Source organism: Streptomyces sp. UC4497, from assembly GCF_054871485.1.
In genome coordinates this window covers 1-81,960 of record NZ_JBTYHB010000039.1, presented here as the reverse complement: position 1 = coordinate 81,960, position 81,960 = coordinate 1, and the positions used below count along the sequence as shown (strand labels likewise).

At 71.4% G+C, this 81,960-nt stretch carries 70 protein-coding genes; 28 read left to right on the top strand and 42 right to left on the bottom strand.

The window, feature by feature from the left end; all coding sequences use genetic code 11:
• Positions 1-78 precede the first annotated feature (78 nt).
• The 5 genes from ACYSUO_RS35515 to ACYSUO_RS35495 all read right to left on the bottom strand — a co-directional run bounded on the left by ACYSUO_RS35515 (position 79) and on the right by ACYSUO_RS35495 (position 4,137).
• On the bottom strand, positions 79-726 hold the full coding sequence (locus ACYSUO_RS35515; RefSeq protein ID WP_461780330.1) for a TetR/AcrR family transcriptional regulator: 648 nt from the start codon (positions 724-726) through the stop codon (positions 79-81).
• A gap of 76 nt (positions 727-802) precedes the next feature.
• On the bottom strand, positions 803-1,516 hold the full coding sequence (locus tag ACYSUO_RS35510) for an SDR family NAD(P)-dependent oxidoreductase (protein ID WP_461780329.1): 714 nt from the start codon (positions 1,514-1,516) through the stop codon (positions 803-805).
• A 62-nt stretch (positions 1,517-1,578) separates the two neighbouring features.
• Positions 1,579-2,736: an acetyl-CoA C-acetyltransferase gene (locus ACYSUO_RS35505; protein ID WP_461780328.1), complete on the bottom strand. Its 1,158-nt coding sequence runs from the start codon at positions 2,734-2,736 to the stop codon at positions 1,579-1,581.
• Between the two features lie 22 nt (positions 2,737-2,758).
• The gene (locus ACYSUO_RS35500) at positions 2,759-3,352 is read right to left on the bottom strand and encodes a TetR/AcrR family transcriptional regulator (RefSeq protein ID WP_461780327.1); all 594 of its coding nucleotides are present in this window, start codon (positions 3,350-3,352) and stop codon (positions 2,759-2,761) included.
• Positions 3,349-4,137, bottom strand: a complete 789-nt coding sequence (locus ACYSUO_RS35495; protein ID WP_461780326.1) for an SDR family oxidoreductase — start codon at positions 4,135-4,137, stop codon at positions 3,349-3,351. Before ACYSUO_RS35495 ends, ACYSUO_RS35500 begins: the two co-directional genes overlap by 4 nt.
• Positions 4,138-4,261: 124 nt before the next feature.
• On the opposite strand from ACYSUO_RS35495, the gene ACYSUO_RS35490 reads away from it, so the two are divergent.
• The 3 genes from ACYSUO_RS35490 to ACYSUO_RS35480 all read left to right on the top strand — a co-directional run bounded on the left by ACYSUO_RS35490 (position 4,262) and on the right by ACYSUO_RS35480 (position 8,029).
• Positions 4,262-5,401 (top strand): acyl-CoA dehydrogenase family protein, encoded by a 1,140-nt coding sequence (locus tag ACYSUO_RS35490; RefSeq protein WP_461780325.1) that lies wholly within the window; start codon positions 4,262-4,264, stop codon positions 5,399-5,401.
• The gene (locus tag ACYSUO_RS35485) at positions 5,401-6,339 is read left to right on the top strand and encodes an acyl-CoA dehydrogenase family protein (RefSeq protein WP_461780324.1); all 939 of its coding nucleotides are present in this window, start codon (positions 5,401-5,403) and stop codon (positions 6,337-6,339) included. Before ACYSUO_RS35490 ends, ACYSUO_RS35485 begins: the two co-directional genes overlap by 1 nt.
• A 784-nt stretch (positions 6,340-7,123) precedes the next feature.
• A complete protein-coding gene (locus tag ACYSUO_RS35480) occupies positions 7,124-8,029 on the top strand; it encodes a chitosanase (protein ID WP_461780323.1) in 906 nt (301 codons plus the stop codon).
• 99 nt (positions 8,030-8,128) lie between these two features.
• On the opposite strand, the gene ACYSUO_RS35475 is transcribed toward ACYSUO_RS35480, so the two are convergent.
• From ACYSUO_RS35475 to ACYSUO_RS35465, 3 genes are all read right to left on the bottom strand, one after another.
• The gene (locus ACYSUO_RS35475; protein ID WP_461780322.1) at positions 8,129-9,592 is read right to left on the bottom strand and encodes a glutamate synthase subunit beta; all 1,464 of its coding nucleotides are present in this window, start codon (positions 9,590-9,592) and stop codon (positions 8,129-8,131) included.
• Complete coding sequence (gltB, locus tag ACYSUO_RS35470) at positions 9,585-14,183, bottom strand: glutamate synthase large subunit (RefSeq protein ID WP_461780321.1); 4,599 nt, start codon at positions 14,181-14,183, stop codon at positions 9,585-9,587. Before gltB ends, ACYSUO_RS35475 begins: the two co-directional genes overlap by 8 nt.
• Positions 14,184-14,523: 340 nt before the next feature.
• Positions 14,524-15,255 carry a VIT1/CCC1 transporter family protein gene (locus tag ACYSUO_RS35465; RefSeq protein ID WP_461780320.1) on the bottom strand — a complete coding sequence of 244 codons (732 nt, stop codon included), beginning with the start codon at positions 15,253-15,255 and terminating at the stop codon, positions 14,524-14,526.
• Between the two features lie 281 nt (positions 15,256-15,536).
• Between ACYSUO_RS35465 and ACYSUO_RS35460 the strand changes: the two genes are divergently transcribed.
• From ACYSUO_RS35460 to ACYSUO_RS35415, 10 genes are all read left to right on the top strand, one after another.
• The gene (locus tag ACYSUO_RS35460; RefSeq protein WP_461780319.1) at positions 15,537-16,583 is read left to right on the top strand and encodes a LacI family DNA-binding transcriptional regulator; all 1,047 of its coding nucleotides are present in this window, start codon (positions 15,537-15,539) and stop codon (positions 16,581-16,583) included.
• A gap of 16 nt (positions 16,584-16,599) precedes the next feature.
• Positions 16,600-17,568 carry a carbohydrate ABC transporter permease gene (locus ACYSUO_RS35455; RefSeq protein WP_461780318.1) on the top strand — a complete coding sequence of 323 codons (969 nt, stop codon included), beginning with the start codon at positions 16,600-16,602 and terminating at the stop codon, positions 17,566-17,568.
• A complete protein-coding gene (locus tag ACYSUO_RS35450) occupies positions 17,565-18,413 on the top strand; it encodes a carbohydrate ABC transporter permease (protein ID WP_461780317.1) in 849 nt (282 codons plus the stop codon). Before ACYSUO_RS35455 ends, ACYSUO_RS35450 begins: the two co-directional genes overlap by 4 nt.
• Entirely contained in the window at positions 18,413-19,729 is a 1,317-nt protein-coding gene (locus ACYSUO_RS35445; RefSeq protein ID WP_461780316.1) for an ABC transporter substrate-binding protein, read from the top strand. The genes ACYSUO_RS35450 and ACYSUO_RS35445 overlap by 1 nt, the downstream gene beginning before the upstream one ends.
• A gap of 51 nt (positions 19,730-19,780) precedes the next feature.
• Positions 19,781-20,911 (top strand): ADP-ribosylglycohydrolase family protein, encoded by a 1,131-nt coding sequence (locus ACYSUO_RS35440; protein ID WP_461780315.1) that lies wholly within the window; start codon positions 19,781-19,783, stop codon positions 20,909-20,911.
• Between the two features lie 134 nt (positions 20,912-21,045).
• Complete coding sequence (locus ACYSUO_RS35435; protein WP_461780314.1) at positions 21,046-22,260, top strand: ADP-ribosylglycohydrolase family protein; 1,215 nt, start codon at positions 21,046-21,048, stop codon at positions 22,258-22,260.
• Positions 22,257-23,396 carry an ADP-ribosylglycohydrolase family protein gene (locus ACYSUO_RS35430; protein ID WP_461780313.1) on the top strand — a complete coding sequence of 380 codons (1,140 nt, stop codon included), beginning with the start codon at positions 22,257-22,259 and terminating at the stop codon, positions 23,394-23,396. The genes ACYSUO_RS35435 and ACYSUO_RS35430 overlap by 4 nt, the downstream gene beginning before the upstream one ends.
• Positions 23,396-24,904, top strand: coding sequence for an ADP-ribosylglycohydrolase family protein (locus ACYSUO_RS35425; protein WP_461780312.1), 1,509 nt, complete (start codon positions 23,396-23,398; stop codon positions 24,902-24,904). The genes ACYSUO_RS35430 and ACYSUO_RS35425 overlap by 1 nt, the downstream gene beginning before the upstream one ends.
• Positions 24,901-26,112: a CaiB/BaiF CoA transferase family protein gene (locus ACYSUO_RS35420; protein ID WP_461780311.1), complete on the top strand. Its 1,212-nt coding sequence runs from the start codon at positions 24,901-24,903 to the stop codon at positions 26,110-26,112. Before ACYSUO_RS35425 ends, ACYSUO_RS35420 begins: the two co-directional genes overlap by 4 nt.
• Positions 26,109-26,948 (top strand): HpcH/HpaI aldolase/citrate lyase family protein, encoded by an 840-nt coding sequence (locus ACYSUO_RS35415; protein WP_461780310.1) that lies wholly within the window; start codon positions 26,109-26,111, stop codon positions 26,946-26,948. The genes ACYSUO_RS35420 and ACYSUO_RS35415 overlap by 4 nt, the downstream gene beginning before the upstream one ends.
• 54 nt (positions 26,949-27,002) lie before the next feature.
• On the opposite strand, the gene lgt is transcribed toward ACYSUO_RS35415, so the two are convergent.
• The 10 genes from lgt to ACYSUO_RS35365 all read right to left on the bottom strand — a co-directional run bounded on the left by lgt (position 27,003) and on the right by ACYSUO_RS35365 (position 35,296).
• Complete coding sequence (gene lgt / locus ACYSUO_RS35410; protein ID WP_461780309.1) at positions 27,003-27,929, bottom strand: prolipoprotein diacylglyceryl transferase; 927 nt, start codon at positions 27,927-27,929, stop codon at positions 27,003-27,005.
• A gap of 74 nt (positions 27,930-28,003) precedes the next feature.
• Positions 28,004-28,774 (bottom strand): DsbA family protein, encoded by a 771-nt coding sequence (locus tag ACYSUO_RS35405; protein ID WP_461780308.1) that lies wholly within the window; start codon positions 28,772-28,774, stop codon positions 28,004-28,006.
• Between the two features lie 96 nt (positions 28,775-28,870).
• Positions 28,871-29,686, bottom strand: coding sequence for a tryptophan synthase subunit alpha (gene trpA, locus ACYSUO_RS35400; protein ID WP_461780307.1), 816 nt, complete (start codon positions 29,684-29,686; stop codon positions 28,871-28,873).
• Positions 29,683-30,969, bottom strand: a complete 1,287-nt coding sequence (gene trpB, locus ACYSUO_RS35395) for a tryptophan synthase subunit beta (RefSeq protein ID WP_461780306.1) — start codon at positions 30,967-30,969, stop codon at positions 29,683-29,685. Before trpB ends, trpA begins: the two co-directional genes overlap by 4 nt.
• A gap of 70 nt (positions 30,970-31,039) precedes the next feature.
• Positions 31,040-31,219, bottom strand: a complete 180-nt coding sequence (gene trpM, locus ACYSUO_RS35390; RefSeq protein ID WP_461780305.1) for a tryptophan biosynthesis modulator TrpM — start codon at positions 31,217-31,219, stop codon at positions 31,040-31,042.
• Between the two features lie 10 nt (positions 31,220-31,229).
• Positions 31,230-32,036, bottom strand: coding sequence for an indole-3-glycerol phosphate synthase TrpC (trpC, locus tag ACYSUO_RS35385; protein ID WP_426904124.1), 807 nt, complete (start codon positions 32,034-32,036; stop codon positions 31,230-31,232).
• 125 nt (positions 32,037-32,161) lie between these two features.
• Positions 32,162-32,599 carry a DUF2752 domain-containing protein gene (locus tag ACYSUO_RS35380; protein WP_461780334.1) on the bottom strand — a complete coding sequence of 146 codons (438 nt, stop codon included), beginning with the start codon at positions 32,597-32,599 and terminating at the stop codon, positions 32,162-32,164.
• A 121-nt stretch (positions 32,600-32,720) separates the two neighbouring features.
• Positions 32,721-32,972, bottom strand: coding sequence for an HGxxPAAW family protein (locus ACYSUO_RS35375; protein ID WP_461780304.1), 252 nt, complete (start codon positions 32,970-32,972; stop codon positions 32,721-32,723).
• A gap of 123 nt (positions 32,973-33,095) precedes the next feature.
• Positions 33,096-33,752, bottom strand: coding sequence for a TIGR02234 family membrane protein (locus ACYSUO_RS35370; RefSeq protein ID WP_461780303.1), 657 nt, complete (start codon positions 33,750-33,752; stop codon positions 33,096-33,098).
• A gap of 71 nt (positions 33,753-33,823) precedes the next feature.
• Positions 33,824-35,296, bottom strand: a complete 1,473-nt coding sequence (locus ACYSUO_RS35365) for an anthranilate synthase component I (RefSeq protein WP_461780302.1) — start codon at positions 35,294-35,296, stop codon at positions 33,824-33,826.
• A 78-nt stretch (positions 35,297-35,374) separates the two neighbouring features.
• On the opposite strand from ACYSUO_RS35365, the gene ACYSUO_RS35360 reads away from it, so the two are divergent.
• The gene (locus tag ACYSUO_RS35360) at positions 35,375-35,875 is read left to right on the top strand and encodes a hypothetical protein (RefSeq protein WP_461780301.1); all 501 of its coding nucleotides are present in this window, start codon (positions 35,375-35,377) and stop codon (positions 35,873-35,875) included.
• Here ACYSUO_RS35360 and hisI read toward each other — a convergent pair.
• Positions 35,856-36,233, bottom strand: a complete 378-nt coding sequence (hisI, locus tag ACYSUO_RS35355; RefSeq protein ID WP_461780300.1) for a phosphoribosyl-AMP cyclohydrolase — start codon at positions 36,231-36,233, stop codon at positions 35,856-35,858. The genes ACYSUO_RS35360 and hisI overlap by 20 nt on opposite strands.
• Positions 36,234-36,304: 71 nt before the next feature.
• Between hisI and ACYSUO_RS35350 the strand changes: the two genes are divergently transcribed.
• Positions 36,305-36,940: a TIGR03085 family metal-binding protein gene (locus ACYSUO_RS35350; RefSeq protein WP_461780299.1), complete on the top strand. Its 636-nt coding sequence runs from the start codon at positions 36,305-36,307 to the stop codon at positions 36,938-36,940.
• On the opposite strand, the gene ACYSUO_RS35345 is transcribed toward ACYSUO_RS35350, so the two are convergent.
• The 10 genes from ACYSUO_RS35345 to hisD all read right to left on the bottom strand — a co-directional run bounded on the left by ACYSUO_RS35345 (position 36,912) and on the right by hisD (position 49,000).
• A complete protein-coding gene (locus tag ACYSUO_RS35345) occupies positions 36,912-38,168 on the bottom strand; it encodes a PucR family transcriptional regulator (protein ID WP_461780298.1) in 1,257 nt (418 codons plus the stop codon). The two genes, ACYSUO_RS35350 and ACYSUO_RS35345, sit on opposite strands and share 29 nt — an antisense overlap.
• Before the next feature lie 2,321 nt (positions 38,169-40,489).
• On the bottom strand, positions 40,490-42,457 hold the full coding sequence (locus ACYSUO_RS35340) for a LuxR C-terminal-related transcriptional regulator (RefSeq protein WP_461780297.1): 1,968 nt from the start codon (positions 42,455-42,457) through the stop codon (positions 40,490-40,492).
• A gap of 142 nt (positions 42,458-42,599) precedes the next feature.
• Positions 42,600-43,532, bottom strand: a complete 933-nt coding sequence (gene bdeA / locus ACYSUO_RS35335) for a bis(hydroxyethyl) terephthalate hydrolase (RefSeq protein ID WP_461780296.1) — start codon at positions 43,530-43,532, stop codon at positions 42,600-42,602.
• A 149-nt stretch (positions 43,533-43,681) separates the two neighbouring features.
• Positions 43,682-44,437 (bottom strand): imidazole glycerol phosphate synthase subunit HisF, encoded by a 756-nt coding sequence (hisF, locus tag ACYSUO_RS35330; protein ID WP_461780295.1) that lies wholly within the window; start codon positions 44,435-44,437, stop codon positions 43,682-43,684.
• Positions 44,434-45,162 carry a bifunctional 1-(5-phosphoribosyl)-5-((5-phosphoribosylamino)methylideneamino)imidazole-4-carboxamide isomerase/phosphoribosylanthranilate isomerase PriA gene (gene priA / locus ACYSUO_RS35325; protein WP_461780333.1) on the bottom strand — a complete coding sequence of 243 codons (729 nt, stop codon included), beginning with the start codon at positions 45,160-45,162 and terminating at the stop codon, positions 44,434-44,436. Before priA ends, hisF begins: the two co-directional genes overlap by 4 nt.
• Positions 45,163-45,173: 11 nt before the next feature.
• A complete protein-coding gene (gene hisH / locus ACYSUO_RS35320; RefSeq protein WP_426904115.1) occupies positions 45,174-45,821 on the bottom strand; it encodes an imidazole glycerol phosphate synthase subunit HisH in 648 nt (215 codons plus the stop codon).
• On the bottom strand, positions 45,821-45,985 hold the full coding sequence (locus tag ACYSUO_RS35315) for a hypothetical protein (RefSeq protein WP_356388036.1): 165 nt from the start codon (positions 45,983-45,985) through the stop codon (positions 45,821-45,823). Before ACYSUO_RS35315 ends, hisH begins: the two co-directional genes overlap by 1 nt.
• Complete coding sequence (gene hisB / locus ACYSUO_RS35310; RefSeq protein ID WP_403849747.1) at positions 45,982-46,581, bottom strand: imidazoleglycerol-phosphate dehydratase HisB; 600 nt, start codon at positions 46,579-46,581, stop codon at positions 45,982-45,984. Before hisB ends, ACYSUO_RS35315 begins: the two co-directional genes overlap by 4 nt.
• Positions 46,578-47,678: a histidinol-phosphate transaminase gene (locus ACYSUO_RS35305; RefSeq protein WP_461780294.1), complete on the bottom strand. Its 1,101-nt coding sequence runs from the start codon at positions 47,676-47,678 to the stop codon at positions 46,578-46,580. The genes hisB and ACYSUO_RS35305 overlap by 4 nt, the downstream gene beginning before the upstream one ends.
• The gene (gene hisD / locus ACYSUO_RS35300) at positions 47,675-49,000 is read right to left on the bottom strand and encodes a histidinol dehydrogenase (protein WP_461780293.1); all 1,326 of its coding nucleotides are present in this window, start codon (positions 48,998-49,000) and stop codon (positions 47,675-47,677) included. The genes ACYSUO_RS35305 and hisD overlap by 4 nt, the downstream gene beginning before the upstream one ends.
• Positions 49,001-49,221: 221 nt before the next feature.
• Here hisD and ACYSUO_RS35295 point away from each other — a divergent pair, with 221 nt between their 5' ends.
• From ACYSUO_RS35295 to ybaK, 4 genes are all read left to right on the top strand, one after another.
• A complete protein-coding gene (locus tag ACYSUO_RS35295; protein WP_461780332.1) occupies positions 49,222-50,736 on the top strand; it encodes an oxidoreductase in 1,515 nt (504 codons plus the stop codon).
• Positions 50,737-50,979: 243 nt separating this feature from the next.
• The gene (locus tag ACYSUO_RS35290; RefSeq protein ID WP_461780331.1) at positions 50,980-51,957 is read left to right on the top strand and encodes a hypothetical protein; all 978 of its coding nucleotides are present in this window, start codon (positions 50,980-50,982) and stop codon (positions 51,955-51,957) included.
• 5 nt (positions 51,958-51,962) lie between these two features.
• Positions 51,963-52,748 (top strand): LON peptidase substrate-binding domain-containing protein, encoded by a 786-nt coding sequence (locus ACYSUO_RS35285; protein ID WP_426904112.1) that lies wholly within the window; start codon positions 51,963-51,965, stop codon positions 52,746-52,748.
• Between the two features lie 32 nt (positions 52,749-52,780).
• Positions 52,781-53,287: a Cys-tRNA(Pro) deacylase gene (ybaK, locus tag ACYSUO_RS35280; protein ID WP_461780292.1), complete on the top strand. Its 507-nt coding sequence runs from the start codon at positions 52,781-52,783 to the stop codon at positions 53,285-53,287.
• Positions 53,288-53,427: 140 nt separating this feature from the next.
• Here the strand turns inward: ybaK and ACYSUO_RS35275 are convergent, their stop codons facing one another.
• Entirely contained in the window at positions 53,428-54,123 is a 696-nt protein-coding gene (locus ACYSUO_RS35275; protein WP_461780291.1) for a FadR/GntR family transcriptional regulator, read from the bottom strand.
• A 150-nt stretch (positions 54,124-54,273) separates the two neighbouring features.
• On the opposite strand from ACYSUO_RS35275, the gene ACYSUO_RS35270 reads away from it, so the two are divergent.
• Entirely contained in the window at positions 54,274-55,221 is a 948-nt protein-coding gene (locus ACYSUO_RS35270; RefSeq protein WP_461780290.1) for a dihydrodipicolinate synthase family protein, read from the top strand.
• Positions 55,222-55,253: 32 nt separating this feature from the next.
• On the top strand, positions 55,254-56,759 hold the full coding sequence (locus ACYSUO_RS35265; RefSeq protein WP_461780289.1) for a sialate:H+ symport family MFS transporter: 1,506 nt from the start codon (positions 55,254-55,256) through the stop codon (positions 56,757-56,759).
• A 24-nt stretch (positions 56,760-56,783) separates the two neighbouring features.
• Here the strand turns inward: ACYSUO_RS35265 and ACYSUO_RS35260 are convergent, their stop codons facing one another.
• From ACYSUO_RS35260 to ACYSUO_RS35245, 4 genes are all read right to left on the bottom strand, one after another.
• Positions 56,784-57,464 carry a DUF2567 domain-containing protein gene (locus tag ACYSUO_RS35260; RefSeq protein WP_461780288.1) on the bottom strand — a complete coding sequence of 227 codons (681 nt, stop codon included), beginning with the start codon at positions 57,462-57,464 and terminating at the stop codon, positions 56,784-56,786.
• Positions 57,465-57,662: 198 nt separating this feature from the next.
• Positions 57,663-58,499 (bottom strand): ABC transporter permease, encoded by an 837-nt coding sequence (locus tag ACYSUO_RS35255; RefSeq protein ID WP_461780287.1) that lies wholly within the window; start codon positions 58,497-58,499, stop codon positions 57,663-57,665.
• Positions 58,496-59,521: an ABC transporter ATP-binding protein gene (locus ACYSUO_RS35250; RefSeq protein WP_426906928.1), complete on the bottom strand. Its 1,026-nt coding sequence runs from the start codon at positions 59,519-59,521 to the stop codon at positions 58,496-58,498. Before ACYSUO_RS35250 ends, ACYSUO_RS35255 begins: the two co-directional genes overlap by 4 nt.
• Positions 59,522-60,149: 628 nt before the next feature.
• Positions 60,150-61,403 carry an NYN domain-containing protein gene (locus ACYSUO_RS35245; protein ID WP_461780286.1) on the bottom strand — a complete coding sequence of 418 codons (1,254 nt, stop codon included), beginning with the start codon at positions 61,401-61,403 and terminating at the stop codon, positions 60,150-60,152.
• 279 nt (positions 61,404-61,682) lie between these two features.
• Between ACYSUO_RS35245 and ACYSUO_RS35240 the strand changes: the two genes are divergently transcribed.
• Complete coding sequence (locus ACYSUO_RS35240) at positions 61,683-61,856, top strand: hypothetical protein (protein WP_461780285.1); 174 nt, start codon at positions 61,683-61,685, stop codon at positions 61,854-61,856.
• 81 nt (positions 61,857-61,937) lie between these two features.
• Here ACYSUO_RS35240 and dnaE read toward each other — a convergent pair whose 3' ends face one another.
• Entirely contained in the window at positions 61,938-65,477 is a 3,540-nt protein-coding gene (gene dnaE, locus ACYSUO_RS35235; protein ID WP_461780284.1) for a DNA polymerase III subunit alpha, read from the bottom strand.
• Between the two features lie 180 nt (positions 65,478-65,657).
• On the opposite strand from dnaE, the gene ACYSUO_RS35230 reads away from it, so the two are divergent.
• The 4 genes from ACYSUO_RS35230 (at position 65,658) to ACYSUO_RS35215 (ending at position 70,436) form a co-directional block, all read left to right on the top strand.
• A complete protein-coding gene (locus ACYSUO_RS35230; RefSeq protein ID WP_461780283.1) occupies positions 65,658-66,983 on the top strand; it encodes a DUF2252 domain-containing protein in 1,326 nt (441 codons plus the stop codon).
• 46 nt (positions 66,984-67,029) lie between these two features.
• Positions 67,030-67,728 (top strand): hypothetical protein, encoded by a 699-nt coding sequence (locus tag ACYSUO_RS35225; RefSeq protein WP_461780282.1) that lies wholly within the window; start codon positions 67,030-67,032, stop codon positions 67,726-67,728.
• Between the two features lie 70 nt (positions 67,729-67,798).
• A complete protein-coding gene (locus ACYSUO_RS35220; RefSeq protein ID WP_461780281.1) occupies positions 67,799-68,650 on the top strand; it encodes a thioredoxin domain-containing protein in 852 nt (283 codons plus the stop codon).
• 112 nt (positions 68,651-68,762) lie between these two features.
• A complete protein-coding gene (locus ACYSUO_RS35215) occupies positions 68,763-70,436 on the top strand; it encodes an alkaline phosphatase D family protein (protein ID WP_461780280.1) in 1,674 nt (557 codons plus the stop codon).
• A gap of 17 nt (positions 70,437-70,453) precedes the next feature.
• On the opposite strand, the gene ACYSUO_RS35210 is transcribed toward ACYSUO_RS35215, so the two are convergent.
• The gene (locus tag ACYSUO_RS35210) at positions 70,454-71,023 is read right to left on the bottom strand and encodes a dienelactone hydrolase family protein (protein ID WP_385768826.1); all 570 of its coding nucleotides are present in this window, start codon (positions 71,021-71,023) and stop codon (positions 70,454-70,456) included.
• Positions 71,024-71,085: 62 nt separating this feature from the next.
• On the opposite strand from ACYSUO_RS35210, the gene ACYSUO_RS35205 reads away from it, so the two are divergent.
• Complete coding sequence (locus ACYSUO_RS35205) at positions 71,086-72,192, top strand: mechanosensitive ion channel family protein (protein ID WP_461780279.1); 1,107 nt, start codon at positions 71,086-71,088, stop codon at positions 72,190-72,192.
• Here ACYSUO_RS35205 and ACYSUO_RS35200 read toward each other — a convergent pair.
• From ACYSUO_RS35200 to ACYSUO_RS35175, 6 genes are all read right to left on the bottom strand, one after another.
• Positions 72,189-72,935, bottom strand: coding sequence for an SDR family NAD(P)-dependent oxidoreductase (locus ACYSUO_RS35200; protein ID WP_461780278.1), 747 nt, complete (start codon positions 72,933-72,935; stop codon positions 72,189-72,191). The genes ACYSUO_RS35205 and ACYSUO_RS35200 overlap by 4 nt on opposite strands.
• 40 nt (positions 72,936-72,975) lie before the next feature.
• On the bottom strand, positions 72,976-74,562 hold the full coding sequence (locus ACYSUO_RS35195; protein WP_461780277.1) for a Na+/H+ antiporter: 1,587 nt from the start codon (positions 74,560-74,562) through the stop codon (positions 72,976-72,978).
• A 127-nt stretch (positions 74,563-74,689) separates the two neighbouring features.
• Positions 74,690-75,169, bottom strand: coding sequence for a GNAT family N-acetyltransferase (locus tag ACYSUO_RS35190; RefSeq protein WP_461780276.1), 480 nt, complete (start codon positions 75,167-75,169; stop codon positions 74,690-74,692).
• On the bottom strand, positions 75,166-76,107 hold the full coding sequence (locus tag ACYSUO_RS35185) for an RluA family pseudouridine synthase (RefSeq protein ID WP_461780275.1): 942 nt from the start codon (positions 76,105-76,107) through the stop codon (positions 75,166-75,168). The genes ACYSUO_RS35190 and ACYSUO_RS35185 overlap by 4 nt, the downstream gene beginning before the upstream one ends.
• Before the next feature lie 94 nt (positions 76,108-76,201).
• On the bottom strand, positions 76,202-76,795 hold the full coding sequence (gene lspA / locus ACYSUO_RS35180) for a signal peptidase II (protein ID WP_461780274.1): 594 nt from the start codon (positions 76,793-76,795) through the stop codon (positions 76,202-76,204).
• Between the two features lie 132 nt (positions 76,796-76,927).
• Complete coding sequence (locus ACYSUO_RS35175) at positions 76,928-77,974, bottom strand: TraR/DksA family transcriptional regulator (RefSeq protein ID WP_461780273.1); 1,047 nt, start codon at positions 77,972-77,974, stop codon at positions 76,928-76,930.
• A 627-nt stretch (positions 77,975-78,601) separates the two neighbouring features.
• On the opposite strand from ACYSUO_RS35175, the gene ileS reads away from it, so the two are divergent.
• Positions 78,602-81,745, top strand: a complete 3,144-nt coding sequence (ileS, locus tag ACYSUO_RS35170; RefSeq protein WP_461780272.1) for an isoleucine--tRNA ligase — start codon at positions 78,602-78,604, stop codon at positions 81,743-81,745.
• Positions 81,746-81,960 lie beyond the last annotated feature (215 nt).

The window sequence follows — 81,960 nt, the reverse complement described above, 5'->3', positions numbered from 1 at the left end:
CGCACATAAAGTCTATGGGTACCAAAACTGCAACGTCGTGAATCTTAGCATGCGACGTCACCGCACCGCGATCCCGTGTCACCGCACCGCGATCCCGTCCAGGACCATCGACAGATACTGGCGCGCGATCTCCTCGGGACTGTGCCGCCCGCCGGGCCGGTACCAGGACGCGGCGACCCACACGGTGTCGCGCACGAACCGGTAGGTGAGGCGGATGTCGAGGTCGGCGCGGAAGACCTGCTCGGCGACGCCGCGCTCCAGGGTGGTCAGCCAGGTCTTCTCGAACCTGCGCTGCGACTCGGCGAGGAACGCGAAGCGTTCCTGCGCGACGAGCTGCTGGGACTCCCGCTGGTAGATGGCGACGGCGGCGCGGTGCCGGTCGATCTCCCGGAAGGACTCGGTGACCAGCGCCTCCAGGGTCTCCCTCGGTCCGAGTTCGTCGTCGAGCACGGTGTCGTAGCCGGACCACAGCTCGTCGAGGAAGCCGCGCAGGATCTCCTCCAGCATCGATTCCTTGGAGTCGAAGTGGTAGTAGAGGCTGCCGGCGAGCATGCCCGCGTGGTCGGCGATCTTGCGGACGGTCGTGGCGTTGTAGCCCTGCTCGGCGAAGACCTCGGCCGCGGTGTGCAGGAGCTCGCCGCGCCGCTCGGGCGCGGCGTTCGTCGACGGGGACTTCTTCTTCGCGGGCGTCGCAGGCTTCGCGGGCTTCGTTGACTTCGTAGGCACGGGCCCATTGTCGCGGGCGGTGGGGCCGCCGGGCGAAGTGGTCCCCACCGATCGCCCCTTCGGCACGGGCGGATCGTCATGACCGGGGCATCCGTCCGGCCGACGCGCCGCCGTCGGCGGAGACCTCGGCGCCGGTGAGGTAGGAGGCGTCGTCGGAGGCGAGGAAGGCGACGAGCCGGGCGACCTCCTCGGGCCGGCCGATGCGGCCGAGCGCGGCGGCCGGGTGCTCGGTGGTGCCGAGGTGGGCGGTCATCGCCGTGTCGATGGCGCCGGGGAAGACGGCGTTGACGCGGATGCCGTCGCCGCCGAGTTCGAGGGCGGCGGTGCGGCTCAGCCCGCGCAGCCCCCACTTCGCGGCGCCGTACGAGCCGTGCCCCCAGATGCCCTGGACTCCGGCCTGCGAGGAGATGTTGACGATCGCGCCGCCCCGCTCTCCCGCCCGCATGGCGGGGACGACGGCCCGGACCCCGAGGAACGGGCCGACGAGATCGACCTTGAGGATCCGCTCCAGCTGGGCCGGATCCTCGTCGACGATGGGGGACGTCGTGTAGATGGCGGCGTTGTTGACGAGGATGTCGAGCTGCCCGTACGCACGGACGGCGATGTCGACGGCGTGCGCCCAGGAAGTCGCTTCGGTGACATCGAGCCTCACGAACCGCGCGGCGTCACCGAGATCGTCGGCGACCTTCTCCCCTTCGGCCACGAGGACGTCCCCGAGCACGACCCGTGTCCCGCGCGCCACCAGTTCGCGGGTGATGGCCTCCCCCATGCCGCGGGCCGCCCCGGTCACGAGGGCGACCCTTCCGGCCAGTTGTCCATGCATCTCACTCGTCGTCTTACGAGGCGGGCTCGTCACAGGCGCTCGATGATCGTGACGTTGGCCTGGCCGCCGCCCTCGCACATGGTCTGGAGGCCGAACCGGCCGCCGGTGCGCTCCAGTTCGTGAAGGAGGGTCGTCATCAGCTTGCTGCCGGTGGCGCCGAGGGGGTGGCCCAGGGCGATGGCGCCGCCGTTGACGTTGACCTTCTCGGGGTCGGTGCCGGTCTCCTTGAGCCAGGCGAGGACGACCGGCGCGAACGCCTCGTTGATCTCGACGAGGTCGATGTCGTCAATGGTCAGGCCGGTCTTCTTCAGCGCGTACGCGGTCGCCGGGATGGGTGCGGACAGCATCCGGATGGGGTCCTCGCCGCGTACGGAGAGGTGGTGGATGCGGGCCCGGGGCGTCAGCCCGTGTTCCCGTACGGCCTGTTCGGAGGCGATCAGCAGGGCCGCCGCTCCGTCGGAGACCTGCGAGGAGCAGGCGGCGGTGATGGTGCCGCCCTCGACGACCGGGTTCAGGCCCGCCATCTTCTCCAGGCTCGTGTCCCGGCGCGGCCCCTCGTCGGCGGTGACGTCTCCGTAGGCGACGGACTCCTTCGCGAACCGGCCCTCGTCGATCGCGCGCAGTGCCCGCTGGTGGGAGCGGAGCGCCCACTCCTCCTGGTCCTGCCGTGTGATGCCCCACTTCTCGGCGATGAGTTCGGCGCCGTGGAACTGGTTGACGGGCGCGTCGCCGTAGCGGGCGCGCCATCCCTCGCTGCCGAGGAAGGGGCCGTCGGTGAGGCCGAGCGGTTCGGCGGCCTGCCGGGAGGCGAAGGCGATCGGGATCATCGACATGTTCTGTGTGCCGCCCGCGACGACGAGGTCCTGTGTCCCGGAGAGCACGCCCTGCGCCGCGAAGTGGATGGCCTGCTGGGAGGAGCCGCACTGCCGGTCGACGGTGACGCCGGGCACCTCCTCGGGAAGCCCGGCGGCGAGCCAGCAGGTGCGGGCGATGTCCCCGGCCTGCGGGCCGACGGTGTCGAGGCAGCCGAAGACGACGTCCTCGACGGCGGCCGGGGCCACGCCGGTGCGCGCGACGAGCTCCTTCAGGACATGGGCGCCCAGGTCGGCGGGGTGGACTGCGCTGAGCCCGCCGCCCCGCCGCCCGACGGGCGTACGGACCGCATCGACGATGTAGGCCTCGGCCATGACGCATCAACTCCAGTCTCTTCTAAGGGTGGTGGGGTTGGGCTATCCCGTCGAGCACCATCGCGAGGTACTCGCGGGCGATCTCCTCGGGGCTGTGCCGGCCGCCCGGCCGGTACCAGGACGCGGCGACCCACACGGTGTCGCGCACGAACCGGTAGGTGAGCCGGATGTCGAGGTCGGCGCGGAACGCCCCGGCCGCCACGCCTTCTTGGAGGGTGGTCAGCCAGGTCTGCTCGAACTTGCGCTGCGACGCGGCGAGGAACGCGAACCGCTCCCTGGCCGCGAGCGCCTTCGACTCCTTCTGGTAGATGGCGACGGCGGGCCCGTGCCGGTCGATCTCCCGGAACGACTCGGTGACCAGGGCCCGCATCGTCTCGCGCGGCCCGTGTCCGGCGGCGAGCACGGTGTCGTAGCGGCCCCACAGCTCGTCGAGGAAACCCCGGAGGATCTCCTCGACGATCGAGTCCTTGGAGTCGAAGTGGTAGTAGAGGCTGCCCGCGAGCATCCCCGCGGCGTCGGCGATCCGGCGCACGGTGGTGGCGTCGTAGCCCTGCGCCGCGAACACCCCGGCCGCCGTGGCGAGGAGTTCTTGGCGCCGCTCGGGCGAGGGGCTCATGCGCGCTGGCTGCTGACGGAGACGGTCTCGCCGGTCATGTACGAGGAGTAGCCGGAGGCGAGGAAGACCATCACGTTGGCCACCTCCCAGGGCTGTGCGTACCGGCCGAAGGCCTCCTTCTCGGTCAGCTCGGCGAGCAGTTCCTCCGAGGTGACCTTCGCCAGGTGCGGGTGCATGGCGAGGCTGGGCGCCACCGCGTTGACCCGCACTCCGTATTCGGCGGCCTCTATCGCGGCGGTCCTGGTCAGGGCCATCACGCCGGCCTTGGCGGCGGCGTAGTGCGCCTGTCCGGCCTGGGCGCGCCAGCCGATGACGGACGCGTTGTTGACGATGACGCCTCCGCTGCCGGTGTCGCGGAAGGCGCGCAGGGCGGCCCGGACGCAGCGGAACGTCCCGTTCAAGGTGACGTCCAGGACCTTCGTCCACTGCTCGTCGCTCATGTCGACGAGTGCCGAAGTGCCGCCGAGGCCCGCGTTGTTGACGACTATGTCGAGCCCGCCGTGCCGCTCCGCCGTGTGCGCGAAGAGTGCCTGCACCTGCTCCTCGTCGGTGACGTCGCAGGTGAGCGCGGAGACCTGCTCGGCGCCGAACTCGGCGGCGAGGGCCGCTTCGCTCTCCTTCAGTCGGCGCGCGTGCGCGTCGCTGATGACGACGCGGGCGCCCTCCTCCAGGAAGCGGCGGGCGGTGGCGCCGCCGATCCCGGCGCCCGCGGCGGCCGTGATCACGGCCGTACGCCCGTCGAGCAGGTGGTGTCCGGGCACGTACCGGGGGGCTTCGGCGGTCATGCGCGCTCCTCACGAATTCCGGCTCGGAAGGTTCAGAAGGATCAGAAGGTCCGGAAGGTCTCGACTCTGTCCATGCGAGTACGGTAACCTACCAAACACTTGTTAGGGAAGGAGTGGGCGGCCGATGGACCTGGACTTCACCCCGGATCAGGACGCGTTCCGCGAGGAGGCGCGGGCCTGGCTCGCCGGGCACGTACCGGCCGAGCCGCTGCCCTCCCTGGAGACCGCGGAGGGCTTCGCCGCGCACCGTGCGTGGGAGACCGAGATGTCCGCGGACCGCTGGTCGGTCGTCTCGTGGCCGGAGGAGTTCGGGGGCCGCGGCGTCGACATCTTCAAGTGGCTGATCTTCGAGGAGGAGTACTACGCGGCGGGGGCGCCGGGCCGCGTCTCGCAGAACGGCATCAACCTCCTCGCGCCCACGCTCTTCGACCACGCCACGGACGAGCAGCGGGCGCGTGTGCTGCCGTCGATGGCGAGCGGCGAGGTGATCTGGGCGCAGGCCTGGTCGGAGCCTGAGGCGGGCTCCGACCTGGCGGCGCTGCGGTCGCGTGCGGTGCGCACGGACGGCGGGTGGCGCTTGCGCGGACAGAAGACGTGGTCGTCGCGGGCGGCGTTCGCGGACCGGGCGTTCGGCATCTTCCGTACGGACCCGGAAGCGGACAAGCCCCATCGCGGGCTCACGTACCTGATGTTCGACCTGCGCGCGCCGGGTGTCACGGTCAGGCCGATCGGCCGCATCGACGGCAAGCCGGCCTTCGCCGAGCTGTTCCTGGACGACGTGTTCGTGCCGGACGAGGACGTGATCGGGGAGGTCGGCAAGGGCTGGCGCATCGCGATGTCGACGACGGGGAACGAGCGGGGACTGATGCTCCGCTCCCCCGGCCGCTTCCTCGCCTCCGCGGACCGGCTGCTCGCGCTGTGGCGGGAGCGCGGCGCGGACCCGGCGGTGCGTGACCGGGTGGCGGACGCGATGGTGGGGGCGCGCGCGTACCAGCTGTTCACGTACGGCAACGCGTCGCGGTTCGCGGCGGGTGAGCAGATAGGGGCGGAGTCGAGCCTGAACAAGGTGTTCTGGTCGGAGTACGACATCGCGCTGCACGAGACGGCGCTCGAACTTCTCGGTGCCGACGGGGAGTTGGCGGACGGCGAGTGGGCCGAGGGCTACACCTTCTCGCTCGCGGGACCCATCTACGCCGGTACGAACGAGATCCAGCGCGACATCATCGCCGAGCGGCTGCTCGGCCTGCCGAAGGGACGCCGCTGATGAGGTTCCTCCTGGACGCGGAGCAGGCCGAGTTCGGCCGCACGCTCGACCGGATGCTCACGGCGGCGGACACCCCGTCGGTGATCCGCGCGTGGGCGGGCGGCGACGCGGGGCCCGGGCGGGCGCTGTGGGGGCGGCTCGCGGAGGCGGGGGTGTTCGCGCTCGGGGTGCCGGAGGCGTACGAGGGGGTGGGGCCGCTGCCGGTGGAACTGGCTTTGTCGTACGTGGAGTTGGGGCGGCATGCGGTGCCGGGGCCTGTGGTCGAGACGGCGGCGGTGGCGACGTTGCTGAACGGGACGGGGGCCGCGAAGGAGTGGCTGCCGCGGATCGCGGCGGGTGAGGTGGTGGCCACGTTGGCCTCCGGCCCCTATGTGCTGGACGCGGACGCCGCGGACGCGGTGTTCGTGGTGGACGGCGACGCGGTGCGGCTCGCCGCGGGGTGCGGGCCGCTGCGGGAGTCGGCGGATCCGGCGCGACGCCTTTTCGTACCGGACGGGGGCGGCGAGGTCGTGGAGCGCGGTGCGAAGGTGCGGGAGGCTTCGGAGATGGCGGCGCTCCTGACGGCGGCGCAGGCACTTGGCGTGGGCCTGGAACTACTCCGCCGCACGGTCGACTACGTCCGGCAGCGCGAGCAGTTCGGGGTGCCGGTCGGCTCGTTCCAGGCGGTCAAGCATCGGCTCGCGGACGCGCTGGTGGGCCTGGAGTTCGCGCGCCCGCTGCTGTTCGGGGCGGCGCTCACGATGACGTCGTCCGACATCGCGGCGGCGAAACTGTCGGCGGGCGAGGCGGCCTACGCGGCGGCCCGCGCGGCCCTCCAACTCCACGGTGCCGTGGGCTACACGGAGGAGCTGGACCTGTCCCTGTGGCTCCGCAAGGCCCGCCCGTTGCGGGACGCATGGGCCACGCCGTCCGCATGCCGCGAGCGAATCGTGGCATAACCCGTGCCGTGGCCGGCGCCTCCCGTCCTGGTTGCGCCGCACCGGGGTGCCGCCTTGCCCACCCTGCCGCCCCAGGCGGCAGATTGCCCAAGGCGGCGACGGCCGACCGCCAGGGGTGGGGAGCCGGGGTTGGCGGCGGATTGCCCAAGGCGGTGGCGGCGTCAACCGCAACGGGTGAGGAGCCGCGGCTGGCGGAGGTTGGCCAAGACGGGGGCAGCGTCGACCGCGACGGGCGGGGAGCCGTGGCGGTCGCCGGATCGCCCAAGGCGGCGCCGACACCCCGTCGGGCCGACGCCCCCGGAGGGGGCGGGTGGGTGGGAGATGGGCGGGAGCCGGGGCATCGCCCCGAGGCCGTAACGCCGGTTCGGCAAAATCAGCCCCGCCGGCGCTTGAGGCGCGGGGTCCGGGGCAGAGCCCCGTGGCGTGGGGCACGGCAGGCCGCAAGTTACGTGGGACCGAGCCCATCAAGCCCCGCCTCTCGAACGAGAGCCCGCGGCGTCCGAAGCCCGAGGGCCGATCTTTCAGCCCCGCCGGCGATTGAGGCGCGGGGGCCGGGGCGGAGCCCCGTGGCGTGGGGCCGGTGCCGGGTCCGCGGGGTCCGGGGCAGAGCCCCGGGGCGTGGGACCGGTGCCGGGTCCGCGGGGTCCGGGGCAGAGCCCCGTGGCGTGGGGCCGGTGCCGGGTCCGCGGGGGCCGGGGCGGAGCCCCGGGGCGTGGGGGCGGCGTCGGCCCAGGAACGGGCACCGGGCGCCGCGTCGCACAGACACTCGCTTACTCTGTGCCGCATGAAACGCGCAGGCTGCCTGCTCCTCTCCTTCGTGGCCGTGGCCCCACTCGCCACCGCCGCCGTCTACCTCCTGTCGCCGGACGACAAGCAGGACGGAGCGGCCCCACGCCCCACCACCTCCGCCCCGGCCCGCCCCGGCAACCAGTCGGAAGCGGAGCGCAAAGCCGACGACAAGGTGATCGCGAGCCTGCCGCCCGGCCTCGCCGACCCGCAGAAGAAGGACCTGGCCCAGCGGATCGTCGCCAGCGCCGAGAACTCGACCCTCGACTGGCGTGGCCAGTACGGCTACATCGAGGACATCGACGACGGCCAGGGCTACACGGCCGGCATCATCGGCTTCTGCACCGGCACCCACGACCTGCTGACCCTGGTCGAGCGCTACACCAAGGCCCACCCGGACAACGGCCTCGCCCGCTACCTCCCCGCCCTGCGCAAGGTCGACGGCACGGACTCCCACAAGGGCCTCGACCCCGGTTTCACCGCGGCGTGGAAGGAGGAGGCCACGCACAAGGCCTTCCGGGACATCCAGGAGAAGGAGCGCGACCGCGGCTACTTCGACCCCGCGGTCCGCCTCGCCAAGCTCGACGGCCTGGGCACGCTCGGCCAGTTCGTCTACTACGACGCGATGGTCCTGCACGGCCCCGGCACAGGACCGAACGGCTTCTACGGACTGCGCGAAGCGGCCCTCAAGGAGGCCGACACCCCGGCGCAGGGCGGCAGCGAGAAGAACTACCTCGACATCTTCCTCGACCTGCGCCGCAAGGCCATGAAGTCCAAGAACCCCGACCGCGACACCACCCGCATCGACACGGCGCAGCGCCAGTTCCTCTACGACGGCAACCTGTCCCTGAAGACTCCGCTGACGTGGAAGGTGTACGGCGAAACGTTCCACATCCCGGGCTGAACGCACCGCGACGCCCGCCCAGCGTCCGGTCGGGGACATAGGGCGAGCGTCGCGCTCAGTTCCGTACGCCGTTGTACGGGACGTTTCAGCGGCGGACCGTCACACGGCCAGCGCGCGGTCCGTCGGGCGGATCGGAGCCGGCAGCTCCGACGCCCCCGTCAGGAAGCGGTCCACGCCGCGGGCGGCCGAGCGGCCCTCCGCGATGGCCCACACGATGAGGGACTGGCCGCGGCCGGCGTCGCCCGCCACGAACACACCCGGGACGTTCGTCTGGAACTCGTCGTCGCGGGCGACGTTGCCGCGCGCGTCGAGGTCGAGGCCGAACTGCGAGACCAGACCGTTCTCCTGGTCCGTGCCCGTGAAGCCCATCGCGAGGGTGACCAGCTGCGCGGGGATCTTGCGCTCGGTACCCGGCTTGTTGACGAGCTTGCCGTCGACGAACTCGACCTCGGAGAGGTGCAGCCACTGGACGTTGCCGTCCTCGTCGCCCTCGAAGTGGGTGGTGCCCGCCGAGTAGATGCGCTCGCCGCCCTCCTCGTGCGCGGAGGTGACCTTGTAGAGCATCGGGAACGTCGGCCACGGCTGCGTGGTCGTGTTCCGCTCGTCGTTGGGCCGCGGCATGATCTCCAGCTGCGTCACCGAGGCCGCGCCCTGGCGGTGGGCGGTGCCCACGCAGTCGGCGCCGGTGTCACCGCCGCCGATCACGACGACGTGCTTGCCCTCGGCGGTGATGGGCGGCTGGACGTAGTCGCCCTCCTGCACCTTGTTGGAGAGCGGCAGGTACTCCATCGCGTAGTGGATGCCGTTCAACTCGCGGCCGGGGACCGGGAGATCACGCGACACGGTCGCACCCGCAGCAACGACCACGGCGTCGTAGCGCTTGCGCAGGCCCGCGGCGTCGATGTCGCGGCCGACCTCCACACCGGTGCGGAACTTGGTGCCCTCCGCGCGCATCTGCTCGATGCGGCGGTTGATGTGGCGCTTCTCCATCTTGAACTCGGGGATGCCGTAGCGGAGCAGGCCGCCGATGCGGTCGGCGCGCTCGTAGACGGCGACCGTGTGACCGGCCCGCGTCAGCTGCTGGGCGGCGGCGAGACCCGCCGGGCCCGAGCCGATGACGGCGACGGTCTTGCCCGACAGGCGCTCGGGGATCTGCGGGGCGACGTCGCCCCGGTCCCACGCCTGGTCGATGATCGAGACCTCGACGTTCTTGATGGTCACGGCCGGCTGGTTGATGCCGAGCACGCACGCCGACTCACAGGGCGCCGGGCAGAGGCGACCGGTGAACTCCGGGAAGTTGTTGGTCGCGTGCAGGCGCTCCTGCGCGGCCGACCAGTCCTCGCGGTACGCGTAGTCGTTCCACTCGGGGATCAGGTTCCCCAGCGGGCAGCCGTTGTGACAGAACGGGATGCCGCAGTCCATGCAGCGGGACGCCTGCTTGCTGATGATGGGCAGCAGGGACCCGGGAACGTAGACCTCGTTCCAGTCCTTGACGCGCTCGTCGACCGGGCGGGTCTCGGCGACCTCGCGCCCGTGGTTGAGAAAGCCCTTGGGATCAGCCATTGGTCGCCGCCTCCATCATCTTCTCGGTGATCTCGGTCTCGGAGAGACCGGCCAGCTCGGCGGCGTCCTTGGCGGCGAGCACTGCCTTGTACGTACTGGGGATGATCTTCGTGAACCGGGCCACCGAGGCGTCCCAGTCGACGAGGAGCTTCTCGGCCACCGTCGAGCCGGTCTCCTCGGCGTGGCGGCGCACCACGTCGTGCAGCCACTGCTTGTCGGTGTCGTCGAGGGGCTGGACCGCCGACTTGTTGCCGGGGTTCACGTCGTCGAGCTTGAGGTCGATGACGTACGCGATGCCGCCCGACATACCGGCCGCGAAGTTGCGGCCCGTCTCGCCGAGGATCACCGCGTGGCCGCCGGTCATGTACTCGCAGCCGTGGTCGCCCACGCCCTCCGAGACCACCGTGGCACCGGAGTTGCGGACGCAGAAGCGCTCGCCGGTGCGGCCGCGCAGGAACAGCTCGCCGCCCGTCGCGCCGTACGCGATGGTGTTGCCGGCGATCGTCGAGTACTCGGCGAGGTGGTCGGCGCCACGGTCCGGGCGGACGATGACGCGGCCACCGGAGAGGCCCTTGCCGACGTAGTCGTTGGCGTCGCCCTCCAGGCGCAGCGTCACACCGCGCGGCACGAAGGCGCCGAACGACTGGCCCGCGGAGCCCGTGAAGGTGATGTCGATGGTGTCGTCGGGCAGGCCCGCGCCACCGAACTTCTTCGTCACCTCGTGGCCGAGCATGGTGCCGACCGTGCGGTTGATGTTGCGGATGGCGACCTGGGCGCGGACCGGCTGGGCGTCCGTCTGGTCGTTGGCGGCGAGGGCGTCGGCGGCGAGCTTGATCAGCTCGTTGTCGAGCGCCTTCTCCAGGCCGTGGTCCTGCTCGATGATCCGGTGACGGACGGCGCCCTCGGGCAGGTCCGGCACGTGGAACAGCGGCTCCAGGTCGAGGCCCTGCGCCTTCCAGTGGTTCACGGCCCGCTCGGTGTCGAGGAGTTCGGCGTGGCCGACGGCCTCCTCGATGGAGCGGAAGCCCATCTCGGCGAGCAGCTCGCGGACCTCTTCGGCGATGAACTTGAAGAAGTTGACGATGTACTCGGCCTTGCCGGAGAAGCGCTCGCGCAGCGTCGGGTTCTGCGTCGCGATGCCGACCGGGCAGGTGTCCAGGTGGCAGACGCGCATCATGACGCAGCCGGAGACGACGAGCGGCGCGGTCGCGAAACCGAACTCCTCGGCGCCGAGCAGCGCGGCGATCAGCACGTCACGGCCGGTCTTCAGCTGGCCGTCGGTCTGCACGACGATGCGGTCGCGCAGGCCGTTGAGCAGCAGCGTCTGCTGGGTCTCGGCGAGGCCGAGCTCCCAGGGACCACCGGCGTGCTTCAGCGACGTGAGCGGCGAGGCACCCGTGCCGCCGTCGTGGCCGGAGATCAGGACGACGTCCGCGTGCGCCTTGGACACACCGGCCGCGACCGTACCCACGCCGACCTCGGAGACCAGCTTCACGTGGATGCGGGCCTGCGGGTTGGCGTTCTTGAGGTCGTGGATCAGCTGAGCCAGGTCCTCGATGGAGTAGATGTCGTGGTGCGGCGGCGGGGAGATGAGGCCCACGCCCGGCGTCGAGTGACGCGTCTTGGCGACCCACGGGTAGACCTTGTGGCCGGGCAGCTGGCCGCCCTCGCCGGGCTTGGCGCCCTGGGCCATCTTGATCTGGATGTCGTCGGAGTTGACGAGGTATTCACTCGTCACACCGAAGCGGCCGGAAGCGACCTGCTTGATGCTGGACCGGCGCGCCGGGTCGTACAGGCGCTCCGGGTCCTCGCCGCCCTCACCGGTGTTGGACTTGCCGCCCAACTGGTTCATGGCGATGGCGAGGGTCTCGTGCGCCTCCTGGGAGATGGAGCCGTACGACATGGCGCCGGTCGAGAAGCGCTTGACGATCTCGGAGGCCGGCTCGACCTCGTCGATGGAGATCGGCTCGCGGCCCTCGGACTTGAAGTTGAACAGGCCACGCAGCGTCATGAGGCGCTCGGACTGCTCGTTCACGCGGTCCGTGTACTTCTTGAAGATGTCGTAGCTGCCCGAGCGCGTGGCGTGCTGGAGGCGGAAGACCGTCTCCGGGTCGAACAGGTGCGGCTCGCCCTCGCGGCGCCACTGGTACTCGCCGCCGATGTCGAGCGCGCGGTGCGCGGGCGCGATGCCGGAGGCGGGGTACGCCTTGGCGTGCCGGGCGGCGACCTCCTCGGCGATGACGCGCAGGTCGGCGCCGCCGATCTTGGTGGTGGTGCCGTTGAAGTACTTCTCGACGAAGGCCTCGTCGAGGCCGACGGCCTCGAAGACCTGGGCGCCGCGGTAGGAGGCGACGGTGGAGATGCCCATCTTGGACATGACCTTGAGGACGCCCTTGCCGAGCGCGTAGATCAGGTTCCTGATCGCGTCCTCGGCCTCTATGTCCTTGAGGAACGTGCCGGCGCGGACCAGGTCCTCGACCGACTCCATGGCGAGGTACGGGTTGACCGCCGCGGCACCGAAACCGATGAGCAGGGCGACGTGGTGCACCTCGCGCACGTCACCGGCCTCGACGAGGAGGCCCACCTGGGTGCGCTTCTTCGTACGGATGAGGTGGTGGTGGACGGCCGCGGTGAGCAGCAGCGACGGGATCGGCGCGTGCTCGGCGTCGGAGTGCCGGTCGGAGAGCACGATCAGGCGGGCGCCGGCCTCGAGGGCGGCGTCGGCCTCGGCGCAGATCTCGTCGATCCGGGCGGCGAGCGAGTCGCCACCGCCGTGCACCCGGTACAGGCCGGACAGGGTGACGGCCTTCATGCCGGGCATGTCGCCGTCGGCGTTGATGTGGATGAGTTTCGCGAGCTCATCGTTGTCGATCACCGGGAAGGGCAGGGTGACCGCGCGGCACGTGGCGGCCGTGGGCTCCAGCAGGTTGCTGCCGGGGCCCAGCGGGGAGCGCAGCGAGGTGACGAGCTCCTCGCGGATCGCGTCCAGCGGCGGGTTGGTGACCTGCGCGAACAGCTGCGTGAAGTAGTCGAACAGCAGCCGCGGGCGGGCGGAGAGCGCCGCGATCGGCGTGTCCGTGCCCATGGAGCCGATCGGCTCGGCGCCGGCCTTGGCCATCGGCGCGAGGAGGATGCGGAGCTCTTCCTCGGTGTAGCCGAAGGTCTGCTGGCGGCGCGTGACGGAGGCGTGCGTGTGCACGATGTGCTCGCGCTCGGGGAGGTCGGAGAGCTCGATCTCGCCGGCCTCGAGCCACTCCTCGTAGGGGTGCTCGGAGGCGAGAGCGTTCTTGATCTCCTCGTCCTCGATGATGCGGTGCTCGGCGGTGTCCACGAGGAACATCCGGCCGGGCTGCAGGCGGCCCTTCTTGACGACCTTGGCCGGGTCGATGTCGAGGACGCCGACCTCGGAGCCGAGGACGACGAGTCCCTCGTCGGTCACCCAGTAGCGGCCCGGGCGCAGACCGTTGCGGTCGAGAACGGCGCCGACCTGGGTGCCGTCGGTGAAGGTGACACAGGCCGGGCCGTCCCAGGGCTCCATCAGGTTGGAGTGGTACTGGTAGAAGGCGCGCCGGGCCGGGTCCATGGAGGCGTGGTTCTCCCAGGCCTCCGGGATCATCATCAGGACGCTGTGCGGCAGCGAACGGCCACCGAGGTGCAGCAGCTCCAGGACCTCGTCGAAGGAGGCGGAGTCGGAGGCGTCCGGCGTACAGACGGGGAAGGTCCGCTCGAGGTTGTCCGAGTCCCCGAAGAGTCCGGAGGCGAGCTGCGACTCACGGGCGCGCATCCAGTTGCGGTTGCCCTTGACGGTGTTGATCTCACCGTTGTGCGCGACGAAGCGGTACGGGTGCGCGAGCGGCCACGACGGGAACGTGTTCGTGGAGAACCGGGAGTGCACGAGCGCGATCGCGGAGGCGAAGCGGCGGTCGGACAGGTCCGGGAAGAAGGGCTCCAGCTGGCCGGTGGTCAGCATGCCCTTGTAGACGATCGTGCGCGCGGAGAGCGACGGGAAGTACACGTCGGCCTCGCGCTCGGCGCGCTTGCGCAGCACGAACGCCTTGCGGTCGAGCGCGATGTCCTTCGAGGTGCCGTCCGCGACGAAGATCTGGCGGAACGCCGGCATCGTCGAGCGGGCCATGGAGCCGAGCATCTGCGGGGCGACCGGGACCTCGCGCCAGCCGAGGACGTTGAGGTCCTCTTCGGCGGCGATCGTCTCGATCCGCGAGACGAACTCCTCGGTGCCCTCCTCGGGCAGGAAGGCGATACCGACAGCGTACGAACCGGCCTCGGGGAGGTCGAAGTCGACCACCTCGCGCAGGAAGGCGTCCGGAACCTGGGACAGGATGCCCGCGCCGTCGCCCGAGTCGGGCTCGGAGCCGGTGGCACCGCGGTGTTCCAGGTTTCGCAGGACGGTCAGCGCCTGCTCGACCAGCGTGTGGCTCGCCTCGCCGGTGAGGGTGGCCACGAACCCGACGCCACAGGCGTCGTGCTCATTTCGCGGGTCGTACATGCCCTGGGCAGCAGGGCGAGCATCCATGTGCGACCAGGTCTGGCCGCTGTTGGAATGCTGGGACGGCTGGCGCGAGGTACGCATCGGCTCTCCCGTCGTCGTCGTGGCAAGGTACGTGCCGAGGGACGACGTTGGCCCTCTGCGGAGAAGTGCAGCTCAAAAAATTTCGTGCAGGTTACATGATGGGGCGGTTCTCGGGAACCGGATAGTGCGTTCCAACATGCGGACACCGCGGGTGGCGGCGGGAGAGGCCTCGCCGGGCAGATCGATGACCGAGGGCCGGGGTGGTGCTGGCGTGCGCCGCGGGCCTCATTGCCCCCAGCGCTTACGGCTCATGCCCCGTGGTCTCGTAATCGAAACCGATCGGTAACGACTACTTATGCAAGGCGCTGTATAGGCATCTTCAGGCCACGACCGCGACCCGTCAACCAGCAAAAGTGCCGAAGACGCTCCCCAGGAGATACGTCACACCCGCCGCGGCACCACCGAGGGCCAACTGCCGCAACCCGCTGAACCACCAGGAACGCGCCGTCACCTTGGCCACGACGGCCCCGCACGCGAAGAGCCCGAGGAGCGCGAGCAGCACGGCGGGCCACAGCGCGCTCGCCCCGAGGAGATAGGGCAGTACGGGGATCAGGGCGCCGAGCGCGAACGATCCGAAGGACGAGACGGCGGCGACCATCGGCGAGGGAAGATCGCCGGGGTCGATGCCCAGCTCCTCCCGCGCATGGATCTCCAGGGCCTGCTCGGGGTCCCGCGACAGCTGCGCGGCGACCTCGTACGCAAGCTTCGGCTCGACACCACGGGAGACGTACAGCTCGGCGAGCTCCTTCTCCTCGTCGACCGGATGCTTCCTCAACTCACGCCGCTCGACGTCGAGTTCGGCCTCGACCAGCTCGCGCTGGGAGGCGACGGAGGTGTACTCGCCGGCGGCCATGGAGAAGGCTCCGGCAGCGAGGCCCGACAGGCCGGTGATGATGATCGTCTGCTGCGAGACGGCGCCGCCCGCGACGCCGGCCATGAGCGCGAAGTTGGAGACGAGCCCGTCCATCGCGCCGAAGACCGCGGGCCGCAGCCAGCCACCGTTGACATCGCGGTGGGTGTGGTTGTCCCGGTGGGCGTCGTGCAGATCCGCCCCGGTCTCGATGATGGCCATGCTCGTGGACCCCGCTCCCCTGTGACTGCCGACTACCGACCGCCGTTGCCCAGCTGCCGTTTACGGATCCGAAAGTACGCGCGAAGAATCGGCCCTGCCAGCAAGGAAGGCCGTACTTACCTGCGATTTTGCGCCCTGCGCAACGCGCTGACCTTGACCTTCCCGGACTAGCCCGTGAGGTGGATCACATGATGGGTGCGTTGACGGGCGGGGAAACATGGGAGCAACATCCGTAAACGTTTTCAGAAGCGGGAAACGTTTACAGCGAAGGGGTGGTCACGATGCCGAAGGCAGCGGTCGCATCGAACGGCGGTCAGCCGACGATCATCTCCATCGCCGAGCGCGCGGGCGTCTCCATCGCGTCCGTATCCCGTGTGCTGAACGGGATCGGGGCCCGCCCCGCGACCGTCGAGAAGGTCGAGCGCGCCGCCGCCGAACTCGGCTATGTGCCGAACGCGGTGGCCCGCTCCCTCAAGGACGGCCGCACCCGCCAGCTCACCTTCGCGATGCCCGACATCGGCAACCCGGTCTATGTGGCGATGGTCCGCGCCATCCAGTCCGTCGCGAAGGCCGCCGGGTACCGCCTCCTCCTGCACTCCACGGACGCCGTCGCCGAGGACGAGCTCGCCGTGCTCCGCAGCCTCGGCGACCGCACGAGCGACGGCCTCATCCTGTGCCCCATCCGCATCACGGACGCCCACGTGGACGCACTGCGCTCGGCCTCCGGCCCGGTCGTCGTCATCGGCTCACTCCCCAGCGGTGTCCCGGTCGACAGCGTGCGCGCCGACTCCGTCGAGGGCGTCGCGCTCGCCGTGCGTCATCTGTACGAGACGGGCCGGCGCCGCATCGCCTTCGTCAACGGCCCCGCCGACACGGTCCCCGGCCGCAAGCGCGGCGAGGGCTTCCGCAAGGCCCTCGCCGACTGCGGCCTCGTATACGACCCGGAGCTCGTCGTGCACACGGACTTCGGCATCGAGTCCGGGGCCGCGGCCGCCGAGGCGCTCCTCGACCTGAAGCCCGACGCGGTCTTCGGCGCCAACGACCAGCTGGCCCTCGGCGCCGCCCGCGCCCTGCACGCCCGTGGCCTGCGGATACCCGAGGACGTCGCGGTCGCGGGGATGGACGACAGCGTGCTCGCGCAGGCCGGCTGGCCCCCGCTGACCAGCGTCGACCTGGGCTCCACCGAGCGCGGACGACGCGCCGCCGAACTGCTGCTGCACCGCTTGAACACCCCGGGGGCTCCCGGGTCGCCCGTCCCCCACAGCACCACCGCCCCTCCCCGCCTCGTCGTCCGCGCCTCCACGGGCCGGGCGGCGCCCGACAGTTGAGACATCGAGGATTCCCATGAGTCTCACCGCGCCACGGGACAACGCCGTCCCTGGTAGCCGCGGCACACCACCACCCCGCACGCCGGGTCAGCGCAAGCGAGCGCTCGGCCTGGACCGGGGCGCGTGGTTCCTCCTGATGCCCGCGCTGATCCCGATTCTGATACTCAGCGTGGTCCCGCTCCTGTACGGCCTGTCGCTCGCGTTCACCGACTCGCAGGCGGGACGGACCGCCCCCACGCAATTCATCGGCCTGGACAACTTCCTCGACCTGCGCCACGACTCGCTGTTCTGGGAGTCGTTCCGGATCGGCCTGGTCTGGGCGGTGTCCGTGACGGCGCTCCAGTTCGTGCTCGCGCTCGGCCTCGCGCTGCTGCTCAACCAGAATCTGCGTTTCCGCTGGCTGGCCCGCACCCTGGCGCTGGTCCCGTGGGCGATGCCCGAGGTCGTCGTCGGCATCATGTGGCGGCTCGTCTACCACTCGGACGCGGGCATCCTCAACAAGACGCTGACCCAGCTCGGCCTGATCCACGAGAACGTCGACTGGCTCGCGGACCTGACGTACGCGCTGCCCGCCGTGATCGTGGTCGGCGTGTGGGCGGGCATGCCGCAGACGACCGTGGTGCTCCTCGCCGGACTCCAGAACGTGCCGATCGAACTCCGTGAAGCCGCGCAGCTCGACGGCGCGGGGATGTGGCGCCGGTTCACGGCCGTGACCTGGCCGGCCCTGAAGCCGGTGGTCATCGCCATCACGGCGCTCAACTTCATCTGGAACTTCAACTCCTTCGGCCTGGTCTACGTGCTGACGCAGGGCGGACCCGGCGGACAGACCCGCCTCCCGATGCTGTTCGCGTACGAAGAGGCCTTCAAATACGGGCAGTTCGGGTACGCCGCCGCGATGGGCCTTGCGATGGTCGCGGTGATCGCGGTGCTGCTGACGCTGTTCCTCCGTAAGAAGCTGAAGGAAGACGTGGAGGCGGCGGCATGAGCGCGAGCACGACACTCCCCAGGGTCGCGGGCCGAGCGGGCCAGTACGTGGCGCTGCTCTGCTACATGGTCTTCCTGGCCTTCCCGTTCCTGTGGCTGATCTCGACGTCCTTCAAGTCCCCGCAGGAGCTGGGCGCGATCGACCCGAGCTGGCTGCCGCGGCATCCGAGCCTGGACAACTACCGCGCCGCGTTCGACGCGCAGCCGCTGCTGCGCTCGGCGCTCAACAGCCTGATCGTCGCGGTCAGCGCCTCCGTGATCTCGGTGGCGATCGCGGTCCCGGCCTCGTACGTCATGGTCCGGTACAGGACCCGGGTCAGTCAGGCGGGCACGGGCTGGATCCTGGTCAGCCAGATGTTCCCGTTCGTACTGGTGATCATCCCGCTGTTCCTGGTCCTGAAGAACCTGCGGCTGATCGACAGCATCTTCGGCCTGATCATCGTCTACGTCGTCTGGAACCTGCCCTTCTCGCTCTGGATGCTCCAGGGCTACGTGAAGTCGGTGCCGCGCTCCCTGGAGGAGGCCGCGGCGGTGGACGGAGCGGGCCGGCTGCGCACGCTGACCAGCGTGGTGCTTCCGCTGCTCGCGCCCGGCCTGGTGGCCACGCTGATGTTCAGCTTCGTGACCGCCTGGAACGAGTTCTTCTTCGCCCTCGTCCTCCTCAAGTCACCGGAGAACCAGACGATGTCGGTCATCCTCACCCGCTTCCTCGGCGCCGAGGGCGTCGCCGACCTGGGCCCGCTCGCCGCGGCCTCGGTCCTCGCCACGATCCCCAGCCTCGTCTTCTTCGCGCTGCTCCAGCGGCGGCTCGTCGGCGGCATGCTCAGCGGGGCGGTGAAGGGCTGATGCGCGCAAGGATCCTCGCGGCGGCCGCGGCCTCCCTCTCCCTCGCGCTGCTCGCCGGCTGCTCCGGTTCCGACTCGGACTCCGAGTCGGCCGACGGCACGGTCACCCTCGAATTCCTCAGCCTCGCCTGGCAGAAGGAGTCCATCGAGGCGAACAAGGCGCTGGTCGCGAAGTGGAACGACACCCACTCCAAGGTCAAGGTCAAGTACGTCCAGGGCGTCTGGGACAGCATCCACGACCAGATGCTGACCTCCTTCGAGGGCGGCAAGGCGCCGGACATCTTCCACGACGACGCCTCCGACCTCACGGACTTCGGACACGGCGGCTACCTCGCCGACCTCAGCCCCTACCTGCCGAAGTCGCTGCGCGCGGACATCCCGAAGGCGTCCTGGGCCACGACGACGTACGGGAAGAAGATCTACGGCATCCCGTTCCTCCAGGAACCGCGCGTACTCGTCGTGAACAAGAAGCTCCTCAAGCAATCGGGCGTACGCACACCCACGGTCCAACACCCTTGGTCCTGGGCCGAGTTCGAGCGTGCGAGCAAGAAGCTCACACGCGACAGGAACGGGGACGGCCAGCCCGAGCAGTACGGCGTCGCCTGGTCGATGAAGGAGCCCGTCACCCAGTCCGTGAACCTCTCCCTGTCCGCCGGCGGCAAGCTCTTCTACAAGGACAAGGACGGCAAGAACGAGATCCGCTACGACGCCGCCGACTCGGCCGTCGCGCGGCTGATCAACCGGCAGGTCGACAAGGCGCACAGCGCGCCCAAATCGGCGCTCGGCATGGCCGGTTCCGACACGCTGCCCGGCTTCTTCGCGGGCAAGTACGCGATGCTGCCGCTCAACTTCTCGTTCCGGCAGCAGGTCCAGCAGCAGGCCCCCAAGGGCTTCGACTGGACCGTCCTGCCGATGCCCGCCGGATCCGGCGGGCTTGCCCAGGGTGTCGCCCCGCAGACCCTGTCCGTCTCCGAGGACAGCAAGCACAAGAAGGCGGCGGCCCAGTTCATCGCCTACCTCACACAGGCCGACCACCAGGTCCAACTGGCGCGCGGAGACTGGCTGTTGCCCACCAGCCGCGAGGCGCTCAAGGACCCGTCCCTGACCACCGACAAGTACGGATGGAAGACCGGATCCGAGATGGCCGCGTCGCTGCGCCCGTCCCCCGTGCTCGGGGTGCGGGGCTACGCCGAGTGGAAGGACAAGATCGCCACTCCGGCCTTCCAGGAGTACTACAACGGCGCGTTCGGCGTAACAGAGCTGCGCAAGCGCCTGGCGGACGACGGCAATCTGATCCTGAACCGCTACCAACGCTGAGCATCACCCCGGCACCACCAGCACAACCCCAGAGATGAGCACGAACACACCATGAGCGTCAGCGTCGAACCGGACCCTCCTTCGGAGGGACCTTCCTCGGAGGGGTCTTCCTCGGAGGGTCCGGCACAGCCACGCAGACTCCGCACCGTTCCGCACCCTGCCCCGGCGGCCGCGATCTCCCTGCGGGACCGCGCCCGCGGGGCGCTCCTCGGCCTCGCCGTCGGTGACGCGCTCGGCGCGCCCGCGGAGAACATGAAGCCGTCCCAGATCCGTGAACGCTGGGGCCGCATCGAGGGGTTCGTGTCCGCCGACCCGGCCGGCACGGACGACACGGAGTATGCGATCTTCTCGGGCCTGCTCCTCGCCGAGCACGGCGCGGGCCTCACCATCGGGGACGTGGAGAAGGCCTGGCACACGTGGATCGCCGACCGTGACGAGGGCCCCTTCAAGGGAGCCGGGTTCAGCGAACGCGGCACCCTCGAAAATCTCCGCCGGGGCCTCGCCGCCCCCATCTCCGCCCAGCACCGGCACGCCTGGAGCGACGGCCTCGCGATGCGTGCGGCGCCCTTCGGGGTGTACGCGGCGGGCCGCCCCGCGGAGGCGGCCCGCCTGGTGTCGATCGACGGCACGGTGTCGCACGACGGGGAGGGCATCCACGGCGGCCGCGCGGTCGCGGCGGGTGTGGCAGCGGCGATGGTGAGCCACAACCCGGACGCGGTGGTCCAGGCGGCGCTCTCGGTCGTCCCCGAGGACTCCTGGACGGGGCGCTCCCTGCACCGCGCGGTCTCCGCGGCGCGGCGGGCACGCCGCGACCCCGACGGCACGCAGCTCTCCATGGAACGGGCGGTCCGCAAGGCCGTCGTCATCGGCGGCTACCCGTGGACGGACCTCGCCCCCGAGGCGGTGGGCCTCGCGTTCGGCGCGTTCGCGGTGGCCCGCGGTGACTTCCGCGAGTCGGTCCTCACGGCGGTCAACATGGGCCGCGACGCGGACACGACGGCGGCGGTGGCGGGCGCGCTGGCCGGTGCCCTGTGCGGCGAATCGTCGATCCCCACGCACTGGGCATCGGCGATCGGCCCGGTCCGCGGCAGCTGCCTCCCGTCCATGGCCGGCCGCCACGTCCTGGACGTGGCCGACCGTTTGACACCGCCCCCGCCGGACCGCGAGGGGGCAGTGGCATGAAGAGGAACCACACCTCGGGGCTCCGCCCCGGGAACGGGGCCGCATCCGCCAATCAAGCCCCTGCGGCGATTGAGCAGCGGGGTCCGGGGCGGAGCCCCGCGAGCGGGGCCGCATCCGCCAATCCAGCCCCGCTCTTGGACGAGAGGCCGCAGGGTCCGGGGCAGCGCCCCGCGAGCGCAACCACATCCGGCGCCACCGGCGCCAACCGTATCGAGGGGCTGCTCCTCGGAATCGCCGCAGGGGACGCAGCCGGTTGGCCGTCGGGACGACACCGCGCCGCCCGGCTCCCCGACTGGACGAGACGCCTCACCCGCGAACTGGACACCTTCGCGGAGCAGAACGCCACCACCACCCTCCCCGTCCCCATCGCCCTGAACCAACCCCCGGAACCCCTCCGCCTCGGCCCCTCGGACGACGCCGAATGGGCCGCGTTCACCGCACACGCCGTCCTCGCCGCCTACGCCCACGGCCTCGGCGACCTCCCACCCGACCACCGCGTCCGCTCCTCCCTCTCCCTCGCCTGGAACACCCTCGCCGACGAGATCGCCGCGGCAGCGGCCCGCGCCGACGAGATCGAGTCGGCGGACATCCCGCTGCGCGCCCGCATCTCCGTACGCGCCGGCCTCGGCAACCTCGCCGCAGGCCTGCGCCCACCCGCCACCGGCCACGACAACCCGCACTACTTCGACGACGCCGCCTGCGTCCGCGCCGCCGTCCTCGCGGTCGTCCACCCCGGCAAGCCCGAACTCGCCGCGGAACTCGCCGAGTTCGACGCCCGCTACACCCAGGACGGCGACGGCGTGCACGGCGCCCGCGCGATGGCGGCGGCCGTCGCCACCGCGCTCGGCGGCGCGGACGTCGACGCCTGCGTGGACGCCGCACTCGCCCAACTCCCCACCGGCACCGAGATCCACCGCAACGCCCACCGGGCCGTAGAGCTCGGCCGCGCCGCCGCGGCGGCCCGCCCAGGACAGCCCGGCAATGCGTTCGCGCTGGTCCCCGTCCTGGAACACGAGATCGTCGACCACGTCTACAGCTACGGCATCGCGGCGGCCGAGACCGTCCCGGTGGCGCTCGCCGTGGCGACGGCCGCCGCAGGATCGGTCATCGAGGCCGTCCCCACCGCGGCCTGTCTGTCCCGCGTCGCCGACTCGGCCCCCGCCCTGACCGGCGCCCTCACCGGCGCGATCGGCGGCGCGGACGCGCTGCCGCACACCTGGCGGGACGCCTGCGACATCCTCGCGGGCTGCGCGCTGCCGCAACTCGCGGGAACCGAGCTGACGACCCTGGCCGACCGGCTCGCCCGCGCCACCTCGAACTCCCTTGCAGCGGAAGGAACTTCACCATGAGCTTGGAAGACCGCACCACCGGCGCCCTGGTCGGCGCGGCCGTGGGCGACGCGCTCGGCGGCCCGGTCGAGGGCTGGACGCCGGAGGCCATCGCGGAGCGGCACGGCGGCCGGGTGCGCGGCATCGTGGAGCCGTTCTACAAGGACGACTGGAAGACGGCGCGGCCCATCGCGCCCTACCACAAGGGCGACGGCCACGTCACCGACGACACCCTCATGACGCACGCGCTGATCCGCGTCTACGAGAAGGTCCGCGACCACCTCAACGCGTACGCGGTCGCCGACCACCTGGTCCCCGACCTCATCACAACCCCCCGCTGGATCCCGGAACTTGAGGCCGAAGCCCTCCTACTCCAGCGCATCTTCCTCGCCGAGAAGTGGATCGTCGCCCGCATCCACTACGGGCACGTGGACCCTCGTGAGGCGGGCGTCGGCAACATCGTGAACTGCGGCGCGGCGATGTACATGGCCCCGGTCGGCGCGGTCAACGCGGGCAACCCGCTGAAGGCGTACGAAGAGGCCCTCGACGTGGCCGGCGCCCACCAGAGCTCGTACGGCCGTGAGGCGGCAGGCGTCTTCGCGGCGGCGGTCGCGGCGGCGTACAAGCCGGACGCGACGCCCGAGTCCGTCGTCGAGGACGCCCTCGCCCTCGCCAAGGACGGCACACGCTCCGCCATCGAGGCGGTCTGCGAAGTGGCTTCCCGCTACGACGACTTCGAGGACGCCCTGAAGCCGCTGCGCGAGGCGGTCGCCCCCTTCGACACGGTCGGCCCCGAGTACCGCAAGCCCTCGCTCGGCGCCCGCCGCCCCTCCCGCCTGCACGCCATCGAGGAACTCCCGGTCGCCCTCGGCATGCTCCTGGTCGGCCGCGGCGACTTCCGGCACACCGTGCTCGGCTCGGTCAACTACGGCCGCGACTGCGACTCGATCGCCACGATGAGCGGGGCGATCGTCGGGGCGCTGTACGGGGAGGGGGCCGTGCCCAAGGAGTGGAGCGCCGAGATCGCGCGGGCCAGCAAGCTGGACCTGCATGGTCCCGCGGCCGCGCTCGCGCGGGTCACGCGTGAGGTGTACGCGAAGGATCTGGACCGGCGCCGGGCCCACGATGCCGCGTTCGCGGCGATCGCGGGGGCGTGATGCTGCGCCTCACCTGGGTCCAGCCCGAGGATCTGATCGGGCACGAGTTGCGCCAGGCGGCGCAGGACGGCCGGGACGCGTCCGCGATCGCGTCCCGCTGGGTGGCGGCGGGCGGCCACCTGGCACCGGACCGGGCGGGCGCCTCCGCCGCCCCGGCGTCACCCGAACTGCGCGCACTGGCCGAGCGTTTGCTCGACGAACTCGCCACGATGAAGTCGCCACTCTCGGAGCCCACGGACCTGGCGGCCATCGAATCCGCAACGAAGAACCCTCCCCCACCCCGCCCCTTCCCGAAACCGGGGCTCCGCCCCGGACCCCGCTCCTCAAACGCCGGAGGGGCTGGAAATCAACCGGCCGCCCCGCCTCGGAACCCCCACTCCTCAATCGCCGGCGGGGCTGATCATTCAGCCCCGCCGGCGATTGAGGCGGCCCGTCCGGCAGGACTTTCGGGAAGGGGCGGGGTGGGGGATCGCCTCCACGCCGCCTGGCTCGGCCGAGCCGTCGGGTGCCTGCTCGGCAAACCCGTGGAGAAGCTCCCCCTCGAAGGGATCCGGGCCATCGCCCGGTCCACCGGGAACTGGCCGCTGAGCGGCTGGTTCACGGAGGCCGGCCTGGACCCGGAGCTCGCCACCCGCTACCCATGGAACCGCCGCAGCGCCCCCACCTCCCTCGCCGAAAACATCAACGGCATGCCGGAGGACGACGACCTCAACTACCCCCTCCTCGCCCTGCTGCTGATCCAACGCCACGGCACCGACTTCACCACGTCCGACGTCGCCAAGCTCTGGCTCGACGAACTCCCCGCAGGCCGCACCTTCACCGCCGAACGCATCGCCTACCGCAACCTCCTCACCGGCCTCGAACCCCCGCACACCGCGACCCACCGCAACCCCTTCCGCGAATGGATCGGCGCCCAGATCCGCGCCGACGTCTTCGGCTGGATCTCCCCCGGCGACCCGGCCCGCGCGGCCCGTCTCGCCCACCGGGACGCCGTTCTCACGCACACCGCGAACGGCGTGTACGGCGCGATGTTCACCGCCGCCACCATCGCCACCGCCGCCACGGGCACGGCGGACGTACACACCGCGCTCCAGTCCGGCCTCGCCGTCGTACCCGCGCACTCGCGCTACGCCCAAGCCGTCAACCTCGGCATCGAACTGGCCGAGAAGTACCCGGACTTCGACACCGTCGTCGACGAGCTGCACGCCGCCTACGCCGACCACCACTGGGTCCACGTCCTCCCCAACTCCGCCCTCCTCGCGGCCGCCCTCACCCACGCCGAGGGCGACTTCGAGGGCTCCATCTGCCGCGCGGTGTCCGGCGGTTGGGACACCGACTCCAACGGCGCGACCGCCGGCTCGATCGCCGGTCTGCTCGCCGGCCACCCCGACGCGCTCGGCGACCGCTGGACGCATCCGCTGAAGAACCGCCTGTCGACCTCCGTCGCCGGCTTCGACGGCATCGGCTTCGACGAACTGGCCCGGCTCACCCTGGAGGCCCACACATGACGAACCCTCAACAAGCCACTCCCAAGGGCCCGTTGACCGGGCTTCGCGTCCTCGACCTCGCCACCCTCTTCGCCGGACCGATCTGCGCCACCATGCTCGGGGACTTCGGCGCCGAGGTCATCAAGGTGGAGCACCCCCGCAGGCCCGACCCCTCCCGCGGCCACGGCCCGTCCAAGGACGGCGTCGGCCTCTGGTGGAAGACCCTCGGGCGCAACAAGAAGAACCTCACCCTCGACCTGTCATCGCCCGGCGGCCGCGAGATCCTCCTCAAGCTGGTCGCCGAGTCCGACGTCGTCATCGAGAACTTCCGCCCCGGCACCCTGGAGAAGTGGCACCTCGGCTGGGACGAGCTGAGCGCCGCCAACCCGCGCCTGGTCCTCGCCCGCGTCACCGGCTTCGGCCAGTTCGGCCCGTACGCGCGCCGCCCCGGATTCGGCACGCTCGCGGAGGCGATGAGCGGCTTCGCCGCGATCACCGGACAGCCCGACGGACCGCCGACCCTCCCGCCGTTCGGCCTCGCCGACTCCATCGCCGCGCTCGCCACCTCGTACGCGATCATGGCGGCGCTGCGCGGCCGTGACACGACGGGCCGCGGCCAGGTCGTCGACATGGCGATCATCGAGCCGATGCTGTCGATCCTCGGCCCGCAGGCCACCTGGTACGACCAGCTCGGCTACGTCCAGCCGCGCACCGGCAACCGTTCGACGAACAACGCCCCGCGCAACACGTACCGCACCCGCGACGAGAAGTGGGTCGCGGTGTCGACGTCCGCGCAGTCGATCGCGGAGCGCGTGATGCACCTGGTGGGACGGCCCGAGTTCATCGACGAGGAGTGGTTCGCGACGGGCTCGGGCCGCGCGCAGCACGCCGACGAACTCGACGCGGCGGTCGGCGGCTGGATCGCCGCCCACACCCGTGACGAGGTGGTCGCGGCCTTCGAGAAGGCGGAGGCCGCCATCGCCCCGATCTACGACATCCGCGACGTCCTGGCCGACGAGCAGTACCGGGCCCTCGACTCGATCACCGAGCTCCCCGACCCGGACCTCGGCACGGTCAAGATGCAGAACGTCCTCTTCCGCCTCTCCGAGACCCCCGGCTCCATCCAGTGGACGGGCCGCCCGCACGGCTCGGACACCGACGAGATCCTGGACGGCCTCGGCCTGTCGGAGGCGGACATCGCGTCCTTGCGGGAGGCTGGTGCGGTATGAGCGAGTCGCTGGAAAAGACGTTCCTGACCTGGCTCTACGTGCCCGGGGACCGCCCCGACGTCGTCGCCAAGGCGCTCGGCTCGGGCGCCGACGTCGTCCTGGTCGACCTCGAGGACGCGGTCGCCCCCGACCGCAAGGCGTACGCGCTCGACGCCACCGTCGAACTCCTCGCCGACAAGCACAAGACGCCGGTGCACGTCCGCGTCAACGCGCTGGACGGCCCGCTCGCCGAGCAGGAGGTACGCCGCCTCACCCCGCTCCCCGGCCTCGACGCGCTGCGGCTGCCGAAGGTGCACGGCCCCGCGGACCTGACCCGCGTACAGGACTGGGCGGTCGAAGTGCCTCCCCTGTACGCCCTGTTGGAGTCGGCGACGGGCGTCGAGCACGCCTATGACATCGCCGCGCACCACGCCGTGCACGGCATCGCGCTCGGCGAGGCGGATCTCCGCGCCGACCTCGGCATCACGGACGCGGCGGGCCTCGCGTGGGTGCGCGGCCGGGCGGTCGTGGCGGCGCGCGCGGCCCAACTGCCGCCACCGCCGCAGTCCGTCTACCCGGACGTCCGCGACACGGAGGGCCTGGCCCGCTCCTGCGCCGAGGGCCGCGCCCTGGGTTTCCTCGGCCGCACGGCGATCCACCCCCGCCAGCTCCCGGTGATCGAGGAGGCCTTCCGCCCGACCGAGGCGGAGGTGCGGGCGGCCGAGGAGATCGTCTGCGCGGCGGCCACGGAGGCGGGCGCCCTGGCCCTCCCGGACGGCCGCTTCGTCGACGCGGCGGTGGTCGCGGCCGCGCGCAGAACGCTGAGGCTGGCGCAGTCCGGCCGCGCCGGCGATTGAAAAGGGCGCCGAACCAAAAGGTCCGGCGCCCCATGGACGTACAGCCGAAGACCGTCAGGTCTTCTTCGCCTCGCTCTTCGCCTCGTCCTTCGCCTCGTTCTTGGTGAGGTCGACGTCGTCCTCGACGCCACCGTCACCGTCGCTCTCGTCCGTCGAACCGTCGGAGACCCCCGGTTCGACGACCTCCTCGCGTCCGGGACGCTTCTTCGCGGACACCACCATGTAGATCACGGCGAGCACGAAGACGACCAGCGCCGTCCAGCAGTTGAGCCGCAGGCCGAGGATGTGGTGCGCGTCGTCCACGCGCATGTACTCGATCCAGAACCGGCCGACGCAGTACGACGCGACGTACAGCGCGAACGCCCGCCCGTGCCCGAGCTTGAACTTCCGGTCGGCCCAGATGACGAGCAGCGCGACACCGATGCACCACAGCGACTCGTACAGGAACGTCGGGTGGTACGTGCCCGGCACCCGCCCGTCCGTGTCCGAGGTGATCTTGAGGGCCCAGGGCACGTCGGTGGCCCGGCCGTACAGCTCCTGGTTGAACCAGTTGCCCCAGCGGCCGATGGCCTGGGCGAGGGCGATACCGGGCGCGATCGCGTCGGCGTAGGCCGGCAGCGGGACGCCGCGGCGGCGGGCCCCGATCCAGGCGCCGACCGCGCCGAGCGCGATGGCGCCCCAGATACCGAGGCCGCCCTCCCAGACCTTGAAGGCGTCCACCCAGTCACGGCCCTCGCTGAAGTACAGCTCGTAGTCCGTGATCACGTGGTAGAGGCGACCGCCGACCAGGCCGAAGGGCACCGCCCACACGGCGATGTCGGCGACCGTGCCGGCCCGCCCTCCGCGGGCGACCCAGCGACGGTTTCCGAGCCAGACGGCCACGAAGACGCCGATGATGATGCAGAACGCGTAGCCGCGCAGCGGAATGGGTCCGAGATAGACCACTCCGCGCTCGGGGCTGGGAATGAAGGCAAGTTCCATGGCAGGTCCGACGCTACCGTGCCGGGCCGCGGGCACGGCGGGCAGCCCGGCAACGGCTGAGTAACGGCTGGCGACTACTTGTTCGCGTCCTCGACCATCTTCTTGAACTTGGCCGGGGTCAGGCTCTGGTCCTCCAGGATGTTCTTCCCGTTGAGCAGCACGGTCGGCGTGCCCGAGTGACCCGCGTCCTGGAACGCCTTGTACGACTTGTTCACCCAGCTGTCGTGCTTGCCGTCGTTCACACACGACTTGAACGTCGACGAGTCCAGGCCGTCGACCTTGCCCGCGAGCTCGATCAGCTTGTCGTTGTTCGCGAAGGCGTCGTCGGTCTCCTCCGGCTGGTTCTCGAACAGCACGTCGTGGTAGTCGCGGAACTTCCCGGCGTCCTGGGCGCAGCCCGCCGCGTTGGCCGCGCGCAGGGAGCCGCTGCCCTTCAGGTTCGCGTCGATGAGCGTGACGAGGTGGTACTCGACCTTCAGCTCCCCGGAGTCCTCCAGCTCATGAATGGTCGACCGGTACGCGTCCTCGAAGCTCTTGCACGCGGGACAGCGGAAGTCCTCCCAGACCGTGAGCGTCGACTTCGCGGTCTCCTTGCCCGCCGGGATCGCCAGCTTGTCCTTGCCGGTGGCGCCCTTGGGCGCGACCACCGGCCCGGCATCACTGGAACTGTCGTCGCCCGAATTCGCGGCGACCACCCCGATCACCGCGGCCAGGCCGAGCACGCACACCACGGTGGCGCCCACGATCAAGGTCCTGCGCCGCTTCTCAGCGGTCTTCTGCTTCTGGCGCTCGGCGGCAAGGCGTTCGCGGGCCGCGCGCTTTCCCTCTCGGTTCTTCTCGCTCACACCAGCGCCAACGAACCGGGAAGGCACGAGCGTGCCTTCCCGGTCCGGTTTCCATCCGTATGGGTGACGTAACTCCCTGTTACTACGGGGTGGTTGTTACGCCTTGGCCCTGACGCCGGCGGCGAGTTCACCTGCGAGGGCGCGCACCGCTTCGAGTCCGGCCTTCTCGTCCGGGGCGTCCAGCATCCGCTTCACGAACGCCGAGCCGACGATGACCCCGTCCGCGAAGCCCGCGACCTCCTCGGCCTGCGTCGCGTTGGAGACGCCGAGGCCCACGCAGACGGGAAGGTCGGTCGTGGCCTTGGTGCGCTCGACGAGTTCCTTGGCCTGGTTGCCGACGGACTCGCGGGTGCCGGTGACGCCCATCAGGGACGCCGCGTACACGAAGCCCGAACCGGCGGCCGTGATGGTGGCGAGGCGCTCGTCCTTGCTGCTGGGCGCGACGACGAAGACGGTCGCGAGACCGTGCTTGTCCGCGTGCTCGCGCCACACGGCCGACTCCTGCACCGGCAGGTCGGGCAGGATGCAGCCCGCGCCGCCCGCCTCGGCGAGCTCGGCGGTGAACCGCTCGATGCCGTAGCGGTCGATGGGGTTCCAGTACGTCATGACGAGGACCGGCTTGCCGGTGGCCTCGTGCGCCTCGCGCACGGTGCGCATAACGTCCTTGATCTTCAGGCCGCCGCGCAGCGCGATGTCGTCGGCGGTCTGGATGACCGGCCCGTCGAGCACCGGGTCGGAGTGCGGCAGGCCCACCTCGACCACGTCGGCGCCGCCGTCGAAGGCGGCCTTGACCGCCTCGATGCCGCCGTCGACGGTCGGGAACCCGGCGGGCAGGTAGGCGATGAGGGCGGAGCGGCCCTCGGCCTTCGCGCCGGCCAGGGTGTCGTTCAACAGCTGTACGTTGCCGCTCACTTGGCATCCCCCTCGATCTCGGCCTGCTCGCCCTCGGCGTCCGCGGCGACGGCCGCGTCCGTGTCGTAGAGGCCGAAGTAGCGGGCCGCGGTGTCCATGTCCTTGTCGCCGCGCCCGGACAGGTTGACGATGATCAGCCCGTCCTTGCCCAGCTCCTTGCCGACCTCCAGCGCGCCCGCGAGGGCGTGCGCCGACTCGATGGCCGGGATGATGCCCTCGGTCTGCGACAGGAGGCGCAGCGCCTGCATGGCGGCGTCGTCGGTGACCGCGCGGTACTCGCCGCGGCCCGAGTCCTTCAGGTAGGCGTGCTCCGGGCCGATGCCCGGGTAGTCCAGGCCGGCCGAGATCGAGTACGGCTCGGTGATCTGGCCCTCTTCGTCCTGGAGGACGTAGGAGCGGGAGCCGTGCAGGATGCCGGGCTCGCCCGCACTGAGCGTCGCCGCGTGCTCGCCGGTCTCGATGCCGTGCCCGGCCGGCTCGCAGCCGACCAGGCGGACGTCGGCGTCCGGGATGAAGGCGTGGAACAGGCCGATGGCGTTGGAGCCGCCGCCGACGCAGGCGATCGCGGCGTCCGGGAGGCGTCCCGCGCGCTCCAGGATCTGGCGGCGGGCCTCGACGCCGATGACGCGGTGGAAGTCGCGGACCATCGCCGGGAACGGGTGCGGTCCCGCGACCGTGCCGAAGAGGTAGTGCGTGCGGTCGACATTGGCGACCCAGTCGCGGAACGCCTCGTTGATGGCGTCCTTGAGGGTGCGGCTGCCGGACTTCACGGCGATGACCTCGGCGCCCAGCATGCGCATGCGGGCCACGTTCAGGGCCTGGCGCTGGGTGTCGATCTCGCCCATGTAGATGGTGCACTCGAGGCCGAACAGCGCGCAGGCGGTGGCGGTCGCGACGCCGTGCTGGCCCGCGCCCGTCTCCGCGATGACGCGGGTCTTGCCCATGCGCTTGGTGAGCAGGGCCTGGCCGAGCACGTTGTTGATCTTGTGCGAGCCGGTGTGGTTCAGGTCCTCGCGCTTGAGGAAGACGCGGGCGCCGCCGGCGTGCTCGGCGAACCGGGGCACCTCGGTGAGGCTGCTGGGGCGGCCGGTGTAGTTGACGAGGAGGTCGTCGAGCTCGCGGGCGAACTCCGGGTCGTTCTTGGCCTTGTCGTACTCGACGGCGACCTCGTCCACGGCGGCGACGAGGGCCTCCGGGATGAACTTGCCGCCGAACGCGCCGAAGTAGCCCTCTGCGTTGGGAATCTGACCCTCGGGGTCGGGAATGAAGTAGTCGCTGGACATGCGTGTGCCTCACGGTTGGGTGTGTGATCACTTATAGCCGTGGGGACGTGCGGGACTACGCAGGTGGCGGTCAGCCGTTTTTTGCGCAGTTCCTCGCGCCCCTTATCGGGGCGCTCTGCCATCGCATGCCGTTGATCTGGCCCGGTTCCGCGCCGATGTGGTACCTGACCCGCCTGCCGCGCACACGGCGCGCCGGAGCCCGGCAGCCACGGGGGCGGCAGCCGGGCGCGAGGCGGGAGGCGATGGGCATGGCGGTGAGTTTACCGTCCGTGCCGCAGGGCGGGGTGGGCGCCGGCGGCGACGAGGTCGGCGACGGCGGACTTCGGGTCGCGGCCGGTCACCAGGGACTCGCCGACGAGGACGGCGTCCGCGCCCGCGTTGGCGTACGCGATCAGGTCGTGCGGGCCGCGCACGCCGGACTCGGCCACCTTGACGATGTGGTCCGGGATGTCCGGGGCGACGCGCTCGAAGGTGCCGCGGTCGACCGAAAGGTCCTTGAGGTTGCGGGTGTTGATGCCGATGACCTTGGCCCCGGCGTCGATCGCGCGCTCCACCTCGTCCTCGTCGTGCGCCTCGACGAGCGGCGTGAGGCCGATGGAGACGGCGCGCTCGATGAGGGACTCCAGGGCGGGCTGCTCCAGGGCGGCGACGATCAGCAGCGCGAGGTCGGCGCCGTACGCGCGGGCCTCCCACAGCTGGTACGACGTGACGATGAAGTCCTTGCGCAGGATCGGGATGTCGACCTTGGCGCGGACGGCCTCCAGGTCGGCGAGCGAGCCGCCGAAACGGCGCTGCTCGGTGAGGACGGAGATGACGGCCGCGCCGCCCGCCTCGTAGTCGGCGGCGAGGGCGGCAGGGTCGGCGATCGCGGCGAGCGCGCCCTTGGAGGGGCTGGACCGCTTGACCTCGCAGATCACCTTGACGCCGTCGCCCTTGAGCGCGGCGACCCCGTCCTTGGCCGGGCGAGCCTTCGCCGCGCGCTCCTTGAGCTCGTCGAGGCTGACGCGCGCCTGCCGCTCCGCAAGGTCGGCACGGACTCCGTCGATGATCTCGTCGAGCACACTCACGCGAGCGGACTCCTTTCCGGGCATCCCCTGGGTGTTCATCTGGTCCTTGTGAATGGTATCCGTCAATGGGCGAAGGTCCCGCATCCGGTTGACGCCGGTCCCACTACCTGGACAAACGCTGTTGATCAAGGGCTTAGGAAGCCACCGAAGGGCAGGTTCCGGACAACCGTGAAGGCGAGCACGACCCCGCCGAGTACCCACAGCTGTACGCGGCCGAGCGCGAGGCTCACGGCCCTGCCGCGGGCCGCCCGCACCGCCCACACCGTCCAGACGACGGCGAACAGCGCGTAGCCGACGACGGCGAGGGCATTGGCCCCGAACGCGCCCGCGAGATCCCCGTGCGCGACCGCGTGGGCGCTGCGCAGCCCGCCGCAGCCGGGGCAGTAGGCGCCGGTGAGCTGGAGGAACGGGCAGGCCGGGTAGTGGCCGGGTTCATTGGGGTCGACGGCGCCCACATAGGCGAAGGCGAGGGCGACGCCGCCGAGCACGCCGAGCGGGACGGCGAGCCGGCGCAGGGCGCCGGAACGGGGGGTCTTCTCGGTCTGCTCGGTCTGCTCCGACATCTCCACGGTCACCCGTGAATTCTGCATCCGCGGGCCCCGGATCGCTCCCCGGAAAACGCGAAAGGGGCGGGACGGCCGGTCGGTCGGCCGCTCCGCCCCTTTCGCGGGTATGTGCGAGGACTCAGGCCTCCGAGCCCGCGGGCCGGGCCGCCCCGGTGGACTTGAGCTGCAGCTCGGCACGCTTCGGCTTGCCCAGGCCCATGGCGCTCATCAGGCCGCCGACGACCGCGGCGATCGCCAGCAGGGCGATGCCGGCCCAGAAACCGGCGACGTTGCCCATCACCATGAAGGCGCCCGCGACACAGAAACCGATGAAGGCGATGATGACACCGGTCCAGGCGGCCGGGGTGTGTCCGTGGCTGCTGTCCGCCATGGCTTGCTCCTCGTTGCTTATGGCCTATGCGTACGCATGACGTACGACGTTCCTATCTATTGTCCCGCACTCGCACGCAAGCTCTGAACGCGGGGTCGGGCGTGGGTCCAGGACGTCCGGGACCTATGCGCCGGTCGGGTCCTCGCCGCGGTCGAGGGCCTTCCAGAGCTCCTCGGGGCGGTCCGGGTCCACGGCCTTGGCGCGGCGGGGCCGCGGGGCGCCGGAGCGCTCGTAGCGGCCGCCCATCGACGGCCAGGCCGCGCCGTAGATCACGGCGAGGATCCCGGCGATCAGGATGAGTGCGCCGCCGGCCGCGGAGACGTACGGCCATGCGGTGTTGCTGAGCGCGTGGATGGTCGCGGAGGCGTCACCCGCCGCCTGCGCCGCCTTCTCGTCGAGCGCGGCGCTGTCCCCCGCGCCGAGCACGGCGGCGGCGACGGCGCCCGCGCCGCTGAGCGTGAGCAGGAGGGCGACCAGGACGCGGCCGACCTTGCGGACCGCGAAGACGGCGACGAGCGCGGCGAGGCCCACTATGGCGAGGGCCGCGGGCACGCCCGTGACATCGCTGCCCTTGGCGGTCAGCGGCAGCCTGCCGCCGGCGACGGCGGCGACGCCCGAGCACCACTCCTGCCGGGAGGCGAGCAGGGCGATCGCGGCTCCCGCGGCCCCGCAGAGCAGGGCGACGGCGAGGCTTCGCCGGCCGTTCGGCGAGGAAGCAGCCGGCTCGGCCGACTCGGCGGCATCGGTACGGGGGTGCGGTACAGCAGTCACGTACTCCACTATCGCCTGTCTGTACGGGTTTACGTGACCCGGGGGCCGGAGTCGTGCGTCACTTCACAGCGTCTCGTGCCTCACAGCCGGTTCGCCGTGTGCACGGCGCGCAGCACCGCCGCCGCCTTGTTGCGGCACTCGGTGTCCTCCGCGACCGGGTCGGAGTCGGCGACGACACCCGCGCCCGCCTGCACATACGCGGTCCCCTCGCGCAGCAGCGCGGTGCGGATGGCGATGGCGGTGTCGGAGTCGCCCGCGAAGTCGAGGTAGCCGACGCAGCCGCCGTAGACGCCGCGGCGTGACGGCTCCAGCTCGTCGATGATCTGCAGCGCGCGCGGCTTGGGGGCGCCGGACAGGGTGCCGGCCGGGAAGCAGGAGGTCAGTACGTCGAAGGCGGTGTGCCCCTCGGCGACGGTTCCCGTCACGGTCGAGACGATGTGCATGACGTGCGAGTACTTCTCGATGGACATGAAGTCGACGACCTCGACGGAGCCGGGCTCGCAGACCCGCCCCAGGTCGTTGCGCCCGAGGTCGACGAGCATCAGGTGCTCGGCCCGCTCCTTGGGGTCGCCGAGCAGCTCCTCGGCGAGGTCGTGGTCCTCCTGCGGGGTCGCGCCGCGCGGCCGGGTCCCGGCGATCGGGTGCACCATGGCGCGCCCGTCCTCGACCTTGACGAGGGCCTCCGGCGAGGAGCCGACGACGTCGAATCCGTCGAAGCGGAAGAGGTACATGTACGGGGACGGGTTCGTGGCCCGCAGCACCCGGTAGACGTCCAACGCGCTTGCGGTGCAAGGGGTTTCGAAGCGCTGGGACGGGACGACCTGGAAGGCCTCGCCCGCGCGGATCCGCTCCTTGATGTCCTCGACGGCCTCCTGGTACTGCTTGCCGCCCCACAGCGCGGTGAACTCCGGCAGCTCCGACGGCGGGAGCGCGGCGGGCGCGGACTCGACCGGCTTGGAGAGGTCGGCCTCCATGGCGTCGAGGCGGGCGACGGCGTCGGCGTAGGCCTCGTCGACGCCGGTCTCCAGGTCGTTGTGGTTGATCGCGTTGGCGATGAGCAGGACGGACCCGTCCCAGTGGTCGAGCACGGCGAGATCGCTGGTGAGCAGCATCGTCAGCTCGGGCAGCTTGAGGTCGTCCCGCTCCCCCGGGCCGACCTTCTCCAGGCGGCGCACGATGTCGTACCCGAGATAGCCGACCATGCCGCCGGTGAACGGGGGCAGGCCCTCGTAGCGCGGGGTGTGCAGCGTCTGGACGGTGGCGCGCAGGGCGGCGAGCGGGTCGCCGTCGACCGGGACGCCGACGGGCGGCGTGCCCTGCCAGTGGGCCTGCCCGTCGCGCTCGGTCAGCGTGCCGGCGGAGCGCACGCCGACGAACGAATAGCGGGACCAGGAGCGGCCGTTCTCCGCGGACTCCAGGAGGAACGTGCCGGGCCGCTCGGCGGCGAGCTTGCGGTACAGGCCGACGGGCGTGTCGCCGTCCGCGAGGAGCTTGCGGCTGACGGGGATCACTCGGCGGTCGGTCGCGAGCTTGCGGAAGGTCTCGAGGTCCATGGCAGGAGCCTACTTCCGTCGGGGGGACGCCCCGCGCGCCTGGTCGAGGGGTGGACGGCGCCCCGCTAGAAGGGAGCGGTGACCAAGACCAAGAGCTGCAAGAACACCCGCATCGCGAGCGCCCTGTCCGGTGTCGCCCTCGCCGCCGTCGCCGTGACCGCGCTGACCGGCGCCGCTCCCGCCCCCGCTTCCGAGGACTGGGCCGCGCCGCCGCCCGGCGAGGTCGAGGCGCGGGTCGAGGCCGCGGGCCTGGAGATGCTCGACTCCGAGAAGCTGACCATGCACATCCACCCCCACCTCACCGTGTACGCGGGCGGCCGCCAGGTGACCGTCCCCGCCGACATCGGCATCGACCGCTCCGGCAAGAAGCCCCGCTACAGCCCGCTGCACACGCACGACACGACCGGCACCGTGCACGTGGAGTCGGCCCGGTGGCGGGACTTCACGCTCGGACAGCTCCTCACGGAGTGGGGCGTGCGCCCCCAGTGCACGGCGGAGGTCGACGGGTCCCCGGTGGCGGGGGACCCGGCCCGGATCGTCTTCCGGGACCGTCAGGAGATCACGCTGCGCTGTCGCTGACCGGCAGTTCGTCGCGGTCGAAGCAGGTGCGGGCGCCGGTGTGGCAGGCGGCGCCCACCTGGTCGACCTTGACGAGCACGGTGTCGGCGTCGCAGTCGAGGGCGACCGACTTCACGTGCTGGAAGTGGCCCGAGGTGTCGCCCTTGACCCAGTACTCCTGGCGGCTGCGCGACCAGTACGTGCAGCGGCCGGTGGTCAGGGTGCGGTGCAGCGCCTCGTCGTCCATCCAGCCGAGCATGAGCACCTCGCCGGTGTCGTACTGCTGGGCGATGGCGGGAACCAGTCCTTCGGCGCTCCGCTTGAGGCGGGCGGCGATGGCCGGATCGAGGCTGCTGCTGGGTACGGGCGCGCTGGTCATATGGACCATTGTGCCGCGCCGAGTCGAACGTCCACTGTCCGGTGCGGCGGGGCCGGTCGTAGGCTGGCGACATGTCGACCCATGCCAAGCGTGAACGACTTCTGCTCGCCGATCTGTTGGAGGCGTCGGGGCCCGACGCCCCCACCCTCTGTGAGGGCTGGAACACCCGGGACCTCGCGGCGCACGTGGTGGTGCGCGAGCGCCGCCCGGACGCCGCGGGCGGCCTCCTCGTCAAACAGCTCGCCGGGCGCCTGGAGCGGGTGCAGGCGGAGTTCGCGGAGAAGCCGTACGAGGAGCTGATCCAGCTCATCCGCACCGGCCCGCCACGCTTCTCGCCCTTCGCCCTCAAACAGATCGACGAGGCGTCGAACGCGATCGAGTTCTACGTCCACACCGAGGACGTGCGCCGTGCGCAGCCCGACTGGACGCCGCGCGAGCTCGACCCGGTCTTCGCCGACGTCCTGTGGTCGCGCCTGGAGCGGATGGCGCGGGTGATGGGCCGCAAGGCGCCCGTCGGCCTGGTGCTGCGCCGCCCCGACGGTCAGACGGCGGTGGCGCACCGCGGCGCCCCCGTGGTCACGGTGACGGGGGCGCCCGCGGAGCTGGTGATGTTCGCGTTCGGCCGGCAGGAGGCGGCGGACGTGGAGATGGACGGCGAGAAGTCGGCCATCGAGCGGCTCACGGAGACGAAGGCGCTCGGCCTGTAGCGGGTGTGTCGGTGTGGGGCAGGGCGTGCAGCGCCAGGCCCAGTTCGACCAGGTCGGCGGGGCGGGCGAGGCTGCGCCCTGTGAGCTGTTCGCAGCGGCGCAGCCGGTTCAGGACCGTGTTGCGGTGGCAGTAGAGGCGGGTGGCGGCGCGCTGCGCGGAGCCGTCGCAGTCCAGCCAGGCCGTCAGCGTGTCGAGCAGCAGGGTCCGGTCGGCCGGGGGCAGGGCGAGCAGCGGGCCGAGCACCCGGTCGGCGAGGATCCGGCCGAGTTCGGGCGCGGCGGCGACGAGGGCGGCGGGCAGCTGCTCGTCCAGGAGCACGGTGCCGCCGCCCTCCGGGCAGATGCGCAGCGCGGTCTCGGCGAACCGTCGGGCGCCGCCCACCGCGGCGAGCCCTTCGACGGCGGGACTGATGCCGACGCGCAGGCCGGACTTGAGGTCGCGACACGTCCTGAGCGCGGCGGCGAGCCGGTCCGCATCCAGTTCACCGAGGTCGACGATGGCGCGTTCGGTCCCGTCGGCGGTGTGCCAGACGGCCCGTACGCCGTGCGGGAGGGTGGGCCGCGGCTCTCCGCGGCTGCCGCCGACGGCGATCAGCACCGCGTACCGGCCGCGTTCCGGCAGGTCGAGTGCGGCTGCGGCGTCGGGCAGGTCGGCGATGCGGGTGGCGCCGTCGAGGAGGGCGGCGGCCATCAGGCGGCGCCGGTTCTCGCGCCGCCAGGTGAGCTCCCGCTCGGCGCGCCGATAGGACTCGGCGACGTGCGTGCAATGTTCATCGACGAAGTTCCACACATCGACGGCGAGATGCACCAGCAGATGCGCGTCCTCGGGATGCCGCAGGGTCACCTCGTCGACGAGCGCCTGCCAGACCAGGGCGCCGCCGAGCCGGAAGGCGTGCGACACGGCGTCGAGCGGGAAGCCTCGGGCGGCGCGGGCGGCGCCGATGCGGGCGGTGCAGGCGCGGGCGGCGTCCCGGTTGCCCGGCGGGTCGAGGAGTGAGGCGACGCTGTGTCCGAGCGAGCGCTGGATCTCCGTGCGTACGTCGCCGGGGTCGGCCTCCAGCGCGGCGCGGTAGGCCGGCTCCTGCTCGTACAGCTCCGCGGTCAACCGGTCGGTGAGCGCGGGGAGTTGACCGAGGAGCGGGCGCGCGGCGCGGCGCAGCACGGCGACCGCGTCCGATCCGGCGCCGGTCCGTGGGTGTGGTCGGGGACGTACGAGATGCGCGGGCATGGCGGTCCTCCACGGCTCGGCTCACGAGTCCGCAGAATGACATACCGTCTGGTCGGTCTCCAGCCCTCGGGGTAAACGTGCAGGTGGATGGGGGCGGGTGACGGGGTTGCGGGCACCTCCACGGGGGGTGCGGGCACCTCCACCGGTCCGGTCGACCGCCCCCACGCCACGGGGCTCCGCCCCGGACCCGGCTGGTCCCACGCCACGGGGCTCCGCCCGGGGCCCTGCACCGGGGTTGCGGCCTCGGGGCTCCGCCCCGGACCCCGCGCCTCAATCGCCGACGAGGCTGATTTCGCCGAACCGGCGTTACGGACTCGGGGCTCCGCCCCGGACCCCGCGCCTCAATCGCCGACGAGGCTGATTCTGCCGAACCGGCGTTACGGCCTCGAGGCTCGCCCCGGACCCCGCGCCTCAATCGCCGGCGGGGCTGATTGTGCCGAACCGGCGTTACGGCCACGGGGCTCCGCCCCGGACCCCGCTGCTCAAGCGCCGCAGGGGCTTGATTGGCCCCACCCGCCGCAGGGCTCGAATTGACCCGCCCGCAGGCGATCGCCCCGGCCGCCCATCTCCCACCCGCCCGCCCCCTCCGGGGGCGTCGGCCCGCCGGGGTACCGCCATCGCCGTGGGATATCCGTCAGCAGGCACGGCTCCCCACCGGGAGCGGTGAGGGACGCCACCACCTTGGGCTATCCGGCGACGGCCACGGCTCCCGCCACTTGCGGTCGACGGCACCCCCGCCTCGGACAACCTCCGCCAGCCGCGGCTCCCCACCCGTTGCGGTCGACGCCGCCCCGCCTTGGGCAACGCCCACCACGGCTCCCTGCCCGTTGCGGTCGACCGCACGCGCCTCGGGCAACCCGCCCCAAGCGCGGTTCCCCACCCTCTGCGGTCGACCGTCGCCGACTTGGGCAATCTGCCGCCTGGCACGGTTCCCCACCCGTTACGGTCAACCGCCCCCGCCATGGGCAATCCGCCGCAAGCACGGCTCCCCACCCTCTGCGATCGGCCGTACGTGCCTTGGGCAATCTGCCGCCCGGCACGCTCCCCCCCCTCAGCGGTCGGCCGTCGCCGCCTTGGGCAAGCTGCCGCCTGGGGCGGCTCCCCACCCGTTACGGTCAACCGCCCCCGCCATGGGCAATCCGCCGCAAGCACGGCTCCTGACCCTCTGCGGTCGACCGTCGCCGCCTTGGGCAAGCTGCCGCCTGGGGCGGCAGGGTGGGCAAGGCGGCACCCCGGTGCAGCGCACCCCTCACGACAGGCCTCGGCCCCGGCACAGCAACCCGGCCCCGGACGGGCCCAAGCCCCCGGAGGGGGCGGGAGGGAGGGAGATGAGCGGGCACCGGCGCAGCCGGACAGGGACCGGCGCCTCGCGCCGAACGCAAGGGCGCCCACCCCGCCACAGCCCCAAGACTCGGTGCCGCGCAACCAAGACCGGAGGCGCTGGCCCGGGCACGACGGCATCCCGGTGCTGCGCAACAGCTACGACAGGCGCCGACCCCGGCACAGCAACCGGGCCCCGGAGGGGCCAAAGCCCCCGGAGGGGCGGGAGGGTGGGAGATGAGCGGGCACCGGCACAGCCGGACAGGGGCCGGCGCCGCGCACCGAACGCAAGGGCGCCCACCCCGGCTAAGCCTCAAGACCCGGTGCCGCGCAACCAGGGCCGGAGGCGCCGGCCCCGCGGGCCCCGGACGGGCCAAAGCCCCCGGAGGGGGCGGGTGGGTGGGAGATGAGCGGGCAGCGGCGCAGCCGGACAGGGGCCGGCGCCGTGTGCCGAGCGCGAGGGCCCCCACCCCCGGCACCGCCGGACAAGGACCTGTGCCGCGCACCCAGGACGGGAGGCGCCGACCACGGCACGGCGGCACCCCGGTGCTGCGCAACAGCTACGACAGGCGCTGACCACGGCACAGCAACCCGGCCCCGGGCAGGCCGAAGCCCCCGGAGGGTGCGGGCGGGTGGGAGATGAGCGGGCAGCGGCGCAGCCGGACAGGGGCCGGTGCCCGACGCTGAGCGCAAGGGCGTCCACCCCGGCTAAGCCCCAAGATCCGGTGCCGCGCAACCAGGACCGGAGGCCCCGGCCCCGGCACAGCAACCGGGCCCCGGACGGGCCAAAGCCCCCGGAGGGGGCGGGAGGGGCGGGAGATGAGCGGGCACCGGCGCAGCCGGACAGGGGCCGGTGCCGTGTGCCGAGCGCGAGGGCGCCCACCCCGGCCCAGCTGGACCAGGACCGGCTCCGCGCGACCAGGACGGGAGGCGTCGACCACGGCACGGACCCAAGACCCCGGCGCCGCGCACCAGTTACCCGCGACCCGCGCGCGACGCGCTCACGCGCGGCCCGCCGCCTCCGTCCGATCCACCAAACGCGCCAGCTCCACGCGGGAGCGAATGCCCAGTTGGGCGAAGACGTTGCGGAGGTGGTGGTCCACCGTGCGGGGGCTCACCGAGAGCCGTCGGGCGACCTCCCGATTGGTGTCGCCCTTCGCGACGCAGCGGGCGATCCGCAACTGCTGAGGCGTCAACTCGGCCAGCCGTCCCGGCGGTTCCGTGTCGTCCGACAACTCCCCCGTGGCCCGCAACTCCGCCGCCATCTGCACGGCCCAGACCGTCGCCCCGCACCGCTCGAAGGCAACCAGCGCGTCACGCAGCAACGTACGCGCGCGAGCCGGACGTCGCGTGCGGCGCAACCACTTGCCGTACAGGGCAAGAGTGCGGGCCCGCTCGAAGTCGCCGCCCATCCGCTCGTGCCGGGCCAGGGATTCCTCGAAGCGGGACTCGGCCACGACCGGGTCACCCATCGCCAACAGGGCCATACAGCGGGCGAGTTGCGCCGGAGCGATCGGGTCGTGGCCGCGCTCGACCCACACCATGAACTCGCCGACCGCGGCCTGCGCCCCACCCGGCTCCCCCGCGAGCACCGCCGCCTCCACCAGGCAGGGCACGGCCAGCATCCGGATGCCGAAGTGCCCCCGCCGTGGACCGGGACCGACGAGCGGCCCGAGCCGGGCGGCCGCCCGCGCCGCGTCGCCGCGCGCCAAGTCGGCCCGGGCGAGCGCCCATTGGGCGAGCGTCGCGGCCTGCACCAGCCCGTGCCGATCGGCGACGTGCTGCGCGGCGGCGGCATGCCGGGCGACGGTGTCGACGTCACGGTCGAGCGAGGCGACGAGCGCGAGGACGGCGTGCTGATGCGCGAGCACGTTGCGCTGCCCCGCGGCGACCGCGGCCCGCACCCCCTCCTCGGCATGGGCGCGAGCCCGTACGTGCCGCCCGGAGCGCAGCTCACCGTAGGCGAGCAGCTCCAGGGCGCGCGGCAGTTCGGCCCCCGCGTCCCGGTCCCGCGCGGCGGCGAGCGCACGGCTGCCGAGGCGGCAGGCCGCGTCCACGTCCCCGGCGACGAGCGCGGCGGCCCCGGCCATCAGCAGCGCGGCCGGCTCCCGCTCCCCGGCGGACCGCGCCACGACCCGCCGCAGCGCAACCCGCCCCACTCCGGCCCGCTCCCCGAGGGACGCGGCCATGCCGACCCGGTAGTCGAGGGCGGAATCCGCCAGGCGCGCACGCCCTCCGTGCTCGACCGCCTCCCGGTATCCCTCCGAGTCCCCCAGCGCCCAGGACGCCTCCGCCGCGCCGAGGCGCGCTTCGAGGGCGGCCGGCTGTGCGCAGAGGCGGGCCGCCAGCAACAGGGATTCACGGGCGTCCGCCACGGGACCGTCGCGCAGCGCCAGCAGGCCCCGGATCAGAGCGGCGCGTCCCCGTACGGCGTCAAGGCCCGCCAGGTCACCGAACTCGCCCACCTGGTGCAGGAGTTCACGCGCCCGGTGCGGGCGGCCCGCAAGCCTCGCGTGGTCCGCCGCCGCGACCAGCCACTCGGCGCGGACCGCGGGATCCTCGGCGAGTCCTGCCGCGTGGGCGAGCGCCGTGCAGCGCTCCCCGTGGGGCGCGCCCTCCGCCGCCGCCAGCTCCGCGCCGAGCCCCGGGTCCGGATAAGCCGCGCCGAGCGACCGGTGCAGCAGCCCCGCCGACCGCTGCCGCTCCCCCGTCGCCGCGGCGGCGAGCAACCGGTGCGCGGCCCTGCGCCGCTCCGGCTGCACGGCCTCGTAGAGCCTGCGCCGCCCCTGCAGCCGCAGCCGGCCGTCCGGATCGCGCCTCAGGCCCGCCCGCTCGGCCGCGTCCAGGGCATCCGCGCCGAGCCCGGCCGCCGCGGCGGCCCGCAGCACGAGCCCCGCGTCGACGCCGGGCCCCTCGGGGTCGGCCTCGTACGCGGCGGCGGCAAGCAACAGGACGGTTCTTCCGCTCACTTGATCCACTCTAGGTACGGATCGCCGCAAGCGCAGCGCCGGTTGGGAGGAAACCCAACCGGCGCATTGGTGTCCTGTGCCACCGCACAGGACGTCAGAACCTCATGACGTCGAAACCTTACGACGTCACGACATCACAACGTCACGACGTGTGCGGGCAGTTGCCCCGGTACTCCGCGATCGTCAGGCTCGAACTCGGCAGCGGGCAGAGGAACTGCTCGTACCGGGTGTCGTTGTCGATGAACCGCTTGAGCCACGAGATGCTGTACTTGGCGATCGTGGTGTTGGACGAGTTCGGCGTGAAGTGCGAGGCGCCGCGCAGCTCCAGGTACGCCTTGTCGAGCGAGCTCGGCAGGCTCTGGTAGAAGGGCTCGGAGTGCGAGGCGACCGGCGCGATGGTGTCGCCGTCGGCGCCCACGACGAGCGTCGGCGTCTTGACCTCGGGCCAGGTCTTGTCGAGGTTCCAGCCGGTCAGGGGAATCGCGGCCTGGAGCGAGGGACGGCTCTTGGCGGCCTCCAGCGTGCCGCCGCCGCCCATGGAGTGGCCCATGACGCCGAGCCTGCTGTTGTCGATGCGGCCGCGCACCGAGCTCTGCTGGGTCAAGTAGTCGAGGGCGGAAAGGAGTTGGCGGCCCCGGCTGTCCGGCTGGTCGAGCGTGGTGTTGGTGTCGATCGTGAAGACGACGAAGCCCTGCGAGGCGAGGCGCGGGCCCAGCCAGGCGATCGACGACTGGTACGCCGTGTAGCCCGGCGAGATCACGACGGCGCCGAACGTGCCGTCCGCCGTCGACGACGGATAGTAGATGGTGCCGCCGCCGAAGCCGCTCACACTCAGCGACGACACGTTGGCCTGCGAGACGGCGTAGGAGCCGCGCGAGGCCTCGATGCTGGAGACGGTGGGGGCGGGGCCGCGCTCGTAGGGGTTCTCGGCCGCCTCGGCGGTCAGGGCCTGCTGGGTGGCGAGGCCGCCGAGGGCCAGCAGGGTGGCAAGTCCCGTACGGATCAGGCGGGTTCGGAACTTGTTCGCGGCTCGCCCGGCGTGCACGGGGGGCGCCGCACTTCTGTGCTGCTGCACGATGACGGGTTCCTCTCGGAGGGGCGGAGCCCGTCCCGAGGGCGCCGCCGTGGTCACTCACTGACAGCGACCACGGTGGCGCCGGTTCCGCCTCACCCGCATCGGCGAAATCACCGGTCTCGTAGTGGAGTCGATGATCCCGTGGGAAATCAGCGGACGGGGTGTCCCGCCTCGCGCAGCGTGCCCTTGACCTCGCCGATGCGGAGGTCGCCGAAGTGGAAGACGGACGCGGCGAGCACCGCGTCCGCGCCCGCGGCGACGGCCGGCGGGAAGTGCTCCAGCTTGCCCGCACCACCCGACGCGATGACCGGCACCGACACGTGCTTACGTACGGCCTCGATCATCTCGATGTCGTAGCCGTCCTTGGTGCCGTCGGCGTCCATCGAGTTGAGCAGGATCTCGCCCGCGCCCAACTCGGCGGCCTGGTGCGCCCATTCGACGGCGTCGATGCCGGCCGACTTGCGTCCGCCGTGCGTCGTCACCTCGAAGGAGCCCTCAGGAGTGCGGCGCGCGTCCACCGACAGGACCAGCACCTGGCGGCCGAAGCGCTCGGCGATCTCCCGGATGAGGTCCGGGCGGGCGATGGCGGCGGTGTTGACCCCCACCTTGTCCGCGCCGGCGCGCAGCAGCTTGTCGACGTCCTCGGCGGTGCGCACGCCGCCGCCGACGGTGAGCGGGATGAAGACCTGCTCGGCCGTGCGGCGCACCACGTCGTACGTGGTCTCGCGGTTGCCGGAGGACGCGGTGATGTCCAGGAAGGTCAACTCGTCGGCGCCCTCGGCGTCGTAGACCTTCGCCATCTCGACGGGGTCGCCCGCGTCGCGCAGGTTCTGGAAGTTGACGCCCTTGACGACGCGGCCGTTGTCCACGTCGAGGCAGGGGATGACTCGGACGGCGAGCGTCATACGGAGACCGCCTCCAGCGCCTCCTCCAGCGTGAACGCCTTCGCGTAGAGCGCCTTGCCGACGATGGAGCCCTCGACGCCGAGCGGGACGAGCGATGCGATCTCGCGCAGGTCGTCGAGCGAGGACACGCCGCCGGAGGCGACGACCGGGCGGGCGGTGGCCGCGCAGACGTTCTTCAGCAGCTCCAGGTTCGGACCCTGGAGCGTGCCGTCCTTGGCGATGTCCGTGACGACGTAGCGGGCGCAGCCCTCGTTGTTGAGGCGCTCCAGCGTCTCGTACAGGTCGCCGCCGTCGCGGGTCCAGCCGCGGCCGCGCAGCGTCGTGCCGCGCACGTCCAGGCCGACCGCGATCTTGTCGCCGTGCTCGGCGATGATCTTGGCGACCCACTCGGGGTCCTCCAGGGCCGCGGTGCCGATGTTGACGCGGGTGGCGCCGGTGGCGAGGGCGGCGGCGAGCGAGTCGTCGTCGCGGATGCCGCCGGACAGCTCGACCTTGATGTCCATGGCCTTGGCGACCTCGGAGATCAGGGCGCGGTTGTCGCCGGTGCCGAACGCGGCGTCGAGGTCGACCAGGTGCAGCCACTCGGCGCCGGAGCGCTGCCAGGCGAGGGCCGCCTCCAGCGGGGAGCCGTAGGAGGTCTCGGTGCCGGACTCGCCGTGCACGAGGCGGACGGCCTGGCCGTCGCGGACGTCGACGGCGGGGAGGAGTTCGAGCTTGTTGCCCACAGGGTTCACGCTCACAGTACGGAGATCCAGTTCTTCAGCAGCTGCGCTCCGGCGTCGCCGGACTTCTCGGGGTGGAACTGCGTCGCCCACAGCGCGCCGTTCTCGACGGCGGCGACGAACGGGCCGCCGTGCGTGGACCAGGTCACCTTGGGCGCACGCATGGACGGGTTGTGGACTTCGAGCTCCCAGTTCTGCACGGCGTACGAGTGCACGAAGTAGAAGCGCTCGTCGGTGTCGACGCCCGCGAACAGCTGGGATCCCTGCGGCGCGTCCACGGTGTTCCAGCCCATGTGCGGGACGACGTCGGCCTTCAGCGGCTCGACGACGCCGGGCCACTCGTCGAGGCCCTCCGCCTCCACGCCGTGCTCGATGCCGCGCGCGAACAGGATCTGCATGCCGACGCAGATGCCCATCACGGGGCGGCCGCCGGCGAGGCGGCGGCCGACGATCCAGTCGCCGCGCGCCTCCTTCAGACCGTTCATGCAGGCGGCGAACGCGCCGACGCCGGGCACGAGCAGCCCGTCCGCGTTCATGGCCTTGTCGAAGTCGCGGGTGATCTCGACGTCGGCGCCCGCGCGGGCCAGGGCGCGCTCGGCGGAGCGCACATTGCCGAAGCCGTAGTCGAAGACGACGACGCTCTTGGTGTTGTCGGCCGACATCAGTAGAGCCACTCCAACCGCAGGATTCCGGCGACGAGGCACATCGCGGAACCGATTCCCATCAGCACCACGACGCTCTTGGGCAGTTCTTGCTTGTGGAAGGACCAGGCGCCGCCGGCGAGGAAGAGGCCGACGAAGATCAGTACCGCCGACAGGCCGCTCACAGCGCGCCCTTCGTGGACGGGAGGATCCCGGCGGCGGCCGCGCGCGGGTCGATCTCGCTGGCGTAGCGCAGGGCGCGCGCGAGGGCCTTGAACTGGCACTCGACGATGTGGTGCGCGTTGCGCCCGTACGGGACGTGGACGTGCAGCGCGATCTGGGCCTGCGCGACGAAGGACTCCAGGATGTGCCGGGTCATCGTCGTGTCGTACTCGCCGATCATCGGCGCCAGCTTCTCGGGCTCGGTGTGCACGAGGTACGGGCGTCCCGACAGGTCGACCGTCACCTGGGCGAGCGACTCGTCGAGCGGCACGGTGCAGTTGCCGAACCGGTAGATGCCGACCTTGTCGCCGAGCGCCTGCTTGAAGGCGGCGCCGAGGGCGAGGGCGGTGTCCTCGATGGTGTGGTGCGAGTCGATGTGCAGGTCGCCCTCGGTCTTCACCGTGAGGTCGAACAGGCCGTGCTTGCCGAGCTGGTCGAGCATGTGGTCGTAGAAGCCGACCCCGGTCGCGACATCGACCTTGCCGGTGCCGTCGAGGTCGATCTCGACGAGGACCGAGGTCTCCTTGGTCGTACGTTCAACACGTCCTACGCGGCTCATGCGCCGAACTCCTTTTTTACTTCGCGGGCCGCGTCCAGGAACGCGTCGTTCTCTTCGGGGGTGCCGACGGTGACGCGCAGTCGTCCGGGGACTCCGTTGTCACGGATCAGGACGCCGCGGTCGAGGATGAACTGCCAGACCGCATGGGGGTCTTCGAAGACGCCGAACTGGATGAAGTTGGCGTCGGCGACGGTGACGTCGAAGCCGAGCCCCTCCAACTCCCCGACGACACGGTCGCGTTCGGCCTTCAGCTGCTCCACGTACTGGAGCAGCGTGTCGGTGTACTCCAGGGCGGCGAGCGCCGTCGCCTGGTTCACGGCCGACAAGTGGTAGGGCAGGCGCACCAGTTGGACGGCGTCGACCACGGCCGGGTCGGCGGCGAGGTAGCCGAGCCGAAGACCGGCGGCACCGAAGGCCTTGGACATCGTCCGCGAGATGACGAGGTTCGGGCGGCCCTCGAGGAGCGACAGCAGCGAGGTGCCGTGGCTGAACTCGGTGTACGCCTCGTCGACGATCACCATCGCGTCCGGCCCGGCGGCCTCGTACAGCGCGAGGACGTCCTCGGCCGCGACCGCGTTGCCGGTGGGGTTGTTGGGGCTGGTGATGAAGACGACGTGCGGCTTGTGCGTGCGGATCGCCTCGACGGCGGCCGGCACGTCGAGCGAGAAGTCGTCGCGGCGCGGGGCGCTCACCCAGCCGGTGTTGGTGCCGCGGGCGAGCAGCGGGTGCATCGAGTACGAGGGCTCGAAGCCGAGCGCCAGACGGCCGGGGCCACCGAAGGCCTGGAGGAGCTGCTGGAGCACCTCGTTCGACCCGTTGGCCGCCCACACCTGCTCGTACGTGACCTCGTAGCCGGTCGTACGGGTCAGGTACGTGGCGAGTTCCGTGCGCAGCTCGACCGCGTCCCGGTCCGGGTAGCGGTTGAGCTCGCGGGCCGCGTCGGCGACGCGCTCGGCGATCCGCTGCACGAGCGGCTCGGGCAGCGGGTACGGGTTCTCGTTCGTGTTCAGCCGGACGGCGACGTCCAACTGCGGTGCACCGTAAGGGGACTTGCCGCGCAGTTCCTCGCGTACGGGAAGGTCGTCGATCCTGGTCACTTGCTCTGTGGCACCTTCCACCCGAAACGGGCCTTGATCGCCGCGCCGTGCGCGGGCAGGTCCTCTGCGTCGGCGAGCGTCACCACGGTGGCCGCGACCTCGGCGAGGGCGTCCTTCGTGTAGTCGACGATGTGGATGCCGCGCAGGAAGGACTGGACGGACAGGCCGGACGAGTGGCAGGCGCAGCCGCCCGTCGGCAGCACGTGGTTGGACCCGGCCGCGTAGTCGCCGAGGGAGACGGGCGCCCACGGCCCGACGAAGATCGCGCCCGCGTTCTTGACGCGCTGGGCCACGGCCGAGGCGTCGGCGGTCTGGATCTCCAGGTGCTCGGCCCCGTACGCGTCGACGACCTTGAGGCCGTCGTCGAGCGAGTCGACGAGCACGACCGCGGACTGCTGCCCCTTGAGGGCGGGCACGATCCGGTCCTCGATGTGCTTGGTGGCCGCGACCTGCGGCTCCAGCTCCTTCTCGACGGCCTCGGCGAGTTCGGGAGAGTCCGTGACGAGGACGGCGGCCGCGAGCGGGTCGTGCTCGGCCTGGCTGATCAGGTCGGAGGCGACGTGCACGGGGTCGGCGGCTCCGTCCGCGAGGACCGCGATCTCGGTCGGTCCTGCCTCGGCGTCGATGCCGATGCGGCCCGTGAAGTAGCGCTTGGCGGCGGCCACCCAGATGTTGCCGGGGCCGGTCACCATGTTCGCCGGGGCGCAGGACTCCGTGCCGTACGCGTACATGGCGACGGCCTGGGCGCCGCCGACCGCGTACACCTCGTCGACGCCGAGCAGCGCGCAGGCGGCGAGGATCGTCGGGTGCGGGAGGCCGCCGAATTCCTTCTGCGGCGGGGACGCGAGCGCGATCGACTCGACGCCCGCCTCCTGCGCCGGTACGGCGTTCATGATCACGGACGACGGGTAGACGGACCGGCCGCCGGGCGCGTACAGGCCGACGCGCTCGACCGGCACCCACTTCTCGGTGACGGAGCCGCCGGGCACGACCTGCGTCGTGTGACTGCCGCGGCGCTGCTCCCGGTGGACGATGCGGGCCCGGCGGATGGACTCCTCCAGGGCGGCGCGCACGGCGGGGTCGAGATCGGCGAGCGCCTTGTCGATGGCCTCGGCCGGAACCCGTACGGATTCCAGCTTCACTCCGTCGAATTTCTCCCCGTACTCGATCAGCGCCGCGTCGCCACGATGATGCACGTCCTCGCAGATCGGGCGCACCTTCTCCAGGGCGGCCGAGACATCGAAGTCGGCTCGGGGCAGCAGCGAGCGCAGGGCCTGGCCCTCGGGGAGGGCGGCGCCGCGCAGATCGATTCGAGAGATCACAGAACAATTCTCTCAGATGCGGGTTTACGCTCGGCGCCCTGTATCAGTGGCTGATACCCGCAGGGCGGCGTCACCGCAAGTGTTCAGACGGTCACAGAGCGGGCATGAACAGTTGTACGAACCAGCGGGTGGCACGGGGGAGGCAGAACAGCGTGGTCGAGGGGACGACCGGCAATGGCAACGGGGACGTGCCGGACGGGCTGACCGCCACCGAGGTGGGGATGTGGCAGGCGTTCCGCAACGGAAGCGTCTACGACCTGCGCACCGGGGACAGCGGGCGGGACGATCCGCACGGCGGGCACCCCTGGGGCCCGGAGCGCAGCGTGCGGGCGCGCATCGTGGCGTGGCTGCTGCTCGACGGGCCGCCGGCGCTCGACGGGCGGGTCTCCTCGCTCAAGCTCCAGGGCGTACAGATCACGGACGTCTTCGACCTCGCGGGCGGCAACGTCGTCCCGTACCTGGAGATGAAGGGCTGCCGCTTCGAGAAGGAGGTGCTCCTTCCGGAGGCGCACTTCACGACCGTGCGGCTCATCGGCTGCTCGGTGCCCCGCCTGGAGGGCGCCCGGGTGCACACGGAGGGCGATCTTCACCTCGCCCGCTGCCGCTTCCACAACGGGATCCGGCTCACGGACGCGCACATCGGCACGGACCTGCTGCTCAACCAGGCCGTCGTGTTCAGCGACCGGCGCGGGAAGTCGATCATGGCGGACGGGCTCACGATCGGCCAGGACCTCCAGGCTGAACTGCTCGAGACGCACGGCGAGCTGAGACTGCGCAGCGCGACGGTCGGCGTCTCGCTGTCGCTGCGCGGCGCCAGGCTGAACAGCAGCCGGGGCCGCTGGGCCCTGAACGCTCCGCAGATGTCGGTCGAGCGGACGCTGTACCTCGGCCCCGCCGCGCTCGGCGGCCCGCTCCTCAACGGCGGCATGACGCCCGCCCGCGGCACCCGCGTGCAGCGCTTCGAGTGCGTGGGCGGGGTGCGGCTCGACGACGGCCGGTTCGGCGACGCGCTCGACCTGGACTCGGCGCGCTTCACGATGGAGAACGAGCAGGAGGTCTCCATGCGCCGCGTCCAGACCCCGGAGCTGCGCTTCCTCTGCGAAAAGCCGGAGCGCGGCCGGATCGTGCTGTCCGGCGCGCGGGCGACGAACCTGGTCGACAGATCGACCAGCTGGCCGGGCCCCGGCCAGCTCCGCCTCGGCGGATTCCAGTACGAGAACCTCGTCGCGTCCGGCCCCTTCCCCCTCGCCCGCCGCCTCGACTGGCTCGCCGCCGCGACACCCGAGTACAGCCCGGAGCCGTACGAGCAGCTGGCCACGGTGCTGCGCAACAGCGGCGAGGACTCCGACGCGCGCGAGGTGCTGCTCGCCAAGCAGCGCAGGCGCCGCGAGACGCTGCCGATCGCGGCGAAGGTGTGGGGCTACATCCAGGACTGGACGGTGGCGTACGGGTACCGGCCCGGCCGGGCCGCGCTGTGGATGGCGGTCGTCTGGGCGCTCAGCGCGATCGCCTTCTCCCAGGCCCCGCACCCGCGCATCAAGCCCGGCGAGGGCCCGGTCTGGGACCCGGCCCTCTTCACCCTCGACCTGCTCCTCCCCGTCATCGACCTCGGCCAGGCCGGCAGCTGGCAACTCCGCGGCCCCTGGCAGTGGGCCTCGGCGATCCTGGTCCTCCTGGGCTGGATCCTGGCGACGACGGTGGCAGCGGGCGCAACGCGACTGCTCCGCAGAAGCTAGCGACATTCCTCGGCGCCGCCGCCTTGGGCAATCTGCCGCCTTGGGCGGCAGGGTGGGCAAGGCGGCCCCCGGTGCCGCGCAAGCGATCACGACGGCCCCGGCCAAGACACGGCAAAGAACCCCGCCACCCCGTGCAACCTTCCGCCCACCCCAGCCGTCAATCCACCGCAGACCCGCAACCCCGTCCCACGCGCAGAAGGAGGCCCCGTGCCATTCCTGCGCGCCCTCATCCGCACCACCCGCATGCTCCGCCACACCGGTTCCCTGGGAATCGGCCTCCCCCCGGACGAGGAACTCCTCCTCGACGCCCCGGACGACCGCCTCGCCCCGGCCCTCGTCGCGGCCGGCCGCGGCGACCACGGCCCCGCCGCGAAGGCCCTCGCCCTCACCCGCGAGGCCGCCGAGTGGGAGAACCGGGACCGCGGCGTGCAGCGCCTCGCCGCGTTCGCCGCCGCCCGCCCCGAGTGGTTCGAGAACTGGCAGGAGGCGTCCCCGCACGACCCCGACCTGCTCCTCGTCAAGGCCGAACTCGCCGTCACCCGCGCCCTCGCCGCCCCCGCCCACGCCGAGCTCCTGCGCGAGGTCACCCCGCTGATCCTGGCCGCGGCCGAGTCCGACCCCCGCGACCCGGTCCCCTGGCGCATCGCCCTGGACCACGCCCGCGGCACCAACGCCCCGCACACCGAGTTCGAGCAGCTGTGGGCGCGGGCGGTGCGCCGCTCCCCGCACCACTACGGCTGCCACGTCGCGGCCCTGCAGTACCTGTCGGCCGCCTGGTACGGCTCGCACCGCGAGTGCTTCGACTTCGCCGAGCGCGCCGCGCAGGACGCCCTGCCGGGCTCGCTCCTCCAGGCACTCCCGGCCCGCGCGGCCCTCGCGTATCTGACATCGGGCGCCCCGCGGACCGGCATCCCCCGCGCCCGCCTGGACGCCGCCGTCGACCTCGCCGTGGAGCTCTCCCGCTCGTACGAGCCCTCGGACCCGTGGCCCGCCGAAGTGCGCAACCTGCTGACCTGCGTACTGGTCGAACTCGAACGCTGGGAGGACGCCCTCGAGCAGCTGCGGCTCATCGGCCCGTACGCGACATCGTTCCCCTGGGACCGGCTCACGGACGACCCGCTGGGCCATTTCATGGAGCTGCGCGGACAGGTCCGCCTCGAAGTCGCGGCGACGATGCCGCTGCGCGGCGGACCGGTCCGCTCCGACGACCATTACGCTTGACCGACGTGACCACCGTCCGACTTCCGCTGTTCCCGCTCAACTCGGTGCTGTTCCCGGGACTCGTGCTCCCGCTGAACGTGTTCGAGGAGCGCTATCGCGCCATGATGCGCGACCTGTTGAAGGCGTCGCCCGACGATCCGTCGGAGCCCGACACCGAGCCGTCCACCTCGGACGAGCCCCGCCAGTTCGTGGTCGTCGCGATCCGCGACGGCCACGAGGTCGCGCCCAGCGCGTCCGGCATGCCCGACGAGGTGACCACGAAGGAGGCGGGCGCGGGCCCGGCCGCGGGCTTCGGCGACGACCCCATCACGTCCTTCCACGCCGTCGGCTGCATCGCGGACGCCGCGACGATCAGGGAGCGCGCGGACGGCAGCTACGAGGTGCTGGCCACGGGCACGCGCCGGGTGAAGCTGCACTCGGTCGACGCCTCGGGCCCGTATCTGACGGCCGAGGTGGAGGAGCTGCCCGAGGAGGACGGCGAGGAGGCGGGCGCCCTCGCGGAGGGCGTACTACGCGCGTTCCGCTCGTACCAGAAGCGCCTCGCGGGCGCCCGTGAGCGCTCGCTGACGACGGGCGCGGAGCTGCCGGACGAGCCGTCGGTGGTGTCGTATCTGGTCGCGGCGGCCGCGGTCCTCGACGTGCCGACGAAGCAGCATCTGCTGGAGGCCGAGGACGTGGTGTCCCGGCTGCGCGAGGAGCTGACGCTGCTGCGCGCGGAGACGGCGATCATCCGCCATCTGCCGTCGCTGCCGGCGACGGAGCTCACCCGGCAGTCGACCAGCCTCAACTGACGTCCACTCAATTCACGCAGGGAATCGGCACGTTGGCGAAGAAGAGCAAGAAGCAGCAGAGCCAGTCCGGCGGTACGCCCGCGACCGTCGCCCTCACCACCGCGGGCACCGCCTTCACCGTCCACTCCTACGAGCACGACCCCGCGCACGCCTCGTACGGCGAGGAGGCCGCGGAGGCCATGGGCGTGTCCCCGGACCGGGTGTTCAAGACGCTCGTCGCGGACGTGGACGGCGCGCTCGTCGTCGGCGTCGTGCCGGTGGCGGGCCAGCTCGACCTGAAGGCGCTCGCGGCGGCGGTCGGCGGCAAGCGCGCCACCATGGCCGACCCGGCGCTCGCCGAGCGCACGACCGGGTACGTACGCGGGGGCATCTCGCCGCTCGGGCAGCGCAAGAAGCTGCGTACGGTCATCGACTCCTCCGCCGAGAAGCACGACACGATCTGTGTCTCGGCGGGGCGCCGCGGGCTCGAAGTCGAGCTGGCGGCAAGGGACTTGGCGGCGCTCACGGATGCCGTGCTCGCCCCTGTCGGTCGTGCGTGACCCCTCGACGTACCCCGCCGCTTCGACTAGACACCCAGGACATGTCGAAGAAGACGCGCAAGCGCAAGTGGCGGATCAAAAAGGGCAAGGCCAACCACGGGCACCGGCCCGCCTGAGAGCCCGCTCACGGGCTCTGACGCTCACCGTTTGCTCAACCGGCCGCGGATGTCGTCGAAGTGCGAATGCACGGCGGCCTCCGCGGCCTCCGCGTCCCCGGCCCGCACGGCGTCGACGATCCGGCCGTGCATCCGGGCCAGCTCCGCGCCGTCCGCGTTCTCGGGGGCGCGCCCGATGTCCTGCGCCCGCGACTGGTGAAAGGCGCTCCAGAACGCGTCGAGCAACTCGCTGAGCAGCCGGTTCGCCAGCGGCCCGTACAGCGCGAGATGGAACTCCCGGTCGGTCGCGGCGTCGATCGCCCCGCCCCCGGCGACCTCCTCGTGCATCCGCCGTACGAGCCCGTCGAGCACATCGAGCTCCGCCTCGCCGAGCCGGCCCACGAGGCTGCTCATCAGGCCCGCCTCCAGCGCCTCCCGCATCTGCAGCAGTTCGAGCAGGCTGTCCTCACCCCTGCGGTGCCCGACGACGGTGCGGAACGCGAGTCCGTCGATCAGCGGCTCGAGCGACATCGACCCGACGTACGTCCCGAACCCGCGCCTGATCTCCACGATGTGCTTGGCCTGAAGCGACTTCAGGGCCTCGCGCAGCGAGTTGCGGCTGACCGAGAACCGCTCCATCAGCTCGGTCTCGGTCGGCAGCGGATCGCCGGGGCCGAGACCGCCCTCGACGATGAATTCCTTGATCTTCTGCTGCGCGTCGTCCGCGACCAGCGCTCGCATCCAGGCCCCTCCTGTGATCTTCCCCGTGCTCTGCCGGGCTCTTCGAACCCTTGACAGTGTGCTCGACGGTGGAGCACTGTCACCTCCAGGACGTAGGACATCCTACGTCCCATCTCCGTACACCATCAGTTAACCCTGGAGACCACCGCCATGACTCTCCGAGCCCCGCTCCCCGCCCCCTTCCGGGGCGTCGTTCCGCCGCTGGTCACCCCGCTCACCGCCGAGGGCGAGGTGGACGTCGCGTCGGTGCGGCGGCTCGCCGAGCATCTCATCGGCGCGGGGGTGCACGGGCTCTTCATGCTGGGCTCCAGCGGCGAGACCGCCTACCTCACGGACGCCCAGCGCCGCACCGCCCTGGAAGCCGCCGTCGAGGCCGCGGCGGGCCGGGTCCCGGTCCTCGCCGGCGTCATCGAGACGACGACGGCCCGGGTCCTGGAGCGGGCGCAGGACGCCGTGAAGGCGGGCGCCGACGCGCTCGTGGCGACCGCGCCGTTCTACACACGCACGCACCCGGCCGAGATCGCGAACCACTTCCGCCGGATTCGCTCCGGCGCGGATCTCCCCCTGTTCGCGTACGACATCCCGGTCGCCGTGCACAGCAAGCTGAGCCGCGACACGATCCTCGAACTGGCCGCCGACGGCACCCTCGCGGGCCTCAAGGACTCCAGTGGCGACGAGGGCTCCCTGCGCCGCCTGCTCGCCCCGCTGCGCGCCGCGGCCCCCACGTTCTCGGTGTTCACGGGCGCCGAACTGACCGTGGACGGCGCCCTCCTCGCGGGCGTCGACGGCGTCGTCCCGGGCCTCGGCAACGTGGACGCGCACGGCTACGTCCGGCTCTACGAAGCCGCCCGCGCCGGCGACTGGGACGCGGCCCGCGCCGAGCAGAACCGCCTCGCCGCGCTGTTCGCGATCACGGACGCCGGCGACCCGGCCGTCATGGGCGGATCGTCCTCGGCGCTCGGCGCGTTCAAGGCCGCCGTCCACCTCCAGGGCGTCATCGACTGCCCCGCCACGGCCGCGCCGCAGATCCCGCTCGGCGAGGCCGAGTTCGCGTACGTCCGCCGCCACCTGGTCGAGGCCGGCCTCCTGCCCGCCTGATCCCCCCTCCCACGCGCCCCCTGGATTCGACGATGACTCCTGGCACCACCCCCGCGGCCGCCTCCGGCCGCTGGTACTCCGACATCGGCCCCGCCCGGTGGAAGTCCTTCTTCGCCGCCTGGATCGGCTACTTCCTCGACGGCTTCGACTTCGTCCTGATCACCCTCGTACTGACCGAGATCGGCCACGACTTCGGCCTGTCGTCGGTCGAGCAGGCGAGCCTGGTCTCCGGCGCGTTCATCACGCGCTGGCTGGGCGGCGCGGTCCTCGGCGCGCTCGGCGACCGGTTCGGTCGCAAGGCGGCGATGGTCGTCTCGATCGTGCTCTATTCGTTCGGCACGTTCGCCTGCGGTTTCGCGTGGGACTACACGAGCCTGTTCACCGCGCGCCTGCTGATCGGCATGGGCATGGCGGGCGAGTACAGCGCGAGCGCCACGTACGTCCTGGAGAGCTGGCCCGCGAAGCTGCGCAACCGCGCGTCGGGCTTCCTGATCTCCGGCTTCTCGCTCGGCGGCGTCCTCGCGGCCGAGGTGTACGGGCTCGTGGTCCCGGGCCACGGGTGGCGCTGGCTGTTCTACATCGGCCTGTTCCCCGTGGCGGTCGCCCTGTGGGTGCGGCGGGCACTGCCCGAGGCGGAGGAGTGGCAGGAGCAGGTGGCGGACGCAGGTCAGCGGCCCAACCCGTTCCGCCCGCTGTTCGCCACGCGCCGCCTCGCGACGGTCAACACGGTGCTGGTGATCGTGGCGACGGGCGCCCTGTTCGCGGTGTTCACGCCGCTCGGCGGGGGCGCGGTGCCGATCCTCTCCGTGGTGGCGGCGGCCTGTCTGCTGGCCTTCACGGTGCAGCTGGGCGGCCGAAAGCGCTGGCTGCTGTACGTGGCGCTGACGGTGACCGTGTTCTGCGCGTTCCTCTACAGCTGGCCGGTGCAGGCGCTGCTGCCGACGTACCTGAAGACCGAGCTGGGCTACTCCCCCGGCGAGGTCACCGACGCCCTCTTCTGGGCGGGCTTCGGCACGGCGGTCGGCTGCGTGGTGGCGGGCTTCATCGGCGACCGGTTCGGTACGCGGCGTGCGTACGCGGTGACGCTGACCGTCGGCCTCGCCTTCGTCTTCCCGGTGTTCGCGGTCCACGACAGCCCGGTGGGGCTCGGCATCCTGCTGTTCTGCATGCTCGCGTGCATGCAGGGCATCTCGGGCCTGCTCCCCAAGTACATCGCGGGCCACTTCCCGACCGAGACCCGCGCGGCGTCCCTCGGCTTCACGTACAACGTGGGCGCGCTGGGCGGCGCGGTCGCCCCGGTCCTCGGCGCACGGCTGGCCTCGGGCATGTCGCTGGGCCAGTCCCTGGCGATCCTGACGTCCGCCCTCACGCTGCTGGTGATCATCCTGATCGGCTTCAACATCCCGACGAGGCTGAGTCGCCTGGTGGACCGGGAGGGCCCCAGCGACTATCTGGCCGAAGAGGGGCGCGGGGCTGTGTCGATCAGCGGCTCCGCCGCGGGGCGCAAACCACGCTCAGACAGCACCCGGCAGCATTGAACAGCCACACGGCAAGCCGCCCGCTCAGGTGGTGGGCGAAGCCCCACCGTCCCCCTGCGCCCCGTAGGGCGTCGCAAAATACGGATCCGGGTCCCGCGGCCCGAAGAGGCCGGTAAGGCCCAGGTGCACCACCAAACCGGCCAACGGCCACGCCAACAACGCGCCCTTGGCGTTCAACTCCAGGGGCGCATCAAACACCACCCCCTTGCCAACGGCCTTCGCGTGCGCCGCAACGTTCTGCGCAGGCCCGAGCCACACGCCGAACCGCCAGGCGAGCACGCCACCGAGCAGACTGCCCAGGGCCAACCCCACCACCAGTGGAACGCCCCCGCGCCTGCGCCACAGGAAGACGGCCGCACCGGTGACGACGCCGAACGCGAGCCCGAGCAGGGTGAACGTTCCGTCGATGCCGATGGCCTGCTCGCCCTCGGTGTCCTTGAGGTAGACCGCCGAGGCGTCCGAGACCAGCGGGACCCGGGGCGCGAGCCACAGCCACAGCGCGCCGAGCGCGAGCCCCACCACCGCGACGCCGACCGTCACGACGGCGGCCTCGCGCAGTTCGGCCCGGAGCCCGGGGCCGTCCTCCTGGGGGTCCTGGGGCGCGGGCGGCAGATGTCCGGTCATGGGGTCGGGGGCCTGCCAGGGGTTGCTGTGCCCGTTGTTGTGCGGGGGCTGATGGGGTGGCGGTGTCAGCGGTGCGGTCACACTGCCATCGTGCCAGGCGTCGCTGTGCGGCGCGTCAGGGCCTGTCTGAAGTTCCCCCGTGGAGCAAGGAGCGGCGCTGGGTGCGTGCGATCGCAAGGCACCGGAGCGCCCTCATAGCGGAGCTATTCGGGCGTTTCGGCAACGCAGTGAGCGTGCGTGCCCAGCGTTGCGACGCCGCGGGGGAACTCCGGACAGGCCCTAGCGGACGGCGGCCCGACGGTAGGCCCACGTCGCCACGGCCAGCGAGGCGACGCCGACAGCCGCGCAGACGCCCAGGTCGAGCAGGACCACGCCCCAGTCGGGGTGCGCGGCGAAGGTACGCGCGAAGGCCTCGACCCCGTACGTCGACGGGAGCAGGTCCCGCGCCCACTGCACGAACTCCGGCATCCGGTCGGCCGGAAGCACGCCGAGCAGCAGCGCCGCGGACATGCCCAACTGGCCGAGCAGCGTGGCCAGTTCGGGCCGGGGCGCGAGCAGGCCGAGCGCGGCACCGAGGCCGGCAAGAGCCGCCCCCGCCAGCGGGATCACCGCGACGAGCACCCACAGGTGGGCGAGCGGCAGCTGGAACATCAGGCAGCCGACGACCGCGGTGACCACGGTCCCCGGCACGGTGAACGAGGCGTACGCGCCCGCGGCGCCGAGCACCACGGAAGCGGGCGGCACCGGCAGCGTCGCGTAGTGGTCGAGCCCGCCGGCCGCCCGCAGCTGCCCGAAGTACTGGGCGAGCAGGTTCAGCGCGACGAACGCGACGACGAGCACCGCGGAACCGGCCACCACGGCCTGCGCCTCACGGCCGCCCTGTTCGACGACGCCGCGCATCAGGATCATGATGCCGATGCTCTGGAACGTCGCCACGAACAGCAGCGGGATCCGGGCCACGCGGGCCCGGCTGAGCTGTGCCCGGTAGACGGCGGCGAGCGCGGGCAGGAAGCGGGCGCGGGGCGCGAGCGTCTCCTCGGCGGGGCCCGGCGCGGGCGCGGGGCGCGCGGGCGCGAGCTCGGAGGCGACCGCGGGAGCGGTGGGAACGACGCTCATGCCTTCACCAGGCCCTTCACACCGCTGCGGCTCCCGCCGAGCGCCAGGTACACGTCCTCCAGGCTCGGCGTCGCGAGCGTGAAGTCGTCCAGGAAGTCGAAGGCCGGGCCGCCGGTGACGGCGGCGACGGCGGAGCGGGCCGCGTCCGGTTCGAGCCGCAGCGACCAGCGCCGTCCCGATTCCACGGCGTGCGGGCGCAGCCGCGCCACCTCGTCGAGCTCCATCGGAGCCTCCTGGCGCCACACGAGTTCCACGCGCACCTCGCCGGCGACGCGTTCCTTGAGGCCCGCGGGGGTGTCGCAGGCGATGACGCGGCCCTGGTCGAGCACGGCCACCCGGTCGAGCACGGTCTCGGCCTCGATCACGTTGTGGGTCACGAGCAGCACGGTCGTGCCGCGTTCGGCGCGCCGCCGGTCGACGGCGCCCCAGACGGCGCGCCGGGCGACGGGGTCCATGCCGGTGGTCGGCTCGTCGAGCACGAGCAGTGGCCGCTCCCCGACGAGCGCGGACGCGAAGCAGGCGAGCCGCCGCTGGCCGCCGGACAGCTTCTTGATCGGCCGCGAGGCGAGCGCGGTGAGTCCCAGCTCGTCGAGTACGTCGTCGCGCGCGGCCCGGGCGTCCTTGAGCGGGAGTCCCCGCAACCGCCCAGTGGTCTCGGCGGCCAGCGCGACGGTCAGCTCATCGAGCGCGGTCGACTCCTGCCCCAGGTAGGCGAGGATCCGGGAAGCGCGCTCAGGGTGCCGCACGATGTCGTGGCCGAGGATCTCGACGCTTCCCGCGTCGGGGCGCATCAGCCCGGTCAGCTGCCGTACGAGGGTGGACTTGCCGGCCCCGTTCGGCCCGAGGAGCCCGAAGATCTCCCCGCGCCGGATGTCGAGTCGCACGTCGTCCGTGGCCCGCAGCTCCGGGGTACCGGGCACACCACGGCGCCCGCGCGAGGCGGGATACGTCTTGTGGAGCCCCCGCACCGCGCACACCACAGCGCCCCCGTGACGCTTAGGGGCGACGGCATCGGTGCGCATACTCACGAGGAAGGAGCCTACGGGGTCCGGCGTTCACGATTGCACGCGGGGCAGGACATTTCCCACGCCTGCCGTACACCCGGCTCCCCCACCCCTACACCCCGGGCCTCCGCCCCGGCCCCCGCGCCTCAATCGCCGGCGGGGCTGGAATGGCCGAACCGGCGTTACGCACTCGGGGCTCCGCCCCGGACCCCGCTGCTCAATCGCCGCAGGGGCTTGATTTACCCACCCGCAGGCAATCGCCCGGCCTCCGCCCATCTCCCACCACCCGCCCCCTCCGGGGGCGTCGGCCCACCGGGGTACCGCCAGCCGCCTCGCGCAATCCACCGCAGGAACGCCTCCCCACCCCTGACGGTCGACGCCCACCGCCTTGGGCAATCCGCCTCAAGCAAGGTTCCCCACCCGTGACGGTCGACCCCACCCGCCTTGGGCAATCTGCCGCCTGGGGCGGCAGGGTGGGCAAGGCGGCACCCCGGTGCCGCGCAACACGAACGACGGGCGCCGCCCCCGGCACAGCTCAAAGACCCCGGCCCCGCGCACCCCTCACGACAAGCGCCGACCCCGGCACCGCCCACAAAACCCCGGCGCCGCGCAACAGCACCACGACCCCACCCACCCCACCCGCCGCCTACTCCCCCGCAGCCGCGTGTTCCGCCGTCCGGACGTCGATCTCGCGCCAGAACCCCGCCCGGATCGCATACCGGTCGTGCTCGTCGATCTGGTCGTCCTTGTGTGCGAGCAGCCCGAACCGCGCCGCGTACCGCAACAACTCACCGTCGATCCGGTGCGGCACCCGCGGATACATGGTCGCCAGCTTCTGCAACTCCGTCTGCTCCCCCAACCGCTCCCGCCACCTCCGCGCGAACACCTGCCCGACCTCGTACGGATCCCCGCCGATCGCGGTGATGTCCTCCTCGCGATCAGCCCACCGCTGCTCCGCCGTGGTGAGCTGCGCCAACGTAGGCAAGGACGCCACATCGGCCGGCTCCCCACCACCCCCGGGCCGCTCGACCCACCCCTTGTCGGACGACCACCGCAGCGTCGCGTTCGCGGGATGCTGCGCGACCTGCGTCCCCGACCCCGGCCCGCGCAACGCGGCGAGGTCCTTGGGCGTGGGGACGCCCTTGCCGCCACCGGCCCGCTCCTCCTCCGAGGCCTGCGAAGCCCCCGCACCGTTGTCACCGTGCCCGGCGGGCGCATGCTGCACGGGCGCCGCGCCCCCGGTCTCCTCGGAACGCCCCGCGGAGGACAGCGCGGACTCGGGCAGCGGCGCGGACAGGATCGCGGCGATCTCCGGGCGCGGCACGGGCGGCGGGGCGCAGATCCCGCCGAGCTCCTTGGCGCGTACGGCCTTGGTGATCCAGATCCGGTCGAGCACCCGCCGCTCGTCGGCCTCCGCGACCAGGTCCTCGGACTGGTTGTAGTCGCCGTCGGCGGCCTGCACCGCCCACAGGTGGACGGCGACGCCGTGCTCCTTGGCGGCCATCATGCCGGGCAGCAGATCCCCGTCCCCGGTCACGAGCACAATGTCCGAGCAGGCGCGATTGCGGGCCAGCTCGGTCAGCTCCGCGTGCATCGCCGCGTCGACGCCCTTCTGCGCCCACCGCCCGTCGGACCGGGTCAGCGCGCCGAGCCGGACGGTGACCCGCGGCATCACCCGCAGCCTCCGGTGCTCGGGCTGCGGCACCCGGTCGGGCGCCCCGTCGAACCAGTAGATGCGCAGCAGTTCCCGCCCGGTCTCGGCCTCGGCGCGCTCGCGCAGCCCCTGGATGAGGGCGGCATGGTCGACATGAATCCGGGAGCGGGACGGCTCGCCCGCGAGCAGGCTCGCCGCGGCTCCCAGCAGATATCCGGCATCCACCAGAACGATGCAACGATCCACGCGATCCACCCTCTTTCCGCCGACTTGCCACCAGTCCGGACACGCTCCGCGGGACGACTCCCGCGGCTTCGCTTCGGGTTTCCTTCGAGTCTGCCCGACCGCGGTGGGGTTAACGGCCCGAACTGGATCTTCGGCGTGGCGGAAGCCGTGAACTCGGGGTGGGCACCCCGCGAAGATCGCCCGTTACGAACGGTAATACTCCGAAATGCGTTCTTCCTCCGCCTGTGTGAATCTGAAGCCGGCCCTGGCCCCTAGATCCCCCGCAGGAGGCAGATCACCATGGCCAAGAACCGTAAGCAGAACCGCCACCAGCAGAAGGCGGCGGCCGAAGCCGCTCAGCCCCAGGAGCAGGCCAAGTCCTCGGCCATGGAGGCCCAGGCCAAGTCCGCCGTGGAGGCCACCCCCGGCGACGTGGCCCGCAAGCACCGCGAGCGCCGCTTCGGTCACAACTGAGGCGACTCGCAAGGCAGTTGGCACACAGCGAGGGGCGCCCCCGGAAGTCCGGGTGCGCCCCTCGCGCGTGTCTCGGTGCGGTCAGCCGGCCAGGCAGGACGGGCCGAGCAGCACCTTCAGGTCGCCGTACAGCGCCGGATCGGGCTTCACCCGGTGCCGGTCGAGCCGCAGCACGGTGGTCTTGCGCGGCCCCTGGAGCTTGATCCGGACCTCGCTGTCGCCCCGGTGGTTGGTGAGGATCTCGCCGAGCCGGCTGATCATCGGCGGGGTCACCTTCAGGGCCGGGATCGTGAGGATCACGGGCGCGTTGGTCCCCGCGTTCGACAGGTCGGGGACCTGCATCTCCATGGCAACCAGACGCGGCACGTCCTCGCGCTTGTCGAGGCGGCCCTTCACGAACACCACGGCGTCCTCGACGAGCTGCGTGGACACCAGCTGGTACGTCGCCGGGAAGAACATGCACTCGATGGAACCGGCGAGGTCCTCGACGGTCGCGATCGCCCAGGCGTTGCCCTGCTTGGTCATCTTGCGCTGGAGGCCCGAGATGATGCCGCCGACCGTGACGACCGCGCCGTCCCCGAAGTCACCGCCGGTGAGCTGGCCGATGCCCGCGTCCGCCTTGTCGGAGAGCACGTGCTCCAGGCCGAAGAGCGGGTGGTCGGAGACGTACAGGCCGAGCATCTCGCGCTCCTGGGCGAGCAGATACGTCTTGTCCCACTCGTCGGTGGAGAACTCGACGTCGAGGCCGAAGCCCGGCTCGTCGCTCTCCCCCTCGCCCATGCCGCCGAAGAGGTCGAACTGCCCCTCGGCCTCCTTGCGCTTCACCGCCACGACGTTGTCGATCATCGGCTCGTACTGGGCGGTGAGCCCCTTGCGGGTGTGCCCCATCTGATCGAAGGCACCGGCCTTGATCAGCGATTCCGTCGTCCGCTTGTTGCAGGCGGCGGCCTCGATCTTGTCCAGGTAGTCGGGGAACGAGGTGAACTTCCCCTTCGCCTTGCGGGCCCGGACGATCGACTCCACCACGTTCGACCCGACGTTGCGGACCGCCTCCAGGCCGAAGAGGATCACGTCGTCGCCCTGGGCGGCGAAGTTGTGCACCGACTCGTTCACGTCCGGCGGGAGGACCTTGATCTTCATGCGCCGGCACTCGTTGAGGTACACGGCCGACTTGTCCTTGTCGTCCTTGACCGAGGTGAGCAGCGCGGCCATGTACTCGGCGGGGTAGTTCGCCTTCAGGTACGCGGTCCAGTAGGTGACCAGGCCGTACGCGGAGGAGTGCGCCTTGTTGAACGCGTAGCCCGCGAACGGGACCAGGACGTCCCACAGGGCCTGGATCGCCTGGTCGGAGAAGCCCTTCTTCTTCGCGCCCTCCTGGAAGAGGACGAAGTTCTTCGCCAGTTCCTCGGGCTTCTTCTTGCCCATCACGCGGCGCAGCACGTCGGCCTCGCCGAGCGAGTAGCCGGCGACGATCTGCGCGGCCTTCTGCACCTGCTCCTGGTACACGATCAGGCCGTAGGTCAGGCCCAGCGTCTCCTTCAGGGGCTCTTCGAGCTCCTTGTGGATCGGCGTGATCTCCTGCCGGCCGTTCTTGCGCTCCGCGTAGTTGATGTGCGAGTTCATGCCCATCGGGCCCGGCCGGTACAGGGCCGAGACGGCGGAAATGTCCTCGAAGTTGTCGGGCTGCATCTGGCGCAGCAGCGAACGCATCGGACCGCCGTCGAACTGGAACACACCGAGCGTGTCACCGCGGCAGAGCAGTTCGTACGTCTTCGGGTCGTCGAGCGGGACGTCGAGCATCTCCAGCTTGATGCCCTTGTTCGCCTCCACCATCTTCACGGCGTCGTCCATGATGGTGAGGTTGCGAAGCCCCAGGAAGTCCATCTTCAGGAGGCCGAGCGACTCGCACTGCGGGTAGTCCCACTGCGTGATCGTCACGCCGTCGGTGTGCCGGGTCCACAGCGGGGCGTGGTCGACGATCGGCTCGCTGGACATGATGACGCCGGCCGCGTGCACACCCATCTGCCGGACCAGGCCCTCGACGCCCTTGGCGGTGTCGATGACCTTCTTGACGTCCGGCTCGTTCTCGTACATCCCCCGGATCTCGCCGGCCTCGCTGTAGCGCGGGTGCTGGGGGTCGGTGATGCCGGAGAGGTCGATGCCCTTGCCGAGGACGTCGGCGGGCATCGCCTTGGTGAGGCGGTCGCCCATCGCGTACGGGTAGCCGAGCACGCGCGCGGAGTCCTTGATCGCGTTCTTGGCCTTGATCTTGCCGTAGGTGCCGATCATGGCGACCTTGTCGGCGCCGTACTTCTCGGTCACGTACCTGATCACTTCGACGCGCCGACGCTCGTCGAAGTCGATGTCGACATCGGGCATGGAGACGCGCTCCGGGTTGAGGAAGCGCTCGAAGATCAGCCCGTGCGTGATCGGGTCGAGGTCGGTGATGCCCATGGCGTACGCGACGATCGAACCGGCCGCGGAACCACGGCCGGGGCCCACCGCGATGCCGTTGTTCTTGGCCCACATGATGAAGTCGGCGACGACCAGGAAGTATCCCGGGAACCCCATCTGGATGATGATGTCCATCTCGTACTCGACCTGCTTCTGGCGGTCGTCCGGGACGCCGTCCGGGTAGCGGCGGGCCATGCCGCGGCGGACCTCCTCCTGGAACCAGGTGACCTCCGTGAAGCCTTCCGGGATGTCGAACTTCGGCATGAGGTCGCGCTTCTCGAACATGCCGGTCGTGTCGATCTGCTCGGCCACCAGCAGCGTGTTGCGGCAGCCCTCCTGCCAGGCGTCCGAGGAGTCGATGGCGTACATCTCCTCCGTCGACTTCAGGTAGTAGCCCGTGCCGTTGAACCGGAAGCGGTCCGGGTCGGAGAGGTTCTTGCCGGTCTGGATGCACAGCAGCGCGTCGTGCGCCGTCGCCTCGTTCGCGTACGTGTAGTGCGAGTCGTTCGTCACGAGCGGCGGGATGCCGACCTTCTTGCCGACCCGCAGGAGGTCCTCGCGGACCCGGTGCTCGATGTCGATGCCGTGGTCCATCAGCTCCAGGAAGTACCGGTCCTTGCCGAAGATGTCCTGGTACTCGGCCGCCGCCTTGACCGCCTCGTCGAACTGGCCGAGGCGCAGGCGGGTCTGCAGCTCACCGGAGGGGCAGCCGGTGGACGCGATGATGCCCTCGCTCCACTGGGAGAGCGTCTCCTTGTCCATGCGCGGCCACTTCTGCAGCCAGCCCTCGGCGTACGCGTCCGAGGACAGCTTGAAGAGGTTGTGCAGCCCCGTGCTGTTCGCCGCCCACATCGTCTTGTGGGTGTAACCACCGGAACCGGAGACGTCGTCGCGCTTCTGGTGCGGCTGGCCCCACTGGACCTTCCGCTTGTTGCGCCGGGACTCCGGGGCGACGTAGGCCTCGATGCCGATGATCGGCGTGATGCCCGCCTTCTCCGCGGTGTGGAAGAAGTCGTACGCCCCGTGCAGGTTGCCGTGGTCGGACATCGCGATGTGCGTCATGCCCATGTCGCCGGCGGCCTTGAACATGTCCTTCAGCCGCGCCGCACCGTCCAGCAGTGAGTACTGGGTGTGCACGTGCAGGTGCGTGAAGGGCGGCTTTGACACGGTTGGGGCCTCCAATGGCGAACACGCGGCGACAAGTCCGGGACAGCTTGGAAGTCTACGACCGGTCACTGACAACCGGCGGGCACTCCGGAGTACGGTCGGGCGTTGGACAGAACAGAACATCTGTCCCACGCGTCAGTACGGCGCACCGGACCACCCCGCACCAGGAGGCACCCAGCGATGTCGGAACCGCAGCCCACCGCTGAGCAGCGCGGCGAGCAGATCCTCTCCGTCTTCGACACCGCGTTCGGCGAGCTCCTCGCCGCCGACCCCGCGGCCTTCCGGGTCAAGTTCCGCAAGATGGCGGCCTCGGCCTTCGCGTTCTACCGGGGCACGGCCTGCCTGTTCTACGGGGACGTGGAGCGCGAGCAGCACGGCGGTCCTTACCTGGACGAGCGCACCAGCCGGGTGTGGATCCACGGCGACCTGCACGCGGAGAACTTCGGCACGTACATGGACTCCACGGGCCGGCTGATCTTCAACGTGAACGACTTCGACGAGGCGTACGTGGGCCCCTTCACGTGGGACCTCAAGCGCTTCGCCGCCTCCGTGGCGCTGGTCGGCTACTCGAAGGCGCTGAGCGACGACCAGATCACGGACCTCGTGCGCACGTACGCGGCGGCCTACCGCGAGCGCATCCACGCGCTTGCGACCGGCGCCAAGAGCGACGAGGTGCCGCCCTTCACGCTGGACACGGCCGACGGCCCCCTCCTGGAGGCGCTGCGCGACGCCCGCTCGCTGACCCGTTTCGGCCTGCTGGAGTCGATGACGGAGATCCGCGAGTTCGAGCGCCGCTTCGCCGAGGGCGGCGGCAGCATCGAGCTGGACGCGGCGACGCGCTACAAGGTGCTCGCGGCGTTCGACGGGTACCTGGAGACGCTGCCGGAGGCCTCGCTCTCCCGCCCGGACTCGTACCGGGTGAAGGACGTGGTCGGGCGCCGCGGCATCGGCATCGGCTCCGCGGGTCTTCCCTCGTACAACATCCTGCTGGAGGGCAACAGCGACGCCCTCGAGAACGATGTCGTGATCTACATGAAGCAGGCCCAGACCCCGGCCGTCTCGCGGCACATCACCGACCCGGCGGTCCGCGGCTACTTCCAGCACGAGGGCCACCGCACGGTCATCTCGCAGCGCGCCCTGCAGGCGCACGCCGACCCGTGGCTGGGCTGGACGGAGCTCGACGGCGCCGGGCAGCTGGTCGCCGAGATCTCGCCGTACGCGGTGGACCTGGACTGGGGCGACATCGACGAGTACGAGGAGATCGCGGCGGTCGTCGCCGACCTCGGCCGGGCCACGGCGACGATGCACGCGGCGGCGGACGACCAGTCCGGCGAGTCGCTCGTCCCGTTCTCCACGGAGCGCGCCATCGACGCGGCGATCGCCGCCGACGAGGAGGGCTTCGCGCCCCTGCTGGTCGACTTCGCGCACTCCTACGGGGCACGCGCGCGTGCGGACCACCAGATCTTCGTGGACCTTTTCCGCAACGGCCGGATCCCGGGTCTGTGAAAGGTGCTGTGAATCGGCCCCCTTTAGGCATCGCTTACAGGAAGCCATGGCACACTCTGCCGCGATGGACGACATATCCGGGACCCAGCTACGAGTGATGCGCGCGGCGCTGTTCACGGCATGCGCCGTGACGCTGTCCGTCGCGTCGCACGTGCTGCTGTCCCGGGCCCCGCTGCCCCTCACGACGGTCGCCGCGATCACCGCGGCCGTCTTCGTGATCGCGTACGCGCTGGCAGGACGCGAGCGCGGCTTCGGCCGGATCGCGGCCCTGCTCGTCCCGCTGGAACTGGCCGCCGACACGGTCTTCACGACCGGCCAGCACGTCTGTTACGGCCGGGCGGGCGGCCCCGTCGCGGGCCCGCTGCGCCAGTTCGGCTTCGACGTGCTGTGCGCGGGGAACGTGGGCACACCGCTCGCCCGGATGACCGGTGGCAGCACGGAGCGGGCCGCGGCCCTCTTCGCGCACACCGACCCGGCCGCCTCCTGGCTGCTGCTCGGCGCGCACGTCGCCGTCGGTCTGCTCGCGGCCGCCTGGCTGCGCCGCGGTGAGCAGGCCCTGGCCCAACTGCTGCGCGCGGTGGCCGCCTTCGCGTTCCGGCCGCTGCTCATCGCGTTCGCCGCGGTCACCGTCCGGCGCGAGCCCGGCGTCCGCCTTCCGCGCCCCGTCACGCGCGTACCGGCCTCCCGCACCCGGCTCTGGGTGCACTCCGTAGGACGGCGCGGGCCGCCGTGCCCCGCCGCCTGAGCCACCGTCCGGCTCGGGCTCCGGCACGGCAGTCCCCCATACGCATGTCACTCACCTACGGAGCACAACCATGAGCAAGCGCAACACCCAGGAGGCAAAGACCGCGGCCCGTGAGCGGCTGCGCGTCGAACGCGAGCGCCAGGCCAAGCGGGAGAAGACGAAGCGGCAGGCGATCGTCGGCGTCTCCATCGTCGCGGTCCTCGCGATAGCCGGCGGCGTCGGCTACGCCGTGATGCAGGCCAACAAGCCCTCCCACTGGGAGACGGCGATGGACGCCAAGTCCTCCGCCGTGAAGGCGCCCGCGAACACCTCGGGCAAGGACGGCACGACCGTCGTCATCGGCAAGTCCAGTGCCAAGAAGACCATGAAGATCTACGAGGACTCGCGCTGCCCGGTCTGCGCCTCCTTCGAGCAGACGGTCGGCCCGCAGCTCCACAAGGACGTCGAGGCGGGCAAGTTCAAGCTCCAGTACGTCGGCGGCACGTTCCTCGACGGCGACAGCGCGGCCAAGGGCGACGTCGGCACCAACGGCGAGGGCTCGAAGAACGCGCTGAGCGCGCTCGGCGCGGCCCTCAACGTGAGCCAGGACGCCTTCCTCGACTACAAGACGGCGCTCTACTCGGCGAAGTTCCACCCCGAGGAGAGCGACGACAAGCTCGCGGACGACGACTACCTGATCAAGATCGCCGACAGCGTGGACTCGCTCAAGGGCAACAAGGCGTTCCAGAAGGCCGTCACGGACGGCACGTACGACGACTGGGCCATGAAGATGTCCAAGTCCTTCGACACCAACAAGGACGACGTCACCGGCACCCCGAGCCTCGTCATGGACGGCAAGAAGCTGACCGGTTCGGACGGGCAGAACGCGCCGATGACCGTGGCCGAGTACAAGACCGCGACGGAGAAGGCCCTCAAGGGCTGACGTCCTCAAGGGCTGACGTCCGGTCCCCGTAGAGACAAGCACAGACGAAGAGCGGGCGAACCTTTCGGGTTCGCCCGTTCTCTGTATCTACCAGTCAGTAGTCTGACCGGCTGTGACCAGTCGACTTCATCAATCCGTTCCCAGACCCACGCCGAGCACGCCGGGCGCCCCGAGCCGCCGCACGGTCGTCAAGGCCGCGGCCGCGGGTGCCGCGCTCGCCGGGCCGCTCGCCGCCGCGGTCCCCGCCCACGCCGCCGAGGCCCCCGCCTTCCTGCACGGCGTCGCGTCCGGCGATCCGCTGCCCGACGGGGTCCTGCTGTGGACGCGCGTGACGCCGACCGCCGACGCGGTGCCCGGCTCCGGCAAGGGCCCCGATGTACGGGTGGCCTGGGAAATAGCCGAGGACAAGGCCTTCCGTCAGATCGTCGGCCGGGGAACCGTGACCGCGAGCGCCGCCTCCGACCACACGGTCAAGGCCGATGTAAGGGGCCTGCGCCCGGCGACCGCCTATTACTTCCGCTTCTCCGTGGACGCCACCTACTCCGCCGTGGGCCGCACCCGCACCACCCCCGCCGCCGACGCGTCCCCCGACGGCCTGCGCTTCGGCGTCGTCTCCTGCGCCAACTGGGAGGCCGGCTACTACTCCTCGTACCGGCACCTGGCCGCCCGCAGTGACCTGGACGCGGTCCTGCACCTCGGCGACTACCTCTACGAGTACAAGACGGGCGAGTACCCGACCGCCGAGTACACCGTCCGCGAGCACCGACCGACCCACGAGATCGTCACGCTCGCCGACTACCGCACCCGGCACGGCCAGACCAAGACCGACCCCGACGTCCGGGCGATGCAGGCCGCGCACCCGCTGATCGCGATCTGGGACGACCACGAGTTCGCCAACGACGCCTGGTCGGGCGGCGCCGAGAACCACACGCCGGACACCGAGGGCTCCTGGCAGGCGCGCCAACAGGCCGCGAAGCAGGCCTACTTCGAGTGGATGCCGGTCCGCCCGTCCACCGCGGGCACGGTCTTCCGCCGCCTGCGCTTCGGCAACCTGGCCGACCTGCACCTGCTCGACCTGCGCTCGTTCCGCTCCGAGCAGTCGAGCGTCGGCAACGGCGCGGTGGACTCCCCGGAGCGTACGATCACCGGCCGCGCCCAGCTCGACTGGCTGAAGTCCGGTCTCACCGCCTCCGACGCGCGCTGGAAGCTGGTCGGCACCTCGGTGATGATCTCCCCGGTCGCCTTCGGTTCGCTGCCCGCCCACATCGCGGGCCCGCTGGCCGAGCTGCTCGGCCTCCCGAAGGAGGGCCTGGCGATCAACGTCGACCAGTGGGACGGCTACACGCACGACCGCGCCGAACTCATCTCCCACCTGCGCGAGCACGCCGTCCGCGACACCGTCTTCCTGACCGGCGACATCCACATGGCGTGGGCCAACGACGTGCCGGTCAAGGCGGCGACGTATCCGCTGTCCCCCTCCGCCGCGACGGAGTTCGTGGTCACGTCCGTGACCTCCGACAACCTGGACGACATCCTGCACGTCGCCCCGGACACGCTCTCCACGGTCGCCGAGGGCGCCATCAAGGCGGCCAACCGGCACGTGCGCTGGCTGGACATGGACCGCCACGGATACGGCGTCCTGGACGTCACGCCCGAGCGCACGCAGATGGACTTCTACGTGATCTCCGACCGCGCCGACCAGAGCGCGACGTCCGCCTGGCAGCGCTCGTACCGCACCCGCACCGGCACCCAGAAGGTCGAGCGGGCGGACGCCCCGGTCGCGTAAAGGCCCTGCCTAGAGCGCTAGAGCGTTTCGAGGAAGCCGAGCGCCACTCGCCAGGTGGCCTCGGCGGCCTCCTCGTCGTAGTCCGGAAGGTCGGGGTCGGTGTAGAGGTGGCCCGCCCCGGCGTACCGGTAGACCTCCACATCGGCCCCCGCGCGCCCCATCTGCAGGTACCAGGCGGTCAGCCAGTCGTCCGTCTCGAAGGGGTCGGGCTCGGCGACGTGCAGCTGGACCGGGAGCTCGTCCACGGCGACGCCCTCCGCGATGTCGGACGTGCCGTGCAGGAGCAGCAGCCCCTTCGCCTTGTCGTCGCCGAGGGCGAGGGTCTGCGCGGTCGCGGCGCCGAACGAGAACCCGGCGTAGACGAGACCCCGGTCGGAGTAGGGCGCGGCCGCCAGGACGGCGCGCTTGAGCAGCTCGTCCTTGCCGATCTCGTCCTTGAAGGCCATGCCCTCCTCGACGGTGTCGAAGGTGCGGCCCTCGAAGAGATCGGGGGTCCACACCTCGTGCCCGGCGGCCCGCAGCCGGTCGGCGGCGGCCTCGACCGCGGGCCGCAGACCGAACGCCGAATGGAAAAGCATGATGTTCATGGGCTCCATGGTGCCAGGGCCCTCGCAGGTTAGGCGCGCCCGATCCCGGTTACCGTCGTGGCATGGAGAACGTACTGCGTCCACTGATCGTCATTGGTGGCTCGGTCGTGCTCACGCTGTTGGTGGGGTGGGCGGTCGACCGGTTGTTGCTGCGCACCGACGAGCGCCACCACGAGACGCCGCTGTGGGGTCTGCTGCGCCGCTGCCGGCTGCCGCTCCAGCTCGTGCTCTGCGCGGCGCTGCTGCGGGGCTCGTACGACCGTGCGGGTCTTACGAAGGGCCACGCCGGCGCCATCGGAGAAGCACTCAACCTGGTCCTGATCGGCGCCACCGCCTGGCTCGCCGTCCGGATCTCCTCCGCGGTCGTCGAGTCGTCCTACTTCCGCTACGCCACCGCCCAGCGCGATCCGGCCCGGGTCCGCCGCGTGCGCACGCAGGTCACCCTGATCCAGCGCGTCGTCATCGCGGTCGTCGGCGTGGTCGCGGTGGCCGCGATGCTCCTGACGTTCCCCGCCTTCAGAGCGGCCGGGGCCTCGCTGCTCGCCTCGGCCGGCATCCTGGGCATCGTCGCCGGTGTCGCCGCGCAGTCCACGCTCGGCAACCTCTTCGCGGGCCTGCAGATCGCGTTCGGCGACATGGTGCGGATAGGCGACACCGTGGTCGTGGACGGCGAGTGGGGCACGGTCGAGGAGATCACCCTCACCTTCCTCGCCGTACGCACCTGGGACGAGCGGCGCATCACCATGCCCGTCTCGTACTTCACGTCGAAGCCGTTCGAGAACTGGTCGCGCGGCGGCGCCCAGATGACCGGCACCGTCTTCTTCCACCTCGACCACAGCGCGCCCGTGCCCGAGATGCGCGAGAAGCTGCACGACATCCTGCGCGAGTGCGCCGCCTGGGACGGCCGTGACTGGGGCCTCGCCGTCACCGACACGACGCCCAGCACGCTCCAGGTCCGCGCCCTGGTCACCGCCAAGGACGCGGACGACATCTGGACGGTGCGGGTCACGGTCCGCGAGCAGCTCGTGCGCTGGCTGACCGATCAGCACCCGTACGCGCTGCCGCGGATCAACACGGCGACGGCCCTGGTCGCCCCGGACGAGGCGGACTCCCTGCCGGAGCACGTCCTCAGCCGCAACGGCCGCGCGCCCCGGACGGGCCGGGGCTAACGCCCCAGGCACTCCCCGCCGTTGACCTGGATGATCTGCCCGCTGACATGGCCGCCGCCGGGCGAGGCCAGCCACAGCACGGTGGCCGCGATGTCCTCGGGTGTCCCGGCGCGGCCGGTCGGGATGGCGTCGACCCGGCGCCGGTAGTCCGCCTCGGGCATCGAGGGCCCGAAGAACTCGGTGTCCTCGATGTAGCCGGGCGCGACGGTGTTCACGGTGATGCCGCGCGGACCGAGGGCCTTGGCGAGGTCGTACGTGTACGGGTGCAGGGCCGCCTTGGAACCGCCGTACGAGCCCGATCCCGAGCCGCGCAGGGCGGCGATGGAGGACAGGAACACGATCCGGCCGCCCGGCGAGGTCAGGTGCTCGCGCAGCGCCTCGGTCAGCAGGACCGAAGTGAGCGTATTGATACGGAAGTTGGCGTTCCAGTCGTGGGCGACGGCGTCGAGCGGATCGGACCCTTCCGGCGCCTGGAGCATCCGGCCGCCGAGCCCGCCGGCGCTGTGCACGATGACGTCGACCGTGCCCTCGAACGCCTCGAGCGCGAAGTCGGCGGCGCCGCGCGCCCCCTCCACCGTACTCAGATCGGCCGGGTACTTGAGGGCGCCGGACACACCCGCCTTCTCCAGGACCTCGATCCGCCGCCCGATCAGCAGCACCCGGTCCCCCTCCGCGGCGAAGGCCTTCGCCGCCGCGAGCCCGATTCCCGTACCGCCACCGGTGATTATCACGTTGCGTGCCATACACACGAGCCTAGAACGCCACACCCGCCCCGGGTGATCTCTAACGCAAACTGCGCACATCCAGTTTCCTGAGCACCCGGTCCACCACCTCCGGGTCCGAGCCCGGTTCGCTGCGGGCCGCGAGGACCTCGTGCCGGGCCGCCGACATCATCTCCGCCTGGATCCGGCGGATCCGCTTGATCCGGGCGACCCGCTTGGTCTGCTTCTCGCGCCGCTCGTCCGCGCCGATCTCCGGGTTGATGCGCAGGCCGATGTCGTAGGCGCGGCGCACCATCTGCTCCTGCACCTCCTCCGGCAGCTCCTCGACCTCCTCGATCTCCTTGAGCCGCCGCTTCGCCGCCTTCGCGGCCCGCAGCGCGAGCTGCCGCTCGAACTCCCGCTCGGCGGTGTCGTCGCTGCGCACTCCCAGCTTGCGCACCAGCCACGGCAGGCTCAGGCCCTGCAGCACCAGGGTCGCCATGATCACCCCGAACGCGAGGAAGACGATCTCGTCCCGCTCCGGGAAGGGCGAACCGTTGTCCATGGTCAGCGGGATGGCGAGGGCCAGCGCCACCGAGGCCACGCCGCGCATTCCGGCCCACCACATGACGACCGTCTCGCGCCAGCTAACCGGGATGTCCTCGTCGACATCGCGCCGCAGGTGCATCCGCCGTGTCACCCACGTCATCGGCAACAGCCACAGCAGCCGTACGACGATGACGACCCCGACGACCGCGCCCGCCCAGCCGAGCATCTCGCCCCAGCGGCCCTCCGCGGTCCTGACGACGTTGTGCACCTCCAGGCCGATGAGGCCGAACGCGACGCCCGTGACGAGGGTGTCCACGACGTCCCAGAAGGCCCGCCCGGTGAGCCGCGTCAGCACGTCGTCGGCGTCGAAGGCGTGCTCGGCCAGGAACATGGCCGTGGTCAGGACCGCGAGCACGCCCGAGCCCTTGAGCTCCTCGGCGAGTACGTACGCGGCGTAGGGGATCAGGAGCGTGAGCCCGATCTGGAGCGTGGCGTCGCCGAGATAGCCGATGAGCTTGTTGGCGACCCAGCCGAGCCCCCAGCCGACGAGGATGGCGACGACCGCGGACAGGACCAGGTCGAGCGCGGCGCGCGGCAGCGAGAAGGTGCCGCTGACGGCGGCGGCGATCGCGACGTGGTAGAGCACGATCGCGGTCACGTCGTTGAACAGGCCCTCGCCCTCCAGGATCGACACCATGCGCCGGGGCAGGCCGAGTTGGCCCGCGACGGCGGTCGCGGCGACCGGGTCGGGCGGCGCCACAAGGGCGCCGAGCGCGACGGCCGCGGCGACCGGCAGGCCCGGCACGATGGCATCGGCGGTGAAGGCGACCGCGGCCGTGGTGACGAAGACCAGGGCGACGGCGAGCAGGAAGATCGGCCGTTTGTTGGCCGCGAACTGGCGCCAGGACGTGCGGTGCACGGCCGCGTAGAGCAGCGGTGGCAGCACGAGCGGGAGGATCAGATCCGGGTTGATGTCGACATTGGGCACCGCCTGGATCAGCGCCAGGGCGATGCCGAGCAGGGTCATCAGGACCGGGGAAGGCAGGCCGAGCCTGTCACCGAGCGGGACGGTCAGCACGGCCCCGAGCAACAGCACGAACAGCAGGGCCAATTGATCCACCGGGGACTCCGACCAGACTCGACGATCATGTGCGTTCCGGCCTCAAGGGTGCCACGCACATCAGATCAAACCGGTCTTATCGGGGCCCGGTGACCACGGTGCCGGACCGCCGGAACGCCGCCGCTGTCTAGCCGAGCGTCTTGCGCATCGCACGGTGGTCGATGCCGGCGTCGAGGAACTCCGGCCCGTAGGCGACGTATCCCAGGCGCTCGTAGAACCCCAGCGCGTGCGTCTGCGCATGCAGGTCCACGGCGGCGAGCCCGCGCGCGCGGGCCGCGTCTTCGATGGCCCGCACCAGCGCGGCGCCGACTCCGAGGCCGCGCGCCTCCTTCGTCACGGCGAGCCGCCCGAGAGCGCCGACGTCCGCCGCCCCGCCGTTCTTCACGGCGGCGGCCTCGCCGGTCAGCAGGCGACCGGTGCCGAGCGGCTCCCCGTCCTGCCGGACGGCCAGGACGTGCACCGCCCCGGCGTCGTACGCGTCGTACTCGATGTCCTCGGGCACGCGCTGTTCGACGACGAAGACCTCCTTGCGGACGGCGAAGCAGGCCTGCCGGTCCGCTTCGTCCTCCGCGACACGGGTCACGTACGCGGAAAGGGGGGTACTCACGCGCTCTCCGCCCTGACCCTGTCCAGGGCCGTCTGCAGGTCCTCCGGGTAGTCGCTCTCGAACTCGACCCACCGGCCGTCCGACGGGTGCTCGAAACCGAGCCGCACCGCGTGCAGCCACTGCCGCGTGAGGCCCAGCCGCTTCGCGATCGTGGGGTCCGCGCCGTACGTCAGGTCGCCCACGCACGGGTGCCGGTGCGCCGACATGTGGACGCGGATCTGGTGGGTGCGCCCCGTCTCCAGCTTGATGTCGAGGAGCGAGGCGGCGCGGAAGGCCTCGATGAGGTCGTAGTGCGTGACGGACGGCTTGCCCTCGGCGGTCACGGCCCACTTGTAGTCGTGGTTCGGATGGCGCCCGATGGGGGCGTCGATGGTGCCGCTCATGGGGTCGGGGTGGCCCTGCACCAGCGCGTTGTACCGCTTGTCCGGGACGCGCTCCTTGAACTGGCGCTTCAGCGACGTGTACGCCCGCTCCGACTTGGCGACGACCATCAGGCCCGACGTGCCCACGTCGAGCCGGTGGACGATGCCCTGGCGCTCTGCGGCGCCGGACGTCGAGATCCGGTACCCGGCGGCGGCGAGGCCACCGATCACCGTCGTCCCGGTCCAGCCGGGACTGGGGTGGGCGGCGACCCCCACGGGCTTCATGATCACGACGATGTCGTCGTCGTCGTGCACGATCTCCATGCCCTCGACGGGCTCGGCGACGATCTGTACGGGAGCGGGCGCCTGCGGCATCTCCACTTCCATCCAGGCGCCGCCGTGCACCCGCTCGGACTTGCCCACGACCGAGCCGTCCACCGCGACCTTTCCGGCGGCGGCGAGCTCGGCGGCCTTGGTGCGGGAGAAGCCGAACATGCGCGAGATGGCGGCGTCTACGCGCTCGCCCTCCAGGCCGTCGGGTACGGGCAGGGTGCGGACCTCGGGAATCGTGCTCACGCATCGAGTATGCAGGAGCGCACCGACACTCCCGCACACGAGCCCCGTGACCTCGGCCTTCGTACGCCTCGGGCCCCGCGCCACAGTCCTTGACTCAGTCCTTGTGGACGGACCCGTCGGGGTCGATGCCGCGGAAGGACAGCAGCACGATCAGGATGCCGCCGCACACGATCGCCGAGTCGGCGAGGTTGAACACCGGGTAGTGCTTCGGCGCGATGAAGTCCACCACGGCACCCTCGAAGACGGCCGGCGCCCGGAAGATCCTGTCCGTGAGGTTGCCGAGCGCCCCGCCGAGCAGCAGGCCGAGGGCGATCGCCCAGGGCGTGCTGTAGAGCTTCCGGGCGAGCCGTGCGATCACGACGATCACGGCGGCCGCGATCAGGGTGAAGATGATCGTGAAGGCCTCGCCGATGCCCCAGGCGGCGCCCGGGTTCCTGATCACCTCGAACTGCAGCCAGTCACCGATGATGTGGATGGCGTCGCGGTGCTCCAGCTTCGCCACCACGATCAGCTTGCTGCCCAGGTCCAGGACGTACGCGAGCGCGGCCACGACGAACAGCACGGCGATCCGCCGCCTGCCCTTGGGCCGCTCCTGGACCTGCTCGTCGACCTCATCGGGCCGCTCCGGCTCGGCTGCCCCCGCGTCCGGGGAATCCGGCGTACCGATGATGCGCTCCGCCTCTGCCACGTGAGTCCCTCAACCTAGTACCTGACTGAGGACGAGAGTACGGCACGCGGGGCCGCGCCCCCATGGGCCGGTGGCCCCAGGGCCTGCCCTGGGGCGGGCGCGGCAGTCGCTTGCGCGGGCGCGGCGGTCGCTCTAGTAGCGGCGCTCCTGCTTCTGCTTGCACTCGACGCACAGGGTCGCGCGCGGGAACGCCTGCATGCGGGCCTTCCCGATCGGGTTACCGCAGTTCTCGCAGAGCCCGTACGTCCCCGCGTCCAGGCGCTCCAGGGCCCGCTCTGTCTGGAGCAGCATCTCCCGCGCGTTGGCGGCGAGCGACATCTCGTGCTCGCGGGTGATGTTCTTCGTGCCGGTGTCCGCGTCGTCGTCGCCGGCCCCGTCCCCGGAGTCGCGCATCAGCCCCGCGAGGCCCTCCTCGGCGGCGGCGATCTCGTGCCCGAGCCGCAGCACCTCGCTCTGCAGCTCGGCGCGCGCCTCCTCGGCCTCCTCCGGGGTCCACGGATCCTCGCCCGGACGGACGGCCAGCTCGCCGGGTTCGGCGGTGCCGCGCGCCTTGGGGACCGCGCCCGGCTTCTTGGTTGCCGTGGCCGTGCCCTGAGTCTTCTTCGCAACCACTGTCGTGGCTCCCGTCTGCTTCGCGGCCTCGGCCGCGTCCTCGGTCGCGGAGGCGACCGTCTTCTTCGCGCCCTTGCGTCCGCCCGCCGGGCCGACGCCGTCCGCCTTCTCCCCCGTCTCCTCGGCGTGCGCACCCGCCTTCCCGGCACCCGGGTCCTTGCCGTCCGCCTTCGCCTTCGCGGCTGCGGTCTTCTTCTTGGCCGCGGTCTTCTTGGCGTCCGCGTCCGTGGCCGCCGCCGCGCTCTCCTCGGCACCGGCCCCGGCCTTCTCCGCAGCCGCCGTCCTGCTCGCAGCCGTCTTCTTGGTCGCGCTCTTCGACGTCGCCGCCTTCTTGGTCGTGGCCTTCTCCGGTGTCGCCTTCGTGGACGTGGCCTTCGCGGTCGTCTGCTTGCGGGTCGCCGTGTGCGACGCGGCGGACGACTTCTTCTTGTCGGAGGGCGTCTCCTTCGGCTCGGGCGTCTGCGACGCCTTCGCCCCGGCCGCGTCCTTCCCGGCACCGCCGGAGGCCGCCGCGCCCGTGGTTCTCCCGGACTCCGACTGCTGATCGGCGGTCTTCTTCGCCACCATGGTCGCGGCCCCTTCACAATTTGTGATCTTGCTCGCGAATCGTGCTGGGACGATAAATCGACTCCAGGCCCGCGGCAACGGGGCGCACCACAGGACCCGGCCCCACGCGAAGGCCTCGTGACCGACCCGCGACGAACCTGCAAGCGTTGTGCCCAGCTCCCCGCTTGGTAATCCGCCGCTTTCCCGGCCTCCCCCGGCCCGCCCGGTGACCGGCCGGGATCGGACAGCCGGCGTATGGCCATTCGGGTCACCGGACGCACCCGCGCCGCACCCGCCCGGGCCCCCGCGAAAACCGGTCGGCCGCCCCCTCCCGGGCGCCGTACACTGGGCGGAGCGAAAAGTGTGGATGGGGCCGAGTAGCGGCGTACGCAGCCAAGAGCGAACCGGGGACGGTGGAAGCCCGGCGGCGAGCGCGACGTGAAGATCACCCCGGAGCCGCCGGAAGAACACCGCAGCCCGCAGGGCGCGGCCAGTAGACCCGGCATCGCGACCCCAATGAGGGGGCTCACCGGAGCGCAGCACGCCCCGGCGGGCCAAGGAGGGTGGTACCGCGGGAGCGCGCCGCACACGGCGCAGCAGCCTCTCGTCCCTCCGACGGAAGAAGGCAGATCCGCCGGAGGAAGACTGATGACGCAGTACCGCCAGGTGCCCGCCCAGGTCGACCTGCCCGCCCTCGAGCACGCGGTGCTCGACTTCTGGGACGAGCAGAAGATCTTCGCCAAGACCCTGGAGCAGTCCGAGGGGCGCCCCGAGTGGGTGTTCTACGAGGGCCCGCCCACGGCCAACGGCATGCCGGGCGCCCACCACATCGAGGCCCGCGTCTTCAAGGACGTGTTCCCCCGGTTCCGCACGATGCGCGGCTACCACGTGGCCCGTAAGGCGGGCTGGGACTGTCACGGCCTCCCGGTGGAGCTGGCGGTCGAGAAGGAGCTCGGCTTCAGCGGCAAGAAGGACATCGAGGCGTACGGCATCGCCGAGTTCAACGCCAAGTGCCGCGAGTCCGTGACCCGGCACACCGACGCCTTCTCCGACCTGACGACCCGCATGGGTTACTGGGTCGACCTCGACGACGCGTACCGGACGATGAACCCGGAGTACGTCGACTCGGTCTGGTGGTCGCTGAAGGAGATCTTCAACAAGGGCCTGCTGGTCCAGGACCACCGCGTCGCTCCCTGGTGCCCGCGCTGCGGCACGGGCCTCTCCGACCACGAGCTGGCGCAGGGCTACGAGACGGTCGTGGACCCCTCGGTCTATGTCCGTTTGCCGCTCACCTCCGGTCCGCTGGCAGGCCAGGCCGCGCTTCTGATCTGGACGACGACCCCGTGGACCCTGGTGTCCAACACGGCCGTCGCCGCGCACCCCGACGTGACGTACGTCGTCGCCACGAACGGCGAGGAGAAGCTCGTCGTCGCCGAGCCGCTCGTCGAGAAGGCGCTCGGCGAGGGCTGGGAGACGACCGGCGAGTCCTTCACCGGCGCGGAGATGGAGCACTGGAAGTACCAACGTCCGTTCGAGCTGGTGGAGTTCCCGGAGGAGCCGGCGGCCCACTACGTCGTCAACGCCGAGTACGTGACGACCGAGGACGGTACGGGTCTGGTCCACCAGTCCCCCGCCTTCGGTGAGGACGACCTCAAGGTCTGCCGCTCGTACGGCATGCCCGTCGTGAACCCGGTCCGCCCCGACGGCACCTTCGAGGAGGACCTGGACCTGGTCGGCGGCGTCTTCTTCAAGAAGGCCGACGAACAGCTGACCGAGGACCTGCAAAGCCGCGGCCTGCTCTTCAAGCACATCCCGTACGAGCACAGCTACCCGCACTGCTGGCGCTGCCACACGGCGCTGCTCTACTACGCGCAGCCGTCCTGGTACATCCGCACCACGGCCATCAAGGACCGTCTCCTCCAGGAGAACGAGAAGACCAACTGGTTCCCGGAGACCGTGAAGAACGGCCGCTTCGGCGACTGGCTGCAGAACAACATCGACTGGGCGCTGTCCCGCAACCGCTACTGGGGCACCCCGCTGCCGATCTGGCGCTGTGAGGAGGACCACCTCACCTGCGTCGGCTCGCGCGAGGAGCTCTCGCGGCTGACCGGTACGGACCAGTCGTCCCTCGACCCGCACCGCCCGTTCATCGACGACGTCACGTTCACGTGCACCCATGAGGGCTGTACGCAGACGGCGGTGCGCGTGCCCGAGGTCATCGACGCCTGGTACGACTCGGGTTCCATGCCGTTCGCGCAGTGGGGCTACCCGTACAAGAACAAGGAACTCTTCGAGTCCCGTTACCCGGCGCAGTTCATCTCCGAGGCCATCGACCAGACCCGCGGCTGGTTCTACACGCTGATGGCGATCGGCACGCTCGTCTTCGACAAGTCCAGTTACGAGAACGTGGTCTGCCTCGGCCACATCCTCGCCGAGGACGGCCGAAAGATGTCCAAGCACCTGGGCAACACGCTGGACCCGATCCCGCTGATGGACCGGCACGGCGCGGACGCGGTGCGCTGGTTCATGGCGGCCGGCGGCTCCCCGTGGGCGGCCCGCCGCGTCGGCCACGGCACCATCCAGGAGGTCGTCCGCAAGACGCTCCTCACGTACTGGAACACGGTCGCCTTCCAGGCCCTGTACGCCCGTACGTCGGGCTGGGCGCCCAGCGAGGCGGACCCGGCCCCGGCCGACCGCACGGTGCTCGACCGCTGGCTGCTGTCCGAGCTGCACCAGCTCACGGACGAGGTCACCACGGCCCTGGAGGCGTACGACACCCAGCGCGCAGGCAAGCTGCTCTCGGCGTTCGTCGACGACCTCTCCAACTGGTACGTGCGTCGCTCGCGCCGCCGCTTCTGGCAGGGCGACAAGGCCGCGCTGCGCACCCTGCACGACGTGGTGGTGACGATCACGCAGCTGATGGCACCGCTCACGCCGTTCATCGCGGAGCGCGTGTGGCAGGACCTGGTCGTGCCGGTCACCCCGGACGCCCCGGAGTCGGTGCACCTGTCCTCGTGGCCCGAGGCCGACCGTTCGGCGATCGACCCCGAGCTGTCGACGCAGATGGCGCTGGTCCGCCGGCTCGTGGAGCTCGGTCGCGCCACGCGCGCGGAGTCGGGCGTCAAGACCCGCCAGCCGCTCTCGCGCGCGCTGGTCGCGGCGACGGGCTTCGCGGGCCTCTCCCCCGAGCTCCAGGCCCAGATCACGGAGGAGCTGAACGTCTCCTCCCTGGCCTCGCTCTCGGAGGTCGGCGGCAGCCTGGTGGACACCACCGCCAAGGCGAACTTCCGTGCACTCGGCAAGCGGTTCGGCAAGCGCGTCCAGGACGTGGCGAAGGCGGTCGCGAACGCGGACGCGGCGGCGCTGTCCCTGGCCCTGCGCGAGGGCAACGCCTCGGTGGAGGTCGACGGCGAGAAGATCGACCTCGCCCCGGATGAGGTCATCATCACGGAGACGCCCCGCGAGGGCTGGTCCGTGGCCTCGGACTCCGGCGCCACGGTGGCGCTCGACCTGGAGCTCACGGAGGAGCTGCGGCAGGCGGGCCTGGCCCGTGACGCGATCCGCCTGATCCAGGAGGCCCGCAAGAACAGCGGCCTGGACGTGGCAGACCGGATCGCCCTGCGGTGGACGTCCACGGACCCGGCGGTGATCTCGGCCCTGTCCGAGCACGCGGGCCTGATCGCCGACGAGGTCCTCGCCACGGACTTCGCCCAGTCCGAGGCGGACGACACGTACGGCTCCGCCTTCACGGACGAGGGCCTGAGCCTGACGTTCCGCCTCCGCAAGGTGTAGCCCCACCGGGCTCACGCCCTGGGGGCTCCGCCCCCGGACCCCCTTGCCCTCAATCGCCGGGCGGGGGGGTTTTATAAAGACCCCCCCCCGGGGAACCATACCCCCCCCCCGGCGGGTGGGCAGCCGGGGGCGGGGGGGGGGCCCCCACATTCGAGCCCCCCCCGCGCGTGTGGGGCGGGGGGCCGGGGCGAGCCCCCCCGCCGGGGGGGGGGCCC

Coding starts and splice junctions, on each gene's coding strand:
- ACYSUO_RS35505 (WP_461780328.1), bottom strand. CDS start 2,736: ATGGCCGAGGCCTACATCGTCGATGCGGTCCGTACGCCCGTCGGGCGG.
- ACYSUO_RS35500 (WP_461780327.1), bottom strand. CDS start 3,352: ATGAGCCCCTCGCCCGAGCGGCGCCAAGAACTCCTCGCCACGGCGGCC.
- ACYSUO_RS35495 (WP_461780326.1), bottom strand. CDS start 4,137: ATGACCGCCGAAGCCCCCCGGTACGTGCCCGGACACCACCTGCTCGAC.
- ACYSUO_RS35490 (WP_461780325.1), top strand. CDS start 4,262: ATGGACCTGGACTTCACCCCGGATCAGGACGCGTTCCGCGAGGAGGCG.
- ACYSUO_RS35485 (WP_461780324.1), top strand. CDS start 5,401: ATGAGGTTCCTCCTGGACGCGGAGCAGGCCGAGTTCGGCCGCACGCTC.
- ACYSUO_RS35480 (WP_461780323.1), top strand. CDS start 7,124: ATGAAACGCGCAGGCTGCCTGCTCCTCTCCTTCGTGGCCGTGGCCCCA.
- ACYSUO_RS35475 (WP_461780322.1), bottom strand. CDS start 9,592: ATGGCTGATCCCAAGGGCTTTCTCAACCACGGGCGCGAGGTCGCCGAG.
- gltB (WP_461780321.1), bottom strand. CDS start 14,183: ATGCGTACCTCGCGCCAGCCGTCCCAGCATTCCAACAGCGGCCAGACC.
- ACYSUO_RS35465 (WP_461780320.1), bottom strand. CDS start 15,255: ATGGCCATCATCGAGACCGGGGCGGATCTGCACGACGCCCACCGGGAC.
- ACYSUO_RS35460 (WP_461780319.1), top strand. CDS start 15,537: ATGCCGAAGGCAGCGGTCGCATCGAACGGCGGTCAGCCGACGATCATC.
- ACYSUO_RS35455 (WP_461780318.1), top strand. CDS start 16,600: ATGAGTCTCACCGCGCCACGGGACAACGCCGTCCCTGGTAGCCGCGGC.
- ACYSUO_RS35450 (WP_461780317.1), top strand. CDS start 17,565: ATGAGCGCGAGCACGACACTCCCCAGGGTCGCGGGCCGAGCGGGCCAG.
- ACYSUO_RS35445 (WP_461780316.1), top strand. CDS start 18,413: ATGCGCGCAAGGATCCTCGCGGCGGCCGCGGCCTCCCTCTCCCTCGCG.
- ACYSUO_RS35440 (WP_461780315.1), top strand. CDS start 19,781: ATGAGCGTCAGCGTCGAACCGGACCCTCCTTCGGAGGGACCTTCCTCG.
- ACYSUO_RS35430 (WP_461780313.1), top strand. CDS start 22,257: ATGAGCTTGGAAGACCGCACCACCGGCGCCCTGGTCGGCGCGGCCGTG.
- ACYSUO_RS35425 (WP_461780312.1), top strand. CDS start 23,396: ATGCTGCGCCTCACCTGGGTCCAGCCCGAGGATCTGATCGGGCACGAG.
- ACYSUO_RS35420 (WP_461780311.1), top strand. CDS start 24,901: ATGACGAACCCTCAACAAGCCACTCCCAAGGGCCCGTTGACCGGGCTT.
- ACYSUO_RS35415 (WP_461780310.1), top strand. CDS start 26,109: ATGAGCGAGTCGCTGGAAAAGACGTTCCTGACCTGGCTCTACGTGCCC.
- lgt (WP_461780309.1), bottom strand. CDS start 27,929: ATGGAACTTGCCTTCATTCCCAGCCCCGAGCGCGGAGTGGTCTATCTC.
- trpB (WP_461780306.1), bottom strand. CDS start 30,969: ATGTCCAGCGACTACTTCATTCCCGACCCCGAGGGTCAGATTCCCAAC.
- trpM (WP_461780305.1), bottom strand. CDS start 31,219: ATGCCCATCGCCTCCCGCCTCGCGCCCGGCTGCCGCCCCCGTGGCTGC.
- ACYSUO_RS35380 (WP_461780334.1), bottom strand. CDS start 32,599: ATGTCGGAGCAGACCGAGCAGACCGAGAAGACCCCCCGTTCCGGCGCC.
- ACYSUO_RS35375 (WP_461780304.1), bottom strand. CDS start 32,972: ATGGCGGACAGCAGCCACGGACACACCCCGGCCGCCTGGACCGGTGTC.
- ACYSUO_RS35365 (WP_461780302.1), bottom strand. CDS start 35,296: ATGGACCTCGAGACCTTCCGCAAGCTCGCGACCGACCGCCGAGTGATC.
- hisI (WP_461780300.1), bottom strand. CDS start 36,233: ATGACCAGCGCGCCCGTACCCAGCAGCAGCCTCGATCCGGCCATCGCC.
- ACYSUO_RS35350 (WP_461780299.1), top strand. CDS start 36,305: ATGTCGACCCATGCCAAGCGTGAACGACTTCTGCTCGCCGATCTGTTG.
- ACYSUO_RS35345 (WP_461780298.1), bottom strand. CDS start 38,168: ATGCCCGCGCATCTCGTACGTCCCCGACCACACCCACGGACCGGCGCC.
- hisF (WP_461780295.1), bottom strand. CDS start 44,437: ATGACGCTCGCCGTCCGAGTCATCCCCTGCCTCGACGTGGACAACGGC.
- hisH (WP_426904115.1), bottom strand. CDS start 45,821: ATGTCGGCCGACAACACCAAGAGCGTCGTCGTCTTCGACTACGGCTTC.
- hisB (WP_403849747.1), bottom strand. CDS start 46,581: ATGAGCCGCGTAGGACGTGTTGAACGTACGACCAAGGAGACCTCGGTC.
- ACYSUO_RS35295 (WP_461780332.1), top strand. CDS start 49,222: ATGTGGCAGGCGTTCCGCAACGGAAGCGTCTACGACCTGCGCACCGGG.
- ACYSUO_RS35290 (WP_461780331.1), top strand. CDS start 50,980: ATGCTCCGCCACACCGGTTCCCTGGGAATCGGCCTCCCCCCGGACGAG.
- ACYSUO_RS35275 (WP_461780291.1), bottom strand. CDS start 54,123: ATGCGAGCGCTGGTCGCGGACGACGCGCAGCAGAAGATCAAGGAATTC.
- ACYSUO_RS35270 (WP_461780290.1), top strand. CDS start 54,274: ATGACTCTCCGAGCCCCGCTCCCCGCCCCCTTCCGGGGCGTCGTTCCG.
- ACYSUO_RS35265 (WP_461780289.1), top strand. CDS start 55,254: ATGACTCCTGGCACCACCCCCGCGGCCGCCTCCGGCCGCTGGTACTCC.
- ACYSUO_RS35255 (WP_461780287.1), bottom strand. CDS start 58,499: ATGAGCGTCGTTCCCACCGCTCCCGCGGTCGCCTCCGAGCTCGCGCCC.
- ACYSUO_RS35250 (WP_426906928.1), bottom strand. CDS start 59,521: ATGCGCACCGATGCCGTCGCCCCTAAGCGTCACGGGGGCGCTGTGGTG.
- ACYSUO_RS35240 (WP_461780285.1), top strand. CDS start 61,683: ATGGCCAAGAACCGTAAGCAGAACCGCCACCAGCAGAAGGCGGCGGCC.
- ACYSUO_RS35230 (WP_461780283.1), top strand. CDS start 65,658: ATGTCGGAACCGCAGCCCACCGCTGAGCAGCGCGGCGAGCAGATCCTC.
- ACYSUO_RS35225 (WP_461780282.1), top strand. CDS start 67,030: ATGGCACACTCTGCCGCGATGGACGACATATCCGGGACCCAGCTACGA.
- ACYSUO_RS35220 (WP_461780281.1), top strand. CDS start 67,799: ATGAGCAAGCGCAACACCCAGGAGGCAAAGACCGCGGCCCGTGAGCGG.
- ACYSUO_RS35210 (WP_385768826.1), bottom strand. CDS start 71,023: ATGAACATCATGCTTTTCCATTCGGCGTTCGGTCTGCGGCCCGCGGTC.
- ACYSUO_RS35205 (WP_461780279.1), top strand. CDS start 71,086: ATGGAGAACGTACTGCGTCCACTGATCGTCATTGGTGGCTCGGTCGTG.
- ACYSUO_RS35200 (WP_461780278.1), bottom strand. CDS start 72,935: ATGGCACGCAACGTGATAATCACCGGTGGCGGTACGGGAATCGGGCTC.
- ACYSUO_RS35175 (WP_461780273.1), bottom strand. CDS start 77,974: ATGGTGGCGAAGAAGACCGCCGATCAGCAGTCGGAGTCCGGGAGAACC.
- ileS (WP_461780272.1), top strand. CDS start 78,602: ATGACGCAGTACCGCCAGGTGCCCGCCCAGGTCGACCTGCCCGCCCTC.